At 45.0% G+C, this 85206-nt stretch carries 67 protein-coding genes and 1 pseudogene (1 of these 68 running past the window's edge); 35 read left to right on the forward strand and 33 right to left on the reverse strand.

Features of this window, described 5'->3' with window-relative positions:
- The 10 genes and pseudogenes from A3860_RS20035 to A3860_RS20075 all read left to right on the forward strand — a co-directional run.
- Positions 1-266 carry the 3' end of an MFS transporter gene (locus A3860_RS20035; protein ID WP_081149004.1) on the forward strand. Its footprint begins 1102 nt before the window's first position, so the window shows 266 of its 1368 coding nt (coding positions 1103-1368); its start codon lies off the left edge, out of view; the stop codon is at positions 264-266.
- Positions 250-2124: an alpha-amylase family glycosyl hydrolase gene (locus A3860_RS20040; RefSeq protein ID WP_081149005.1), complete on the forward strand. Its 1875-nt coding sequence runs from the start codon at positions 250-252 to the stop codon at positions 2122-2124. The genes A3860_RS20035 and A3860_RS20040 overlap by 17 nt, the downstream gene beginning before the upstream one ends.
- Positions 2125-2395: 271 nt before the next feature.
- Positions 2396-2917: pseudogene (locus A3860_RS42295) on the forward strand (hypothetical protein); the annotation flags it as partial.
- Positions 2918-2923: 6 nt separating this feature from the next.
- Positions 2924-5092, forward strand: coding sequence for a COR domain-containing protein (locus A3860_RS20045; RefSeq protein WP_158085312.1), 2169 nt, complete (start codon positions 2924-2926; stop codon positions 5090-5092).
- Between the two features lie 298 nt (positions 5093-5390).
- Entirely contained in the window at positions 5391-5873 is a 483-nt protein-coding gene (locus A3860_RS20050; protein WP_081149008.1) for a hypothetical protein, read from the forward strand.
- A 110-nt stretch (positions 5874-5983) separates the two neighbouring features.
- Positions 5984-6478 carry an energy transducer TonB gene (locus A3860_RS20055; RefSeq protein ID WP_143774195.1) on the forward strand — a complete coding sequence of 165 codons (495 nt, stop codon included), beginning with the start codon at positions 5984-5986 and terminating at the stop codon, positions 6476-6478.
- A 20-nt stretch (positions 6479-6498) separates the two neighbouring features.
- Positions 6499-7065: a hypothetical protein gene (locus A3860_RS20060; RefSeq protein ID WP_081149012.1), complete on the forward strand. Its 567-nt coding sequence runs from the start codon at positions 6499-6501 to the stop codon at positions 7063-7065.
- 38 nt (positions 7066-7103) lie between these two features.
- Entirely contained in the window at positions 7104-7529 is a 426-nt protein-coding gene (locus A3860_RS20065; protein ID WP_143774196.1) for a hypothetical protein, read from the forward strand.
- An 82-nt stretch (positions 7530-7611) separates the two neighbouring features.
- Positions 7612-8046: a hypothetical protein gene (locus A3860_RS20070; RefSeq protein WP_081149015.1), complete on the forward strand. Its 435-nt coding sequence runs from the start codon at positions 7612-7614 to the stop codon at positions 8044-8046.
- A gap of 8 nt (positions 8047-8054) precedes the next feature.
- Positions 8055-8660 carry a DUF6915 family protein gene (locus tag A3860_RS20075; protein WP_081149017.1) on the forward strand — a complete coding sequence of 202 codons (606 nt, stop codon included), beginning with the start codon at positions 8055-8057 and terminating at the stop codon, positions 8658-8660.
- A 7-nt stretch (positions 8661-8667) separates the two neighbouring features.
- Here A3860_RS20075 and A3860_RS20080 read toward each other — a convergent pair whose 3' ends face one another.
- The 6 genes from A3860_RS20080 to A3860_RS20105 all read right to left on the reverse strand — a co-directional run bounded on the left by A3860_RS20080 (position 8668) and on the right by A3860_RS20105 (position 16625).
- Complete coding sequence (locus A3860_RS20080; RefSeq protein ID WP_081149018.1) at positions 8668-9375, reverse strand: ATP-dependent Clp protease proteolytic subunit; 708 nt, start codon at positions 9373-9375, stop codon at positions 8668-8670.
- 110 nt (positions 9376-9485) lie between these two features.
- A complete protein-coding gene (locus A3860_RS20085; RefSeq protein ID WP_143774197.1) occupies positions 9486-9749 on the reverse strand; it encodes a hypothetical protein in 264 nt (87 codons plus the stop codon).
- Positions 9730-10278: an RNA polymerase sigma factor gene (locus tag A3860_RS20090; RefSeq protein WP_081149021.1), complete on the reverse strand. Its 549-nt coding sequence runs from the start codon at positions 10276-10278 to the stop codon at positions 9730-9732. The genes A3860_RS20085 and A3860_RS20090 overlap by 20 nt, the downstream gene beginning before the upstream one ends.
- A gap of 204 nt (positions 10279-10482) precedes the next feature.
- Entirely contained in the window at positions 10483-12831 is a 2349-nt protein-coding gene (locus A3860_RS20095; RefSeq protein WP_081149023.1) for a TonB-dependent receptor, read from the reverse strand.
- Between the two features lie 141 nt (positions 12832-12972).
- Entirely contained in the window at positions 12973-13707 is a 735-nt protein-coding gene (locus A3860_RS20100) for a GLPGLI family protein (protein WP_081149025.1), read from the reverse strand.
- Between the two features lie 95 nt (positions 13708-13802).
- The gene (locus A3860_RS20105; protein WP_081149026.1) at positions 13803-16625 is read right to left on the reverse strand and encodes a TonB-dependent receptor; all 2823 of its coding nucleotides are present in this window, start codon (positions 16623-16625) and stop codon (positions 13803-13805) included.
- Between the two features lie 180 nt (positions 16626-16805).
- Between A3860_RS20105 and glgB the strand changes: the two genes are divergently transcribed.
- Both glgB and A3860_RS20115 read left to right on the forward strand, forming a co-directional pair.
- On the forward strand, positions 16806-18755 hold the full coding sequence (gene glgB / locus A3860_RS20110; RefSeq protein ID WP_081149028.1) for a 1,4-alpha-glucan branching protein GlgB: 1950 nt from the start codon (positions 16806-16808) through the stop codon (positions 18753-18755).
- 31 nt (positions 18756-18786) lie between these two features.
- Complete coding sequence (locus A3860_RS20115) at positions 18787-19815, forward strand: tetratricopeptide repeat protein (RefSeq protein WP_081149029.1); 1029 nt, start codon at positions 18787-18789, stop codon at positions 19813-19815.
- Between the two features lie 147 nt (positions 19816-19962).
- On the opposite strand, the gene argS is transcribed toward A3860_RS20115, so the two are convergent.
- Positions 19963-21792 carry an arginine--tRNA ligase gene (gene argS / locus A3860_RS20120; RefSeq protein WP_081149031.1) on the reverse strand — a complete coding sequence of 610 codons (1830 nt, stop codon included), beginning with the start codon at positions 21790-21792 and terminating at the stop codon, positions 19963-19965.
- Between the two features lie 415 nt (positions 21793-22207).
- Here argS and A3860_RS20125 point away from each other — a divergent pair, with 415 nt between their 5' ends.
- The gene (locus A3860_RS20125; protein WP_081149033.1) at positions 22208-22765 is read left to right on the forward strand and encodes a GtrA family protein; all 558 of its coding nucleotides are present in this window, start codon (positions 22208-22210) and stop codon (positions 22763-22765) included.
- Between the two features lie 177 nt (positions 22766-22942).
- On the opposite strand, the gene A3860_RS20130 is transcribed toward A3860_RS20125, so the two are convergent.
- The 5 genes from A3860_RS20130 to A3860_RS20150 all read right to left on the reverse strand — a co-directional run bounded on the left by A3860_RS20130 (position 22943) and on the right by A3860_RS20150 (position 27240).
- Positions 22943-23362 (reverse strand): VOC family protein, encoded by a 420-nt coding sequence (locus A3860_RS20130; protein ID WP_081149034.1) that lies wholly within the window; start codon positions 23360-23362, stop codon positions 22943-22945.
- Positions 23363-23663: 301 nt separating this feature from the next.
- Positions 23664-24083: a helix-turn-helix transcriptional regulator gene (locus A3860_RS20135; protein WP_081149036.1), complete on the reverse strand. Its 420-nt coding sequence runs from the start codon at positions 24081-24083 to the stop codon at positions 23664-23666.
- A gap of 192 nt (positions 24084-24275) precedes the next feature.
- The gene (locus A3860_RS20140; RefSeq protein WP_081149038.1) at positions 24276-25352 is read right to left on the reverse strand and encodes a DUF2235 domain-containing protein; all 1077 of its coding nucleotides are present in this window, start codon (positions 25350-25352) and stop codon (positions 24276-24278) included.
- A 463-nt stretch (positions 25353-25815) separates the two neighbouring features.
- On the reverse strand, positions 25816-26553 hold the full coding sequence (locus tag A3860_RS20145; RefSeq protein ID WP_081149040.1) for an N-acetylmuramoyl-L-alanine amidase: 738 nt from the start codon (positions 26551-26553) through the stop codon (positions 25816-25818).
- A gap of 9 nt (positions 26554-26562) precedes the next feature.
- On the reverse strand, positions 26563-27240 hold the full coding sequence (locus A3860_RS20150; RefSeq protein ID WP_081149042.1) for a hypothetical protein: 678 nt from the start codon (positions 27238-27240) through the stop codon (positions 26563-26565).
- A gap of 489 nt (positions 27241-27729) precedes the next feature.
- Between A3860_RS20150 and dnaK the strand changes: the two genes are divergently transcribed.
- Positions 27730-29643, forward strand: coding sequence for a molecular chaperone DnaK (dnaK, locus tag A3860_RS20155; protein ID WP_081149045.1), 1914 nt, complete (start codon positions 27730-27732; stop codon positions 29641-29643).
- A gap of 326 nt (positions 29644-29969) precedes the next feature.
- Positions 29970-30818, forward strand: coding sequence for a hypothetical protein (locus A3860_RS20160; protein WP_081149046.1), 849 nt, complete (start codon positions 29970-29972; stop codon positions 30816-30818).
- A 68-nt stretch (positions 30819-30886) separates the two neighbouring features.
- On the opposite strand, the gene A3860_RS20165 is transcribed toward A3860_RS20160, so the two are convergent.
- A complete protein-coding gene (locus A3860_RS20165; RefSeq protein ID WP_081149048.1) occupies positions 30887-32668 on the reverse strand; it encodes a MutS-related protein in 1782 nt (593 codons plus the stop codon).
- Positions 32669-32876: 208 nt separating this feature from the next.
- Between A3860_RS20165 and A3860_RS20170 the strand changes: the two genes are divergently transcribed.
- Positions 32877-34292 carry an MBL fold metallo-hydrolase gene (locus tag A3860_RS20170; protein WP_081149049.1) on the forward strand — a complete coding sequence of 472 codons (1416 nt, stop codon included), beginning with the start codon at positions 32877-32879 and terminating at the stop codon, positions 34290-34292.
- Here A3860_RS20170 and A3860_RS20175 read toward each other — a convergent pair whose 3' ends face one another.
- Positions 34293-35561 (reverse strand): aspartate kinase, encoded by a 1269-nt coding sequence (locus A3860_RS20175; protein ID WP_081149050.1) that lies wholly within the window; start codon positions 35559-35561, stop codon positions 34293-34295.
- Positions 35562-35779: 218 nt separating this feature from the next.
- Here A3860_RS20175 and fbp point away from each other — a divergent pair, with 218 nt between their 5' ends.
- The 5 genes from fbp to A3860_RS20200 all read left to right on the forward strand — a co-directional run bounded on the left by fbp (position 35780) and on the right by A3860_RS20200 (position 39723).
- Positions 35780-36799 carry a class 1 fructose-bisphosphatase gene (fbp, locus tag A3860_RS20180; RefSeq protein WP_081149052.1) on the forward strand — a complete coding sequence of 340 codons (1020 nt, stop codon included), beginning with the start codon at positions 35780-35782 and terminating at the stop codon, positions 36797-36799.
- Between the two features lie 122 nt (positions 36800-36921).
- Positions 36922-37521, forward strand: coding sequence for a CAP domain-containing protein (locus tag A3860_RS20185; RefSeq protein WP_081149053.1), 600 nt, complete (start codon positions 36922-36924; stop codon positions 37519-37521).
- A 252-nt stretch (positions 37522-37773) separates the two neighbouring features.
- On the forward strand, positions 37774-38535 hold the full coding sequence (locus A3860_RS20190) for an ABC transporter ATP-binding protein (protein ID WP_081149055.1): 762 nt from the start codon (positions 37774-37776) through the stop codon (positions 38533-38535).
- 28 nt (positions 38536-38563) lie between these two features.
- On the forward strand, positions 38564-39085 hold the full coding sequence (locus A3860_RS20195; protein ID WP_081149056.1) for a YfiT family bacillithiol transferase: 522 nt from the start codon (positions 38564-38566) through the stop codon (positions 39083-39085).
- Between the two features lie 80 nt (positions 39086-39165).
- Positions 39166-39723 (forward strand): NUDIX hydrolase, encoded by a 558-nt coding sequence (locus A3860_RS20200; RefSeq protein WP_081149058.1) that lies wholly within the window; start codon positions 39166-39168, stop codon positions 39721-39723.
- Positions 39724-39837: 114 nt separating this feature from the next.
- Here the strand turns inward: A3860_RS20200 and A3860_RS20205 are convergent, their stop codons facing one another.
- The 4 genes from A3860_RS20205 to A3860_RS20220 all read right to left on the reverse strand — a co-directional run bounded on the left by A3860_RS20205 (position 39838) and on the right by A3860_RS20220 (position 43802).
- Complete coding sequence (locus tag A3860_RS20205) at positions 39838-41142, reverse strand: bifunctional folylpolyglutamate synthase/dihydrofolate synthase (RefSeq protein ID WP_081149059.1); 1305 nt, start codon at positions 41140-41142, stop codon at positions 39838-39840.
- A 142-nt stretch (positions 41143-41284) separates the two neighbouring features.
- The gene (locus A3860_RS20210) at positions 41285-42175 is read right to left on the reverse strand and encodes a hypothetical protein (protein ID WP_081149061.1); all 891 of its coding nucleotides are present in this window, start codon (positions 42173-42175) and stop codon (positions 41285-41287) included.
- A gap of 188 nt (positions 42176-42363) precedes the next feature.
- Positions 42364-43122 carry a TSUP family transporter gene (locus tag A3860_RS20215; protein WP_081149062.1) on the reverse strand — a complete coding sequence of 253 codons (759 nt, stop codon included), beginning with the start codon at positions 43120-43122 and terminating at the stop codon, positions 42364-42366.
- A 152-nt stretch (positions 43123-43274) separates the two neighbouring features.
- On the reverse strand, positions 43275-43802 hold the full coding sequence (locus A3860_RS20220) for a DinB family protein (RefSeq protein ID WP_081149064.1): 528 nt from the start codon (positions 43800-43802) through the stop codon (positions 43275-43277).
- 426 nt (positions 43803-44228) lie between these two features.
- Between A3860_RS20220 and A3860_RS20225 the strand changes: the two genes are divergently transcribed.
- Positions 44229-44606, forward strand: coding sequence for a hypothetical protein (locus tag A3860_RS20225; protein ID WP_081149066.1), 378 nt, complete (start codon positions 44229-44231; stop codon positions 44604-44606).
- Between the two features lie 188 nt (positions 44607-44794).
- Here A3860_RS20225 and A3860_RS20230 read toward each other — a convergent pair whose 3' ends face one another.
- The gene (locus A3860_RS20230) at positions 44795-46090 is read right to left on the reverse strand and encodes a radical SAM protein (protein ID WP_081149067.1); all 1296 of its coding nucleotides are present in this window, start codon (positions 46088-46090) and stop codon (positions 44795-44797) included.
- A gap of 66 nt (positions 46091-46156) precedes the next feature.
- Positions 46157-46762 (reverse strand): hypothetical protein, encoded by a 606-nt coding sequence (locus tag A3860_RS20235; protein WP_081149069.1) that lies wholly within the window; start codon positions 46760-46762, stop codon positions 46157-46159.
- A gap of 293 nt (positions 46763-47055) precedes the next feature.
- On the opposite strand from A3860_RS20235, the gene A3860_RS20240 reads away from it, so the two are divergent.
- Together A3860_RS20240 and A3860_RS20245 are read left to right on the forward strand one after the other, a co-directional pair.
- The gene (locus A3860_RS20240) at positions 47056-50277 is read left to right on the forward strand and encodes a golvesin C-terminal-like domain-containing protein (protein WP_081149071.1); all 3222 of its coding nucleotides are present in this window, start codon (positions 47056-47058) and stop codon (positions 50275-50277) included.
- 190 nt (positions 50278-50467) lie between these two features.
- Positions 50468-51160 (forward strand): sulfite oxidase-like oxidoreductase, encoded by a 693-nt coding sequence (locus A3860_RS20245; protein WP_081149072.1) that lies wholly within the window; start codon positions 50468-50470, stop codon positions 51158-51160.
- Positions 51161-51242: 82 nt separating this feature from the next.
- Here the strand turns inward: A3860_RS20245 and A3860_RS20250 are convergent, their stop codons facing one another.
- Positions 51243-52247: a hypothetical protein gene (locus A3860_RS20250; RefSeq protein ID WP_081149074.1), complete on the reverse strand. Its 1005-nt coding sequence runs from the start codon at positions 52245-52247 to the stop codon at positions 51243-51245.
- A 372-nt stretch (positions 52248-52619) separates the two neighbouring features.
- Here A3860_RS20250 and A3860_RS20255 point away from each other — a divergent pair, with 372 nt between their 5' ends.
- The gene (locus tag A3860_RS20255; protein WP_081149076.1) at positions 52620-54116 is read left to right on the forward strand and encodes a GH3 family domain-containing protein; all 1497 of its coding nucleotides are present in this window, start codon (positions 52620-52622) and stop codon (positions 54114-54116) included.
- A 146-nt stretch (positions 54117-54262) separates the two neighbouring features.
- Positions 54263-56722 carry an ABC transporter permease gene (locus tag A3860_RS20260; protein WP_081149078.1) on the forward strand — a complete coding sequence of 820 codons (2460 nt, stop codon included), beginning with the start codon at positions 54263-54265 and terminating at the stop codon, positions 56720-56722.
- A 6-nt stretch (positions 56723-56728) separates the two neighbouring features.
- Here A3860_RS20260 and A3860_RS20265 read toward each other — a convergent pair whose 3' ends face one another.
- Positions 56729-59683 (reverse strand): glycoside hydrolase family 2 protein, encoded by a 2955-nt coding sequence (locus A3860_RS20265; RefSeq protein WP_245843578.1) that lies wholly within the window; start codon positions 59681-59683, stop codon positions 56729-56731.
- A gap of 211 nt (positions 59684-59894) precedes the next feature.
- A complete protein-coding gene (locus A3860_RS20270; protein WP_081149083.1) occupies positions 59895-61169 on the reverse strand; it encodes a glucuronyl esterase domain-containing protein in 1275 nt (424 codons plus the stop codon).
- Between the two features lie 58 nt (positions 61170-61227).
- Here A3860_RS20270 and A3860_RS20275 point away from each other — a divergent pair, with 58 nt between their 5' ends.
- Both A3860_RS20275 and A3860_RS20280 read left to right on the forward strand, forming a co-directional pair.
- The gene (locus A3860_RS20275; RefSeq protein ID WP_081149085.1) at positions 61228-61605 is read left to right on the forward strand and encodes a VOC family protein; all 378 of its coding nucleotides are present in this window, start codon (positions 61228-61230) and stop codon (positions 61603-61605) included.
- 68 nt (positions 61606-61673) lie between these two features.
- Entirely contained in the window at positions 61674-62390 is a 717-nt protein-coding gene (locus tag A3860_RS20280; protein WP_081149088.1) for a YqjF family protein, read from the forward strand.
- Between the two features lie 130 nt (positions 62391-62520).
- On the opposite strand, the gene A3860_RS20285 is transcribed toward A3860_RS20280, so the two are convergent.
- On the reverse strand, positions 62521-63042 hold the full coding sequence (locus A3860_RS20285; RefSeq protein WP_081149089.1) for a hypothetical protein: 522 nt from the start codon (positions 63040-63042) through the stop codon (positions 62521-62523).
- A gap of 76 nt (positions 63043-63118) precedes the next feature.
- Here A3860_RS20285 and A3860_RS20290 point away from each other — a divergent pair, with 76 nt between their 5' ends.
- Positions 63119-64027, forward strand: coding sequence for an SAM hydrolase/SAM-dependent halogenase family protein (locus tag A3860_RS20290; protein WP_081149091.1), 909 nt, complete (start codon positions 63119-63121; stop codon positions 64025-64027).
- A gap of 460 nt (positions 64028-64487) precedes the next feature.
- Here A3860_RS20290 and A3860_RS42210 read toward each other — a convergent pair whose 3' ends face one another.
- Positions 64488-64721, reverse strand: coding sequence for a hypothetical protein (locus A3860_RS42210; RefSeq protein ID WP_317043502.1), 234 nt, complete (start codon positions 64719-64721; stop codon positions 64488-64490).
- Positions 64722-64996: 275 nt separating this feature from the next.
- Between A3860_RS42210 and glk the strand changes: the two genes are divergently transcribed.
- A complete protein-coding gene (gene glk / locus A3860_RS20300; RefSeq protein WP_081149092.1) occupies positions 64997-66037 on the forward strand; it encodes a glucokinase in 1041 nt (346 codons plus the stop codon).
- A 63-nt stretch (positions 66038-66100) separates the two neighbouring features.
- On the opposite strand, the gene A3860_RS20305 is transcribed toward glk, so the two are convergent.
- The gene (locus tag A3860_RS20305; RefSeq protein WP_081149094.1) at positions 66101-66304 is read right to left on the reverse strand and encodes a hypothetical protein; all 204 of its coding nucleotides are present in this window, start codon (positions 66302-66304) and stop codon (positions 66101-66103) included.
- A gap of 420 nt (positions 66305-66724) precedes the next feature.
- On the opposite strand from A3860_RS20305, the gene A3860_RS20310 reads away from it, so the two are divergent.
- Together A3860_RS20310 and A3860_RS20315 are read left to right on the forward strand one after the other, a co-directional pair.
- On the forward strand, positions 66725-68560 hold the full coding sequence (locus A3860_RS20310; protein ID WP_081149095.1) for an ABC transporter ATP-binding protein: 1836 nt from the start codon (positions 66725-66727) through the stop codon (positions 68558-68560).
- A 234-nt stretch (positions 68561-68794) separates the two neighbouring features.
- Positions 68795-71332: an outer membrane beta-barrel family protein gene (locus A3860_RS20315; RefSeq protein ID WP_081149097.1), complete on the forward strand. Its 2538-nt coding sequence runs from the start codon at positions 68795-68797 to the stop codon at positions 71330-71332.
- A 77-nt stretch (positions 71333-71409) separates the two neighbouring features.
- On the opposite strand, the gene A3860_RS20320 is transcribed toward A3860_RS20315, so the two are convergent.
- Complete coding sequence (locus tag A3860_RS20320; RefSeq protein WP_081149098.1) at positions 71410-72738, reverse strand: retropepsin-like aspartic protease family protein; 1329 nt, start codon at positions 72736-72738, stop codon at positions 71410-71412.
- A 52-nt stretch (positions 72739-72790) separates the two neighbouring features.
- On the opposite strand from A3860_RS20320, the gene A3860_RS20325 reads away from it, so the two are divergent.
- Positions 72791-73372, forward strand: a complete 582-nt coding sequence (locus A3860_RS20325; protein ID WP_081149099.1) for a nitroreductase family protein — start codon at positions 72791-72793, stop codon at positions 73370-73372.
- Between the two features lie 944 nt (positions 73373-74316).
- Here the strand turns inward: A3860_RS20325 and A3860_RS20330 are convergent.
- From A3860_RS20330 to A3860_RS20355, 6 genes are all read right to left on the reverse strand, one after another.
- Complete coding sequence (locus A3860_RS20330; RefSeq protein WP_081149101.1) at positions 74317-74637, reverse strand: hypothetical protein; 321 nt, start codon at positions 74635-74637, stop codon at positions 74317-74319.
- 75 nt (positions 74638-74712) lie between these two features.
- Positions 74713-75363 (reverse strand): hypothetical protein, encoded by a 651-nt coding sequence (locus A3860_RS20335; RefSeq protein ID WP_081149102.1) that lies wholly within the window; start codon positions 75361-75363, stop codon positions 74713-74715.
- Between the two features lie 72 nt (positions 75364-75435).
- Complete coding sequence (locus tag A3860_RS20340) at positions 75436-77253, reverse strand: NPCBM/NEW2 domain-containing protein (protein ID WP_081149104.1); 1818 nt, start codon at positions 77251-77253, stop codon at positions 75436-75438.
- Between the two features lie 354 nt (positions 77254-77607).
- A complete protein-coding gene (locus A3860_RS20345) occupies positions 77608-78987 on the reverse strand; it encodes a hypothetical protein (protein ID WP_081149106.1) in 1380 nt (459 codons plus the stop codon).
- Positions 78988-79070: 83 nt separating this feature from the next.
- Positions 79071-81710, reverse strand: a complete 2640-nt coding sequence (gyrA, locus tag A3860_RS20350) for a DNA gyrase subunit A (protein ID WP_081149107.1) — start codon at positions 81708-81710, stop codon at positions 79071-79073.
- 168 nt (positions 81711-81878) lie between these two features.
- On the reverse strand, positions 81879-82601 hold the full coding sequence (locus A3860_RS20355) for a sensor histidine kinase (protein WP_081149109.1): 723 nt from the start codon (positions 82599-82601) through the stop codon (positions 81879-81881).
- Positions 82602-82997: 396 nt separating this feature from the next.
- Here A3860_RS20355 and A3860_RS20360 point away from each other — a divergent pair, with 396 nt between their 5' ends.
- Complete coding sequence (locus A3860_RS20360) at positions 82998-84560, forward strand: DUF4339 domain-containing protein (RefSeq protein ID WP_081149111.1); 1563 nt, start codon at positions 82998-83000, stop codon at positions 84558-84560.
- Positions 84561-84706: 146 nt separating this feature from the next.
- The gene (locus A3860_RS20365; RefSeq protein ID WP_081149112.1) at positions 84707-85018 is read left to right on the forward strand and encodes a hypothetical protein; all 312 of its coding nucleotides are present in this window, start codon (positions 84707-84709) and stop codon (positions 85016-85018) included.
- Positions 85019-85206 lie beyond the last annotated feature (188 nt).

Raw genomic sequence — 85206 nt, forward strand, 5'->3', positions numbered from 1 at the left:
TTGCCTGGGCTTCCATTCTGTCGATGCCATACTCCATGCTGGCCGGACATTTACCCGAAAACAAGATCGGCATCTACATGGGCATTTTTAATTTCTTCATTGTATTACCCGAGATCATCGCATCCCTGTTCTTTGGCAGGATCATGGAAAATTTTCTGCACAACGACCGGTTACTGGCCGTGCAAATAGGTGGCAGCTTACTGATTATAGCAGGTATTGTTTGCGCTTTAATTGTAAAAGAAAAAACACATGAAGATCTGTTGTAGGAAACTCACGCTCATTGTCACCTGTTCTTTATTGGTTTTACAAATTGCAGCCCAGGATAGCCTGCGGGTGTTTCCAACCCATTGGTGGGTAGGCATGAAGAACCGCAACCTTCAACTGATCTTTTATAATAACCATAAAGATCTGGCCGTTGACAAATTAGTCGTACAGTCAGGAAATACCGCCATAAAGATCAAAAAAGTAAACAAGGTCAGCAACCGCCATTACCTGGTTGTTGATGTAGAAATTGCCGCCGGCGCCCAGCCCGCCAAATATGAGATCAGCTTTGGCGGCATTATAAGGTCAGAGTGGAACCACGTCTTTTATGAGTTGAAGCCACGCAGCAAACAGAATGGCAAAACAAGGATCAAAGGAATAAACAGTTCCGATCTTATTTACCTCATTATGCCCGACCGCTTCAGCAATGGCGATGCCGGCAACGACCGCATTGCCGGATTAAGAGACCAAAGCCTTGACCGGAGCGATTTCTTCAAACGCCATGGCGGCGATCTGAAAGGCATTCAAAACCACCTCGATTACCTGCAGCAATTGGGCGTAACGACGCTTTGGCTGAACCCGGTGCTACTAAACGACATGCCCGACCGTACCGAACATGGCTATGCCTTTACCGATCATTATACCATTGACCCGCGGCTGGGCGGCGCCACCGCTTATCACGAGCTCATCGACAGCCTGCACAAACGCGGCATGAAGATCATTCAGGATGCCGTGTACAACCATGTAGGCATTGAACATTTCCTGTTTCGCGATATGCCCGACAGTTCCTGGTTTCACTGGTGGCCGGTGTATACCAACACTACGTACAAAGACCAGGTATTGATGGACCCATACGCCTCACAGAGCGATAAAAAACGCATGAGCGATGGCTGGTTCACGCAAACGATGCCCGACGTAAACCAGGGCAATGCGTTTTTCGCTAACTTTTTAATACAACATGCCATTTGGTGTACCGAAGAATTTGGCCTCGATGGCTGGCGCATTGACACGTACGCCTATAATGACCTGGATTTTATGAACCGTTGCAACCAGGCCCTCCTCAATGAATATCCGCAGTTGCATATGTTTGGTGAAACCTGGGTGCATGGCATTCCCAACCAGAGCTTTTTTACCCGCAACAAATACAATATACCTTACAAAAGCAATTTGCCGGGGGTAACCGATTTTCAGTTGAACCTGTATGGCATTGTGCCCGCCTTAACGCAGGCATTTGGCTGGACGGAAGGGGTGAACCGCCTGTATTTAACCGCCACCAATGATTTTGTGTATACCGATGCCACAAAGAATGTGATCTTTTTAGACAACCACGACATGAGCCGTTTTTTCAGCATGGTTGGCGAAGACGTTGCCAAACAGAAAATGGGCCTTGCCTGGTTGCTTACATTCCGCGGCATACCCCAGTTATATTATGGTACCGAAATATTGATGAAAGGTTTCTCGGATCCCGATGGAAAGGTGCGGCTCGATTTTCCCGGCGGCTGGACAGGAGATGGAGCTAATAAATTTGAACCCGGGGGCCGAACACCAGCCGAAAACGAGGTATACAACTATGTGCGTACGCTGGCAAACTATCGCAAAACCGCCAGCGCGTTGAAGACGGGCAAGATGATGCAATTTGTACCCGAAGATGGGGTGTACGTTTATTTCAGGTATAATAACCAGCAAACGGTGCTATGCGTAATGAACACCAATGATGGGGAAAAGGAAATAGATATGCACCGGTTTTCAGAACGAATAAAAAACTTCACCAGGGCCAGGAGTGTAATAGATGGTTCGGAGCTGGATATCACCGGAAATATAAAAGTCCCGGGGAAAACGGTGTGGGTGGGGGAGTTAAGGTAGATGCTGAGGGTCCTGGGCGTATGCCCGCCCGCTGGCGGAAAGTCGCCGAGTTGAGGGAAGCATCGAGCGGGCTTGCCTGAGCGTAGTCGAAGAGTCGAAGGATCGAAGTGTCGAAACACTGTTTTTCGTTATATTTACAATTCCACATTTCCCAACCAACTGAATAGGCGCTTGCCTGTTGCATGTTTATGAGCATGCTTTCATGAATTCTCATTACGATCCTTATTAGTCTCGAAAGACCAACAGTCAATTATAGCCTAAACATATTGTAATGAGTGACTTAGCCCTTAAGGTAATAAATGAATGCCTTGAAACGAAAGATCCCTATTTAGATTTAGGCCGTTGCTTTTTAACCGATCATGATTTTGTTAGAGGAAGCCCGGTTGATATTGCTTTAAGAAAATGCCAATTTGTACGAACTCTTAATCTTAGTAACATATGGTATGATTATGATAAATTGGGATTTCAACACAGCAAAAACAAGGGCAAACCTAATCATCTTTCTTTATGCCCACAGGCCCTTATCGCATTGAAGGAACTTTCTGGGTTGATTATCGCAGGTGATATTGGTACCACCTGGGATATTATTAATACAGAGCCCTTGGCTTCTCTTACCCAGCTTACTCATCTGGATTTAAGTCATAATAAAATACGAGAGCTTAAAGGACTGGATCAGTTAACTCATTTGCAATCACTAATTCTTCGTCACAACCTTTTTAAAGATGTCAACGGGTTAGCTCAATTATCCAATTTAAAGCGGCTTGTTATTATTGAAAATCAAATATCTGATATCACCCCTTTGCGCCCTCTTTTCCAACGGGCAAAAGATCCGTCTAAATTGGTATTAAAACCAAGGTGGGAAACAGCTAAAGATGAAATAAATGTATCTGACAATCCAATTACTACCCCGCCTAAAGAAATTGTGGAGCAGGGAAATGATGCGGTGCTCCGGTATTTTGAAAGAATAAGTAATGAAGGCATCGATTACCTGTACGAAGCCAAATTAACCCTGGTAGGCGAAGGGAATGCCGGTAAAACATCCTTACAAAAAAGATTGGTCAATGACATTGCGCCCTTACCTACTGAAGATGACAGAACAAGAGGAATACTGATTATTGATTGGGCATATGAAGGACCCGGCGAAAAAAAGCATATAGCCCATATTTGGGATTTTGGCGGTCAGGATGTATACTATCCGGTTCACCGTTTTTTTCTTACCGAAGATTCTGTATTTGTCCTACTTGCCTCCACAAGGCAGACCTTGCACTATTTTGATTACTGGATACCCACCATTTTTCAGTTTGGCGGTAACAGCCCTATAATAATAGGGCAAACCTGTCACCAGGGCAATAAAGTACCCTGGAATGATCTGGGTTATTATTTATCAAATGATGATTTCAACATCATAAAGACCGGGCAACGGCCTTATATAGAATTAAACCTGCTTAATAACAATGAAGGGCTAAAGGAAATTAAAAAAGCCATCATTGATCAAATTGAATTGCTGCCACATTATGGAAAGGGAGTGCCCAAATCCTGGATACCAGCCAGGGAAGCTATAGCTGAAACAGCTAAAACAAAAGACTGCATTTCTTTTGAAGATTTCACGAAAATATGCCTGAAAACAAATGCAGAGAAATTCGCATCAAAAATCGACGTAGAAGATTTCGCTCATTTTTTACATGCTTTAGGAATTGTGCTTTGGTATAGTGATATAGAAGAATTGCAGCACTGGGTGATCCTTCAACCGGAATGGGCGATGAACGCCGTATATAAAATTATTGATGATGACACCATTCAAGAAAGGAGAGGCCATATTTCCGCAACCGATTTTTCAAGAATTTGGGCGGAGAAATGTTACGAATACCGGTTTGAGATCCTAAAGAAAATGCTACAGGTATTTAAAATTGCATTTCGCAAGAAACATGAAAAACTCGACTTCATCATTCCCTGCCGTTTGGATTCAATACCCCATGAACTAATATGGAAGGATGACGCTAAGTATTTGCGATTGGTATATAAATATAACTTTATGCCAAGAGGATTGGTAAATCAATTAAGCGCCGACCTCAGCAGGCATATTAAATCGGACAGTGACGTGTGGAATAATGCTGTTAATTTTGAACATAAAGATACCAAAGCCCAGGCCCAGGTAGTGGAAGACTTTTATAACCGGTCAATAAGTATCCGTGTTACCGGTAAAGACGCCCGGGGATTAATGATGCTGATCATTGAGGCAATGCGGGATGTTATTGACAGTTATAAAAGGGTAACGCCGTCCATAATAGTACCTTGTCCCTGCCAGGAATGTAAGAGAAGCGATAACCCCACCACTTTTGAATATGAAAAATTGCTGAAATGGTCCGAAACAAAGCCATCAGTTCATTGCAACGAAGGAGATGTAAAACTTCCTATTGAAGAACTATTATACAATGTGGGCTTAACAAACGATAAAAAGAAAACAAGGCCTTTAAAAGCGTTTATTTCTTACTCAAAACATGATGGTGAACTGGCAAAAAATGGAGGCAATTATTTAGATGCCTTTAAAAAGCACCTTTCGCCATTAAGTACTCATACCGAGTTGATCCAACCCTGGGACGACACCCTTTTAATAGCCGGTGAAGATTGGGATAAAAAGATCAGGGAACAATTAAATACCTGTGATATCATTTTCCTGTTGATAAGCCCTGATTTTTTAAATACGAAATATATACAGGATACAGAACTACAAATAGCCATAAAAAGACATGAAAATAGGGAATGCATAGTAGTGCCTGTTATTGTAAGGGCCTGCGGTTGGACTGATATTCCAATGCTCAGTAAATTAAGCGCCCTTCCCAGAAAAGGGGATGCTGTAGCTTCATGGAAAAATAATATAAACTGGCAAACCATTGATGATGCCTGGAAACATGTTTACGATGAAGTTAAAAAGCTGATCGATCAATTTGCAAAAAAGACCGCCGAATAAGTGTATCATATACCCAAAAGCGCCCCAACCGTAATGCAATGGCTCATTGCTGGCCTTCAGTGTCCCCAAGGCTGATTATTTATGCACATTACAACCAGGCACAGGGGCACTAACGTCGGGTAAACACTTATTGCAGGCAAAAAATCGTCCTGCGCCATCCTGTAATGATCAGTTTTCGGCCTAAGTATTTTGAAATACATGGTAGTTTTTATATTTTGCATTCGAATCAGATGAAAAGACAAATTGTTGCTGCCATAGGAAGATCATTAAGCATTACTAACCCTTCCATTGAGCGAACATGAAAAACTGTACCCTTTACATATTTCCCATTCTATTCCTTACGTTATCTACTATTTCCTGTAAAAATTCTATAGCTGTTAAAACAGCGGCGCTACAGGCAAAAAAAGTCTGCAATTCCTATTTTAGCGATTTGCTGAACAAACAGGTTTATACCAGGATGGAAATTGAGCCCGAGTTTCCCGGTGGCATGTCGCAATATGTTAAGTTTATGAACCGGCATGTAAGGGTTACCCCTGAAATGATTGAAAAAGGCAGCCGGCAAACTTCTGTTGGTTTTATATTAATGATTGATACAGATGGGCAAATTAAATACCCTGCATTTCACGGCAGTATAGATACCACAGAATTCAATCCGCTTGAAAAGGAAATATACAGAGTGCTTAAATTAATGCCCAAATGGACCCCTGGTATGTGTAATGGAAAAACGGTGGCAGGCGAAGTAAAACGATCGATGACGGTTAATTTGGAGAAGGGAAAATAATTGAATTAATTATAAGAAAGAATTGCACAAAGGCTGTTCCGGGAAGCGGGATGGCCTTTTATACTTTCAGGATAAAATAAGCCAATAAATGTTTAAAAAAATGAAACTGAATGGTTATTTTCCTGAAATTTTCAGTGTTTCGTTACAGTATGCAAACAAGGATATTATTTTTATTTGGCATATTATTGATGGCATATGAAACCAGGTCCGGCTACACGGGGAAGCTGGAATGTCCTTTCTATTATAGCAAGCTTTTAAAAAAGAATGTGTATACCAAAGTGGAAATTGAGCCCGAGTTTCCGGGTGGGGAGGCAGCTTATCAACGTTTTCTCAATAAAAACCTGTTGATCACAGAAGACCCTAACGATGATGTTACTTCATTACCTATTCCTAAAATGAATTTCATTGTTGATACTGATGGGCAAATCATCAACCCCTGTATTGATAGCAAATACGACACTACACAATTCAACTGTCTCGAAAAAGCCGCGTGGCGCCTTATCAAAAAAATGCCGAGGTGGCAACCAGGCGTATGTGAAGGAAAAGAGGTAGCTGTAGAAATAACCCGTCCCGTAGCTATTTGCCTCCTGTGGAAAACTGAATAACCTAACACCTTCATGCCAATATGAAAAACAATATTATATTGCTTGTACTGTTTTTAGCTTCCATTACGATAGCAACGGCACAAACTACGGATAGTTTAAGGCAGGTTCAGCATACCCAACAAACAGATTCACTGTCAATAGCTCAATCCAACCTGGAACAAGAAAATTATGACGATGTTGCGCCTTTCCTGTTTATAATTGGCATGATCTTTTTTGTAATTATGTGCATAGGCATTGGTAGCGGGATTGTTATAACCGCGGCAATTTCGTTTATTATTTTCGCTATGACCTCATTTGGTATTCTATCTACATCTCTTATTGTGGGGTTCTATAAAAAATCAATTACAAAAGGCATAAAAACATTCTATGTATTGTGTTCAACAATTGGCATTACAATATGCGGCGGAATAGGTTTATTTATAGTAAACAGGTTCTATCATTGGATGGAATCACCAATTGCTTTTATGTGGGGAACCGTATTTGGGTTTGTTGCGGGTTTCCTGAATGGACTGATCACATTCTATATTTTGCAGCGGCTTGTGGCGTATTTTAAAACAAAAATAAACGCTGTACCAATCTCGAAATGAATACCTATTCTTCATCTGACAAGAATAAAAATCAACACATGCCACAATACGTAGTTCACAAGATCGGCTTTTTCTTTACAGACGAAAATTATGAAATAGAGCAGGAAAGAGGGAACCTGGTTGCTATATCCAAATCACTCGAAGAAGCAAAAGCCACTAAATTCAGGGCAGACATTGAATCAATGAAAAGCCAGGCTGACAATAATGCCGTTATTTTTTATTTAGAAAATCCCAATTACGAAGCCATCACAAAAAAACTAACAACATATTATAACTCGGAATTCGGTCAATTTACAAGTAGAATACCCCCCATTCTACTACCCTATAATATGACTGACGAGCAGGCCGCTCAATTCCTGTCGATCATGGAACTCACATTTCATACGATTGTTGAATACGGTGACGATGAAGTGATCGATGCGGCTGCATTTGATCTAAACAATGATGAATACTGCTGGTTTTAATTCACAAAGTCCCAATCCCACTTGCATTTCTAACTCATAGCTTATACATTAGCAAACTATTTAACCAACCAAAATCAGTTGCATGGCACAGTATGTGGTTCACAAGATCGGCTTTTGGTATACCGACGAATGTTTTGTAGCAGGCGAAGAAAAAGGGACCGTTATGGGCATTACTCGGTCACTGGAAGAAGCCCAGGCTATAAAAAGCAGGGAAGACATTAAATCCATGAAAAACGTAGGCGGCTTTACAGCTCTCGACTTTTTCTTCGACCATGAGAACTTCAAAGGAATACATAAAAAATTACGCGAATTATATAAAGCGGAGTTCAACCAAATTATCGAAAAAGACAATTACGACATGGTGCTGCCCAAGTCAATAACCGATGAGTTGGCCATCAAATTCCTGTCGGCTATGGAACTCAGCTTTCACAATATCGTTGAGTATAGTGACGATGAAGTGATCAACCCCGCAGATTATGAGTTTGATGAAGAACATGATGAAATAAGCGGTTTTTAATTCCCCCTATGAACGCATACAAACACGCAGAGATCTCTGTAAAAAGAAGGGGCGGGGTAGTGGAAGATTACCTGCCCATTCACGACTTTATCGATAGCACCAAAGAGCTGTGCAGCGATAACCGCCATCGTATACTGCATACCCTTTGGGGCATCAGACGGGTCATTGTACCCATATTCGGGCAAACGATCACCAACAGCAACGGAAAGATCATAAACGTCAAAGACCTCTGCGAACAGGACCATATTCTGCCCGATTATCTTAACCGCTTTATTCCAACCCTGGCCGATTTTGTAAACGCCATCAACCGGCACGCCGACGATGAACATCGCCTCCGCGAATTTGCCGGCAGCTACGAAAACGATCCGGAATTGTCTGAATTATTGCTGTCGCCATTGGCCAATACCGGTTCCTTAACGTCATTGTTGTTAACCCATAATTCCTGGTTCATCAATGACATCGTTCCTAAAGTATTAAAAAGAAAACCCCTCATTCAAAACTTTGGTATATCTCCCGCTGACTTCTTCGACCGCATGAACTTTCAGCTGTGGATGGACAATGGCGCCAGCATTCCGCCAAGCGCTCAAAAAACCGCAGGTAAAGTGGTAGGGTAAACGACAATTAATTCTTTTTCGCACCGGCTTCATCGCCCAACACCTCATCGATCATACCGAAGGCTTTGGCCTCGTGCGCTTTCATCCAGTGATCGCGGTCCGAAGCTTCGTGTACCTGCTGGTAATTTTGCCCGCTGTGTTTGGCGATGACCGAATACAGTTCATGCTGCAGCTTTTTGATCTCATGCATGGTGATCTCAATATCGGAGGCATTGCCCTGTATACCACCCGATGGCTGGTGGATCATTACCCGCGCATGTTGTAAGGCCGCCCGTTTACCGGCAGCGCCTGCGCACAACAATACGGCACTCATCGATAAGGCGGTACCTGTACATATAGTGGCCACATCGGGTGTAATGTATTGCATGGTATCATAAATGCCCAACCCTGCATATACCGATCCGCCGGGTGAATTGATGTACAGTTGTATGTCGCGCTTGGCATCGGCCGATTGCAGGAATAACAATTGCGCCTGAATGATGTTGGCGATCCTGTCATCAACGGCATCGCCGAGGAAGATGATCCTGTCCATCATTAACCGGGAGAATACATCCATTTGCGCCACATTCAACTGGCGTTCTTCGGTGATGTAGGGCGTCATGGCCATGGGTATAAAGCGGTTTTCCATGCGGGTAATAAAACCGTCAACATACTGGCTGCCTATGCGATGATGATGTACTGCATAGGCACGAAAATCCTGTTTCATACTGATCATAGTATAATGTTTGTAATTAAATAAAAGTTTAATGCTGGAACCGGGATCTGGAACTGGCAATCGGTGATCTGGCAAGACGGAGTTCCTGCTCCCCCTTTAGGGGGCTGGGGCTAGAAAAGCCTCATTATTCTCTTCCGGAAAGAAAGATGCTCCGGCCCGGTGAACAGCTGCTGATGCACTGTTTCTATTTCTGCCTTTAACTGGCGGCGGCTGTATTGCCTGATAATTTCATAGGTCTTTTGCTGCCATAGCATGGTCTCGCGCAGGGCCGGCTGTAACAGCAACCGCGCTTCAAACAGCAGTGCGTCTGCTTCGCCTGCATATTTTAAAAGATAATCGTCTATTTGCCGTATCTCATTCAAGGAAGTCCTCATAACCCAACGATTTTTCTTTTACAATATCCCTTACTTTTTCGAGGCACTTGTATTTTTGAACCGTGGCCGACCGCTCGCTGGAGAACCCAAACAAACCGGCGATGCGGCGCATGGGCAGCTTGTCGTAATAAAACGCCTGCAATAATTCCATACATTTTTGCCCGGAGGTATGCAACAGATCAAGGAGTTTGTCTGTAGCGGAAACAGAGGCCGTTTTATTGTCGGCAATGCCGGTTAATGAATCGTCCAGGGCTGTAAGCCGGTTGTTCTGTTTATTTTTCTTTGACCAAATGTGCCGGGCAATGCCCAGGATGTAAGCGCGTTCGCTGTGCTGTAATTGAACCGGCGAGTCAACTAGTTTTTCATAATATATAACCAGCGCATCCTGAAAAACATCTTTGGCTTCGTCAAACGACCCGCCCATACTGCGCACATATTTAGCCACCAGCGGAAAAGCCTGTTGGTACAACTGCATAAAAAGGGCTTTCCGCTCCACCACTGCATCTGCTATCGCCATCGTTTGGGTCATAGGCCATCTCTTTATAAATAAGTGCCGTTTACAACCCAAATATCACCCTAAAATGGCAGATTATTTTAAATCATAGAAGAAAGGGAAGGATTACGCTATATCAATCAGCGTGCTAATGCGTTCTTTTTTGCGGCCGTGCCGGGGCGCACAAAAAAGCCCTGTCCCGGCTGAACCAGAACAGGGCCTGCTATATATAAACAATTATTAATTAAACTTAAAAGTAAGATTAACGGTAACCCGGGTGGGGTTTTGCGCCGCCAGGCGGTTCGACCAGTATTTTTCATTCGTAAGGTTATCTACTTTCAACCCTATGCGGTAAACCGGTTTGTCATAGAACAGCGACGCATCCAGCACCGTATAGGAAGGAATGGTGAAAGCATACGTATCGGTATTGGTTTGAAAGGATTCGCTTCCATAATTGCCTCCAAATGCAAGGCCCAATCCTGTTGCTTTGCCTTTTACAAAGCGATAGCTTACCCAAAGATTGGCCAGCTTACCGGGACCGGCCGAGGCAGGGCGCAATCCCTGGATGTTTTTAGCTGCCTTCTCGTATTTGCTATCGTTGTATGAATAGCCACCAATAATGTTTAAACCGGGTATGGGGTTGGCAATTACTTCTGCTTCGAAACCCTTACTTTTCTGCGTGCCATCCTGCAAATTAAAATTGGGATTATCGGTATCAACCCGCAACATATTGGTCACTGAAATATCATAGTAGCTCAGGGTGGCGTTCAGCTTATTGTTCAGGGCATCGAGTTTAATACCTGCTTCCCATTGATTGGCCTGTTGTGGCCTGAAGGTGTTGCCATAAGCATCTGCGCCCGATACGTTTTCGAACCCGTTCATATAATTGGCAAACACCGAAACCTGGTTCTTAACTACCTGGTATACCAGGCCGAATTTTGGTGATAATGCTGTTTGGTCATAGGCGCCTGCAACAGAATCCTGCGAGGGCCAGTATTCGCCCATCGCTTTATAATGATCTACCCGCAGGCTGGCCATGGCCAGTAACTGGTCTGTTACATTGATCACATCCGAAACATAGGCACTATAGGTATTATCGCGCACCCGGGTATAATTCACAAATGTGGCCGTAGAAAATAGCGGGGATACTTTTTCTACAGTGAAATTGTTGTATGCAGCGCCCGGTTTTTTATAATTGAGCACCGGCATATTAATAGTAGCATCGTTACGGGAACTCCGCAACGCATAAAAATCAGCACCGATCACCACGCGGTTACGTACAGGGCCCACATAAAAATCGCCTTTGACGTTTTGCTGAATATCTGTACCGTAGTAGGGATACTCCTGCGAAGTAACCTGTTGCCTGAGCGTACTATCGGTTGGCATGGTTAACTGAACAGTGTAGCCATCTGATGATGAACGGGTACGTGAAAAAACGGTCTGCGATGTCCAGGTTTCTGATAATTTGTATTTTATTTGCCCAAACACATTCAATTGCTGGCTGGTATAGTTAATGGTATTATTGGCAAAGGACAATTTATAGGGCATGGCCAGTTCTTCAACGCTGTGAATATTTCCTTTGGTATTGGGTGTAAGCCGGGTAGGGGATGTGGCTTTATAGCCGCTCATTTCTACATCGAGCAATAAAGTAAGCCGCTCATTTACCTGGTAAGAAAAGCTGGGCGCCAGTAAGAAATTTTTAGTGAAACCCGCGTCCTGGAAACTGCGTTCGCTGTGCACCGCACCATTAAACCGGAAGAGGGCTGTCTTATCTTTATTGAGCGGTGTATTTACATCCAATGTTAGCCGGTTAAGGTCCCAGCTTGCTCCTGAATAAGAGATCTCTCCTCTAAAACTGTCAAAAGGTTTTTTGGTAACCCGGTTAAACAGGCCGCCGAAAGAAGAAAGCGTGCTGCCGAACAGGGTGGCAGATGGCCCTTTAATAACCTCAATGCGTTCGAGGTTGGCGGGGTCAATACTGGTGTAAATAAATCCGCCTACGCCATTGCGTACGAGGTTGGCGGTTGTAAAACCTCTCGAAATAGCCGTGGTTCTTCCCTGGTTATAAACAATGGGAATACCGGCGCCGGGAATATTTTTAAAAGCAGAAACATAATCGGTGATCACCTGCTCTTTCATCAATTCTTTTCCCACTACACTGTACACCTGCGGGTTTTCAATATTCTTTAATGACAGCTTCGATACGTCATCGCTTTCCTTTTTGGCAAAGCGGTTGCCGCCGGCGGTTATTACTATTTCTTCCAGTTTTATGGAAGCAGCATTGATCTCGATATTAACGGTAACAGTTTTGCTATTGTTTACTTCCACAGTTTTTGAAACGGTTTCGTAGCCAACTAAAGATACCTGTAACTCGTAGGTTCCGTCTGGAAGATTTTTAATCCGGAATTCACCGCTTTCATTGGTCACCGCACCTTTATGGGTATCTTTTAAATATACTGAAACATCAGCTGCCGGCTGGCCATCGGAGGTAGTTACCTTTCCCTGAATTATGCCGCCTTCTGCTTCATTTGCAAAAGAATTTATATTGATAACTGTCAAAAAGCCAAATAAAATCAAAAGCCTGACCATACTTTGCTACTTTATATGTACTAAATTTTGGGCAGGCAAAATTATTGTACACTGGTATAGCGTGGTATAGCGATCGGGAAAATGGTTTACGCAAAAAGGAAAATAGATTTAGCTAACCGTAAACTGTTCAGGAACAGCCCATCATAACAGAAACTGGTACGCCCGTTTTATAGCATCATCACCCCATCGTTTCAGGATCGTTTTTACTTCGGTGCTATAGACTGTACCGGTCATTTTCTTCCCTTTTTTAGGCGCCACCAGGTCTTTGTCTGTTACTTCAACCAGTGCCAGTTTGGTGGCATACCAGGTGGTGTGCAGGCGCGGAATGGCCAGTCCCAGTATCATGCCCGGCAACCCGTTGAACGATTCCGGTCCGCCATTGGTTAAGATCTCATCGGTATAGAACGCGATCACAACAATGGAGTCCATTACACGGCCAACTGCTTTGCGGCAATCGAACCCGGCGATCTTTCTGATCTCGGGCGTTATCTTCCATTCCACATTACGAAGCGAATCGGTTACCAGGTAATTATCGCCCCAGATGTTCCGTTGCGTTATTGTCGTACTGCTGTCAAGCTCAGTGAGGATCGTATTCTCAGAATCAAAAATGCCCCAGAATTTAGCCTGTTTGGTTTCGGGTTCACGCCCTGCTTTGAAAAGGGTGCGGTCGCCTTTAAAAGTGAGGTCGTAATAAAAGGTTACGAATTTGGGCAGGTTGTTTTTCGCCATATCGTCCCAGATGTTGCCGTCTTCCATAAAGGCATGCTGGTTGGTCTTGCGTTCGTATTCGATCTTTCCTTGTGTTATAAACTGCTGTTGAGCGATTATAGCAGGAGAGATGACTAAAAGAACGAACACATATATAAGAAGTTTCATTGTAATTTCTGATTTTGAGATTTTGAGATTTCGGAATTTTATCAGGATTTCGGCATTTAAATAAATCTCAAAATCCCGAATTCATAAATCTGATTTTACCAGCCCATTTCCTTTCCATTCTTGCTGAAATTCCAGATGATCGACAGCATAAAATAACGTTTCATGGTATCGTAGGTCCTTTCTGAAATAAAATTGTCGTTGATATTCCGGTTGAACCCGATATTCTGGTTCAGGATATCATTGGCAGAAAGCCGGATGCGGGCCACATCATTTTTAAATAACTTTCTGTCGATGCGTGCATTCCATTTAATGACGTTATTGTTCTTATCAAATACACTGGTCTTTTGCCTGAAATTGATATTGCAGGATGTGCCAATTTCAAACTTCCAGGGAAGGAATACGCCCACATCTACATTGTAGTCTTGCGTCCAGTAACGGGTAACCAGATCACTGCGCAACGAGGTTTTTGAAACATTCCGGTTAAAGGTGCCCTCCATCCAAAAACTGAACTTCTTTTCCTTGTAATAACTGAGGCTTGGGCCGGCCCCAAATGAGTAACTATTGTTCACATTTCTCAACGCATCAATATAATTGGTGTTGTGATTTATATTGAACTGGCCATTGAGCCCCGCGCGCAATCCCCATTTCGTGATCTTCTTGCCATAATAAAACCATCCATACCCGGTGTAATTGCCATCCACATTTACGGGTTGCGATGTCTTACGGCCCGTGGAAAGGTCCATAGTATTGAGCGTACTGAAATCATGCTGGGTGGCCGTAAAATTGATATTAGCATAAATGCTGCGTTCCGACAAAAACTTCCAACTGTCGTACGACAATTGGAACTGGTGCCTGAAAGCCTGTTTCAACTCGGGGTTACCAACCCGGATGTTCAACTGGTCGGTAATATCGCGTATGGGTTGTATCTGATCAATAGAAGGCGCCTGGGTGCTTCCGTTATAATTGAACCGCAGGTTGCCGCTGCTTCCCATGGTCCAGTTAAAGTTGGCCTGGGGATAGAAGTTGGTAAAGCTGTACGCAATAGAAGAGTCCCCCTTCAGGTCCTTGCGCGAATAGGCTGCATTGGAGATATTCATCCCAAACGACAGCGTGAACTTTTTAGGTTTGGCATACCGGTATTTGATACCACCCGATTGATTGAACACATTGAAACTGTAATCATTGCTTAATGAATCGATGCGGTCTTCATATTTTCCGAGCGGACTGGCCTTCTCGAGTGTGGTGATGCGCGATTGACGGTGGTTGTTGTCAATGCCATAGGTGAACTCCAACAGCGACCGTTTGTTCAGCGGTTCGGTATAGGCAATACGGGCATTTATTTGCGAGGTGATGCTTTCATTCAGCTTTTGCTGGTCTAGGATCTTGCTGCTGTCTAACAATCTGTTCTTATAATAATTGTTATCTGAAAAATAGATCCCTTTGGCGGCATTTTCGGTATAGTTCTGGCCGGCAGCAAGCGACAGGGTTCTTCCCTGTTTTCTGAATTTCTGCCGCCACAACAAAGAAGAATTCATATTCTTATTATTGGCATCTGCTGTTGATTCGCGGTCAATAATGCTGAGGGTATCGCCGCGGCTGTTCAACGATTCCTGGTGAAAGTTATTTTGGCTGTAGCTGTTACCCCGCGATGCCGCGGCTGTAATTTTCAGGGAAGAAAAAGAATCGATCTTTATCTCATACAGGCCGTTCACTTTGTTGCGTTCACGGCTGTTGAAACTGTTACCGTACTCATTTGTATACAAAATGGAGTCGCCCAGAATGTACTGGCTGAACGTATTGCCCCGGGCTTCGGTATTCAATTTATTATACTGATATCCGCTGTTGAGGTGTATTTTATCAGCGTTCCATTTATTACTGTAATGCAAGCCGGCACTCCAGCCCTTGGGCAATCCTTCGCCCCAGTAACTACCACCCCCGAATTCATCGTCATCGCCGTTCCAGGAAATATTGACACCGCCACCGTCGTCACTCCCCATCTCCATACTATTACTTCCCCCATAGTTCATGCCTTCTTTAAAGTCGAGCCCCGTTTTACCGGTATTCGACATAATGCCAAAGGCCGAAAATTTCCGTTTTCCCTTAAAGGCATTAAACATCAGATTATTATTCCAGTACTTGTTGCCATCGCTGCCGGCTTCCAGTTTTCCGAAATAGCCTTTCTTCCTGTCTTCTTTCAGCTGCAGGTTAAGCGTCTTGGTTTTCTGGCCATCATCGATACCCGTAAACGTGGCCTGGTCGCTTTTTTTATCGTATGTCTGTACTTTATCAAGGGCATCGGCCGTTAAGCCCCGGGTCGCAATGGTGGGGTCGTCGCTGAAAAATTCTTCCCCATCAACCAGTACTTTCTGCACTTTTTCGCCCTGGGCGGTTATTTTACCGTCTTTGTCTACCTGAATACCGGGTAATTTTTTCAACAGGTCTTCGACAGTGCTCCCGGGTGCCACCTTAAAGCTATCGGCAATATATTCGGTAGTATCACCCTTGATGCGGATAGCGCCTAATTTATGTTGTACTACAACTTCTGCCAGCAACTGGCTTTTCAGGGTCATTCTAATTGAGCCCAGGTCAACATTGGCGCCAGCGGTAACCTCCACCTTATCGAAATAATCGGCATAGGCCGGGCGGGTTACCATTACGATAAATTTGCCCGGGGATAGTTTTTGTAGCGCAAACTGGCCATCTTTATTGCTACGGGTAAAAGACACTAATACCGAATCGGCGGGCCGCAATAAAGCAATGACCGTATTGGAAAGGTTTCTTTTTTCCGATGTGTCAATTACTGTACCTTTAATTACAGCTTGTTGGGAAAAAACCGGGATGGAAATGATGAATAATACGAAAAAAAGAACGGTTGTTTTTATCATGGAAGTCAACGACGGATACAGGCGTATACCCATTTTATTGGTTAAATGTTTTCGGAATCAGTGGTTCCCTACGTCGTTGTTCAAAGTGCGAATCTCTGTAATGAAATCCGTAAATGCTTTTTTGATATCTTAATAAATAGTTAAAGCAGTAAAAAATTTTAAGCAGCACTAACCCTAACAGATAACAATAGACAAAACCAACAGATCAGGCATATGGAAGTAGTAAAAAAATATGAAGAGATCCATTTTGTAGACAGTACCAGGACAGTTTGGAATTATTCTTTTTTCTCTGAAGATGACATCCGTAATTTTCAACAGGGTACGCATTACCGGTTGTACGATCTGTTTGGCTCACACGAAATTGAAGTATTGGGTAACAAAGGATATTATTTCGCCGTATGGGCGCCCAATGCCACGTTTGTTTCGGTGATCGGTAATTTTAATGACTGGAACCCCACCAGTCATCCATTATTTGTACGGCTCGATAAGTCGGGCATCTGGGAAGGTTTTATTCCCAACTTATCTAAAGGCGAAGTGTATAAATATCATATCGACGGCTTCAATGGCGTCAAAACCGATAAAGGCGACCCCTATGCCAATTTCTGGGAGAAGCGCCCCAACACGGCTTCCATTACCTGGGACCTGCAGTATAACTGGCGCGATAATGACTGGATGCAGAACCGCCGCCAGCACAATTCGCTGGAAGCGCCCTGCAGTATTTATGAAGTGCACCTTGCCAGCTGGATGCGCCCGAATAAATACGACGAAGAATCGTATAACACCTATGATCAAATTCGCGAACGGCTGGTGCCTTATGTACAGGAAATGGGTTTTACCCATGTAGAATTTATGCCGGTGATGGAACACCCGTTCGATGGCAGCTGGGGCTACCAGGGAACCGGTTATTTTGCACCTACCAGCCGCTTTGGCGATCCGCAAAGTTTTATGGAGCTCATCAATGCTTTTCATGAAGCAGGCATTGGCGTTATACTCGACTGGGTACCTTCGCATTTCCCCTACGACGCGCATGGCCTGTTTATGTTCGATGGGGCCAACACTTACGAATATGCCGATATGCGCAAAGGCTTTCATCCCGACTGGAACAGCTACGTGTTCAATTATAAAAGGGGAGAGGTAAAATCATTTTTGATCAGCAGCGCACGCTTCTGGTTCGATAAATTCCATATCGATGGCATACGGGTTGATGCGGTAAGCTCTATGCTGAAATTAAATTATTCGCGTACCCACGGCCAGTGGGAACCTAATGAATACGGCGGTGATGGAAATATTGAAGCCATCAGTTTCATCAAAGACCTGAACGAAACCATTTACCGCGATTTTCATGATGTGCAATCGATTGCCGAAGAGGCAACCGACTGGCCGGGCGTATCGCGCCCCACATTCCAGAACGGGTTGGGCTTTGGCATGAAATGGATGATGGGCTGGATGCACGACACACTCGATTATTTTAAAATGGACCCCATTTACCGGCGGCATTACCAGAACAAGTTTTCGTTCAGCATGATGTATTACTATGATGAAAACTTTCTGTTACCGTTAAGCCATGATGAAGTGGTGCATGGAAAAAGCCCCATGATCTTTAAAATGCCGGGCGATGAGTGGCAGAAATTTGCCAACCTGCGCGCCCTGTATACGTATATGTTTACGCACCCCGGCGGAAAACTCTTATTCATGGGCGACGAATTCGGCGACACCAATGAGTGGAACTATAAAAGCGAACTGCAGTGGGACCTGTTGAAATTCGATCCGCACCGCCTATTGAAAGATTGTGTGCGCGACCTGAATTTATTATTGCGGAATGAACCGGCGATGTATGAAAATCAATTTAATATTTACGGGTTCGAATGGGTCGATCTCAACCACCCGGCCGAATGTGTAATTGCCTATCGCCGTAAGGCGAAAGACCCGGCCAATGATTTGCTGATCATTTTGAATTTAACCCCAGTGGTACGGCACGACTGGAAGGTATATACGTACGGGAAATCGCAATGGCGCGAAATTTTTAATTCCGACGCCAAAAAATATTGGGGAAGTGGCAATGTTTATAATCCAGAAATATTAACATCTAGTCTTAACAAAAACGACAATATGTATGAAATAAATGTGCACCTGCCACCGTTGGGAGCAATAGTATTGAAGTAATGATTTTTGTGGTATAGAAATTTAAATAACTATGAAGAACGTTAACATTATTTTAATGTTGGGATTAATTTCCAACATTACATATGCGCAAACCGACAGCACAGATTTCTATTTTAAGAAAGGGATGGCCGAAAAAGAGGGCCGCCGGTACCGGGAAGCCGAAAAAGCTTTTGCCAAAGCCGCGCAATTTTCACCCACCGATGCCAAAGTGCTGGTAGGCTGGGGGCAATCGCTCGTTGAGCAAAAACGCTACATGGATGCCCGCGAAAAATTTAAAACGGCTTATCAAACAGATCCCAAAAATGCCGAGGTTATCGAGAACCTGGCCAACCTGTCGTTAAATACCCGCCAGTGGAATGACGCCATTACCTACGCAAAAAAAATGCAGGAAGAAAAGATCGGCAATTCTTCCAATTACATAATTGCCAAAAGTTATTATGAGCAGCAGAATTATGGCGAATGCCTGAAGTATTGCGAACTGGCATTTAAAGAAGATCCCAAACGCGCCGAAACACCCTACATTGCCGGACAAAGCCTGGTTGAGATGAGCAATTACAAAAAAGCCGCCGGCTGTTTTGAACAGGCCATCGAACGCGACAGCACCAAGGCAAACTGGATGTATGAAGCAGGCCTGGTATACTATGCCATCCCCGATGATAAAAAAGCCATTTACTGGTTCGAGCGGGCAGCTGCCAAAGGCTATCAGCGCAGCAACGACTATATAGAAAACCTCGCCAATGCCTACCTGAACATCAAGAATTACGAAAAAGGCCTGGCATTGTTACAGGAAGTACTGCAACGCAAACCGCAAGACCAGGAATTACTGTATAATGTGGCCGATGCTTATTACCGCATAGGTAAATATGATGATGCCATTAATTACTGGGATAAAATACTGGCCATCGATAAAAAGAATGCCAACTCCCTGTACATGATAGGCCTGAGTTACCAGAAGAAAGGGGAGAAGGAGAAGGGACAGCAATTGTGTGATAAAGCCATTGAAATGGACCCTTCGTTGAAGAATTTGAAAGAAGAGAAGAAAATGCCGGGGGGGATTTAAGATATCAATTTCTGATTTTGAGATTTAGAGATTTTGAGATTTCATTTTGGTTCTGCCTTCTAACAAATCTCAAAATCCCTAAATCCCGGAATCAGCAATCACTTATTTTACATCCACAGATCTTTTTCGTTTACCACTTACGTTACACTACATTCTATCAGGCACCCGTATTCCCAGCAATGCCATTCCTGATTTAATAACATGGGCGGTCATTTGGTTTATCTGCAAACGCAATTCCTTTTTAACCGGCGATTCTGCTTTCAGTATACTATGCTCGTTGTAAAACGTATTGTATAATTTAGCCACTTCAAACACATAGCCCGCAATAACACTTGGGTTCATTTCATCACCGGCCTGTTTAATAATATCGGCATATCTTTCCAGGGTAATGATCAGCTGTTTTTCAAGCGGCAGCAACTCTGCGCCTATTTCACCGCCTGTATATAATTCTTTTCTGAACACCGATTGCGAACGCGCATAAGTGTATTGAACAAAGGTGGCCGTAAAACCATGTAATTCTATCGACTCTTCCGGATTGAAGATCATCCGCTTTTTGGGATCAACGCGCACCAGGAAGAACTTTAAACCACCGGTACCGATGATCTCATACAGATTTTTTAACTCTTCTTCGGAGAGCCCTTCTGTTTTGCCCTGTTCCTTTGTTTTTAGTTCAGATTCACGGATCATTTCATCGAGGATATCATCTGCATCCACCACAGTACCTTCCCGCGTTTTCATTCTGCCGGTAGGCAGTTCTACCATGCCATAGCTTAAATGGAAAATGCCATCGGCGCCTTCGAGCCCCAGCTTCTGGCAAATGAGTTTTAATACCTTGAAATGATAATTCTGTTCATCGCCCACTACATAAATGCTGAGGTCGCAATTGAATTCATTCTTTTTTACTTCGGCCAAACCAATGTCCTGCGTAATATAAACGGCAGTGCCATCGCGGCGGCGAACGATCTTTTCATCGAGCCCGTCTTTGGTAAGGTCGACCCACGCACTGCCATCATCTTTCAGGAAGAATACTTTTTTGCGCAAGCCTTCTTCCACCAGTTCTTTTCCCAGCAAATAGGTTTCGCTTTCATAATACACTTTATCAAAGTTGGCGCCAATGCGTTTGTATGTTTCATCGAAGCCTTTATATACCCAACCGTTCATGGTACGCCAGAGCTCCACCACATCGGGTTTGCCGGCTTCCCAGTCAATCAGCATTTGCTGGGCGGCTTTCATAATGGGGGCTTCTTTTTCCAGCTCCTCTTTTTTGTCGTGCAGGTATTTGGCAGTTTCTTCGGGCGTTTTTCCACTCTCAAGCAATTCGGCCTGTTTCTTTTCTATGATAGGCGCCATTTGCTTTTTCAACTCTTCGCCAAACTTTACATAGTAATCGCCAACGAGGTGATCGCCTTTTATGCCGGTGCTTTCGGGTGTGGCGCCATTGGCAAACAGTTGCCAGGCGATCATACTTTTACAAATATGAATGCCGCGGTCGTTGGCAATGCAGGTTTTCACCACTTCATAGCCATTGGCCTTGTAGATCTCGGCCACGCTCCAGCCCAGGAAAATATTTCTTAAATGCCCAAGATGCAGGGGTTTATTGGTGTTGGGAGAAGCATATTCAACCATCACCCGTTTACCGTTGCGCGGATGGCGGCCATATTGCGGGTCGTTGTATTGTTCTTTCAGGAATTGCAGCCAGAAGCTATCGCTGACGGCGAGGTTTAAAAATCCTTTGATCACATTAAAACCACTGAACAAGGTGGCATTGCCGGCCACCAGCGCCTGCCCCAGTTCATTTCCCAGTTCCTCCGGCTTTTTTTTCAGGGTTTTCAGCAGGGCAAAGAGCACTACAGTGTAATCGCCCTCAAATTCGGGTTTGGTTTCACTTACGGTGATGGAAGAAGGGTCAAGATCTACCTGGTACAACTTGTTTATCTGTGCGCTTACTGCCGACTGAATAACGGGAACTATTGCCATGCTTTGAATTTGAGCGGCAAAAATAATACAATAGAGCGGGTTTCAGGTTACAGGTTTCAAGTTACAGGGCGGTAGAGAGGTATAATCAGTTACCGGGCTCCTTAGGAGGCTGGCAGTGTGGGCTGGGGGTAAAAGAGCCTCCCGCTATCGGCGGAAAGCTCTTATTTAGTGTTTAGGGGTTAAACAGCGCTCAAATATGTGGGTTTTTAAGCGTTTTTAAGCATATGTTAAATTTTATTGATCACAGTCAAGCTGGCGCTTACTAAAAGCTGTCGTGAGTTGGTTTTTTTGGCAAAATTTGGCAGGCAGAACCGGTTGGCCACCTTAAAAACGAAGTAAAATATGCACGTTGCGGAGAAGGAAGGCCGGTAATTATTGATATTCAATTACCTTTGTAAAGTATAAATTACCGATAGTGAAGAACCTGATCAATGCCGTCATAAACTATTTTTATCCTTACTTTCGCCGGTTAATGCCTTTGCAGACTTTCAAGTATGCAGCATGTGGTGGCGGTAATACGATCCTGGATATTACGCTGTTTTATCTCAGCGTTCATTATCTATTCAAGACGCCACTTGTTCCTACCCCGTTGGGTTTTCCGATCAAACAGCACGTGGCAGCCTTCCTCGTTTCGTTTACCATAACTTTCCCCCTGGGTTTTTATATGAGCCGCACCATTGTGTTTCCCGGTTCAACTATACGGGGAAGAATACAGTTATTCAGGTATTTTGTACTGGTGATGATCTGTTTGTGCCTGAATTATCTCTTCATCAGGCTGTTTGTTGAGCAATGTCATTTATACCCCACGGTATCAAAAATACTGACCACTTTTATTGTTGTAGGTTTCAGTTTTCTTACCCAGAAGCACTTCACCTTTAAAGAAGAAACACCCGAAGAAGGCGCATTCCTTGAAGCAGAGGCTGCAATGGAAACAGAAGTGCTGGATGGTGAAGGAAGTAAGAATAGGAAGTAAGAAATAATTGCTGATTTTGAGATTTGGAGATTTCTGGATTTGCGGCAGTTTGAATTTTCCGATAAATCCCAAAATCTCTAAATCCCGCAATCTCAAAATATCTTTCCTGCTTCATACCCCTTACTTCAGCATCTACCTTTTTGCAATATTGCCTTTTTTGAAGCGGCAATTGTACTATCAGTGATCTTTCGGCTGCGTCATACTAAACCAGTTGCCGCAACCATCGTTAATGATGGCTTCAATACCATAGAACTGTTCTTTGGGCTCCCCTTTAAACTGAACACCTTTTGCCTTTAACTCTTCATAAGTGGCGCGGCAATCGGGTGTATGAAACGCCCCGGCGCCCATCACGCCTTTATCGAGTAATAACTTCAATGCATTGCGAACTTCCTCATCAAATCCATTCACAGCACTGGTGGCGGGGAACAGGATCACTTCCAGATCGGGCTGCTCGGGCGGGGTAACCGTCAACCACCTGAACCCGTTATCCATGGTGGCGTCGGTATGCACCTTAAAACCCAGTTTATTTACATAAAAGTCATAGGCTTTTTCCTGGTCGGTGACAAAAAAACTGGCGTGCGATAATTTAGTGATCATATGTTTTTGTTTTAAACAAAGCTATCGAGCCCGGCGGGAAGGAGGTTATTGAATATTGCTTTTTTACCCCCCAGCCCCTTAAAGGGGAGCAAAAAGCAGATTACCCTTTCTATATACCTTCGATCATCCTTCAGTCATCCTTCGGTAAAAAGGGGTGTTTGCACAGGGATGATACAAGGTTGGTACAAGGATGACACAACAACTGGACAACTTAAATTCAATAAAAGAGTGAGAATAAGCAACATGTTGCCTAATATTAATGCAGAATTCCCGATCCACATTAAATCAGGCTCACTGTCAACTATTTATCTTCCAATTGATAGCTTTCAATAAAACAATGAGGAATGAATTGTTTTGGTTGTTCTTTTACCTGTTGTTGTTTTAACCAGGCCATATTGCGGTAATAGGTGGGCGCAAAGCCAATTTCTTTTTTGAACAGGATGCTGAAAGAACCGATGCTTTCGAACCCAACCTCATTACACACCTCTGTAATGCTGAGGTCATCTTTATGAAGCAAGGCTTTTGCCCTGTCGATCCTTTTTTGCGTGAGGTATTGATGCGGGGTGATCTTATATACTTTGGTGAACAGACGATGAAAATGAAACCGCGACAGGCAGGCCTGTCCGGCCATTTTATCGAGGTCAATTGCTTCCTGAAAATTGTCATCGATATACAACTTGGCGGTAACAATGCGCTGGTATAGCTCGGAGGCAATAGGCATAGTTCGATTATTGAACCTAATATACACAATTGATCACAAGTAGTGAAATTAACCTGATTGGATAATGATAAGAATTGCTGATTTCGGGATTTAGCGATTTTGAGATTTGTTAGAAGGCAGAACCAAAATGAAATCCCAAAATCGCTAAATCCCGCAATCTCAAAATAACCAACCTTCCATTGCCCCCAACACTCAAATCAAAACAGATTTTTCACTATTATCAATACTAACATACTTCCGCAAATTCCGCGGCCGGTACTGATACATTTCCCGGAACCGTTCTAACACGCTTTCATCAATGGTTTGATTGGTATCATCATTCAGCGTAATGGATCGCCATACCGGCGGCCATAGCCAAAACAAAGGAGTATAGGAATTGCGCAGCTCACCCCAGGGATTGCCTTTTATTTGTTCGTACTCTTTTCGCTCATAGCACAAACCAGTTTTATGGGCCTGAACCGACAGCCATTGCAAGGCGATATCGCTTAACCCCGTATCGGCATATCCACCGCCAATATTACTGTGCACGCCGGCAAACCAACGCTGCTCCACTTTTTGCGGATGGTTGGGATCGTTCTTAACTGTATCGCTTACTTTCCATAATGTGGGGGCGAACAACCGCCTTCTTTCGTCAATAGCCAATGCCTGGTAAGCATTCTGCACCGTGCTGCTGAGGGTAACATCATGGAACTGATATTTTTTCATATTCCAGGCCCGGTACCAGGGCAGGGGAATGCCCAGACTGCCCACCGTATCCCACACGCCAATAAATTTTATTGGCGTTACGTTTTCGCGGGCATATTGCCTTCTGAAGCCCACCATCATATCCGATTCAGGTTTGGTATACTCATCGCGGGCCCGGTACAGGTCATAGGCTTTATCGACCAGTTCAATGTATTCGGGGCGAAGGATGCCACAATTCCTGATCAATCCGCCAATGCTACGCGCGGTATAAGCGCCGCGGCTGAAACCGAACAGGTAAATTTCGTCGCCGGGTTCATAATTCAGGATCAGAAAAGTGTAAATGTCTTTGATGTTCTTATCAATACCGGCGCCGCGGATGCCGCCCATTAAATTACTTTTCCAGGAATAGCCGGTGCCAATTCCTTTATCATAAAATTTTAACTGAGGAATGATTTGATTGTTGGCGGTATCGTATGCGCAAATGCACTGATACATTTTTTCGACGTTGGTTTCAACGCGTACACCGCGGTCGATATTGCCGGGTTTGTTCCAGGTTCCATCACTGCAGGTAATAAGACGCTTCATGGCTTTTAGTATGGTTTCGTGAGGTAAATGCAGGGAACGGAGGCAATTATAAAATTACATTGGTATGGTTGACTGATAAACCGGGAATTACCTGTTTTCGCAGGTAGATGTACGGAAGAATGTTAAAATGCGATTGCTATAAATCAGGAAGAAACCAGGGGAGTTACAAACGGGAAAGGCCGGCAAGATATTAACTATTTTTATACAATAGTTAATTATACAATTGATATTGATCAAAAAGAAGAAAGAGGAATAGCGATAGGGACGTACAAGTCCCGACCTAAGTCGTAGGGATGCCGATGGAATCGGCATGACACAACAGCAGCTGATGGTAGTACCGCTGCTGACGTCATTAGCAAATAACGCGGATTTCTGATTTGGAGATTTTGAGATTTAGGGATTTAAGGAATTGCGAATGGATAGACATCTCAAAATCCAGAAATCCCAAAATCAGCAATAAAAATTATTTCACTCCACCGCTCCAGAACCAGTTGCCCTCTTCGGTATAATACCATTTTCCATTACCGTTCACCGTTTCACCCTGCATGGTAAAACCGTCGTAGGCCAGCTGTATACCGGCGTTCACCATATTGGTAATTTTATATACTTTACCGGGGCCGGCCCGCAGGTTCAGGCGCGTTAATGTGGTAACCTTACCAAACTTTTCGGTTTTGCTTATTTGTCCGTTCACCACCTGGGTGCTGCCATTTACCAGGGCGATGAGTTTGTCCATATCTACTTTAAAACCCGGACAATTCTTTAAAGAATAAATTTCATGATGGCCTATAATATGCAGGCGATCAGCGGGTATGCTCCAGCGCTGACACATTTTACGGATGAGCTCGGCACTGGTGCCATACATGGCATCGGTCCACTCACTCATTTCATTGCCTTCGTGTTCTACACCTATTGTATAGTAATTGGGATTGATGAACAAGCCATCGGAGGTCTTTTTGATCAGCGGCCAGGTAGGATCGTGAATGCGGCCTGCATGCCAGGCGGTATCGATTTCCTCAACATATTGGTGTACTTCACCGTTCTTGCCAATACCATAATGGGCCGATACCTGTGACAACGGGCTCAGGAACCAGCTGTCGGTACCCTTCAGGGTTCCATCCATAGTATGAATAACGATGGCCTCGGGTCGGTAGGTCCTACGTCCCTGGGTAAAATTGGGACTTAAAACAGAGGTTATGTTCATATAAAAAATTTAACCCTGTGCAGGGGTGTTCAAGGCTTCATCCACCACTTTCTCTGACAGGGTTTCGGAAGCGGTTCCTTTGTTTTCGGCAATTTTTAAAGCTGCATATGTGGCCGAGCTTAATCCAAGTAGTATCAGGTTATTATCGCTGACAATTGGAATTAAAAAGTCGGTTGAATGCAACAGGCATTGCGCCAGGTTGGGGTCGCCTTTGGCAAAATCGGAGAGGCAGAAATTGGGATCGCCGAGGTTGCCGAGCGTGGAAGCAATGAACCAGATGCCGAATATCACGTTGAACAGGAGAGCCTGGAATCGTTGAATGCTCACGCCATTTTGATCGCTCAGAATATCGAGAAAGAAATTGCTGGTCTTGATATCCTGGTGACGGAAAATCAGCGGATTTTGCTGATCGGCGAGGTCAATGACCCGGGCGGCAGCCGTAGTACCGGCGCTGATGCCGAGCAAAACAAGGGTAGAATGGTGCAGGTTTGGCGCGTGACCGGTTTGCAACATGATGGAGGTAAATGCAGTTAAAATGATCACCGACCACCAGGCCAGCTGAACCCGTGACCAGCTATAGGGGCGGGGACTGGCTTTACTAAGGTCGCGCAACATGTTGAACTTTCTGTCGCAAAAAACAACGCCTGCAGTTAGTATGGCAAATAGGGCCCAGAACTGAAAAAGCATAAGGGATTGATTTTTTAAAGGACATAATTAAGACAATCCCTTTACAACCAAAGGGAATGCCGGATTTCAAAAACGATGGCTATTCCTGAAATAATGTATGATTTATTCGATGAAACTACCAATCGCCCGGTTTAATGTTGGCGATCTACAGCGTTTATACGGCAGAACTTGTCCCGATACTTCGGGAGCTTGACCCGGCATGCCGGGGTTTAGGGGGTGTTACTATCTAAAATGTACTTAAACGTAAAAAGCGACAGAATATGATAAGTTGTTCCAAAGACGACGGATAAACAAATTATTCAATGTGATAATACGGCGTAGTTGGGAGCATGTTATGACAATGAGTTAATTCCTGGCAGAAAATTGAAAGGGTAAACTGCAAAATTTGAAGGGCGAACCGGGCGAACTGCCAAAAAACTGACATTTTTTCATCCTTTACCGCCACGGCATAATCATTGATAACCATAAGGGAACATTAAATTCAGCAATATGGGAAAGATAATAGGAATTGACCTCGGTACCACCAATAGCTGCGTGGCAGTAATGGAAGGAAATGAACCGGTGGTGATTGCCAATGACGAGGGACGCCGTACCACCCCGTCAGTAGTGGCTTTTCTGAAGAACGGCGAGCGCAAAGTGGGTGACCCGGCTAAACGCCAGGCCATTACTAACCCGCACAATACCATCATGAGCGTTAAGCGTTTCATGGGCCGTCGCTTCGACGAGGTGACAGAAGAAATAAGCCACTGGAGCTATAAAGTGGCAAAAGGTGACAATAATACGGTACGTATTGACATAGACGGCCGTTTATATACACCCCAGGAATTATCAGCCATGATACTTCAGAAAATGAAGAAAACGGCCGAAGATTACCTGGGTCAGGAAGTGAATGAAGCCGTAATTACAGTTCCGGCTTACTTTAACGACGCACAACGTCAGGCTACCAAAGAAGCCGGTGAAATTGCCGGTTTAAATGTACGCCGTATCGTGAACGAACCTACAGCTGCCGCCCTGGCCTATGGCCTCGACAAAGGCAAACACGATCAAAAGATCGCTGTATTTGACCTTGGTGGCGGTACATTCGATATTTCTGTACTCGAATTGGGCGATGGTGTATTTGAAGTAAAATCAACCAATGGTGATACCCACCTCGGTGGTGACGACTTCGATAAGGTGATCATGGACTGGCTGGCCGGCGAATTCAAAAATGATGAAAACGTTGACCTGCGCAAAGACCCAATGGCCTTACAGCGTTTGAAAGAAGCTGCTGAAAAAGCCAAGGTTGAATTGTCTTCTTCAACCGAAACAGAGATCAACCTGCCTTATATCACTGCAGTTGACGGAGTGCCCAAACACCTGGTTAAAAAACTGAGCCGCGCCAAATTTGAGCAGCTGGCCGATAAATTATTCGAACGTTGTCTGAAGCCCTGCGAGCAGGCGCTGAAAGATGCCGGTTTATCTACCTCACAAATTGATGAAGTGATACTGGTAGGTGGTAGCACCCGTATTCCGAAAGTGCAGGAAATTGTAGAGAAGTTTTTTGGTAAAAAACCCAACAAAGGGGTAAACCCCGATGAAGTGGTGGCCGTTGGTGCTGCTATTCAGGGCGCCGTACTCACCGGTGAAGTGAAAGATGTACTGTTGCTCGACGTAACACCGCTGAGCCTTGGTATTGAAACCATGGGTGGTGTAATGACCCGCCTCATTGATTCAAATACAACCATTCCTACCAAGAAATCAGAAGTATTCTCTACCGCCAGCGATAACCAGCCCGGTGTTGAAATACATGTACTGCAGGGCGAACGTCCAATGGCCAATCAGAACAAGAGCCTTGGCCGCTTTCAGTTAACTGATATTCCACCTGCCCCCCGCGGTGTACCGCAGATCGAAGTAACATTCGACATCGATGCCAACGGTATCTTACACGTACTGGCAAAAGATAAAGGCACCGGAAAAGAACAAAAGATCCGTATTGAAGCCGGTAGCGGTTTAAGCAAGGATGAAATTGAAAAAATGAAAGCCGAAGCCCGGGCCAATGAAGCCACGGATAAGGCAGCCCGCGAAAAGGTTGACAAGGTAAACCAGGCCGATAGCCTGATCTTCCAAACCGAAAAACAATTGAAAGAATACGGTGACAAGATCCCGGCCGATAAAAAAGCGCCTATTGAAAATGCGCTTAACAAATTAAAAGAAGCACACAAATCGCAAGATTTGAACGCTATCGATGCAGCCAGTGCAGAAATGAACAATGCCTGGACGGCAGCCAGCGAAGAAATGTACAAAGCAACGCAAGGTGCACAAGCCGGTGGCGAACAGCAGCAACCAGGCGGTGGCCAGCAACCTGGTAATGGCGGCAGCGGCGGCGAAAATGTAACCGATGCCGAGTACGAGGAAGTAAAATAAAATAGGGACGGAGATTACAATAAAAGACGAAGCCCTCTGCGTAAGCGGAGGGCTTTTTGATTTTGGGATTTAGAGATCCTTGGATTTCTTCTCAAGCTTTAACTTTTGAAAATATATAAATGAAAAGAATATAAAGCCTCTGTTGAATGCAACGTTTTTTTAGTTTATGGTTTTTAATTATAGGTTATTCATCGCTGATAGAACGCCTGCACAGTTATCAGCAAAATCGACACACTTTTTGACCGATTTGACGCGAATAACAATTTTAACTTCGATCATAGAAGCCAGTTATTACCTTACATCCTCATTTACCAAAACCTTTATTTATGAATCTGGCAATTCGCAACCTTGTTCTTCTGGTATCAGTTTCCGTTATAGCTTCCTGTCATAAACACGATGGCCCCGCCCCGGACCCAAACAAATATCATTTATCAAGAATAGTTGAGAGTGCTGCTTCTGCACCTGGCGGTAGCGCATTTATAATCGATTTTGTTTATGATGACCAGCAACGGGTTGATAAAATGATTTTCTCAAGCGGGGATTCAACAAACGGCAGTCTTACCACACAAACCTGTACGTTTTATTATAACGGCAGTGAAAAAAATCCTTATAAAACAACCGGAAAGCCGCCCTACTATATTACACCGGATGCCGACGTATATTATTACTATAATGGTTCCGGTCAATTAATGCGGGATTCATTAAGATTTACCAGCGGGTCTGAGATCGCAACACGTGATTATACTTATTCAACAGACAAAATCACAGTAAAACGTACTACCTATTCCAGCAGTACGAGCACCAGCAATTCGTGGACCGATTCTTTTTTGATAAAAGACCATAACCTGGCAGGGAGCCGTACGCCAGCCTGGATAGGTGGTGGATACTATGGTATTAACTGCACTTACGATAACAAACCAAACCCCATTGCCCAATTGAATATTGCCGCCGTGCGAATGATTGATGGTCTATATGGATTCGCCAGCTACCTGGCGCCAGGCTTTTGCCACAATAACATAACGGAAAGTTCATCTTTCTATATGGATCCACAGGGTCAGATAAGTACAGGGGATTCCCGAAAATTCTCCTACAAGTATAATGCAGCCGGTTTGCCTGAAGAATGTATTAAAAAAAGTGCAGCCACTCACATAACAAAATTCTATTATAACGAGTAGATCACCCGGTAATTGTTATAAAAGACGAAGCCCTTTCCGGCCTGGCCGGGAGGGGCTTTTTATTATGACTAAATTATCTCCATCTTCTCCATCAGGAACGAAGCATTCCGGTTCTTGGCCACACCGCGCTGTAGTGTATAATCAAATAGCAACTCGCCATCGCGAATGGTGCTTTCGAAACAATAGTTGTTCACCTTGCCGGGCAGTTCATCTTCCAGCCGGCTGAGCATAAGATCATGCGTGGCAAACAGCGTGAGGCAACGATACTGCAACAGCTTTTTTATGAATTGTTCCGAACCATGTGTTTTATCTTCTGAATTGGTTCCGCGCAAAATTTCATCTATCAGGATCAGCACAGGCGCCGATTGCTGTTGCAGATAATGAATGATCTGCTGCAAGCGTTTTAACTCTGCCATAAAATAGGAGGTATGCTCCTGCAACGAATCACTAACCCGTATAGAACTGCGAATGACCATGGGAGTAAAAACAAAGGTGGCCGCACAAACCGGTGCGCCGCATTGCGCCAGAATGAGATTAACTCCTAAGGTGCGCAGGAAGGTTGTTTTGCCCGACATGTTGGAACCGGTAAGCAATACCAGCTTTTCATCGATACCAAATGTACAATCGTTGGCAACGCGTTCTTCGGCCGCTATCAATGGATGGGCCAGTTGCGTAGCCGAAATGGAAATGCCATCTTCATTAACTGCAGGATACTTATACTGTGGATAATTGAAAGCAAAAGTGGCCAGCGAATTCAGGCTTTCGATCATACCCACGCAATGGATCCAATCGTTAAAACTGGATCTATGCTTTTGCTTCCAACCTTCGAGCTCCCACAAGCATAAAATATCATACATGAAAAAACTGTTCAGGAATATGTTTACGATCAGGTTCAATCGCTGGTCAAACATGGCCGATAAGCGGGAGAACTTTTTTACAGATTGATGAGCTGCAACGGCCATGGCCTTTTCCTTTTGCAACAGCGCAGCATCACCGGTTTCCACCTTACTGAAATGAGACAATATGGTGGCATACTGTTCTAATATGGTTTGTTTTTTACCCAGCAGGTTATGTTGTTCCAGAATGCGCTTGCCATAAATTCCATTAAAAATCCAACTAATCAAAACAACCGGGATCAATGGATAATAATTCCCTGTGGCCAGCCAGTTAAACAAAAACACTATACTATACAAAGACACTGCCCAGCGCAACCAGTGTATCCATTTCTTATCACGAATAATGACCGGCCGTTTTAACCAGTCAACAATATCATGCAGATTACCTTCTTTTTCTTCATTGAGCAACCCATGCGCGGTGAGCAATTGCCGCAATTCATTTTGAGTGGTCAATACCTGTACAGCCTGTTGCTGTTGTTCTATCGCGTGTTTATTGAGCAAAGGTTGTTGTAACAGGTGGGCCAGTTGCTGCATGCCATGCCAGGTAGTGGTGCGATTGAGCAATTGATATAATGAACCGGCGCCGAATATATCGAGGTCGCCGGAATTATTATCATGTGTTGCAAACGACTGGCCATCCCTAAACCCGTTGGGCCGGTACCGGAACACATTCAATTCGTTGTTATTAATGAACAGCAATTTTTCGAGTAAAACTTTGCGATCGTTCAACCGCCAGGCCATACGCACCAGCACCGAAAAGCCAACAGCAAACAAGACGGTGGCCATCATCCAAATGGTGCTATTACCAGCGATCCATTTATAAATGGCCCAGGCAAATACAAAAAAGCAGGCAAGCCGTAAGGCCGCTACCAGGGTAGCAAACGGTCTTATCCGTTGCAATGCATCAATATAATAATGTACCTTTTTTTCGTAAAAAGCGATGGTTGACTCCATACTGTTTATTGACGGTATATTAATTTTCAGGCATGCAAGATACGGCACTAAAGCGGGAACCAGCCACTTGAAAATTATTCTCTATGCATTACACAAGACTTTTGTGAGAGTTAAAATACCACAAAAATACCACGAAAAATTCCCAATAACTGCACTTGTATTTACCTGTTATAATCGTAACTTACCTTAAGTTAAACGGCTCTGGCAAATGGAATTCAAAATCTTATCCCATGCCGGTTTATTAATAAAAAATAAACCCGGCAAGTCTTTGATATGCGATCCCTGGTTAATTGGAAGCAGCTACTGGCGCTCGTGGTGGAATTACCCACCGGTTAGCCCGGCACTCATCAACTCCCTGCGTCCCGATTTTATTTATCTAACGCATATTCACTGGGACCATTTTCATGGCGACTCCTTAAAGAAATTTCCAGCACGCACTCTCATTATAATTCCCAAAGGCAACTACACCCGCATGAAAGATGACCTGTTTTACCTGGGTTATAAAAACATCATTGAGTTAAAACATGGCGAACGGCTACAGCTCGATACTAATTTCAGCATAACCTCATACCAGTTCTGGATGTTCCTCGACAGCGCATTATTGATTGAATGCGATGGCGTAAAACTGTTGAACCTGAACGACTCAAAACATATGGGAGGTACGCTGCGGCAAATAACCCGCAGACATAAACCGATCGATTTTGTTTTCAGAAGTCACAGTTCGGCCAATGAACGCCTCTCGTACGAAATAGTTGATGAACCCGGCGCAACGGTCGATGACCTGGAACGGTATATCAAAGAGTTTGCCCAAACAGCGAAGGCTACCAAAGCCCGGTATGCCATCCCCTTTGCCAGCAATCACTGTCATTTACATAAAGACTCCTTTCATTTTAACAGGTACATACAGCACCCGTTGCTGGTAGCCGATTATTTTAAACAACAGCAAATTCAGTCACCCGCGCTCAAGGTGATGGTATCGGGCGATAGCTGGTCGTCAGAAACCGGTTTTTCGATCAGCGATAAAGACTGGTTTACGAACCGCGAAGTACTACTGGCCGAATATTTACAGCAACAATCAGAAAGCCTCGAAAAGTTTTACAGGCAGGAAAAAGAAACGGTCATTGACTACAAAGTGGTCACCGAATATTTTAAAAGATTTTCGGCCAGTTTGCCATTCTTCATCAGGCGGTATTTCAGAAAAGTTCAATTTACCTATGTGCTTTCAGCAGGCGACCACACCAGGTACATTTATAATATAAACATCAGCACGGGCAGGGTAGTGGAGTTGCCCGATGATACGCCATTAGATCATACCACCTATCCCATACAGATACATACCACCGCATTCATTTTTTTGCGGGGCATTGAATTCAAAATATTCTCCCATATGTGTATTGGGAAACGGGTGTTTTACAAGGTCACCAGCACTCACAAAAAATACATGGAGGCATTGAACCTCGTATTCAATGCCTATGAATATGATCTGTTGCCGGTGCAGAAACTATTTACCGGCCGCTCCCTTGAATCGTGGCTGATGCGCTGGCGGGAGATAGTTTTGTATATGCAGTTTGGCCGCGATCTGTTATTCTATCGCAAGTTGGAAATTGAGAAATATCTCAAATGATCATACACTCTTCATCACCACCTGCACCGTCTCCGGCGTTTGTTGCAATAACTCAACACTATTGCCACTGATCATTTTCTGCAAAATGGCGTCGTTGTAATGGCGGATGGTAAGCAGTGTTAACCCCTTCTCAACCTGTACCTCAAAAATACTGGCGGCAGCAAGGGCCAGCTTTTCAATTTTCTCCTTTTGATTATCGAGACAAACCTGAATGGTTACCGCCCCCGTTTGCATGAGGTTGGGTTTTATTTTGCTATCGGCCAGCAGTTGATACAGATCGGCCACCGGCTTTTCGCCCACAAACGAAAAATCTTTTGAATGCAGCTGAATAAGCGCCTGGTTTTGTTTCAGCACAATGATCGGTGGCAGGCCCTTCAGGCTTTTACTGTGAATTACCGTGCCTTGCAGGTCTTTATCCAAAAAACATTTCACATACAGGGGAATGCCTTTATTCTGCAGCGGCTTGATGGTTTTGGGGTGAATGACCTGCGCGCCATAATACGCCATTTCGATCACTTCATCATAATTCAGTTCGCGCAGTAATTGCGCATCGGGAAACAATTTTGGATCAGCATTCATTACGCCCTCCACATCTTTCCAGATATATTGTCCTTCCGCATTCAACAGGTTCGCAAAAACGGCCGCGGTATAATCGCTGCCCTCGCGCCCCAGCGTGGTGCTTTCATTTTCATCGGTAGAACCGATAAAACCCTGGGTAATGATCACTCTGTGTTCTTTCAACAGCGGTAATACCACCTTCTCTACTTTTTCGCCGGTATATTGCCAGTCGATATTTGCATCGCGGAAATTATCGTCGGTCCTGATGATGTCGCGCACATCGATCCAGTGATTGGCAAAACCAGCTTCGTTAAGGTAAGCGCTCACGATAACCGTCGATAGTAATTCGCCAATGCAAACCACCTGGTCGTAATAATAATCGAAACCCTGCACCGGTTTATCGTGCAGCAGCCATTCTACCTCGGTAAAAAAATTGGTCAGCTGCTCGAGCGTATCATTATAATTTTTAACCAGCAGGTATTTTGCTGTGGTAAGGTGATTTTGTTTGATGACTTCAAACAACTGCAGCGCCTCTTCTTTTTTATTATCATAAAATGCTTCCGCCACTTTTTCGAGCGCATTGGTGGTTTTACCCATGGCCGATATAACGATGAGCAGGGGTTCGCCCTGGTACGATTTTAGAATACTGCCTGCCTGTTGGATCCTTTCGATACTACTTACACTGGCGCCGCCGAATTTGAAGACTTTCATAGATATGCTAGTTAAACTGGTTGATGGGGTGCAAAATTAGGGAAAGTAGATAGGACATTTTGAGATTTTGGGATTTCGAGATTTCGGGATTTACAAATTTCTCGGCAGGCCGATCCCAGGCAAATCTCAAAATCTCAAAATCTCAAATTCCCTAAATCAGAAATTGCTTCGGTATCCCTATCTTCGCCAACTAACAACTGTTAACCAAACAACGGAATATGACCACTATCAACAGAAATGTACTAACCCTCGACGAGTTCACTATTCAGCAGTTAAGAGATTTTCCCCATGCCACCGGTGAGCTAAGCGGGTTGTTACGCGACATAGGACTGGCTGCAAAAAGGGTGAATGTGGAAGTGAACAAGGCCGGACTGGTAGATATTTTGGGCGATGAGGGCTCCATAAACGTGCAGGGTGAAGATGTAAAAAAGCTGGATGTATTTGCCAACAACCAGTTCACCGGCGTGTTGCAGCATGGCATCAGCTGCGCCGGCATTGCCAGTGAAGAGCTAGATGATTACGTAGCCTTTGATGATGCGGTGAGCAAGAACTCAAAATACGTTTGCCAGTTTGATCCGTTGGATGGTAGTGGAAATATTGATGTGAATGTGTCAATAGGTACTATTTTCAGCGTGTACCGCCGCGTAAGCGAAAAAGGTACCATTGCCACACAAAAAGACTTTTTACAACCGGGCCGCAACCAGGTAGCAGCCGGCTATATTGTTTATGGAAGCTCTACCATGCTGGTGTACGCCACCCGCCGCGGCGTGAACGGTTTTACGCTCGACCCTTCCATTGGCGAATTCTGCCTCAGCCATCCCAATATAAAATGCCCCGAGTTCGGAAAGATCTATTCCGTTAATCATGGTAATTTCTTCCAGTACCCAAAAGAAGTTCAGAAATACATTGACGCCTGTCAGAAGAAGAACAGGGATACTGGCGGCCCCTATACGCAACGCTATATAGGCAGTATGGTGGCCGATGTACACCGCAACCTCATCAAAGGCGGCATTTTCATGTACCCCGGCACCATCGAAAAACCAAAGGGCAAGCTGCGTTTATTATACGAATGCAATCCATTCGCCTTTATTGCAGAAGTAGCCGGCGGCCGCGCCACCAATGGTAAAGAACGGATCCTGGATGTACAGCCCACCGAACTGCACCAACGCAGCGCCCTGTTTATCGGCAGCCGCGGTATGATGAATGAACTGGACGAATACCTGAATGGGAAAGACTAAAGGCGGAAGGTTAAAGGCAGCACGCGAAACACTTTTTTAATGCTGAAGGCTTTGAACCTTGTGGCGGTAAGCCTTCAGCAATTCTGGTATAGATTTAGCATTGCTGGGATCAAAGCCACTTCATGAAAAGGGACATGTGTAGAATTATCAGCAATTATACGGTTTTCATTTGCATATTTTTAACAATTGCCGGTTGTGAGAACGCTAAAAAAACAACCAGCAATTCAACATATTCATCAGGCAGCACCTCAACGGCCAGCAAAGGGGGCACGGCCAAAACAACCACCAGCAGTGATAAAAAGGTGGTCGTAACGCCTTCTACCCCAGTTGTTGAGGCCAATCTTGCGCCCGGCATGGAACGGGATATCCTTAGCCTGGTGAATGATTACCGCAAATCGAAAAAACTGGCCCCGTTGCAAAGCAATGCCGCCATGGAATACCAGGCCCGGCGGCACAGTATGGATATGGGCACCCACCGCATTCCATTTGGTCACCAGGGGTTAACGTTCCGCATAAAATACATCTTTGATAAAGTACCAGGCGCCACCACTGTGGGCGAAAATGTGGCTTATGGCAACCTTTCGGCCCAGGCCGTGGTTAGCGGCTGGATCAAGAGCCCCGAGCACCGCAAGAATATGGAAGGCAATTTCAAGTACACCGGGATCGGTGTTACACGAAACATGCAGAATCAATTGTATTTTACCCAGATATTCGCTAAGTAGGATCGAAGTAAGATGTAGGAGATAGGAAGTAGGAAGAGTCCTATTTTTCAGCCTAATAATCTTACTTCAAATTTCCGGAAGTAAAGAAAGCAGAACTTTTTTGAGCTTCATACTTCATACCTCTTACTTCCTACTTCAGCTCTTACGGAATAAAAGGCCCCAAACATACTCCCGGTCTACCTACAATAACAAAACCGGCCCCATCAAATCAACATTTCGGATTATCTTGTGGTCCAAATTCAGGAATCGTTCATGAGCAAGGTGATCATTTCGGTAAAGGACCTCTTCAAAAAATACGGCCAGTTTGAAGCCGTAAAAGGAATCAGCTTCGAAGTAATAGAAGGCGAAATATTCGGCTTGTTAGGCCCCAATGGCGCCGGCAAATCAACTACATTGGAGATCATAGAGACCCTGCGCGAAAAAACCTCGGGCGAAGTATGGGTGAATGGGTTCAATCTCGATAAAGATCCCAACTCCATAAAACAGGTCATTGGCGTGCAATTGCAAACATCGGGCTTTTATCCCGGGTTGAACCTGGTTGAGCTGATCGATCTGTTTGCCGGCTTGTACAACCGTAAAATAGTTGCCCGTGATCTGTTGAAAATGGTGAACCTCGAAGACAAGGCAAAAAGCAAATTCAAAGACCTGAGCGGTGGCCAGAAGCAACGCTTTTCCATTGCAACCACGCTCATCAATGATCCAAAGATCATTTTCCTGGATGAACCAACCACCGGCCTCGACCCGCAGGCCCGCCGCAATTTGTGGGACCTCATTAAAACCATCCGCGCAAAAGGCACTACTGTTATCATTACAACGCATTATATGGATGAAGCCGAGGTATTGTGCGATCGCATTGCCATCATCGATTCGGGCAACATCATCGCACTGGCAACACCCGATAAACTCATCGACGACCTGGTAGCCACCGGTTTTGAAAGGCCCAAAGAAGTAAAGAAGGCCAATCTCGAAGATGTGTTCATTCATTTAACCGGACACAACCTCAGGGAAGAATAACAGCACTCATTAAACCTACATTTTTCATATGGACTTACGTTATCCCATCGGCAAGTACGAACCACAACCGTTTTCCGACAAACAAAAACGCGCCTGGCTGCAGGAAATTCAATTTCTGCCCGGCTTACTGGAATCGGCCATCGAGAACCTCGATGAAAAACAACTGAACACACCTTACCGCGATGGCGGCTGGAACGTGAAACAGGTGGTACACCATGTGGCCGATAGCCATATGAATGCCTACATCCGGTTCAAACTGGGATTAACGGAAGACAATCCAACCATTAAGCCTTATGAAGAAGCATTATGGGCCGGGCTGAATGATGTAACTGCTGTGCCCATCAATATTTCCATCACCTTGTTATATGCTTTACATACACGCTGGCATTCGGCCCTGCTGAACCTGCCGCCAGAAGCCTGGAAACGCACGGTATTTCATCCGGAGCATAAAAAAGAAATGTCGTTGTATTTCCTGTTAGGCATGTACGCCTGGCATGGGCGTCACCATGTGGCGCATATTACGTCATTGCGGGAAAGAAATGGTTGGTAGAAAGGCGAAGTAAGAATTAAGAGGTAGGAAGTAAGAATTGCCGATTGCCGATAAAGGCTTATTAAATAAACAAGAGAAGAATGAGAGACTTAAGATGGAAAACCATCAAATCAGAGTACTTATTTAAAGACCTGTGGTTTACTGTGCGTAACGACACCTGTGAAACGCCCGATGGAAAGATCGTTTCACCGTACTATGTATATGAATTTCCAACCTGGGTAACAGCTGTAGCACTTACTGAAGATGGGAAAGTGATCCTGGAACGGCAATACCGTCATGCATTGGGTGAAATCAACTATGAAATTCCCGGCGGTTGTGTTGACGATACCGATAAAAATTATGAAGAAGCCATCGCCCGTGAATTACTGGAAGAAACCGGGTACGTTTTTACCCATTATGAGTATCTCGGTAAAACCTCAGGCAATCCTTCAACCAATAATAACTGGATGCATATGTACCTGGCAACAGGTGGCAAAAAAGTAAAGGAGCAGGAGCTGGACCACAATGAAGATATTGAGGTAAAACTGGCTTCAATTGATGAATTAAAACAACTGCTCCGCGAAAACCAGATCGTACAGAGCATGCACGTGACTGCTATATTTTATGCGCTGAGCAAGTTAGGGGAGTTAAAGTTTTAATTGAATCATTGTGGCCTGAAAAGACAGAAGTAGGAAGTAAGAAGTATGAAGCTCAAAAAGATTGAGCTTCCTCATTAATTGGGAAAGGCTGAAAATTCGGACTCTTCTTACTTCCTACCTCATACTTCCTACTTCCGCCACTTCACCAACTACAAAAACACTTCCGCAAACAAGTATCATATCGCGTTTATCAGCCTTGTTTATGGCCGTCTGCAATGCGGTGTTCACATCGCCATAGGTATGGCCATTTAACCCGGTGGCCTGTGCCCGGGCAGCCAGTTCATCCTCAGGCAAAGCGCGTGGAATTTGTGCCCGGGTAAAATAATAGGTGGCTTCTTTCGGCAATAAGGCCAATACTTTTTCCACCTCTTTATCTTTTACCATACCGATCACAATATGCAAATGCTGGTAATCGCTTAGTTCAATTTGTGCAGTGATCTGTTTAATGCCATCTTCGTTATGTCCTACATCGAGCACTACCACGGGATTGGCATGAATCACTTCCCAACGGCCATGCAAACCTGTGAGCTTTTTAACCTGGCGCAAGGCTTTTTGCACCTGCTCACCAGTGATCTTATAACCGGCCTTTTGTAAATGATAAACAACTTCCAGTACGGTTATACAATTCTTTGTTTGATAGTATCCCGGCAGGTCGAGCTGATAGGTGTTGCGGTCATCGGAACCCGAGTCGGCCACCTGCAACACCAACTGATGGTGGTCGTATTTCCATTCGGCCACATAACGTTGGGTTTCGGCAAAGTACAACGGCGCCTGTTTTTCGGCCGCAACCTGTTCAAACACGGGTTTTGTTTCGGAGGTTGTTTCGCCAATTACCACTGGCACCTGCGGCTTAATAATACCAGCCTTTTCAAAAGCAATGGCCGGCAGGGTATCGCCCAACAGGTTCATATGGTCCCAGCCAATATTGGTAATAACGGCCACTTCGGGCACTATCACATTTGTTGAATCGAGCCGACCGCCAAGGCCGGTCTCTATCACGGCAATCTCTATCTGTTTGTATACAAAGTATTCGAAAGCCATGGCCACCGTGATCTCGAAAAAGGAAGGTTCTATTTCATCAATAGCCGGCTGAATGCGTTTTACAAAATCAACCACAAAATCTTTTTCGATCATTTCGCCGTTCACCCGGAACCGTTCCCTGAAATCGCGCAGGTGCGGGGAAGTATATAAACCGGTTTTATAACCGGCCGTTTGCAGAATAGCCGCCAGCATATGGCTGGTTGATCCCTTGCCATTGGTACCGGCAATATGTATGCTTTTAAATTTTGTTTGCGGATTGCCTAAATATTCACAAAGCCGAAGGGTATTGGTGAGGTCCTTTTTATAGGCAGCTGCGCCAATGCGGCTGAACATCGGCAGCCGGGTAAACAAATAGTTCGTCGCTTGCTCGTAGGTCATCAGTATAATTAGGGCGACAAATCTAAAAGAAAAGTCCGAAAGAAAATCGGTTAACATTTCTTTCGGACTGTGTATATAAAGGATTAGTAAGTAATGGGGCAAAAATCCTGATCGCCCTGAGCGTAGTCGAAGGGTCGAAAGCTTACCCTCTCACCTTAAATTTAACCAAAACGGTTCCGGTCTGTTCTTCGGGGCCGTTGGGGTTGGCATTTAATTTTGATCTTTTAACGATCTCAATGGCCTTTTCCTTAAAGAAACTTTCTGAAGTAGTGGAACCCCGGGGCTGGTATGTAGCGCCGATCACGGTACCACTCTGATCAACCCTGATATCCACCGCCACAGTGGCATTTTCATTAAAATCATCTGTATATGAATAAACCCGGGTAAAAGTTCGGCCCGATAAACCACTCTTAATGGCAATGCCTGAATTACCACGGCCGCCACCGGTATAATTCTTTGAATCGGGATTACCGCCGGGTCGTCCCTGGTCGCCATTGCCACCGGCAATACCTTCATTGCCGCCTCTTTTATACGTTGCAGCTTCGTTTCCACCTGTGCCGGTACCATTTACGGCGCCCATCATAGCTTTAGGTCTGGGCGGAGCAGGTGGAGCTGGTGTTTCTACATGTTTCGTGTTTTTCACCACCTTTTTTACCACTTCTTTTTCGGGCACTTTGGTAGCCTCCGGTTTTACCACCGGTGGCTTTTTAATGACCGGGGCATCTTCGGCTTTATCATCGGTTTCAATATCTTTTACATCTTCTTTGGCTGGTTCTGCTTTTGGGGGAACATAAGCCACCTGTTCCTGCACGGGAGCAGGTGAACCTGGCTGAAAAGGCTGATCGGTACCCATGCCTGCATCACTGTTACCCAGGTTTACTTCAATGCCTTCATCAACCACTGGCGGCGGCTCGGGTGGAAATCCCCAACCAACATAAAAGAAAATAACCAGCATGAGCCCCACTACCAATGCAGTGTAGCTGCCTGCCTGTATATTTTTCTTTGATTCAAATTCCTGCGTCTGCTGCGTCATATCGGTAATTTGATTATACTAAGATAACCAATGTTTAGTACTTAACACAACTATAATGCTAAATGAACACGATATGCATAAAAGATGTTGTTATACCACGAAATTTTAACAGTATTTTTATACCCGCCTTACTAATCGTCAACATCGCATTTCGTGAATTTCTTACTTCCTGCTTCTTACGTCCTTCTTCATCTCCACCACACGTCATAGGCAAACCGAATAATAGTGGCACATACAACGATCAAAAAGAAAATGCGGATAAATGAATTGCCTTTTAAGATGGCCAGCCGTGCGCCGGCCCAGCCGCCCAGGGCATTACAGGCCGCCATAGGTAAAGCAATGGAGAAAATGATCTTGCCGGTAAGCGTAAAAAAAGTAATGGACCCAAGGTTGGTAGCCAGGTTTACAAACTTGGCATGTGCGCTTGCTTTTAAAAAATCAAAACCCAGTAATCCGATAAAAGATAAGATCAAAAAACTGCCCGCACCCGGACCAATAAACCCATCATAAAAACCGATCACCAGGCTTATCAGTAGTGAATACATGATCTGTTGCCGCAAGCTGTGGTCCTTTTCAGTATGGTCGCCAAATTTGCGATTGGTGAATGTGTATATGGCTACAATGATCAGCATGAAAAGCAACAGGGGTTTCATGAAACTATTGTTCACCATGGTAAGCAGGGTAGAACCGGCGTAAGCGGCGCAGAATGCAATGATGGCCATTAACCCGATCAGCAACCAGTTCACCGGCACGCGGCGTACATATTGTGTTGTGGCAATGCTGGTGCCGCTGAACGATGGGATCTTTAATGTTCCCAATACTGTGGCCAAAGGATATTGCGGCAACAACACCAATGCAGCAGGTGTTTGAATTAATCCACCGCCACCGGCGATGGCGTCGGTAAAACCTGCCAGAAAAGCGAATAAGCAGAGTAGAATAAGTTCCATTAAAAGTGGTCGGTTATGAACGATGAACGGTCAATTGTGAATCTGTTACCGGTTGCCAGTTACCAGTTGCCGGGTCTTGAATGTCGATCACTCTACTTGTAATCGGGGTCTCCGGATTTTATACCCGGTAACTGGAATCCGGTAACTGGTAACTATCTTTTTCCTCCCAGCACACCCATAAATTGTTTCCAGGGCCCAACAGCCTCTTCATATTGTTTGGCCATTACCCGGCTCAATTGATGAATATGGGTGAGGTCGTGCACCACCCATGCTGCCAATAGCTGCCGCAAAGTTACCCGTCCTAATTGTGGATGTATACCGGTTTTATCAAGTATTTCGCCGGAGAAATCAATTCCTTTCAGCAGCGCCAGGTTCTCCTTGCGCAAAATTGTAAACTCATCGAGCAACTGGCTCATTGTTTTGCCCTTGCGTTCCTTAATATGTCCTTCCATATCAAAAGGCACAAATTGCCTGCTGCCTTCACCCAGGATGATCTGCGTACGGGGTATCCAATCAGTTTTTTCACCAAATATCAAATGCGCCACAATGTCAATGGGCGTCCAGGTATCACCACCTTCATTACTGTAGATCCATTCATCGGGCAAACCGTTTAACAAGGCTTCAATTACCTGGGGTGTTCGCTCCAGCACCGGTATCGCTTTTTCTATGTCGAACTGCATGCGGAATGTTTTAAGACCGCAAAGGTAAGTTAACCCCACCGGTTAGGGGGTACCGGTTGCAAGATCAGGAAGGGGCCGGTTGAAGGGTAGTTGAGCGTTGATAGCGTGAATAAGGCAGATAATAATGGTGCATACCGAAAACTAACAGCCGTATGGCTAAAACGTACAAATAAGATTTAAAACGATTACATAACCATTTCCGTGAGGCTGTTTACCTTTTAAACCACTCAATCTATCAATTTTTAACCGGTTCAAAAGCCCTTGGGCATCATGGTCTCTTTTTTACAGAACCCGCCTCCATAGCGGGTTTTAACTTTTTGTACGGGGTTTTAGCATCCTAAAAACCGCGATGAGTTGATTTTAGGAGGGAAAAATCGCGTGCTATGTTTGCATTACGAAACGCAACAAACCTTAAAACATACAATTATGAAAACGGAATCGAGGAATTATGGTAAGCTGGCTATTGTAGCACTTGCTTTTACATTAGCATTTTCTAACACTACACTGGCCGCTGACGGAGGGAAGACTGATCACAAAACAGAATTAAAGTTCGTAGGCAACATGGAAGAACAACCGGTTTTCGAACTGAATCTGAATAATGTGGAAGATGAGTATACCGTAACTTTCCGCGATGAATTTGGTAATGTATTGTTCATCGATAAATTCAAAGGTGGTCTCACCAAGAAGTTCATGTTGAAAGCTGATGAATTAGGTGATACTGCGCTGAAAGTAGTAGTAAAATCAGCTAAGGACAACACTTCTGAAGTGTACACCATCGACAGAAACCACAGCCTGGTTAATTAATAAGTAGCAGTTCAGTCAATCATCATAGAGTGTTTTATAAGGGTGCCGGTGGTCCTGGCACCTTTTTTTTATGGTGAATGGTCAATGGTGAATGGTGAATATTTTCCGATAAGCGAGGCTAATAACTAATATGGAAAGCATAAATTTCGTGAGTACATTGACCATTGCCCATTGACCATTCACCAACGTTAATGCGCAAAATCTTCTTCGTAGTTACCCGAAATGCGCTCCATCGACGGGTTAAAATAGCCGAATTTTACCTGTGGAAATTCCTCATGTATCAGTTCCTGTAGTTGTTTTATACCCAGCAGGTCGCCCATTTCATAAGCGCCGATCTTGCCCATGTACCAATCCGGATCAATATTGAAATTGCGCCATTGGATCATGTTCAAATCTGTTTCGATGATCAGCTTTCGCAAAGCCTCGTATTCTTCCACACTGTCTGTCATGCCCGGAAATACAAAATAATTAATGCTCGTCCAGCCATTATAGCTGCGCACCACTTTCAGGCTTTCAATAATATCTTCAAACTGGTAATTGTTGGGGCGGTAATAGGCTTCATAAATATGTTTGCGCGCCGAGTTGGTGCTTACCCGTATAGAGTTCAGTCCCGCTTCGCACAATGCTTTTACGGCTGCCGGTTTTGAACCGTTCGTATTGATATTGATGCTGCCTTTTGAAGTATGCTTCCGTATTTGAATGATGCTCTCGCGAATGGTTTCCCACATCAACAGCGGCTCGCCCTCACAACCCTGTCCAAAACTAACAATGGGAAACGGCGCGGTTTCCAGGTGTGGTACCGTAAACTCCACGATCTCTTCAGCCGTTGGTTTAAAGGTGAGGCGGTCCTGCGTGGAAACGATCTCTTCTTCCTGCGGCTGAAACGAAATACACCCGATGCAATTGGCATTACAGGCCGGTGAAGAAGGAACCGGGCATTCCCAACGGCTCATAAAATAGTTTCGAGCGGCCGGACAATTATACGTTAAACAACAATTTTCGGCCAGGTGTTTTACCAACCTGTTATGAGGATATGCCTGCAGAAATGTTTTAACACCCGATTCTATGCGTTTTGTATCGAAACCGGCGCATTCCTGACGAATGTCCTGCTCAATACGCACTGCCGGTACATAAAACTGATCATTATCCCAGCCAACGGCGGTATAACAGAACAGAGGCAGGGTAGGTGCATCGGCAGCGGTTTCATAAGCTGCGAGGAATAAACCGGTATGAGCAGGCGGAATGAACGCTGCAACGGCCCAGCCTTTATCGCACAGGCGCATTTGACCGGTTTCTACATCAATCCCAATTCCCTTGCGGCCGGGTAATTCGTATAAAGAACCGCCATCGGGTAAAGCGATCCAATCCTCAACCGGCACCTCATAGGCGTCCCAGCCGGCGCGGCCGGTAGCATACAATGTCGTGTCCTCAAAAATGTTTCCTTTCCCGTCGGAGTACAATAAATACGGCGAATTCTTTAACATCTCAATTCTTGGTTCTGGGGTTCCAGGTCTTTAGTTGGTCCTTTTCCTGGAACTTACAACCAAAACCTACAACCCGGTTTTCAAATAATGCCTGCAAAATTCGTGAATTTGATCGAGTTCTTCGAATCGAAGATTTTTCTGCAGGTCAAAATGATAGCTTTTATCGCCCGAAGTGGCTATGGTGATGGAATCGTATTGAGCCTCAATGCGATCGACGTTCGACCAAATAATAAACCGGCTCTCAGGCAGGGCCGGAATGGTAATGCCGGAATGGTGAAGGGCCACATATTCATCGGTCATCATCCTTTTTTCGCACCGGAAAAGGTATATATAGGTCCCGCTCAGCAAAAGATGCCCTGCGCCGGTGACCCATTCGCCATCTACACAGGAATTAACACCAATTCCCAGGAAAAAAATGATCTCAACCAGCCTGAAAAACAAATTCACCAGCGGCATATCGGCGGCGATATTTTTTCCCGCCATCACCAGAATGAGGATATCCACGGCCATAAATACCAGGCAACCGAGGTAAACCGGACTGCTATGCGGTTGATTAAAATGCGAAAGGGCGTGCACCAGGATCAACCCACCGGCGGTTAAATGTAAAAGGCGACCAGCGCGTTTCAGTTTTTGAAATGCGGGATGAACAACGGGGAGGGCAAGTGAGTTCATACGCAGTTATTTTTAAAGAGATGCAACCGGGAATAATTTCCATAACAAAAAAATTGAAAAATTAGTGTCTCAACGACAGGTACAGGTTACCGGTTTCCTGTTGCCAGGCCTCGAATATCGATCACTCTAATTACAATCGGAGTTTCCGATTTTTTTGCCTGGTAACCGGGAACTGGTAACTGGCAACTATATTAACATTCTCCCCTATGCGTTTTTATGCACTATAGATTTTTTACCCAGCAACCATTTTTTTGCTAGGTTTAATTTTTACCACACCAAATACCAACCTACCAATGAGAAAACGCTACCTTATTCTGCTTTGCATTATTTGCAATGCCTCGCTCTCATGGGCGCAAAACGATTCCACCATCGTAAACCATGTGAACCAGCTGCTACAACAGGAACCAGCCATTCATTTACGGGCCGATAGTGTTATCAAGATCAACGATGACCTGCAGGTGTATTTCAACACCAATACCGGTTTCATTCCCGGCGGTATTTCCGAAACAGAAGCAGAACTACTCACCGAATTGTTGCTGCATTTGATCACCGATACCGGCAGTCGAAATATAGTGCTGCTGGCAAAAGATAGCTTGAGCGGCGAATTCAAAACCCTCGACTATTTTGTCCTGGAACCCGCCATTGAAAAATATGAAGCCGTTAAAAATAACGATCCCTATCCCGATAAACCGGGGCTGGAAGCAGCGCCCAATGCGCGCATTTTTCCGGGGGCGGGGCAGCCAGCCTCCGCCGGCGCATTAAGCGGCAAAACCGTATGGCTGAGTCCCGGCCATGGCTGGCAAAATACCGGCACCGGACTTGGTTTTCTTACCCAACGTGGCACCAGTAACCAACTGGTGGAGGATTTCACCACCGCTGAAACAGTCGATTATTACCTGTTGAATTACCTCATTAATGCCGGGGCCAATGTTTGGAGTGTGCGCGAACGCGATATGAACCCCGCCGAGATCATTGTGAACAACGACGACGGCGCACCGGCTTATACCGAAACGGGTACCTGGAACAGCGGTACCATTGCCGGTTATGGCGGAACCTACCGTACCGCGGCCGCCAGCAGTTGCGGCACGGCCACTGCTGTTTTTACACCCACCGTTGCCACAAGCGGTTTATATTGGGTATCGGTACGCTATATCAGCGGGGTTAACCGCGCCACCGATGTGCACTATGCCATAAAACATGCAGGCGGCACCACCCAATTCACCATCAATCAGGAAATACATGGCGATACCTGGGTGTACCTGGGACAATTCTATTTTTTTGCCGGCGGCAACTACAACGTCACCATCAGCAACCAGAGTGCCGACAGTACGCAGGCCATTGTGGCCGATGCCATTCGCCTGGGTGGCGGTATTGGCCAAACGCCCGATTGCTTAAATGGCGGCGCCGCCAGCGGAAGACCGCGCTTTGAAGAAGCCGCCCGGCAGTATGCCCGCTTTCAGGGTCATCCGCCCTGCCGCGAAGATGTAACGGTTCGGCCCATATATACGGAATGGGAATTGAGCAAAGGTTTGACTTCCGAAATAAGCAATGCGGTCTTTGTATCCTTTCACACCAATGCCGGGGGTGGAACCGGAACGGAAAGCTACCGGTATAACGGACTCGGTTCCTCGCAACCGAATATTACGCCCGGCAGCACGCAATTGCGCGACAGCATACACAAACAGATCATCACCGATTTACGGGCCGGCTGGCGCAGTACCTGGACCGATCGCGGCGTTAAAACCTCCAACCTCGGCGAACTAAGGGAATTGCACACCATTCCCGGCACCCTTATAGAATTGGCTTTTCATGATCATGTGCGCGATGCGGCCGACCTCAGGGAACCCGAATTCCGGCGTATGGCAGCCCGCGCCATTTACAAAGGCATTCTGAAATTCTTTAATTACCGCGATAGCGTACCGCGCATTTTTTTACCGGAAGAACCAACAGGGGTAGCCGCGCGCAATATGGAGCATTCCAGGATACAGGTTAGCTGGAAGGCGCCCGTTACCGGCGGCATTTATGGCGATGCCGCCACTGGTTATCGCGTATATGTAAGCGAGAACGGCCGCGGTTTTGCCAACGCCATCGACGTTAAGGATACCAATTATGTTTTCAAAGCCCATCCCGATAAAACCTATTTCTTTAAAATAACCGCCATCAATGCGGGTGGAGAATCTTTCGCCAGCAGTGTGGTAGCCGCTCATACACCCCGGCATCCCGGATCGTACAAACACAAACCGGTTGCCTGGCTGTTGGTAGATGGGTTCGACCGGCTCGATGCATCGGCGATGTTGCTGAAAAATGAAAGCAGCGCCCTGGGCAATGTGCGCCGCATGGTGTTGGAAAGCATGAACAATTACAACTATATGATTGAACACGGTAATGGACTGGCCGGTTGCGAGGTGGCTTTTGATGGCGTGCAGAACGAAGTGGTGGCTGCCGGAAATGTAGAGCTGTCGAAATATTTTGCAGTCGACTGGTATGTAGGGGAAGAAAGCACCGCTAATAAATCGCTCGATTCAACTGAAAAGTTCTTCCTTAAAAAATACCTCGACAAAGGCGGCCGGCTGTTGATCTCCGGTTCTGAAATAGGGTGGGACCTTGGCCGCGCTGCTTCCGCCAATGCAGACAGTAGTTTTTACGCCACTTATTTGAAAGCAGTGTACATAAGCGATGGCGCTGGTACTTATAACTTTAATGGCACTACAGGCTTTTTTAATGGAGTCAGTGGCGCCTTTGGCAACGGCGTTAATGGAAAGTATAATGTAGATTTTCCCGATGTCATTGATACAACCGGCGGCTCCCAACTGGTGCTGAATTATTCCGGCGGAACCGGCACCGGCGCCGGCGCCGGCGTTGGGTACAAAGGAAATTTCCGTGTACTGTATTTCGGTTTCCCGGTTGAAGCCATTGTTGACGACAATGTGCGCAATAACCTCATTTGCCAGTCGGTTGATTATTTATCGAAACCCGACCGGCATTGTGATTTTGTATTGACCGGCAAACACGGCCACCATGGCAATGAATTGCAATGGATCACCGGCCCTGAGACTAATACTGCTTATTATACGCTGGAAAGAAGTAAGGATGGAAAAAATTTTAAAGCCGTAAGCGGCCGCATCGATCCTATGGGTTCGGCATCGGAAGGCTATCAGTATGAGGTGGATGATAATGATGCCACAACTACGGCATATTACCGCGTGGTTACCACTGGTAAGGATAATAAACAAACCATCTCGAACCTGGCCATTTTACAAAATGAAAAACCGGCGCAACTGTTTGTGCTGAATAACCCGGCGCATGATAATATCAGGTTACAAATAAACGGTACCGGCACGTTCGGGTTAACATTGCTGAATGCAACCGGACAAACGGTTTATCAAACCACCGTTAATGCCACCAACAGCCGTATGGTAACAATACCAGCCAGTCAGTTAGGCAGGGGGATCTACTGGTTGTGGGCCAATGTTAATGGGCAGAAGTTGGAGACGGTGAAGGTGTTGATACAATAACCGAAGTAAGAGGTTGGAAGTAAGAAATTTAGAGATTGCGGGATTTAGGGATTTTGAGATTTATCGGAAAATTCAAACCAGAACAAATCCCCAAATTCCGAAATCTCAAAATCAGCAATCACTTCCTGTTTCTTAGATCATACGTATTTTGTTTTTGTTACAGACAATCATAAATACTAATTTCATCGGCATGGAGCAATCAGACAAGCTTAACCGGATTGTGGAAGCCCGCATGAAGCTGAAAAACCGGTTCGAGGAAAAAATAAAACAAACCCCTTCAGTGGCCGACGCGCGGCCCATGGGCACTGGTAAGCTCAACCGGCATGGCATGCCTGAAATTCCGGTAGGACAAACGGAAACCCGCAAGTGGCCCGTATTGGACCTTGGCGTTCAACCCGATATTCCGCTGCAGAAATGGCAACTGATCGTTGATGGCGAGGTGGAGCATCCCGTTACCCTGAACTGGGATGAATTTATGGCCCTGCCACAAACTGAAGACACTTCCGATTTTCATTGCGTAACCACCTGGTCAAAATTAAATATGAACTGGAAAGGAGTGCGTTTGCTGGATCTTGCAGCCCTGGTTCAACCCAAAGAAACGGCCACTCACATCCTGTGTTATGGCTACGACGACTACACCACCAATGTGGCGCTGGAAGAAGCACTGAAGCCGGACGTTTTGCTCGTTCACACCGTGGAAGGACAACCATTGCCCAAAGAACATGGCGGTCCGGTGAGGATGATCACCCCACAATTGTATGCCTGGAAAGGTAGTAAATGGATCAGCCGCATAGAGTTCCTGAAAGAAAATGTATTAGGCTTTTGGGAAGAACGCGGTTATTCAAACACCGCTTATCCCTGGCGGAATGACCGGTATAGTTAGCCATTTCATTAGGAATTTAATGGAAAACAGCGTTCAACTCTTACGAATTGAACGCTGTTTAATTAATTATTCATTGACAAATTCAGGCAGGGGTTCCTACACTCATGAAATGATGCTTTAACCAATCAATGATCTCCTGGATCTTCTCATCTATTAAAGCCTGCACCGGATTAAAGTAAGTACCATTGAAGTACCTGGGTTTTGTTCCGTCGCCATCAGGACTATGATGGGTAACATCAATTGATTCGCGCCACTTCTCTGCATGGTTTCTCCATTCATCCTGATCTACCAGCCCGGGCTTGCTGATCCAGATGTTCCAGGATAATATATTACCAGACTGCAATATATTTCCAGACCCCAGGTTAAAAAGATCCATGACCTTTTGGTTGAAGGTATCAACGAGCTCATTGTTGGTGGGTACAATGGGGCCAATCTCCACCGCCAAATTTGCAGTTCCATATGCTTCGGGGTGCCTGGCAAAGTCGGGGCTCTCAAAGAGCGTGGTTTGGCCTTTACGTACCGCGAAAACCGGTTGACCGGGATTTTGAGGCTGGTGGGTAGTAACCCTGATAGCCTGTGCTTTGGTTGAAGGAAAGGGGAGATTGTTGTTACTAAACAGGTCCCACAACAATTTGATAAACGCATTTTGGTTCGCATCGGGGCTAAACCAGATCTTTCCTTCAACAGTCATATCAGCGTACATATTATTCTCCTTGTTTGGTTCATCAACCCAACCCCGTTGTGAGGTAACGGTAACCTCAATATTAAGGGTACCTATACCCTGGATCCAAACACCTTGCTGCGGACATATAATGGAATAAACCCTTCCCAGATCGGTGTAACCGATCCTTGAAATGTAGGGGGCAAACATTTGAAAAAGGCGTGTATCGGCATTGCCCTTTTCGGTTTCCCAGCTAAACTCGGGCCACTCCGCCTGCTGCATGCGTGTAAGCAGCTTGATATTGTCCATGTTATCTAACAACGGTAACGATGAAAGGTCCGGATCCGGATAGGCAAATTGAGGGTTCGACTGGGCAAAACCGCCCACCCATCCCTGCGGGATGCTTTCATTTTGACTGACTAACATAAAATTTTCTTTCGTTTAATTGGTTATTGAATAGTGAGATATCTGCATTACAACAAATGGAGAATGGATTTTAATACCGGTAACGGTATTATCATAAGCTACAGGATGCCTTACTTTTTAACAGGTGGGATGTTCGATAACGTTACTAACGTAAATAAATATACTCTTTAATTAAGTAACTTGAATATCCCGGGAATTATTTTTTTTTAGCGATCCAGTTTTAAAACAGTTGCGCCCTTTCCATAATTAACTTATTAGATTAATCCTGAACGGGTTGAGTTTCTTACATTTGCATCCATTTATGGCGAGCCGGCCGGAACCCGATGCAGACTCGCCATTGCTTAAGCATTAATTACATATAAACCCCTATCGTTGAAGATATTAGATCCACTTCTGCAGGCATTTGTGAGAACCAAATATAAACGGGTGGCCGGAATGCTGGCCGATCCTATTGGTTGTCAGGATAAACTGATGCACGATTTTATAGCAGCCGCCCGGGATACTGCCTTTGGCAAAGACCATTCCTTCGATACCATAAAAACCTACGAAGATTTTAAACAACGGGTACCGTTGCGCACCTATGAACAGTTATTGCCTTATATAGAAAGAATAAAATCAGGCGAAAAAGATATTCTGTGGAAAGGCCGGCCGGCATTTCTTGGCAAAACCTCCGGCACCACCAGCAAAACGAAATTCATTCCGGTAACAAAGGAATCGCTGAAAAACCATATCGGGGGCGGAGCATATGCTCCATTAACCTATTCCTACAAGAATAATAAACTCGCCTTTCTGAAAGGCAAATCATTGTTTTTTTCTGACGGGCATTTCTTTGAAGACATCAATGGCATTAAGGCCGCGCCTATTTCAACCATTGGCAATAGCTGTGTGCCCTGGTGGTACAAATGGTTGCGCCTGCCTTCCGATGAAATAAACGCCATTCCCCATTATAAAGAAAGGATCGATGCCATGATCGACCTGGCCCACAACAATGATATCCGCATCATTGTGGCCATGCCGGTTTGGTTGCTGGTATTTTTGCGGGCACTGAAAGAAAGAACCGGAAAAGAGTTCAACGAATTATTCCCGAATTTCCAGTTGCTTATTTTAAGCGGGATGGATTATGAACCATTCATGCCCGAAATAAAGAAATACATCAACATGCCTTTTGATACGTTTGAAACGTATCCCTCTACGGAAGGGTTGTTGGCTTTCCAGGACCGGCTCACTGAAAGGGGCATGCAACTGATCCTCGACAATGGGATCTTTTTTGAATTTGTTGAAGTGAATACGTTGTTCACCGAACAGCCCAAAAGGGTTTCGTTGAAAGAGGTGCAACCGGGTATAAACTATGCCCTGGTATTAAATACCAATGCCGGGCTCTGGGGTTATATCAATGGCGACACCGTACGATTTAAAACCGTTTTTCCGCACCGGATTGAAATTACCGGAAGAATTGCCCAATACATCTCTGCATTTGGCGAACATGTAACGGTGGAAGAAACCGAAAAGTCGATCGCTGAGACCGCCAGCGAATGCGGCGCCACCATCGTTGATTATACGGTAGCGCCTAATATAAAAGATGATGGAACGCTGCCTTATCATGAATGGTTTATAGAGTTTGGGCAGGCGCCCGCCAATCTGATAGATTTTGCAGCGCGCCTCGACAGCCAAATTTGCGCCCGCAATTTCTCCTATAAAGATGTGGTCGTTCATAAAGCCATTGAGCCACTGAAGATCACCGTAGTACCCAACGGCGGGTTTGAAACTTTCTTAAAGATCTCCGGAAAAACCGGCATGCAGCAAAAGATACCCCATGCCAGGAACGATTACCAGTTCGCCGGCCAGTTGAAAAAAGCATTAGGGATATAGAAAACCGGACAACCACTGTTCATTTTCGAACATCTGCAGTTGGAAGTTATTGTGTAAATTGATGTTAATTAATGCCTTAACAATATGGCAATGGAGTTGTTCCTTACTCCTAATCAATATCATTTAATAGCCATAATAACAAACAGATGCTGAAAAGTTACCTCACCATCGCCTTCCGGAATTTGTTCCGGAATAAAGTGTATTCAGCCATCAATATTATCGGGTTAGCCATCGGCATGGCCGCCTGCTTTTTTATCTTCCTGTATGTACGCTTTGAATTAAGCTACGACCGGTTCAACAAAAATGCCAACCGGTTGTACCGCATACCGATGGAATTCTCTACGTCAACCACCGGCCCTAACGCGTGCACACACCCGGCCGTTGGGCCTGCCATGAAAGCAGATTTTCCGGAGGTGGTTGATTTTGCCCGCCTCGCGCGCCCTGAAATATTCCTGCGTACCGCAGCCATGTGGTATATAGATGAAAAAGGGAACCGGAAGATCTTTAACGAAGGAAATTTTTACATCGCCGATGCTTCTTTTCTTACCATGTTCTCTTTTCCATTTAAAGAAGGCAACCCGGCCACAGCGCTGAAAGCGCCGCAAACCATTGTGATCTCTGAATCTACTGCCAAAAAATATTTCGGTAATGCATCGGCCATGAACAAAGTGCTTACCATAAACGGACTTCCTCTCAATGTAACCGGCATATTCAAAGATGTTCCGCAGAATTCACATATCAAATTCGATATGCTGGTATCATTTGCTACCATGGGCGAAAAATGGGGCTATTCCGAATGGGGCTGGCCCGAATTCTATAATTATGTACTGTTAGCGCCCGGCGCCGACCCTAAAAAAATAGAAGCCCGGTTCCCGGCAATGGCCAATAAATACCTGGCCCAAAAAATGAGGGAATGGCATTTCACGGCCAAATTCTTTATGCAACCCGTCACTGATATTCACCTGAGATCGAATTATAAAATGGAACCGGAACCTAACGGCAGTGAAAGAACGGTTTATTTTCTATCAGTGCTGGGCATACTAACGCTGCTGATAGCCTGGATCAATTATATCAACCTGTCAACCGCCAAATCAATGGAACGGGCGCGGGAAGTGGGTTTGCGGAAAGTTTCCGGCGCCACCCGCCTGCAGGTGATCTGGCAATTTATTTTTGAATCGTTCCTGGTGAATTGTATCGCCTTATTGATATCTGTTGGGCTTATAATTGTTTTTGCACCTTTATTCGATCATTTGACCGGTAAAAAAGTCAGCACCGGCTTTATCAATTCAGGCTTACTACATACCTGGAAATTCTGGTTAATAGGTGTGGGCTTATTTGTCGCAGGCGCCCTACAGGTAGGCATTTATCCTGCGTTCATATTGTCGGCCTTTAAACCCGCCCTGGTACTGAAAGGTAAATTCCTGCGCTCGAACAAAGGCATATTGTTAAGAAGGGGATTGGTAGGCAGCCAGTTTGCTTTATCCATATTATTGATAGCCGGCAGTATGATCGTATATCGTCAATTGTCGTTTATGCGCAACCAGCAACTTGGCTATAACAAAGACCAGATCTTCGTTGTAAAAGCACCGGCCGTATACGATTCCACTTTTTATAATAAAACCCTAAGCTTTAAAGCAGAACTAATGAAAGATCCGGCTATCAGGCGAATGGCGCCTTCCACCGAAATTCCGGGTAAACGCGTGGTAGCAAGCAATGGTGTAAAAAGGATCAACCAGGATAGATCAAAAGAGATCACCAGTTTCCTTATTGAAATGGACTGGGACTTTGTTCCCACCTATCAAATGCAACTTGTTGCCGGTACCAATATCCCCAATCGCGATCCGGTCAATATGTTTCATACCAGGAACACCCTGGCGCTTGTTAATGAAGAAATGGTAAGGAGACTCGGTTATAACAGCAACGAAGCTATATTAAACCAACATGTTTTATTAACTTCCTGGGGCGGCGACATCAACTGCGAAGTATTGGGTGTAATAAAAAATTATCATCAGCGATCACTCAGGCAACCGTACGAACCCACGCTGTACTATTGCAACAGCGAAAGCAACTGGGGGTATTTCTCCATCAATATGAAAACCCGCAACGCGCACAAAACCCTTGACTATATCAAGGGCCAGTACGATAAATTTTTTCCGGGCAATGCATTTGAAAGTTTTTTCCTCGATGATTATTTCAACCAGCAATACCTGGGCGATGAGCGCTTCGGAAATATCTTCACCCTGTTCACCATACTGGCCATTTTTATCGCCTGCCTGGGTTTAATAGGCCTTTCCACCTTTGCCATAAAGCTGCGCACCAAAGAGATCGGTATTCGGAAAGTGTTAGGCGCTACTGTGCAGGGCATTGTTTATTTATTCTTCAGTGATTTCATTAAACTGGTTTGCATCGCTGCCGTAATTGCCATACCGGTTGTGTACATGGCCGCCAGCAAATGGCTCAACAATTTTGCCTTCCATATTCAACTGGGCTGGTTTGTTTTTGTAATAGCGCCGCTGATCCTGTTTGCCATAGCGTTTATTACGGTAAGCATCCAAAGCGTTCGGGCAGCGCTGGCCAACCCGGTAAAATCATTGCGGACAGAATAAGCATTATTATTGTTTCAACGGCTCATAGATCTCCGCTTCAATGATGCTGAGCGTTCCCTTTGCTTTTGAATCATCGCGGGCAACGCCATCATCGAGCTTTTTACCGGATACTTCTACCATTTGCTCACCGCCTTCCTCTTTTAAAAGCATGGCCAGTTGTATGCGTACCTTTTTCCCTTTTTGCGGTTTGCATACAATGGTATAATAACCCAGGGTGGGTTTGGTAGAACCAGTGAATACTTCTTTGCCATCAACCGTTATTATCAGCGGATAGGCCCGGCTTCTGAAGTTGTTTAATTTAAGCGTGATCTCGCTAACGGTTGCCTCGCGTTCCAATTCATATTCAATCCAGGCGGTTGATAATTTGCCATCATTCACCCAATCGCTCAATTCATTATCATCATAGCTGGTAAAAGCACTGTCGGCATGCGCCCCGGCAGTAGCCTTCACAATAGCCACCGGCGTGCGGGTAATGGCATAAGAAGGGGTTAATGGGGTAGGGCCTCTTTCGAGCCGGCAGGGCAGGGAAGCCGAAGGCAGACTGGCTGCCAACCCATTTTTTTCTTCAAAGGGCAACGAAGTGAGGGTAAGGGTAGCAGGTTGTAATCCTTCGGCCGTAGCTTTTATTGTGATCTTTCCCGCTGTAGTGGTTGAACGGATCAGTACCCGGTTCACGCCATTTTCAACGGGCAGGCTTTTAGCGAGAATATAATTATCGGGCCCCTGCGCCATACCACCGCGCCATTCAGCGGGCCCATCCATTGTAAAATTGACCATATGTAAAGCGGTAGGGCAGCGGTTCCCCTTTGCATCAACCACTTCTACTTCAACCAGCGACAGATCGTGCCCATCTGCCATAAAAGGTACCGGTCTTTTCACATTGGTCAAACGAAGTGCTGCCGGCTCGCCCACTGTATTGATGGCTGTTTCGCATAGTTGTTTTCCCTGTTCATCATAGCCGGTAGCGGCAATGGAACCCGGTTTCCATTCAACATTTTTAAAGGTGAACAGGAACCCGTCGCTTTTTTGTCCAAAGCCAAGCGATCTTCCATTCACTTTCAATTCAACTTTGGCTGCTGAGGAAACTACATAAATATCTTTCTTTACGCCGTTTGCATAGTTCCAGTGACCAATAATATGGATGCGGTATTTTTCGGGGTTCACCCAGCCATCCCACATGACCTGGTTGGCATAGAAGTTTTGCTTTATGATGCGCAAGGCGTCTACCTCGCCACTGCGCCGGTAATTCTCTGCACCGCGGTGATGGGTATTTGTTTCGGCAAACACAATGTTAACGCCGCCCGCGCTTACGCGTGCACCGGTGCCCGGCCGCTCGTTCCAGAATTCGAACCAGCGTTTTACATTTTCCACCGCATGCGATTCCATATTGCGATTGTATACTGCGGCGTTTTGATTGTTGTACAAAGGTCCGTCCCCGTCTTTATGATAGGGTGGGGTATAGTCGTCCCAAAACTTGCGCGAGCCTTCATCGCGTGAATACTCCATGGCCCATAGGGGTATATGGGCGCTTTTGTTGGTGTACAACATTTCGCCGCCATATTCTGCTACTTTGCTGTCGAGCATTTCGCGGGAACCGATTGCCCGCCCGCCATGCAGATCGTACTGATCGCGGATGGCTTTCATCTCTTTCATATGTTCCTCACTGATAGACTCATTGCCCGATTCAAAAAATATAATACTGGGATTATTCCGGTTGTAAATAATGGCATCGCGCATCACCGCCTTGCGTTGTTCCCACCGCGTGCCGGTAATATCTTTTTCGGCATCGCCGGCTGGCATGGCTTCCATTAACCCTACGCGATCACAGCTTTCAATATCCTGTTTCCAGGGTGTTATGTGCATCCAGCGCACCAGGTTTCCATTGCTTTCAACCATTAAATGATTGCTGTAATCGCTTAACCAGGCCGGAACGCTTAACCCAATGGCCGGCCATTCATTGCTGGTGCGTTGGGCATAGCCATGCACCATGATCACGCGATCATTGAGGTAGATCATCCCATTTTTAAATTCCGTTTTGCGGAAACCGGTCTTCGTGGTCACCACATCAACCGGTTTTCCATTTATTTTTAAAATGGTTTGAACCGTATATAAATAGCCATAACCCCAGCTCCAGAAATGCAGCTCATTTACAACAGATGCCGCTTGTACGATTGTTGTTGAACCGGGCGCCAGCGTTGTTTTATCACCAGTAAAGGTTTTAACCGGTTTTCCATCCGCATCAGTAATAGTTACTTCATATTGCAGGGTCTGGGGTTTGTCATCTTCGTTTTTGATTTCTGACTCCGTATGTATGGTAGCCGTTCCCTGTTTTATGTTGAACTGATTGGCATATATATACACGCCCGTTGTTCCCAATGTGGTGAACAAGGGCAGGGTTTGATAGGTTTTACCGGTTATATGCAGGTATACATTCTTGTTAATGCCGCCATAGTTGGCATTGAAGTTTTTGTCTTCCCATTGAAATTTGGTCTTTGTGGCGCGTTCATGGTATTCCCAACTGTTATCAATACGAACTGATAATACATTGTCGGAATCGCTATAATTCAGGTATGCGGTTATATCAAAACCAAAGGCGGTAACGCCATTCTCTTGCAGGCCGAGGTGCTGGCCATTTAAATAAAAATCGCCGGCCTGCCGAATGCCTTCAAACTCCAGGAATACTTTCTGTCCCTTTGCCGTAGCGGGCAACCTGAAATGTTTGCGATACCAGGCAATGCCGGTGGTAAGGTCTTTGATGTCTTTTTTAAAAGCATCGTCTTCGTTCCAGGCCCAGGGAAGGGTCACCGGCCGCCAGGCAGCATCATTAAAAGAAGGTGCGGAGGCCGCTGCGGTATCACCCACAAAAACTTTCCAGTTACTATTGAAATTATAAGTAATGCGTTGGGCATGGGTATGCAAACAGGCAAAGGCAAGCAGCAGGGCTATCGTTTTTTTTATCACCAGGTGTAAGTTTATAGGCTTTCAAAAATAGCTGGCAAGCCTATGGCAACCGTCCTGCTGAATCCTGCAGGAACTGTTGCCGGGACCCGGGTCCCGGTTACCGGGCAAAAAATTTGAAGAGCCGAACTACTTGCTGAGGACTCGAAATTCAAGTCCTGGTAACCGGTAACTGGTAACCGGTAACTGATTGTAACCGGAAATTGATAACTTCTTATCTGAACTGCTCCGAAGCAAACTGCAAATACTGCTCCCAATCGTATAAAGTGACCGCATGTTTACCCGCCCTGATGTGGTAACGAACGGTACCGCCAACCTGTTGTTGCAATGCCGGCATACTATCAGCATCAATACCTTTCTTACCAAACAACGCATACACTTTGCTGGCTTCTTTGGCACTCAGGAATTCACCTTTGGGGTCACTCCAGGTATCTTCCACTGCACTGGCAACATATAGTGGTCGCGGCGCCATTAAAGAAAGTAACATATGTGCGTCAACCGGCAACGCATTCACATTATCGCCATAGGTTTTGTATTTGGCGGCAAACCAGTGCGGGAAATGGGCATTGATGATCTGTAGCGTTTCACCATACCATCTGCGCGAAATGGCAGCGCCCCCTTCGCCCGATTCGTTTGAAACGATGAGGGCAAAACGCGGATCAGCAGCGCCGGCCCATAAGGCGGCTTTACCGAGACGGGAATGGCCTAACAGTGCAATTTTATGGGCATCGATGCTATTATCCTGCTGCAGGTAATCGACCATGAGGCTTAACCCCCAGGCCCATGCGCCCATGGCGCACCACTCATTGGGCTGAATATTCAATACATCTTTTAAAGAAGAACGGATACCCATCATAAAGCCGGCTGCGGTATCAGGTTCCAGGTCGCCGTAATAAGCAGTAGCAATGGCAAAGCCTTTTACCAGAATAGTGCTTACCTGCCAGCTGGCGGTATCAGCGCCGCGGGAAGCTTCCGTTGCGCGGTTGTTGACAGCGCCTCTTGCCCTGGAAGGGACCCAGCGATTCCCCAGAATAATATTATTATCAGTTGAAACAGTATGATTGCCGCTGAAATTATACCCCAGGAATACCGGTACCGGTCCTTTAACCTGGTTAGGGATATATAATAACAGATCAGTATAAACGGATGAATCGGCCGGGTGCAAAAAAATGCGAACCTGCTTGCGCGTAGCGGTTCCGCCCAATGCATTCTTATCTGTTTCGAGAAGGCGGTAGCGAATGTTTATTTTTTTTGAGGGGAACCGGCCAAACTGGTTCTCTTCATATAAATGAAAAATATAGGGCCGTTGAACCTGCATCCATTCCCTGCTGTTGGCGCATTGTTTTCCATTGGGCATTTTCAGCACATCGGGCAAAGTATACGCCGCCACTTTTGATTCATCGTTATTCGATGGAAAGGTTTGCGCCTGGCTTTTGAAACCAGCGAAGCAACATAACAGTAGTAAGCAATAAGGAAAAGCTATTTTCATAAGACAAGCCGATTATTGGGTAAATTACAATAAAATCATTCACCTAAAACCATTCATCATGACAACCGGTAAACAACCTACCATTGGCAATGGCAAGATCTGTTATATTGAAATGGCCGCCCACGATGAGGAAGTTTCAGCTGCTTTCTACAAAGCCGTATTTGGCTGGAACATCCGTAAGCGGGGTGATGGCGTTACTGCTTTTGATGATGGGGTAGGCGAGGTGAGCGGCGCCTGGGTAACCGGCCGCAAGCCGGCCACCTCGGTTGGTTTGCTGGTTTATATTATGGTAGACAATATGGAAAAAACCATTGAAGCGGTGATAGCAAATGGTGGCACTATTGTGCAACCGGTTGGGATGGATGCGCCGGAGATCACGGCCCGCTTCAGTGACCCGGCCGGGAATATTATCGGGTTGTATCAAAATCCGGAATAGATAATAATTTTGTTGATGGCCGACTTCTCCGCCGGTGGGCATAGAAGCCGGGAACTAATGATCTGCACATGAAACAAAAGAAATTCCTCACTGCGCAATGGCTTCGGTTAATTATGGCCAATTATGCCGTAGACCCGAAAACGCTGAACCCGTTTTTACCCGCCAAAACCGAACTCGATACCTGGAACAACCGCACCTATGTAAGCCTGGTTGGCTTTTTGTTTCATGATACCCGGGTAATGGGCATCCGTTATCCGTTTCATACCAGCTTTCCTGAAGTAAACCTGCGTTTTTATGTGCGGCATAAAGAAAATGGGCAGTATAAAAGAGGCGTGGTATTCATAAAGGAGATCGTTCCCAAACCAGCCATCACGTTTATCGCCAACACGCTGTTTAAAGAACGATATGTTACCCTGCCCATGAAAAACTTTGTGAATACAACTGCCGAACAACAGCACGTTGGCTATCACTGGAAGTTCAACAATCAGTGGAACAAACTGGAAGTGCAAACCGGCCTGAACAAATACCCGCTGCAACCCGGCAGCGAAGCCGAATTCATTACCGAGCATTTTTGGGGATATACTCAAATTAACGATACAAAAAGTGGTGAATACCAGGTAGAACATCCCAGCTGGCAGGTGTACCCGGTTGAGCAATATACCATTGATTGCCAATTTGAGCAATTGTATGGTGCCGCATTTTCCGGATTGAAAAGCCAGACCCCGTTATCGGTTTTTCTGGCCGAAGGATCGGCGATCAATGTGTATGGGAAGAAGACAATTTGAGGAGAGTGGCCAGTGGTGAGACAAACTTTATGGTTGCTACCAGCCGCTTCAGGTTCCAGGTTGCAGAGTAAAGGGTAATAAAGAAACTGCTTTTCCCTGAAACTTGTAACCTGTAACAGGTTCACCTCCTTCAGGGGGCCGGGGGGTATTTCTTTAAGATCTTCTTCGCCCGGCTTCTAAACGCAGGCCCCTCATACGGCCACCGTTCTTCAATGATAAGCTTTAATTCGGGCTTGATATCGGGGTATTGGGCGCACAGATTTTCGAGAATGGTCAGGGAGAACGCCTTGATGGCTGGAAGGATCTCGTTGCCGGCCACGAACTCGAAACAGGTATTCATTACTTCCCCATGATAGCGTTCGGGAATGTCGACATACTGTAGTAACCGTACAATGTTCCGCACCACCGCGTTGTGCACCCCGGGCTTTTTCAGCAGGGGCAGGATCTGTTTATAATAGGGGCCTATCAGTTCGGGGTGGTTTTCCACGCAAATGCTCAGGGGCCAGCCTGCCCGTTGGGTTACCCGGTACTCGCCTTTTAGAAATAACTGCATCAGTTTTCCAAACCGTTCTTTATCGTCGCCCACATACCGCACAATCTTTTCACATTGGGTTTTCGAATGCTCCTTTTCGATAGCTTTTAATAAATCCATATAAATTTGAAAATTAGCCAATTTTAAAATTCAAACAGCTAATCAGACAGATTGCCAAAACAATAAATACTATCAGATGAAAAAGTCAGGTTACCTATTGATCGTTTTTCTAATTTTTTCAATCACCGCCTGCAACCATAAAAAGGGCATTGTGGTGTTTCAAACCGATTTCGGTGTAAAGGACGGCGCAGTAAGCGCCATGAAGGGGGTGGCCATGGGCGTTGACCCCGACCTGAAGCTGTACGACCTTACCCACGAGATCCCGGCCTACAATATCTGGGAAGCCGCTTACCGGTTACAGCAAACGGCACCTTTTTGGCCGGCCGGGACTGTTTTTGTTTCGGTGGTTGATCCCGGGGTTGGCACCAGCCGCAAATCGGTGGTGTTGAAAACCAAATCGGGCCATTACTTTGTTACGCCCGATAATGGAACGCTTACATTAATATCTCAATCGCTTGGCATTGAATCGGTACGCGAGATCAACGAAGAATTAAATAGAAGGAAAAACTCCCAGGCTTCCTACACTTTTCATGGCCGGGATGTATATGCTTATACCGGGGCAAGGCTGGCGGCCGGGGTTCTCCCCTTTGAACAGGTTGGCCGGGAATTACCGGCTGCCGTAGTCACCATTCCGTTCCAAAAACCTGTGTATCAGGGTGATTCGATCATGGGTAACATACCCATTTTGGACATCCAATATGGTAATATCTGGACAAACATTAACGATTCGATTTTCAAAGTGTTACACGTGGAACCTAAAGAAAAAGTGGAGGTAAATATCAATAGAAATGGCGTCCCGGTTCTTAACCAGGATATTGAATTTGTACATACGTTCGGCGAGGTGCCCGAAGGGAAAACACTGGCCTATATGAACAGCCTAATGAACTTTTCCCTGGCCATTAATATGGGGAATATGGCCGATTCTTTTCATATAAACAGCGGACCGGAGTGGAATATTGTAGTTCGTAAGAAAAAACCAAATTAATTTTTACACATTTTTCCCTAATTAGTGGATAACCAGGCGAGTAGGGAAAGGGGGAAGGAAGCGGTTTTGCAGCCAGGAGACCGAAACACAAATCAAGCATCCATTTATTGATTTACAATAAAATACAGCACTCACCTACTTTTTAAATTAATACGATCTGCCATGATTTATTGGAAATTTTGGCTTTGAAATCATTCCATTGATAGCCAGGTAAAGAAATCCTGGTTATCAATGGAATTGATAGCGCCACTACTTCTAATTTAATTTCAGAAAGAATTAAAAAATAGCTGATAAATAAATTCTTGCATTGAATGACTGCAACTGTAAATTGCTTAGTCCTAAATATGGGTTTGCTTAAATTAAAAACGTTGATAATGGACTATTGCCAGGAAGGCGCTAATTAAAAACTAGCCGACCATCCCTTATCCCAACATTCCCAAGATCCCAATCAATATCCTATTTATCTCAGCCCAGCTTTCAACACCCTTTCAATCATTCCATCCATGGCATTGCCTTCGATCCAGCGGGCGACAATGATGAGGTCATTTTCGGGATCAACATAAACAATATTACTACCGGCGCCAATATGGGCAAAAGCAGTGGCGGGCGCATGGGGATATAGCTTCTTATCGGTATTCAGGTAAAAATTCATGAACCCATAAGTGGGCTGAACCGGAGTAGGGGTTCTGGCCATTTGCAGCCAGCGTTCCGAAATAAGTTGTTTATTATTCCACTTTCCATTGCGCAAGGTGAGGTAGCCAAAACGGGCCTGGTCGTAGGCATTTATAAATAAACCGCCGCCCCAGTGTGAGTGGCAACGATCACTGCAAACAGCAAATGTTTCATAGTATAATAGTTCCGTGGTCTTTGTGTGATTAATATTCTAAGATAGGAGCTAGATCATTAGTTTTACAACTTATTATTGCATTCAGAAAGGAATTAACCACGCATCAAAACAAGACGTTCGCTATGACAATTAAAAATCTGCATATCCCCCGGCGTTCGAACCCAGGAGAAAAAGGTATTACGGTGCTGGCAGGTGATATTGGCGGCACAAAGACCAACCTCGCATTTTATCAGGCTACGGAAACCGGTTTGAATATTTTGAAGACCGGCAGATACCCCTCGGCCGATTATACCTCCTGCGTTGCCATTCTGCAAAAATTCTTATCAGAAAATAATTGTTCCACCCCCGACAGGATCTGTTTGGGCGTGGCGGGTCCCGTACTCAATGGCAGGGTAGACCTTACCAACCTGAGCTGGGATATAGATATAAAAGAAGTGAAAGGCGCCATGGGCGTTGAGGCGGTATTCTTATTGAACGACCTGGAATCAATGGCCTATGGACTGGCGGGTTTAACAGAAGACGACTTCATCACCATTCACGCCGGTAACGAAAACAGTACGGGTAATATGGCCATCAATGCGCCCGGAACCGGTTTAGGCCAGGCCGGCATTTACTGGAATGGGGAAAATCATTTTCCTTTTCCTACAGAAGGAGGGCATGCAGATTTTGCACCGCGCAATGATACTGATTTTGCCCTGCTGAAATTTCTGCAACAGAAGTATGGTGTAGTAAGCTGGGAAAAAGTAGTGGCCGGCCCTGCCATTGTAGATATTTACCGGTTCTTACGCGATGTAAAAAAGATGGAAGAACCAGCCTGGTTAAAAGAAGAATTGGCAAAAGAAAAAGTGGATACAGCGGTGATCAGTGGTGCGGCCATAGAACAAAAAGCCGCCATTTGTGTTGAAACTATGGAGCTCTTTGTACGGTATCTGGCGCGTGAATCAAGTAACCTGGTGCTAAAAATGAAAGCCACCGGCGGTTTGTTTTTGGGCGGCGGTATTCCACCCAAAATTGCACCTTTGCTGTTACAAAAACAATTTATGGAACATTACATGGATTGTGACCGGATGCAACATTTGCTGGAGAATATACCGATCAGGATCATCAAAAACGATAAGACCGGCTTAATAGGAGCCGCTTATTACGGCGCTTACTTAATGTAAAAGCAGTAGAAGATCATAAAAAAGAGAAACCCGGTTATGCATGACCGGGTTTCTCTTATAAGTTTACTTTTGTTGTGATTCAGAAGACAGCTGCATGTTGATATGCATGGTATCTTTCTTAGTGGTATCTTTCTTTTTCTTTGGAGTAGTATCCTGTTGCATGTAATTTCCATTATACTCCTCAGCACGAACCGGATGGTTTGAAATTACCATTGTTGCTGCGAAAATGCAAAGACCAATGCCTGCCGCTAAAAAGCTTCTTTTCATAACTTTGAGTTTTTAATATGTAAAAAATGTAATTAAAACAACTACGTCGGGGGGCGGGTAGGTCTACTAAATCAGGTTTTCAGCAATCGTAGTTTAGAATTGTTAGGATATCAATATATTAATAAGAATCATGCCAAAATAATATTCATCATTTAAAAAATAGAAAAAATAACCTATCTGTATTTTGTTAACCAATTCCCATCTCTTCTTCAATAAAGCCTTATTATATATTGATAATCCAAAAGATATATTTCACTTTACAATATTATTACCGCCCATTCGTCTACCTGAAAATACCTTATTACCCGTACAAGGCACTTAACAAAAGCATATTTATATAGTAGACAATGCAGGTTTCATGAACAACCTGATCATTAGCATACAACATTGATTTTAACATTAAACAGATAAACGCTTTATATGGCTCGTGGCAACAGACAGGATAACGGTACCCGTAAACCGGATATGCCCAAAGCAAAGCTCACCAAAGAAAATCTGAAAGAAGCCTTATTGATTTTCAGTTACCTGAAACCCTATCGCTGGTCATTTATAACCGGGTTATTGTTTATCGCGCTTTCCAGTGGCACAACGATGGCCTTTCCTTATTTCTTAAAAAAACTCATTGATAGTGCGCATTCGTTAAGCCAGGGGCAGCATGCTATTGCGCCCGGCACCATTGCTTTATGGATGCTGGGGATATTAACCCTGCAGATGATCTTTTCATTTTTCCGCGTTTACCTGTTCTCCTACGTTGGGGAACATGCGCTGGCCGATATGCGCAAAAATGTATTCCAGAAAATGATCATGATGCCGATGAATTTCTTTGCGCAACGGCGGGTAGGGGAGTTATCGAGCCGCATCAGCGCCGATCTTTCGCAGATACAGGAAGCCGTTACCGGTATGCTGGCAGAACTTTTGCGTGGTATACTGACCCTGATCATTGGGATGATATTAATATTTGTACTGTCAAAGTCGCTGGCTACCCTTATGCTTTCGGTGGTGCCGGTGATCGTTGTCATGGGTGTTATATTCGGTAAAAGGATCAGGAAACTGTCGCGCAATACACAGGACCAGCTGGCCGATTCCAATACCATTGTGCAGGAAACCCTGCAGGGCATCAGCAATGTAAAATCGTTTACCAATGAGTGGTATGAAATTGGCCGGTATACGCGCAGCTTGCAACAGGCGGTAAAACTGGCGGTAAACAATGGCCGCTTTCGCGGTTTGTTTGTTTCTTTTATATTACTGAGCATTTTTGGCACCATCATTCTCGTGGTTTGGTATGGTACTACCCTTGTACAGGCTGGCACGCTTTCGTTTGGTGGCCTCACCGCATTTGTTGTATACACTGCATTTGTTGGTGGCAGCATGGCCGGCTTTGCCGACCTATTCAGCCAGTTTCAAAAAACACTGGGCGCCACCCAGCGTGTACGTGAAATATTGCGCGATCCTATAGAACCCGTTACAGATACGGATGAACCGGTGCTTGAAAAAAATAAATTACAGGGCGCCGTTACATTTGAACATGTGGCATTCAGCTATCCATCGCGCAAGGAATTACATATATTAAAGGACGTTACCATTACCGCAGCGCCCGGTGAGCAAATTGCTATTGTAGGTCCCAGTGGCGCCGGCAAATCAACCATTGCCGCTTTGTTGTTACGCTTTTATCACCCCGACGAAGGCAAATTGTTATTTGATGGCAGACCAGCCGATGCTATTCCATTAACGCAGCTGCGCAAACAAATGGCGCTGGTTCCGCAGGATGTGATCTTGTTTGGTGGAACCATCAGGGAAAATATTGCCTATGGTAAACCCGGCGCCACACAAACCGAAATTGAAGAGGCTGCACTTAAAGCCCATGCACATGATTTTATCATGAGCTTTCCTGAAGGATACGATACGGTAGTAGGGGAGCGAGGCATTAAATTATCGGGTGGACAACGCCAGCGGATTGCCATTGCGCGGGCCATTTTGAAAGACCCGGTTATTCTGGTGCTCGACGAAGCCACCAGTTCACTGGATTCTGCTTCGGAATCAGTGGTACAGGAAGCATTGGAGAATTTGATGAAGAACCGCACCTCCTTTGTTATTGCCCACCGGTTATCGACTATTCGCAATGCCGACAAGATCATTGTGCTCGATAAAGGCCATGTTGTAGAATGTGGCACTCACCAGCAATTACTGGCGCTGGAAGATGGATTATATAAAAGTTTGAATAAACTACAGCTGGAATGGAAATCGGAGGAGTTGTAAGTTGATACCGGTTGCAGGTTACAAGTTTCAGGTTTCAGGGCTTTTGCAACATAAAACTGCTTTTCCCTGCAACCTGTAACTTGTAACTGCTTCTTTACTCGCCATTGACTTTCTCATTAAATTGACATTAAATTTCAGTGCAAGCAACTGGGTTTCCCCTTTTTCGCGTCTTATAGCGCGACCGGCAGGCAATTCCCTGTAAACCGGTGTATAAAAAACAATTATTACTGCGTGATGAAACCTGTATTAGCACTGTTATTAACAAAACTTGTTGCAATATCCTTATGGGCCCAGGTCGAAAATACTCCCCGCAATCACTCTGCTTCGGCTGGCGCCGGAAAGCTGTTCGGCAGAATAGTGGATGCCAAAAACAATAAAGGCATCGATGCCGCTTCTGTACAATTATTCCTGAAAAAAGACGGTCAACTGGCCGGTGGGATGTTAACCAAACCCAACGGCGATTTTGATATCAGTAATATTTCCACTACCGATACATTCAAACTGGTGGCTACTGCCATAGGTTATGCTAAACAGGAAATTATTATAGCATTTGATAGATCAGCCAACCGAAATGCAACCGCTGAAAAAGACCTCGGCAATATCAAATTAACCGCCGAGTCGCAATACCTGGGTTCGGTAACAGTAGTAGCCCAGAAACCAGCGCTGCAAATGGGAATCGACCGCAAAACATTCGATGTTGAAAAGAACCTGTCCTCTGCAGGTGGAACCGGTATCGATGTTATGCGCAATATTCCTTCTGTTACTGTAGATGTGGATGGGAATGTGCTGTTGCGTAATAACTCACCCCAGATCTTTGTAGATGGCCGCCCTACTATACTTACTTTGGATCAAATTCCTGCCGATAATATCGAACGCGTTGAGCTCATCACCAATCCCTCAGCAAAATTTGATGCAGCCAGCACCGGCGGTATTATCAATGTGGTGTTGAAGAAAAATAAAAAACTGGGCCTGAACGGTCTTGTTTCGGCCGGCGGCGGTTCCCCAGACATATACAATGGAAATCTCGCATTGAATCTTCGCCAGGGCAAATTCAATTTTTTTGTGAACGGGAATTTTAATCACGCTGGCGGACGGGCCAAATCGGAAACTTATCGCCAAAATAAAGAAAACGGCAATATCGAGAATTACTTCAACCAGTTTGCCTTCACCGATCGCAAACGCCAATTCTATTCTATAAGATTTGGAATGGATTACTTTTTAGACAACCGCAATACGTTTACACTGACGCAAAATTTTGGCGGTGGCCGTTTCACCAACAATGAAGATCAGCACCAGGAATATTATGACATAAACTATGTGCCTGAACATTATGGTTTCCGTACAACAGATGGTAAGTCGACCAATGAACGCAGCAGCACACAGTTACTCTTCAAACATAATTTTGTTGAAGCCGGTAAATCGATCAGTGCCGATGTCAATTACAACCACGGCAGCAATAACGACAATACCAGTATTCTTAATACCTATGCATATCCCGATGGGTCTGTTTATTCGCCCGACAGCCGGGTGCATAATACCGGCACAGGCAGCAATGACCAGGTTACCATTCAGGTTGATTATGTTGACCCGCATGGTGAAGATGGCAAACTGGAAACCGGCATACGTACATACATAAATGACTATACGAGTACATTCAATGCTTTTTCGATAAACAATGCCAGCGAAATCAAATTGCCGCTCAGCAATAATTACAAGTACCGCGAAATAGTGAATGCAGCGTATGCGACCTATACCGGTAAATTATGGGGAATAGGGTACCAGGCTGGTTTACGGGCCGAACATTCAAAATTTGATGGCGAGCTCGTTGACAGCGCCCGGAAATTTGGCTATAAGTTACCACAACAGTTTAAAAATTTGTTCGACGGATTGTTTCCCAGTTTATTCCTGAGCAAAACGATCGGGGAAGGACAGGAAATTCAATTGAACTACAGCCGCCGCATTCGCCGCCCTGATTTCTGGCAAATGAATCCTTTTGTTGATATCAATGATCCGCTGAATATCCGGCAGGGTAATCCGGCATTACGACCCGAATTCACCAATTCATTTGAATTCAATTATAATAAGACCTATAACTCAGGCAACTTTTTAGGCGTTATTTATTTCCGCAATACCCAGGGCGATATAACGCGTTACAGCGATACCATTACTACGGCGCAATACCAGCAATTGCACAACGCGGCCATTGATCCCAGTGCTATTTTAAATACGTTCGTAAATGCGCAATACCAGAACAGGTGGGGGTCTGAACTTACTTTACAACAAAAAGTTGGGCAGCAATTTGACATTACGCCTACAGTTGATCTGCAATATAAAAAGGTGAAATCAAACATCAACAATACCGACCTCAGCAATGAAGGTTTTAACTGGGAAGCCAAGCTGATCCTGAATTACCGGGTGGCTGCCAGATCGGGTTTGTTGAATAAATGGAGCTTTCAGGCAACCGGCGGATACGAATCGCCGGAAGTTATTCCGCAGGGAAAACGCAAGGAAATGTATGGGATCGATTTCGGTTTGCGCAAGGAGTTCCTGAAAAACAAAGCCACATTCACCTTTAATATCAACGACGTTTTCAACTCAAGGAAACGCGGTACCATCAACGACACAGAGAATTTTTACCAGGATTCATACCGCCGCTGGGATGTGCGCAGCTTCAGGGCAACGTTCACTTATAAATTTGGGAAGACCGATTTCCAGTTATTTAAAAGGAATAACGGAAATGGTAACCAGAATGAAAATATGGACAGGGATTAAATTCGGCAATCGGCAGCCGGCAATGGGCAATGGGCAATGGAAAAAATTTCATTGCCCATTGTCTTTTTATACCCCATTTAGGGGGCAGGGGGTATAAAATCAACATACATATATTTGAAATTGATGACCATTTCCTTAAACTGATTCATAATATCCTGGCCCAGATTGCCGTAGTATAATTTATCTTTTGTCTCTGAACTGGTTGTTTTAACTGCCACATCATTTAATAAGGCGAGTTGTGCAGCAACCCTAATGGGAATTTGCGGCAGGCTATAGGCTTTTATTTTGGAAATGCCGCCGGCGCCGCCAACCTGCATCACAAATGATTTGCCTGCCGAATCAATAAGCGACCGGTAACGGCGGTAAAACGGAGCATTTAAAAAAGTGGACTGGGCACCGGTATCAAAAGTAAATGCCAGGGTATCGGTATTGTAAACGACGGAGATAACAGGTATCAATTCATCGACCCCAAAATTGCGGATGTTGCGGTCAGTGGCAACAGGCGGCACTGTTATTGTTTTTTTGTTAATGTGTATTTCCTGTAATTGTTCAATAATAGGAAAACCAATGATGCCATTAATGGTGTACATACCATGGGCAAAAGAAAGGGCGCTGTCGGGGAAAACCATGAATACGGCATTCCTGACAATAATATTACCCATTTTTAATTCCCTGGCAATACCCAGGTTGGCGTACACCTCCAAACCGGTGATGGCAGTTACTTTAAAGCGTACGTTCAGCAAACGCAGGCTGGTTTTACGTGCGTATGTTTCCGTTACCACCGATAAATTAGCGCCTGTATCGAAAACAAAATCGAAGGTACTATCGGTAAAGCTAACCGGAATATTGATCAGTCCGGCCAGGTCACGGCGATAGGGAATCACGGTCTCACTGACAATAGTGGCCGTTTGCGGCTCAACATCCTGCAGTCCTTTCCAGATAATATCATAGTTACGGGCATCTTCCTGTTCTTCGGCCGACAACACATTGTGGTATTTGCGCAGCAGAAGCTGAGCAATCAAATGCGCCTCACGATATTGGTACAATTTACCATGGTTATCAATTTTTTTCATCAGCAAATTACCCACTTCGTTATGCGAAAGCTGCTTTTTATATTTATCAAGCAACAATGCAATTTCCTGGTTCGAGGTGGTGAGATCGTGAAAAAAATTATGTAAAAAGGCCTGGTAGTATAGTCTGCGGTATTCAGGCAGATCGCGACAGGCATCGCTGTTCAGTACGCGTTGCAGCTCAAAAAAATGCCGGTGAATCAATAAGCTATCGAGTTTGTTCGGGGTGGTTGCGTGCAAGGCAACACCAATGAAAAAGCAAACAAAAAGCAGGAATATTCTCATGAGCCCAAAGGTAAGCGGCTGGGTGGTAAGCCCCAAGATGGCTTTTACCATAACCGGGTGAATCCAACAAGATTATAATTGTCTTAACTATCTTTGCCCCGCTATGAATAAAAGTGAATTGATCAATGAACTGATTCGTACACGCCGGAGCGTGTTCACGCAACAATTTGAACCAGGAAAAGTTATTCCGGATGCAATCATTTGGCAGGCTTTGGAAAACGCCAACTGGGCGCCCAACCATAAATTCACAGAGCCCTGGCGGTTTACGGTGTTTACAGGAAACGGGTTGCAAAAACTGGCCGAACAGCAGGCCGAGATCTATAAAAATTTTGCCGGGCCCAAATACAAACAAAATAAATATGAACAAATGCTGGTGACGCCGCAGCAATGTTCGCATGTAATAGCCATTGGTTGTAAACGGCATGCCGATCAGCTGCCCGAAATGGAAGAGGTGGCGGCCGTGGCCTGCGCGGTTCAGAATATTTATCTCACGATCTCGGCTTATGAAGGCCTGGGAGGTTACTGGAGCACGGGCGGGATTACTTTTATTGAAGAAGCCAAGCCATTATTTGGGTTGGAACCGGATGATATACTGATGGGATTCTTTTACCTGGGTTATGTGAAAGTACCCTCTGTTTCGGGTAAACGAAAACCGGTGCAGGAAAAAGTAACCTGGATTGGTTAAAAAGACGCCGCTTGTAGCGATAATGTTTGCTCGTTGGATCCGCTGGCTCACGGAGACCGTGTACAGCCATAGTTTCAGCACAGGCGCCACGGTGGCGCCAAACGAATTCAATGACTGGCCGCCGAAATTTTCCAGAATCCGCTTTAGCCGGGGCCGTTTAAAAAATTGGGATTGATTGAAGCAGGGCGCTGCGAATGAATTTCCGGGCGTTTTTTTGAATGCTGGAGATGTTTTTGGCGGAATTTTTGCGCCGGTTTTGAACGGCTGGCCGGTAAAATTAGCGCTCAGAATAATGTGGTAGAATTTGCCATCCGGAGCCAGGAAAGCTTTAGTGGAAATTTTTGAAATTTTTATTGCTGCGGTAGCCCAGCCAGATGAAGATCACTGGAATAAACAGGATTAAAATCAGGGAAATTAAACCAAGCATATTAATGAGTTTTACAAGGACTCGGATCGTTTATTGAACGCATAAAGTATTTAGTTTAGTATAAGTATTTACCCCATAGCCGGCTAAAAATTCTATAAATCCGGTTTATTTGATCTGCATCATGTTTTCACGCATTAGCGGCTGATTAGCCATTTCTTACACGATTTACATACCTGTACAGTCTTCCGGTTAAGTTATAGAAACTAAACCATAATTAATATTATGTTAAATAGAGTATTTGAAGAAAACTAGCCTTGAAAGCCCTGGTTTCCCGATTAGTGATTTCTCCGCCAGCGTCAGAAATTCCCGGCGGCTCGCTTCCCTTCTTTGCATGCTCATATGAATCTTATTTTTGCCGGCAGATGCCGCCAACAAGGTGACAAAAACTCACCACCCTTTCCAGGACTTTCCTACGCACGAATTTCACCAACTGACACCGCTTCTGCTTTTGGGTATTTTATAAACCTGATTATGATGGCTTGAAGATGGCCGCCAGCAACAGGCATACAACCGGCTATTAGCCTTTTCCCGATTGCGTTCTGTAAATTCCGATCAACGTTAGAAATACGCCTAGCCCCAGCGACAAGCTGATAATAGAGCATAATTTGCCCACAAAAAGATATTTAAAATAAAAAGCAACAACGGAGGCAAACAGTAAAACCGGTATACCCTTCCAGGCGACTGTCAGCAGGATGCCGCCCAGTTTTGTCAGGAATTTTGTACCCGGTTTCTCCTCATCAGGATTTCCAGGGATGCCCATGATGCTGATAAACATCAATAAATATCCAATAAGATTAAAGGAAAGATAGAGCAGGATATTTGCCTTGAATAAATGCATGCAATTAAAATTTGATAGTGAACCCTGATCCCCGCCGGTGCATAACAATTTTCTGCCAGCTTTTTTGATCCCCCGCTAATTTCCAGCGGCTGATCTCTCAGCTTTCAGATCAACAAAAAACTGTTCAATCACTTCCCTTATGCCTGCCGAAGCAATTACACGGGTGGCCGTTTTACGGGTAACAAACGCATTCTTGCCAATTGGCGAATGTGGGTCCTTATCAGTTATATCGTTACAATACGTTTTTGAAATATTCTTGTATCGCATCTGCATCTGACACAGTCCATGCGCTGTTATGGAACCAAAGCCTATCAACCGGGCATCCAGCGCCTCCAGATAAACTTTTAAGGTATCGCTGGCCGCTGAATCAAGCACGATACCCGATTGAGAAAACAAATTCTGAAAATACTCCCCGACCTTCGCTGTGCCGGTTTGTCCCGTAAACTCCGACTTATTATTAATTTCAGTTTGTGAACAAGGTATTGCAGTCAGCTTCAGACTGTCGCGCACGTCATATAATTCAACCCGCATTTTTAGTCCGGTAAAGTCGTATTTGTTTATAGTGGGATAAAACTTAAACGCTTTGCCTGGTAAAAAACCGTGTTCCGGCATAATGGCCGCTCCAATTGAACCCGACATAAAAACCGGACCAATAACATAAAAAATTTGTGCATGGGTCGTTTTAACGGCCATCGTTATAAGCAAAGCAAAAAACAGTTGTCGCATTGGCATAATTGTTAGAATAGCCGTGAAAATATTACATAACCGCTGTTTTTGCAAGCTCAAACCCCTACCCAGCTATTTTTTCACGCTTGTAAGCCGGTACAATCCCGCGCCATGTTTATTGATACGTACAGAAAATGCAGCGCTGAACGATCCTACTTGTTTTCCGGTCCACAGGTCCTGTACTTTACAGTTTTGCAAGCCCAGTTCCTTCAAATTGATCTCGATGTTTGCCGAAGCTGGTGGTTCCGGCTCCGATGGCTGTTCTGTAAATACAAGGAAACGCACTGTTGCCCCTACATTCTGGTCGACGCCGGCTTTATCGAGCCCGGCCATAGCGGTAAACCGGTCAATACCCTCAGGCAGTTCATATTCGATCACTGAATTGGCGTGTACGCCGAGGCCGGCCGCATATTTTATGCCTTCCACGGTCAAATCGCCGCCTGAAACGGATCTGTTTATCCGTGCTTTGCCCCAACCCGACGTGGCTTTGGTCCATTTGAGTGTGGTTAAAGCAATGGTGTCGTTGCCTTTATGCAGCACCGGATCTATCCAGTCGGCATGGTCCCAATCAATATTTTCCACAGAAGAAACTGCCAGATAAAGCTTCCGGCTGCCATTCACCGGCACATTTATCATTTCTGATTGATGCTGCCGGTTGATCTCCATGCTTTTCCAAACAGCCTTGCTTTCGATCATCTCCTCCTGGTCTTCGATATTGAAAACAGCCAGGAATTTATCGCCATTTACAGGGTCTTCGGCTATCCAGGCTGCCTGTTTTTCATTGCGGAAAAGCGGCCGGTTGTTGATGCTTTTATTCAGCACATACAACATGTTCTTATTGGTAATAAGTGAATCGGTAAATGCATCGTTATCGGGAAAATTCCCGCCAAACATCAGTGGCGACTTAAAAATGCTCCAAAGCGTCATCAAAGTATATTGTTCATCGCGGGTGAAATTGGTCATTCTTGGATCCCCTCTTTCGGCGCGAATACCTATACGGCCCAATGGCAGCATGTCGCCATCGGGATATGCGCCAAATGCGCGCCATTTATTCCACCGTTCAAACACTTCAAAATGTTCTTTCAATTGCCGCCAGCTGTCCCAGAAATCACCCACTGTGCGCCACATATTAGCGTGTTGCTGCACATGTTCGGCATGATCAACAGGCGTTTCGCCGGGCGATGTGCTCAACACGATGGGGCGGCCGGTTCTTTCAATGGCCTTGCGGATCATTTCTACTTCACCTGAAAAATAAATGGGCGACGACAGGTCGTCGACCTTTACAAAATCGAGCCCCCATGAGGCATACAGCTCAAAAATTGAATTGTAATACGCCTGTGCCCCTGCTTTATCAGGTACAATGGTGTACATATCATGCAGCCAGCGGCACTGGTTAGCCGGGGAATAAATATCGCCGGCAGTGAGTTTGGTACCTTTTACAGGTAGATTCCTTTTTACCGCAATAACCGGTACGCCCCGCATAATATGAATACCGAATTTCAGGCCTTTTTTATGCAGGTAATCGGCCAGTGGCTTGAACCCTTTGCCGCCTGCAGCTGATGGAAACCGGTTCACCGCTGGTAAGAACCGGCCAAAACTGTCGATATTATATTCCGGATCTTTTTCATTGTAGCCATGTGCTTTATCATTGCCTACATACCAGCGGATGTCTACTACCACATAGTTCCAGCCCGATGATTGTAACCGGCTGGCCATATAATCTGCATTTGCCTTTACCTCTGCTTCTGTTACGGTGGGGCCAAAACAATCCCAACTGTTCCAGCCCATAGGTGGTGTAGGCGCCCAGTTATGAAAATCCTTTTTATTACCCGTTTGTGCCTGTGAAAGAGATACAGCTATAAGGGCAACCGTTACCAATAATGACTTCATGTATTGATGAATTAAGATTTTAACAGGAGTGATCCTTGTCATGTAGCAGAAAATAAAGATAAGCGATGCGAAGATAAAAAAAACGCAGCCTGGAAAAGCTGCGTCAAATTGATTGAAAAATTAAACCCTTAAACCCATGCGCACGATTGTTCAGCGCATAAGTAAAGGTAATGGCCAACAATCATTTGATAAATAGGTTTCTATTAAAACAGAATTAAAATCCACCTCATGCAACCATTGCATACATGAACGCGTCGCCCAGCTGATATACGGTTATATTAATTCTCCGGCTCCGTTCAGAATAGAAAAAGCCCCCGGTTTATCGGGGGCTTTTTCAAAAATCGTTTATACCTATTAGTGCTTTCTATCGATATTATTGTACTTATCAGTGTACTTCGTTACGTTCTCCTGTATTTTCTTGATATCTGCATCGATCGCTTTTACACCTGCTACATCTTTTTTAGCTTCTGCCTGGCGTTTCTTTTGTTCCAGTGCATTTACTTTTTCTTCATTGATGATGATCAGCAGATCCAATGCATTCTTCAGGTTGTCTTTATCTTCCATTTTCAGCTTACCCTGCACATCGAGCAATTCATCGACTTTAGTTAAGTAAGGCACTGCCTGATCAAACTTTTGAGCGGTTTGTGCACGCAGCTCATCCTTTTTCTTTAACTGGTCGGGCGTTAATTTAACGGCACCGTTTGGACGAATATTCTTGTTCTCATTATTGATCTCAACACCCTGGTTGTAATAGATCTGGCCCAATACCATGTTGGCATTTGCAAAATCAGGCTTTTTTTCCAGGGTCTTGTTCATTACTTCTACCGCTTTAGCGATCAGGTCTTTTGAGTTGGCCGGGCGTTTGCTGGCATCCGGATCATACCCTGTTTGGTATAATTCAACACCATAGTTGAACAGGAACAGGTAATTATCAGGATTTTCTTTGATAACCTGCTCGTATTTTTTGAACAGGTCATCTTTAGTGCCTTTTTCACGGGCCAGGTCGAGGTCGAAACCCGTCCAGAAAGGATCGTTGGGATAAACCTCTTTACCAAGCGCAGAGAATTTGGCTGCATTGGTTGCATCGTCTTTTCTGCGATAGTAATCGGCCAGCCATTTATAGATTTCTACAAAACCCTCGCCTTTTGCTTTGGCTTCGGCGATCTTTCCATAATAAACAGCTGCATCATCGGGCTTTTGCGCCTTTTCAGCTGAGATACCAGCGTACAGGGTAGTTGTGGTATCCAGTTTTATGGGAATAATACCCTTTGATGACAACAGGTCGAATACAGCCAGTGAATTTTTAAAATTCACAAAGGCGTCGTTGTAATTGTTGGCATTATAAAAAGAAGCCGCATCTTTTGAATACCCTGTATACAGCTCAATCAGGGGAGCATTGTTATCGAGGGTCAATTGAATGTTCCTTTTTGCTGCATCTTTTTCTTTTGATTCCAGATCGAGGTATGTCTTCATGGCTTCCAGCGCTGTGCCCCGTGCATCGGGTATCGATGATTTCAGGGAAGAATCAGCGGCAATGGCGCCATATATTTTTGCCTTTGTATACCAGGCGTCAGCAACGGTTTTATTTTTTTCAACGGCCAGAACGTTGTCAATCTCCGTTTTTGCATCGGTGAGCTTTTTTTTGCCGTAGAGGTCTTTGGCCTTTTCAAGTTTCTGGGCCTGTGACAAGAACCCAATTACAGCGAGCAATGCTGTCAGAAACAATTTTTTCATCTGAGAATATTTATTGTTTTAGCCTATGTCTTAAAAATTTGAAAGCAATTCACAACTTATTAGTACTTCTTGCACTCAATTATTTATTCATTTTCCGGGCTCTCTTCCGTTCCGGGCTCATCCCCTTCACCGGAGGCCTCAGTATTTTCATCAGATGCAAACTCATTGCCATCGGTTGTCTCTGCTACTGCATTTGTATCTGCCTGGGCTTCTGTTTCGCCATTTTCTTCATTCACTTCATCCTCATTATCATCGAGTTTGGTGATGGCGGCAATTTCGTCGCCGTCATCAAGGCGAATTAATTTAACACCTTGTGTATTGCGGCCCAGCTCGCTGATGCCATCTGCCGGCATACGGATGGTCATACCGCTTTTACAGGTGATCATCAGGTCTTCTTTCTCGGCTACATCGAGCATACCAACCAGTGAACCGGTTTTGTCGGTAACGTTGAGGGTTTTCACTCCTTTTCCGCCCCGGTTGGTGATGGGATATTCTTCCAATTGTGTTCTTTTTCCGTAACCTTTTTCGCTCACAACCAATACGCTACGCGAGTTATCTTCCTTGCTGACACATATCATGCCAATAACTGCGTCATTATCATCATCTACGTCAATTCCCGATACCCCAATGGCGCCGCGGCCGGTTGCCCGTACCTTTTCTTCGGGGAACCGGATGGCGCGACCGCTTTTCACAGCCATCATGATCTCGCTATTGCCGTTGGTGAGCCTGGCTACCAGCAACTCATCCCCTTCCACAATGGTAATGGCGTTCACCCCGGTTTTGCGTGGGTTGCTGAAATCTTCCAGCTCCGTCTTCTTAATGATACCTTTTTTAGTACACAGCACAATGTTGTGTCCTTTTACAAAGGTTTCATCTTCGAAGTCTTTTATGTCAATGATTGCTCTAACCTTATCGTCGGGTGGTAGTTGGATCAGGTTTTGAATGGCGCGGCCTTTGGCAGTTTTGTCGCCTTCGGGTATTTCATAAACATTCAGCCAGTAACAGCGTCCTTTTTCAGTAAAGAACAGCATGGTATGGTGCGTAGAGGCCACGAACAGGTGTTCGATAAAATCTTCTTCACGGGCTTTTTGGCCTTTGGCGCCCCGGCCACCGCGGCGCTGGGCGCGGTACTCAGTAGCAGATGTACGTTTGATATAACCGAGGTGAGAAATGGTGATCACCACATCTTCTTCCTTAATGAGGTCTTTTATGCGTACTTCATTATCGAGGTAAGTGATCTCGGTTTTACGAACATCCCCGAATTTATCTTTTACTTCGGTAAGTTCGGTTTTGATGATATCGTACCGCATGCCTTCATTTCCTAATATTTCACGCAGGTGCCCGATCAGGCGCATCAGCTCATCATATTCTTCCCTGATCTTTTCGCGTTCCATGCCGGTTAACCGTTGCAGACGCAGTTCGAGGATGGCGCGGGCCTGAATTTCATCGAGCCCCCAGCCGGCATTGATCAGGCTTTCGCGGGCAATTTCTGGTGTGGAAGAAGCCCTGATCATGGCGATCACTTCATCGAGGTGATCCAGCGCGATCAGGTAACCCTGTAAAATGTGAGCTTTCTTTTCGGCTTCACGTAATTCATACTGGGTACGGCGAACCACCACCTCATGCCTGAACTCCACAAACTCACTGATCATATCTTTTACGTTCAGTGTTTTGGGGCGGCCTTTCGACAGGGCTACGTTGTTTATACCGTATGAAGTTTGAAGTTCGGTGAATTTATACAGCTGGTTGATCACCACGTTGGCGATTGCATCGCGTTTGAGGTCGATGACAATACGGGTGCCTTCCTTTGCATTCGATTCATTGTTCACATGCGCAATACCTTCGATCACTTTCTCATTTACGAGCTGACCGATCTTATCGCACAATGCATCGCGGTTTACCTGGTAAGGCACTTCGGTGACAATGATGGTTTCGCGACCGCTGGGTTTGGTATCAATAGTCAGTTTACCACGCAGCACTACCCTGCCCCGGCCAAAATGCATACCGGCCCGTATGCCTTCCATACCGTAAATGATACCACCGGTAGGGAAATCGGGCGCTTTAATATGCAGCATCATTTCATCGATAGTGATCTCGCGGTTATCGATATAGGCTATACAGCCATCAATTACTTCGCTGAGGTTATGCGGCATCATGTTGGTAGCCATACCAACCGCAATACCGCTTGAACCATTCACCAGCAGGTTGGGAACCCGGGCCGGTAAAATAGACGGCTCCGTTTCTGAATCGTCGAAGTTGTTCTGGAAGTCAACGGTATCTTTATCGATATCCATCAACATATATTCCGCCAGCCTGTCGAGCCTGGCTTCTGTATAACGCATGGCCGCAGGGCCATCGCCATCCTGGTTACCATAGTTACCCTGGCCGTCTACAAGGGTATACCGCATGCTCCATTCCTGTGCCATACGCACCATGGCGTCGTACACCGATGAGTCGCCATGCGGGTGATACTTACCCAACACCTCTCCTACTACACGCGCCGATTTTTTATACGCTCTGTTATAATTCAAACCCAGTTCATTCATGGCGTACAAAATGCGCCGGTGAACTGGTTTCAAGCCATCGCGAACATCGGGCAAGGCACGGCTTACAATTACCGACATCGAATAATCGATGTAAGCCGTTTTCATTTGCTCTTCGATATTTACAGGGATTATACGATTCTGATCGTTTGTTTCCTGTGGGGTGAAGTTTTCTTCCATACTTGTTTTACAGAATGATTTACATCCGTTTATTGATCCTTTGGATGGGATGCGAAATTACCCTATTTAAGCGTGAAAACCCGGTAATTGAAGGGGTTTTTTAAGCCTAAATTTTATCAACAAATGTTAAAAAAAAGAGGGTAAAGGGCCTGGTTACATGGCAAACGATCAAAGGGGGAGTTCGATGATAAAGCTACTCCCCTGCCCTTCGGTACTTTGAACGGTAATGGAGCCGTTCGCCTGCTCTACAAACTCCTTGATGAGTATTAAGCCAAGCCCGCTGCCCCACTCGTTTTGGGTGCCCCGGCAGCTATATTTTTCCTTGCTCAGGAAAAGCCGTTCGCACATGCGCACCGGCATTCCAACACCGGTATCCGTAACGCGGAATATCACCTTTTTTTCATAGTTAAATCCATCAACGGTGACGCGGCCTTTTTCAGTGAACTTATTGGCATTGGTGAGCAGGTTCCTTAAAATGAAGCGCAGAATATTTTCATCCATACACAGCTTTACCAATTGGCTTGTTTGATTAATTAACCGGTTCTCTTTCATACTGGCCTGTACGGTGAGTTCGGTAAAAACACCATCAACTACATCTTTCAAACAGATCAGTTCGGGGTCGGGGTGTTGGGGTTGCAATTGTATATTTCCCCATAATACCAGGTTTTCGAGCAGGGCCATGGTGCTGTGCAGCTGGGTACTGCTTACATGCAAAAAATTGTTAAAACGATCAGGGTCGATGCCGTTGTGCTGATATAACTGGAACAGGCTTACAATTGATGCCAGCGGGTTTCTCACATCCTGGGCAATGATAGTAATGATGCGCCGTTGGGCCTCGGTGATCCGTTCCAGTTCTCTTAGGGTTTCGTTAACAGATATATCAGCTTTCATTATGCGTTTCAGGGTAGTTGCGGATTATAGAGGTATACAAAAGTTAAAAATGGCAATTGCACACCTGATAAGCAATCGTTATATCTCCGTTCTGTTCTGATTACAGAAAGGTTTTAACCCGTGTTACTGGTATTTACTTATGGTAAACAGGTACTGAGAACGTTATGGTGGAAAACTACCCGCATTTTTAACGTCTCTTTTTATAACTTTTCTACTTGACTATTTGGTACAATTACTGCCAAGGATTAACTTGCAGGTACGCTTAATTCACTCTCCCGGTATCCTATAAGAATCCCATTTAACCATCTGAGCCCGCGACCCGCTGAATATTTTTCTATTTATGAAGTAGCTACTACAGCTACCTGCTTGCATTAATTTTACAGCTTTTTTATAGTTATGAACACATACCTACTATTACGCGATAACAAGCAAACAGGCCCGTATACAGCGCAACAGCTGGCCGAAAAAGGTTTGAAACCATATGACCTGGTATGGCATGAAGGTAGAAGTGCGGCCTGGCGTTATCCCAGTGAAATTGAAGAGCTGAAAGCTTTTGCACCAGTGGTGGAAGAGCAGCCCTATGACCGTTTCTATAAAAAACCGGGTGAACAGGCAGCCGAACAATCATCAGCCACGGTTCAAACCCAAACCGTTCAGGAAACCCAACCCGTCAACAAACAGGCCGAACAAAAGGCCGCCAAACATATTTATGTAACCATGCCGGGTGGCAAAGCGGTAGCCAATACCACCACGCCGGTGGCCAAAAAAGAAGAAACCGTTAAACCGGTAGCCCAGCAAAACGACTGGAACGCCAATTCTGCCAGTGCCAAAAACACTGAAAAGAAAGCAGCTGCCGGCTCCTATATCATTTCCGAAGAAGACGATGAGCTGAACAGCGGGATGCTGAAAGGATACCAGAGCAGGAAGAAGGAAGATGATGAGATCAATAATAGCTATATGTCGGATTACGAATCCCGGAAAGCAGCTTATGTAAATAAAAAATCCGGCAGTTCTACCGGTTCTACCGGTTCTACCATAAAACAGCCAGCCGAAAAACCGGTTGTTGCTGCCGTTAAAGAAAAAGAAAGCTGGAGTACCCCCGCACGTAAGAAAAACCAGGGGGTTGATCTGAAAGCCCTGCTGGCTGGTTCAGGAAAATACCTGCAGGATAATAAAAATCTTACCCGCGCACTGGTAGCTGCGGTATTGATACTGGGTGGGGTAGTCATTGGCCTGGTCATAAATGCCGGCCATCGCCAACCCGATACAAAGGCGCTGGAAAGCCTGGTAAAAGAGATCAGGGAACAGCAGAATGAAAAAGCCAGTACAACCGGAGCAGCAACCGAAACGGTACAAAAGAATAACGAACCGCAGGAGGAAGCCCCCGGCAGAAATGACAATGCAAACAATGCCATTGCCGAACAGCCACCGGTTACCACTCCCGTTCATAATAACCCAGCCACCCAAAAAGTGCAGCATGCGGTTATTAAAAAAGAAAATAATATAGTTCCTCCACCTCAGCAGCAGCCCCAGCAAAGATCTATTTCGGTTACAGTGGCCAACACCACGCCGCAACCGGTAGAGGCAGCACCTGCTGTTATAAAAACCGAGGAAAAAGCCATTAATCAGGAAGTACTGGAAAAAGCCCGCAAAAACATCTATGAACAGGTTCATGTAGAAGCCAGCGCCTTCAAGACTGGTTTATTTGGTGGCATCTCTGACCTCGACATTACTTTGCAGAACAAAAGTTTATACCCGCTCGACCAGGTAGCTGTAGAGATCAAATATTTTGGGCCCGAAAAGAAACTCGTAAAAACACAAACCATCATCTTTAATAACGTTCCTCCCGGTAAACGAAGAACGCTGGACGTACCATCAACCAATCGGGGTATAGCCATTGATTATTCTATTACCAGCATTAACTCAAAAGCATTGGGATTGGCGCAAGCCGGTTTCTAAGTTAAGTTTCTACAGTTGTAATACGTTTTTCCACATTTATTGCGTCTGGCATAGTTTTTAGACCTTAAAAGTAGTTGGCACAGTTTTTTAAATAATAAAGAGCTTTTAAAAAATTGATTCACCGGGGAGTTAAAAACCTTTGCTATATGGATAAAACTGTTGCCACCCTGATTGGAGTTGTGGGTGTGGTCATTGGTCTTCATGCCTCACGTGCTATGCACCAGACAAACATTACCGGTAAAATATTTTCAGCCCGGGATTCAATTTGGGTATATGCAGTGAATGGTAGTGACTCCTTAAAAACAATGGTAATGAACAATGGTAAATTTCGTTTTACGGTTAAACCGGGTTCATGGAAGGTAACGGTAAAAAAGAATCAATTGAGCGATTCAGCCGGAACGCTCGTAGAAGTAGTAGAAGGCAGCACCCTTGATATGGGAACGATCATTCTGAATTAAAAATATTAAATAAGGGACGGTTCAAAACCAAAGAGCTCCCCGATTTATCGGGGGGCTTTTTTTATTCTATACACTAACGGCGTATTCTCAGTAACTTACACTCATATTAGTTTTCCATGAAACACATTCTGGTGTTCGGCGCCGGCAAGCCTGCAACATCGGATCAGGTTGAAATTTTGGGGGATTTA

It is taken from the genome of Niastella vici (assembly GCF_002077945.1).
Taxonomy (GTDB): domain Bacteria; phylum Bacteroidota; class Bacteroidia; order Chitinophagales; family Chitinophagaceae; genus Niastella; species Niastella vici.

Coding starts and splice junctions, on each gene's coding strand:
- A3860_RS20160 (WP_081149046.1), top strand. CDS start 29,970: ATGAATCTGGCAATTCGCAACCTTGTTCTTCTGGTATCAGTTTCCGTT.
- A3860_RS20040 (WP_081149005.1), top strand. CDS start 250: ATGAAGATCTGTTGTAGGAAACTCACGCTCATTGTCACCTGTTCTTTA.
- A3860_RS20190 (WP_081149055.1), top strand. CDS start 37,774: ATGAGCAAGGTGATCATTTCGGTAAAGGACCTCTTCAAAAAATACGGC.
- A3860_RS20335 (WP_081149102.1), bottom strand. CDS start 75,363: ATGCGACAACTGTTTTTTGCTTTGCTTATAACGATGGCCGTTAAAACG.
- argS (WP_081149031.1), bottom strand. CDS start 21,792: ATGGCAATAGTTCCCGTTATTCAGTCGGCAGTAAGCGCACAGATAAAC.
- A3860_RS20260 (WP_081149078.1), top strand. CDS start 54,263: ATGCTGAAAAGTTACCTCACCATCGCCTTCCGGAATTTGTTCCGGAAT.
- A3860_RS20130 (WP_081149034.1), bottom strand. CDS start 23,362: ATGATCACTAAATTATCGCACGCCAGTTTTTTTGTCACCGACCAGGAA.
- A3860_RS20075 (WP_081149017.1), top strand. CDS start 8,055: ATGAACGCATACAAACACGCAGAGATCTCTGTAAAAAGAAGGGGCGGG.
- A3860_RS20230 (WP_081149067.1), bottom strand. CDS start 46,090: ATGTTAAAGAATTCGCCGTATTTATTGTACTCCGACGGGAAAGGAAAC.
- A3860_RS20360 (WP_081149111.1), top strand. CDS start 82,998: ATGAACACATACCTACTATTACGCGATAACAAGCAAACAGGCCCGTAT.
- A3860_RS20165 (WP_081149048.1), bottom strand. CDS start 32,668: ATGGAGTCAACCATCGCTTTTTACGAAAAAAAGGTACATTATTATATT.
- A3860_RS20080 (WP_081149018.1), bottom strand. CDS start 9,375: ATGATCAGTATGAAACAGGATTTTCGTGCCTATGCAGTACATCATCAT.
- A3860_RS20290 (WP_081149091.1), top strand. CDS start 63,119: ATGAAAAAGTCAGGTTACCTATTGATCGTTTTTCTAATTTTTTCAATC.
- A3860_RS20235 (WP_081149069.1), bottom strand. CDS start 46,762: ATGAACTCACTTGCCCTCCCCGTTGTTCATCCCGCATTTCAAAAACTG.
- A3860_RS20065 (WP_143774196.1), top strand. CDS start 7,104: ATGCCACAATACGTAGTTCACAAGATCGGCTTTTTCTTTACAGACGAA.
- A3860_RS20170 (WP_081149049.1), top strand. CDS start 32,877: ATGGAATTCAAAATCTTATCCCATGCCGGTTTATTAATAAAAAATAAA.
- A3860_RS20100 (WP_081149025.1), bottom strand. CDS start 13,707: ATGAAACTTCTTATATATGTGTTCGTTCTTTTAGTCATCTCTCCTGCT.
- A3860_RS20210 (WP_081149061.1), bottom strand. CDS start 42,175: ATGACGCAGCAGACGCAGGAATTTGAATCAAAGAAAAATATACAGGCA.
- A3860_RS20050 (WP_081149008.1), top strand. CDS start 5,391: ATGAAAAACTGTACCCTTTACATATTTCCCATTCTATTCCTTACGTTA.
- A3860_RS20320 (WP_081149098.1), bottom strand. CDS start 72,738: ATGGTAAAAGCCATCTTGGGGCTTACCACCCAGCCGCTTACCTTTGGG.
- A3860_RS20055 (WP_143774195.1), top strand. CDS start 5,984: ATGGTTATTTTCCTGAAATTTTCAGTGTTTCGTTACAGTATGCAAACA.
- gyrA (WP_081149107.1), bottom strand. CDS start 81,710: ATGGAAGAAAACTTCACCCCACAGGAAACAAACGATCAGAATCGTATA.
- A3860_RS20150 (WP_081149042.1), bottom strand. CDS start 27,240: ATGCTTTTTCAGTTCTGGGCCCTATTTGCCATACTAACTGCAGGCGTT.
- A3860_RS20060 (WP_081149012.1), top strand. CDS start 6,499: ATGAAAAACAATATTATATTGCTTGTACTGTTTTTAGCTTCCATTACG.
- A3860_RS20250 (WP_081149074.1), bottom strand. CDS start 52,247: ATGTTAGTCAGTCAAAATGAAAGCATCCCGCAGGGATGGGTGGGCGGT.
- A3860_RS20225 (WP_081149066.1), top strand. CDS start 44,229: ATGAAAACGGAATCGAGGAATTATGGTAAGCTGGCTATTGTAGCACTT.
- A3860_RS20095 (WP_081149023.1), bottom strand. CDS start 12,831: ATGGTCAGGCTTTTGATTTTATTTGGCTTTTTGACAGTTATCAATATA.
- A3860_RS20185 (WP_081149053.1), top strand. CDS start 36,922: ATGAAAAGGGACATGTGTAGAATTATCAGCAATTATACGGTTTTCATT.
- A3860_RS20330 (WP_081149101.1), bottom strand. CDS start 74,637: ATGCATTTATTCAAGGCAAATATCCTGCTCTATCTTTCCTTTAATCTT.
- A3860_RS20285 (WP_081149089.1), bottom strand. CDS start 63,042: ATGGATTTATTAAAAGCTATCGAAAAGGAGCATTCGAAAACCCAATGT.
- A3860_RS20365 (WP_081149112.1), top strand. CDS start 84,707: ATGGATAAAACTGTTGCCACCCTGATTGGAGTTGTGGGTGTGGTCATT.
- A3860_RS20070 (WP_081149015.1), top strand. CDS start 7,612: ATGGCACAGTATGTGGTTCACAAGATCGGCTTTTGGTATACCGACGAA.
- A3860_RS20145 (WP_081149040.1), bottom strand. CDS start 26,553: ATGAACATAACCTCTGTTTTAAGTCCCAATTTTACCCAGGGACGTAGG.
- A3860_RS20355 (WP_081149109.1), bottom strand. CDS start 82,601: ATGAAAGCTGATATATCTGTTAACGAAACCCTAAGAGAACTGGAACGG.
- A3860_RS20305 (WP_081149094.1), bottom strand. CDS start 66,304: ATGAAAAGAAGCTTTTTAGCGGCAGGCATTGGTCTTTGCATTTTCGCA.
- glgB (WP_081149028.1), top strand. CDS start 16,806: ATGGAAGTAGTAAAAAAATATGAAGAGATCCATTTTGTAGACAGTACC.
- A3860_RS20345 (WP_081149106.1), bottom strand. CDS start 78,987: ATGAAAAAATTGTTTCTGACAGCATTGCTCGCTGTAATTGGGTTCTTG.
- A3860_RS20280 (WP_081149088.1), top strand. CDS start 61,674: ATGAAACAAAAGAAATTCCTCACTGCGCAATGGCTTCGGTTAATTATG.
- A3860_RS20195 (WP_081149056.1), top strand. CDS start 38,564: ATGGACTTACGTTATCCCATCGGCAAGTACGAACCACAACCGTTTTCC.
- A3860_RS20205 (WP_081149059.1), bottom strand. CDS start 41,142: ATGACCTACGAGCAAGCGACGAACTATTTGTTTACCCGGCTGCCGATG.
- A3860_RS42210 (WP_317043502.1), bottom strand. CDS start 64,721: ATGGCCAGAACCCCTACTCCGGTTCAGCCCACTTATGGGTTCATGAAT.
- fbp (WP_081149052.1), top strand. CDS start 35,780: ATGACCACTATCAACAGAAATGTACTAACCCTCGACGAGTTCACTATT.
- A3860_RS20175 (WP_081149050.1), bottom strand. CDS start 35,561: ATGAAAGTCTTCAAATTCGGCGGCGCCAGTGTAAGTAGTATCGAAAGG.
- A3860_RS20090 (WP_081149021.1), bottom strand. CDS start 10,278: ATGACCCAAACGATGGCGATAGCAGATGCAGTGGTGGAGCGGAAAGCC.
- A3860_RS20135 (WP_081149036.1), bottom strand. CDS start 24,083: ATGCCTATTGCCTCCGAGCTATACCAGCGCATTGTTACCGCCAAGTTG.
- A3860_RS20115 (WP_081149029.1), top strand. CDS start 18,787: ATGAAGAACGTTAACATTATTTTAATGTTGGGATTAATTTCCAACATT.
- A3860_RS20275 (WP_081149085.1), top strand. CDS start 61,228: ATGACAACCGGTAAACAACCTACCATTGGCAATGGCAAGATCTGTTAT.
- A3860_RS20270 (WP_081149083.1), bottom strand. CDS start 61,169: ATGAAAATAGCTTTTCCTTATTGCTTACTACTGTTATGTTGCTTCGCT.
- A3860_RS20140 (WP_081149038.1), bottom strand. CDS start 25,352: ATGAAGCGTCTTATTACCTGCAGTGATGGAACCTGGAACAAACCCGGC.
- dnaK (WP_081149045.1), top strand. CDS start 27,730: ATGGGAAAGATAATAGGAATTGACCTCGGTACCACCAATAGCTGCGTG.
- A3860_RS20325 (WP_081149099.1), top strand. CDS start 72,791: ATGAATAAAAGTGAATTGATCAATGAACTGATTCGTACACGCCGGAGC.
- A3860_RS20315 (WP_081149097.1), top strand. CDS start 68,795: ATGAAACCTGTATTAGCACTGTTATTAACAAAACTTGTTGCAATATCC.
- A3860_RS20220 (WP_081149064.1), bottom strand. CDS start 43,802: ATGCAGTTCGACATAGAAAAAGCGATACCGGTGCTGGAGCGAACACCC.
- glk (WP_081149092.1), top strand. CDS start 64,997: ATGACAATTAAAAATCTGCATATCCCCCGGCGTTCGAACCCAGGAGAA.
- A3860_RS20215 (WP_081149062.1), bottom strand. CDS start 43,122: ATGGAACTTATTCTACTCTGCTTATTCGCTTTTCTGGCAGGTTTTACC.
- A3860_RS20310 (WP_081149095.1), top strand. CDS start 66,725: ATGGCTCGTGGCAACAGACAGGATAACGGTACCCGTAAACCGGATATG.
- A3860_RS20340 (WP_081149104.1), bottom strand. CDS start 77,253: ATGAAGTCATTATTGGTAACGGTTGCCCTTATAGCTGTATCTCTTTCA.
- A3860_RS20240 (WP_081149071.1), top strand. CDS start 47,056: ATGAGAAAACGCTACCTTATTCTGCTTTGCATTATTTGCAATGCCTCG.
- A3860_RS20085 (WP_143774197.1), bottom strand. CDS start 9,749: ATGAGGACTTCCTTGAATGAGATACGGCAAATAGACGATTATCTTTTA.
- A3860_RS20105 (WP_081149026.1), bottom strand. CDS start 16,625: ATGGGTATACGCCTGTATCCGTCGTTGACTTCCATGATAAAAACAACC.
- A3860_RS20245 (WP_081149072.1), top strand. CDS start 50,468: ATGGAGCAATCAGACAAGCTTAACCGGATTGTGGAAGCCCGCATGAAG.
- A3860_RS20200 (WP_081149058.1), top strand. CDS start 39,166: ATGAGAGACTTAAGATGGAAAACCATCAAATCAGAGTACTTATTTAAA.